This is a genomic window from Caulobacter sp. BP25, assembly GCF_002737755.1.
GTDB lineage: Bacteria > Pseudomonadota > Alphaproteobacteria > Caulobacterales > Caulobacteraceae > Caulobacter.
Genome location: NZ_PEGH01000009.1, coordinates 108,862 through 219,278 on the forward strand (window position 1 = coordinate 108,862; position 110,417 = coordinate 219,278).

Here is a 110,417-nt window from a genome sequence, read left to right on the forward strand (position 1 = left end):
CGGGCAGATCACGGCCTGCTCGTTGTCGACCACGAGGCTTCGGGTCGCGTCAGGCTCGCCCATGAAATGGACCACTCGCCCCTTCTCGGCGAAGCGGAAATAGAAATAGGCCTCCGACCGGCGGTCGTGCAGATGCGGTGGCATGGTGTTCCACACGCTGCCGGGCTGCAGGACGGTCAAGCCCAACAGCAGCTGCGCCGAGGCGCAGACGCCCGGCACGACCAGCTGATGAATGATCCGGTGATTGGCGGTCTCGCGCGCCCCCCGTTCCAGCGGGATGGCGGTCGTCGTGGACACCAACTTGGTCTCGAAGGTGGCGTGGGCAGGCGTCGAGGCCAGGTAGAAGCGCGCCGGCCGCGCCGGGTCGACATTTTCGAACCGGATGTCGACGGCGCCCCGCGCGATATAGAGAGCGTCCAGGGGCTCAAGAACGAAGCTCCGCCCGTCCACCCTGACGCATCCGGCGCCGTCCGCGATATTGACGACGCCCATCTCCCGGCTCGCGAGAAACGGCTGCCCCTCTTGGGAGGGCGGTTCGGCGATAGCGGAAAGCGCCAGGGCCTCGCCCAGCGGCGCGGCGCCGCCGATCACGAGGCGCTCCTGATGCAGGTAGTTGAGCCTGATCGCGCCGGGGAGGAACAGATCTTCGATCAGGTACCGATCACGTAGGTCCTGATTGCTGGCGCCAACCATCGCGCTGGGATGCGTGGCGTAGAAGACCTTGTTGTAATCCAAGCGCAAAATCCGAAGGCCAGGGGGCGGGCCCGGAGCCCGCGCCGATTTCGACGGAGCGCCGAAGCGGGCGGCAGGTCTGCATGATAGTCATCTATTGAAATAGAAGTCCACAAATCGGAACGGATCAAATTGGACTGGAAGGCTGGGGCGCATTCAATTCGCCATGATTTCTGCCCATGCAACGTTTCTGCGCGTCAGAAGCAAGTGGAGATCGTTACTGGAATGATTGGCGATGGAGATCAGATCGGAACGGTCTGGGTCAACACAACGCCTGCCAGGCAAGAGCCCGGCCTCGACGATCTGCAACCGGGGCGGTCAACAGGCGGGGCGGCTTTGTCGCTCGCCGTCCTCAAGCCCCGCACGCCAAGCGGTGGGAGGGTTGAGTGGTCACACCGTCGCCGAACGAAGCGCCGCCAGAATGTCATCGGCCGTCCCGCCAGGGTCGGCCAGGGCCCGGGCGTTAGGGAACCGCACGACCCTGTAGCCCAACCGCTTTAGCGTTTCCGTTCGCTGGTTGTCGTAATCCTAGCGTCCCTCATGCGCCGCGCCGTCCAGCTCGACGATCAGCTTGCCGGCTTCGCAGACGAAGTCCGCGAAGTAGCGACTGATCGGGCGCTGTCGCGTGAATTTGAAGCCGCCCAGTCTGCGGTCGCGGACCAGTTTCCAAAGGATCTTCTCGGTTAAGGTCTGGGTCTGATGGCGAGGGTCACCGACGGAGCTTCAACCAAAAGAAGCGGGGTTTCTGGCCGACGGCGTTCCACTCACCCTCCCATCCCGACTTGCGTCGTGATGGGCCCCTCCCTCTCTCCAGAGAGAGGGGTTTCGCGTGGCGCCCCTTCTCCCCGAAGAAGGAGCCATCCTTACATCTCACGGCGAGACGATCGCGGGGCTGAGCGGGTTGCTCAAGGACGGCGCGCAGCGCCGCCGCGCGGAGGCCGGTCCTTGACCAACCCGCCCGGCCCCGCAGGCTCCAGCCTCCAAGAGATGTAAGGTTTGGTCCGGCCTCGCGGAGGTCGGTGTCATGACCCCTCTCCCAGCGGGAGAGGGCGGGGCCCGCCGCGAAGCGGTGGGAGCAACCATGTCATTGTGCGGGTCGAGTGCGCCAGGGGCGTTGCTGACGGAGGATTAGGTTCGCCGCCTCTATGAGCTTTCGCATGATGGCGACAAGGACGAGCTTAGGAGGCTTGCCCCTTGAGCGCAGTCGTTCGGCGAAGGCCCTGAAGCCTGTATCGACGCGCTTTGCGGCCAGTGCGGCGATGTAGACAAGACGCCTGGGGCGAGAGCGCCCGCCCTGGATGAAGCGCTGGCCTTTGTGTTGGCCGCTTTCGCTGTCGAACGGCGCAACGCCGAGCAGGGCGGCGGCCTTTCCTGGCTCCAGGGCGCCAAGCTCGGGCATGCGGATCAGGACGGCGACGGCCACGACCGGCCCAAAGCCCGGCAGGCTTCGCAGCAGCGCCAGACGTTGGGCCAAGTCGGGATGAACCGCCACCAGGGCCAGGATGTCCTTAAGCAGCCGAGCCTTCAGGTTTTCCAGAGAACGGATCCGAGCCTGATAGCTGCGGATGATGTCCTTCAGCGTCACGTGCTCCAGATAGGTCTTCATCTGGGCGGCCTGATCGCTCATCTGCTCGTAGGCCGTCAGGCGCTCGGCTAGCTGGCTCAAGCGAGGATCGCTGGCGGCCCTGACCGCGTCGACCTGCGCCGTCGCCGCAGCGATCAGCGCCGCATCGAGACGGTCGTTCTTAGCCTTCATGCGCTTGAGACGCGCGAACAGCCGAACCTCCAGAGGCTGATGCATCACCACCTCTAGACCCGCAAAGCCCATGGCCTCACGCACCGCCCGTTCGTAGCCTCCGGTCGCTTCCAGCCCAACGCGCGTGACGCCGTGCGACTTCAGCCAATCCAGCAAGCTTCCGATCCCGGCCGGGCTATTGTTGATCACCAACGTCTCGCTCCGGCCATAAAGCGCCACGTCGAGGCGACCCTTCCCCACATCAATCCCGGCGATGATCGTGTTAAGCTTACACCGTTCCATGTCCCGTCCTTGTGCTTGCGGACCCTGTCGTCCCTGCAACCATCCGGGTCTTGAAACGTCGACGAGGGCCCAGCTCCCACGCAGCCCCTAACGGCTCAGGGTGAAACGGCCTCTCTCCGACCGTCCGCCTGGCGCGCCAACGCCGGGCGGACCTTCCGGACACCCACGCCTAACATCCCATCGGCAAACAAGGGTGAGGGGTTACGAGGTCCGACAGCGTGCCGTTCGAAGTGGGGCGATTCTATTCGGCTCGATTATCGAGGTTCTGCACGATGAACCGCGCTCTAAAGAGTAGCTCGTCGAACGTCAGTATTTCTGGCGAACGCACGTTCCGTCGATAAAGCTCGAAGCAAGCGATCTTATCGTCATGACCTGAAAGCTCCGCCGAATTTCCAACCACAAGGAAGCTGCGTGGCTCAATTGCGTAGGCTAACTCGGCTGTGTCGTTGCCAGCGGCATCTTTCAGAACGTCACGGAACCTGCGCCGGGCAAAATCGAAGGTGGTTTTCTGAACCTGGGTGACCGCGTTAGAAACCTCGCTACTCACGCCAAAGCAACCGGGCCGATACGGCTCTGCTGTTTGACGTAGCAGCGGCGTGCTGTCCTTCTTGATCTCGACGAATACATACTGGCTGACTTGAGCGCGGGTTCGCATAAGCGCATCTGCGGTTTTTCCGGGCCGGTCAAATTCGTGTCCGGTGGTCTTTGCCATCAGCGTTTCTGACACCTTGTCCAAACCCACGTAGTGAAGACCGTGTCCGAAAATCCAGGGATTAGTCTCAAAGAACTCTTGCCAGTCGAGCTCGCTAAGTCCCTGGCCCATTCGGCGTTCAAAATTTTCCAAAACTTTCCGTTTCGATGCCACTGCGTAGATGTCTTGGTGCAGGTCGGGAGACTCGGCCAACTGAGTTATCACCTCGGCCGCCGCATTCGAGTTGAGAAGGCTTGTAAGTGCTGAGAGGCTCACATTCCGCAGAGATATCTTCGTCTTCTGCGCTTCGCTCAGGTCAAGGCTGGAGATAATACTAAGAAAGTCGCGAATTTGAGCTAACTGGAACTTTGTAATCTGAACGCGGCTCTCTTCGCGCCAGCCATACCTCTTGTGCAGGGTGAGCTTGATAAGGGCGAAAGTGTCGAAATCGGACTTCTCATTCACCCAGAAGGCTTTGACCGCGAGCTTGCAGCGGTAGGTGACGTCGAGGACCCCAATAGTTTCCTCGCTCTCGCCACAGATCGTAGCGTAGGAGCCCTTTGATCCCGGATTCACGTAAAGCTTGTCGGGAAGGTGGTTCGCCAAGTATTCCGCGTCTTCGCTCATGCCGTGAGCTTAACGCCGTTCTCACAAACTTGGCTACTAAGCCCAAGCCTCCCCCATCCCCCTAGACTCCGCACCCCCCGCCTGCTAAACGCCCCGCCTCGCTCCCGGACCCCGCGTCCTGGGGCGTGCTTGTCGTTTGGGCTCTGGCTCCGGCGACACGCTCAAATCCGTGGAAGGGTCGCCAAGCCCGCACCACGGCTCACCAGCGAGGGCTTCTGGCCCTCACGAGAGGACACTATGGCTAAAAAGATCCTGGGCTATATCAAGCTCCAGGTGAAGGCTGGCTCGGCCACGCCTTCGCCCCCCATCGGCCCGGCTCTGGGTCAGCGCGGCGTCAACATCATGGGCTTCTGTAAGGAGTTCAACGCGCGCACCGAGAACGTCGAAAAGGGCACCCCCCTGCCGACCGTCATCACGGTCTATCAGGACAAGTCGTTCACCTTCGTCACCAAGACGCCCCCGGCGACGCACTTCCTGAAGCAAATCACCGGTCTGAAGTCCGGCGCCAAGCTGACGGGTCGTGAGACCGTCGGTGAAGTCACGCGCACGCAACTGCGCGAGATCGCCGAAAAGAAGATGAAGGACCTGAACGCCAACGATCTCGAGGCTGCCGCCAAGATCATCGAAGGCTCCGCCAAGGCCATGGGCCTGAAGATCGTGGAGGCCTAAGATCATGGCTAAGCAACCCAAGCGCATCAAGGCCTGGACCGGCGACCGCGACGCGGCTCACTCGCTGGAAGCCGCCATCAAGCTGGTCAAGGAAAACGCCAAGGCCAAGTTCGACGAGTCGATCGAGATCTCGGTCAACCTGGGCGTCGACCCGCGCCACGCCGACCAACAGGTCCGCGGCGTCGTGAACCTGCCCTCGGGCACCGGCCGTGACGTCCGCGTCGCCGTCTTCGCCAAGGACGCCAAGGCGGCCGAAGCGACCGCGGCGGGCGCCGAGCACGTCGGCGCCGACGACCTGTACGAAAAGATCGCCGGCGGCTTCATGGACTTCGATCGCGTCATCGCGACCCCGGACATGATGGCCCTGGTCGGTCGCCTCGGTAAGGTGCTGGGCCCGCGCGGCCTGATGCCGAACCCGAAGGTCGGCACCGTGACCCCGAACGTCGGCCAAGCCGTGAAGGACGCCAAGGGCGGCGCCGTCGAGTTCCGCGTCGAAAAGGCCGGTATCGTTCACGCCGGCATCGGCAAGGCCTCGTTCACCGAGGACGCCCTGCTGGTCAACGTCAAGGCTCTGATCGAAGCCCTGAACCGCTCCAAGCCCTCGGGCGCCAAGGGCGTGTTCATCAAGCGCGTTGGTCTGTCCTCGACCATGGGCCCGGGCTTCAAGGTCGACGTCGCGTCGATCGGCGCCTAAGCCACTTCGTTTTAGTAAGCGTACCCGAGTAAGCGTAACCGAGCGGGCGCTGGAGCAATCCAGCGCCCGTTTTGGCGTTTTGGGGGGTAAGCGCTCATGTTTGTTCTGGGTGGCCCGACCTTCAGCGCCGCGCTCTTTTTTGCTCTAAAGGGGCGGGGACTTTTCCCTGACGGACATCGAGGCCGCCTGACGTGACCGACGAGCTGATCCTCGACGTCGCCGTGATCGGCGGCGGACCGGCCGGGCTGATGGCCGCCGAGACGGTGGCGAAAGCCGGCAAGTCGGTGGCCGTGTTCGAGAAGATGCCGACCTTCGGGCGCAAGTTCCTGATGGCCGGGCGCGGTGGGCTGAACCTGACGCATTCCGAGGATTTCGAGCGCTTCGTCCGCCGCTACGCCGAGCGGTCGGGCGCCCTCTCGCCGATGCTGGAGGCCTTCACGCCAAAGGACCTCGTCGCCTGGGCCGAGGGGCTGGGCGAGGCGACCTATGTCGGGGCCAGCGGCCGGGTGTTCCCCAAGGCGATGAAGGCCTCGCCGCTGCTGCGGGCCTGGCTGGCGCGGCTGGAGGGGCTGGGTGTGGCCCTGAAGCCCCGCTCGACCTGGAAGGGCTGGGACGGGGCGGGCGGCCTGCTGATCGAGGACCCGGACGGCCGCCGCGTGGTGCGGGCTCGCACGACCGTCCTGGCCCTGGGCGGCGCCAGTTGGCCCAAGCTGGGCTCGGACGGCGCCTGGGTTCCGCTGCTGCGCGTCGGCGGTTGCGAGATCGCGCCGTTCCGCCCGGCTAACTGCGGCTTCGACATCGCCTGGAGCGATGTGTTCCGCGACCGCTTTGCCGGCGAGCCCCTGAAGAACGTGGCCTTGCGCCTGGGGGCGGCCAAGGCGCGGGGCGATGCGATGGTCGCTCGCTATGGCCTCGAAGGCGGGGCGGTCTATGCGCTTGGCGGGGCGGCGCGCGACGCGGCCCTGGCGGGCGGGGCGACCCTGACGCTCGACCTGCGCCCCGACATCCCGGTCGAAACCCTGGAGCGGCGTCTGCACGCCCCGCGTGGCGGCCAGAGCCTGGCCAACTTCCTGCGCAAGGCGGTCAAGCTCTCGCCCGTCGAGATCAACCTGCTGCGCGAGGCTTTTGGCCTGGGCTTGCCGTCCGAGCCGGCCGCCCTGGCGGCGGCAATCAAGGCCGCGCCCTTGGCTGTGACTGGCGTCCAGCCCCTGGACCGCGCCATCTCGGCGGCCGGCGGCGCGCGGTTCGAAAGCCTGGACGGCCTGTCCCTGAAGGGCCGCCCGAACGTGATCCTGGCCGGCGAGATGCTGGACTGGGAGGCGCCGACCGGCGGCTATCTGCTGCAGGCCTGCTTCGCCACCGGCGTGGCGGCTGGGCGGGCGGCGCTGGGGCGGCTGGGGTAGCGCCCCCTCCGTCTCGTCGCGTATCCGCGCCGATCCACCTCCCCCGCGAGCGGGGCAGGATGAGGGCGGCTTCCACCTCCCCCGCAAAGCGGGGGAGGTGGCGCGAGGCGAAGCCTCGTGACGGAGGGGGCGCTGTTCCCCTACTTCATCGCCGCCCTAATCCGCGCCGCCATCGCCTCCAGGTCCTTCGGATCCGCCGGTGCGTTCTCGGCCAGATAGGCGGGCTTGCCGGCGAGGCGGGGGATCACGTGGACGTGCAGGTGCGGCACGCTTTGGCCCACGCCGTTGTTCTGGATGACTATGAAGCCCTCCAGGCCCAGCGCCTCGACCTCGGCGCGGCCCACGCGCTGGACGACCGCTATCACCTTGGCCAGGTCGGCGGGGTCCATCTCCAGGATCGTGCGGGCCTTGGAGGTCTTGGAGATCACCAGCACGTGGCCGGGCTCCATCGGCGCGCGGTCCATGAAGGCCAGGACGTCGGCGTCTTCATAAACCTTGTAGGCCGGCAGCTCGCCCCGGATGATCTTGGCGAAGGGGTTGTTCTCATCATAGGCGGCCGTCAGCGGAATGCGGGCGCCGGCGGGGGTGATGGTCGGATCAAAGCGCGCCAGCCAGCGCAGGACCTCGCCGGTCAGGGCGATGCGCGAGTCCGAGAAGCTGTGGTCGGTCGGATATTGGGCCTCGAGCACCGTGTCGGGGTGCGCCTCCCGCGCGGCCTTGGCGAGCGTGGCGGTGACCGCGCCGATGCCGCGCTCGGCGCCGATCATCAGCACAGGCCGCGCGGCGATGGTCCGCGATAGGGAAACGAGATCCAGCTTGCTCCGGTCGCGGGCGATCTCGGCGATCAGGGCCTGCGCGCTGGTCCCGGCCAGCGGGACGGTGTCGGGGGCGATCTCCTTGGCCAGGACCTTGGGATCGGTCTTGGCGAAGTAGTCGTCGCCGCCGATGTCCCAGGCGTCGATCAGCAGGGTTCCGGCCACCGCCGAGGGCCGCGCGGCCGAGACGCTGGCGGCCATGAACCCGCCCATGCTGTGGCCGGCGAGGACGATGCGCTTGGGGTCGATCCGGTACTTGGCGACGTTGGCAGGGGTAGTCAGAAAGTCGACGGCGGCTTCCGCGTCGGTTCGCGCATGGGCGAAGCTGAAGCTCCCCTGGCTGCCCCACGATCCGCGATAGTTGATCCGCAGCACGTTCCAGCCGGCCCGGCGCACGGCCTGCATCAGGTCGACATTGGTTTCGTTGCCGGGAAAGCCGTGCAGGAACAGCATGGTCGGATGCGGCCGGTCGCCCGAGGCCACGTACATCACCGCGTTGACCTTGGCGCCCTGGACGTCGAGCTGGAAGGCGGCGAGGTCGGCCGGATGGGCCTTGTCAGCGGGCGGATCGGCGACCACGGCGCGGGGCGTCGGCGGGGCCTTCAGCTCGGCGAAGGCGGGCGAGGCGAAGGCCAGGACCAGCGCGGTCAGGGCGGCGAGGGGGCGGTGCATGGATGGGGTCCGGCTGCTTTTGGGCGAACTTAAGCTGTAAGCGGGGACGATGACACGCCCTGTCAGCAGCGCCCCCTCCGTCACGCGGCTTCGCCGCGCGCCACCTCCCCCGTTTGGCTTCGCCGCCCTGCGGGTCACGGGTGAGGAGGATGCGGCTCTCCTCCTGCCCCGCTTGCGGGGGAGGTGGATCGGCGCGAAGCGACGAGACGGAGGGGGCGTTTTCCCGCCCCCTGTTGAAATCCCCCGCCGTTTCGTCTATACGGCCCGCCTCTCCGACGGACTCGTCCGCTGGAGAACCTGTTTGAGAACTACGGGGCGTGGGGTCACCAACGCCGTAACCGAGGAAGAGCCCTTCCTCACCGTCGGGAGACAGGGATAGAGACGCCAAGGTCTCCTGCTCGTGACGCCTTCTCCGGAAGGCCTGTCCGAGACCGGAGCGCGGCCGACTTTCCTTGGAACAGGCATATGCGACTCGCACGCGGGAGCAATTCCGCATGGGACCGCATCTGGCTGCCGGAATGGTCCGGCCGCTGCTAACTGAGTAGGAGACCGCAATGGACCGCGCTCAAAAGCAGGAGTCGATCGAATCGCTGAAAAGCGTGTTCGCCGACGCCGGCGCTGTCGTCGTGACCCACTACATGGGTCTGACCGTTGCGGAAATGACCGACCTTCGTCTTCGCCTCCGCAAGGAAGGCGCCGCGATCAAGGTTGTGAAGAACACCCTGGCCCTCAAGGCTCTGGACGGCAAGCTTGGTGACAAGGGCGAAAAGCTCTTCACCGGCCCGGTCGCCATCGCCTATGGCCCGGACGCTGTTTCGGCCGCCAAGGTCGCCGTGCAGTTCGCCAAGGAAAACGACAAGCTCAAGGTTGTCGGTGGCGTCCTGGACCAGACCAATGTGCTGGACGAGAACGCGGTGCGCGCTCTGGCGACCCTGCCGTCGCTGGACGAACTGCGTGGCAAGCTTATCGGCCTCATCCAGGCTCCGGCGACCAAGATCGCTGGCGTCCTGCAGGCTCCGGCCGGCCAGCTGGCTCGCGTCTTCAACGCCTACGCGACCAAAGACGCCGCGTAACGGTCATCCCCGCATCTATCCCAATCTCTCTAAGGAACTGACACATGTCGAAGCTCGAAAAGCTGGTTGAAGAACTGTCCACCCTGTCGGTGCTGGAAGCCGCTGAACTGTCGAAGCTGCTGGAAGAAAAGTGGGGCGTCTCGGCCGCCGCTCCGGTCGCCGTCGCCGCTGCTGGCGGCGCCGCTGCTGCTCCGGCTGAAGCTGCTGAAGAGCAAACCGAGTTCACCGTTGTCCTGGTCGACGGCGGCGACAAGAAGATCAACGTGATCAAGGAAGTCCGCGGCGTCCGTCCGGACCTCGGCCTGAAGGAAGCCAAGGACCTGGTCGAAGGCGCTCCGCAGAACGTCGTCGAGAACGTCTCGAAGCAACAAGCCGAAGAGATCTCGAAGAAGCTCACGGAAGCCGGCGCCAAGATCCAAATCAAGTAATCTGGCTCCAGCGTTTCGCTGGAACCGGGTTCCTTTTGGACCTGCCGAAGCGGCCTCGGAGGGAAACCTCCGGGGCCGTTTTCTTTTGGGGTTTGCGTGCCCCAAAGAACCCTCTCTCTAAGAGAGAGGGATTCCGCCCCCCCCCCCCCCTACACCGCCCCCAGCGGCGCGACGGGTTCGACGTCCGGGTCAGGCGCCGGGTGGATCAGCGCGATCCGCGTCCCCGGGTTCGTGTCCGTCACCTCCACGCGCGCCTTCAGCTGGCGGGCCAGGGCCTGGATGATGCTGGAGCCCAGGCCCGCGGTCGGCGGGGCGTCTTTGGCCATGCCGACCCCGGTGTCGGCCACCGACAGCGTCCAGGCGGCGCCGTCGCTGCGGTAGTCGACGATGATCCGGCCGGGCAGCTTGTCGGGGAAGGCGTGCTTGAGCGCGTTGATCACCAGTTCGGTGACCACCAGCCCGATGCTGATCGAGGCGCCGGCGTCGATGTTGGCCTCCTCGGCCAGGACGACGAGGGCCAGGCGGGAGGGGTCGGGGATCATCGAGGCGGCGATGGTGGCGCACAGCTTGGTCAGGTAGGCGCGAAGCTCCACCACGCCCGTGGTCGCCCCGGCCAGTTGCTGCTGCAGGTCGGCGATCGACATCACGCGCGCATGGGCGTCGCGCAGCTTCTCGCGCGCCTCTTCCGACTGGGCCGCGCGAGCGTTCTGCATCAGGACGGCGGCGATGATCTGCAGGCTGTTGGCCACCCGATGACGGATCTCCAGCAGCAGGGCCTGGTTCTCGACCGCCAGCTCGTCGCTGCGCGCGACGTTGGCCCGCAAGAGGTCCTGGCTGGTCTTGGTGGCGAGCCTGGTGTCGGTGACGTCGGCGACGGCCGCCAGCAGCCGCACCTGGTCGAGGTCGCTGTAGGCCAGCTTGCGGACGTTGATGACCAGGCGTCGGTCGGTCTGACCCGGGCGCTTGAGGTCCATCTCATAGGCGTCGATATCGACGCCGTCGGCGGTGCTTTCCAGCAGCATCCTCAGCTGGGGCGCGCGCCATTCGCCGGCCCCGATCTCCATCATCTCGCGGCCGATGGTCTGGCTGGCGTCGACGTCGAAGGTTCGTTCGAACGAATCGCTGGCGGCGATCACCTTCAGGTCGCCGTCGATCAGCAGCAGCGGCGTCGCCGAGGCCGTGACCATGGCCAGGGCCAGGCTCAGGCCCGGGGCGTCCGGGTGGGATAGGATGCGGTCGGGCACAGGCGGCCCCTTCAGCGAACCGGAGGCTCGCGAAGCGAAAGCCGTACCCGGGGCGGTCGATGGGCCGCGCGAAGGGGCCTATCGCCGCAACCCTAGCACATCGGAAGCCTCGGCCTTAAGCTCCCGCTTACTTACGCGCCCCCAGCGCCAGGCGGATGACCGGCGGCGGGAGATGCGGCTTGCGCTCGGGGCGATTTCGCCCGAAGCCAAGGCGTCGAACTCGGGCAGGCTTTCATGAATCGCAGAGACGTCATCCTGGCCGGCGCGGCCGCCCTGACCTCGGTCGCCGCTTCGCCCGCCTTCGCCGCCAAGGGCGTGGGCGGGATCCGCATCCCCGCCTCGGCGACCGACAGCGAGCTGCGCGGTCTGTCGCCTACGGGCGGCAAGACCTACTGGGCCTCGGGCTCCAAGGGCTGGATCCTCCGGGGCAAGGACGAGCGGCAGGACGCGATGCGGATCGTCGGGGCCGAGGGGCTGGACTTTCGGGGGCTGCACGCCTTTTCCGACGACCACGTGCTGGCCATGAGCGCGGGGCCCGGCCAGGCTTCGCAGCTGTGGCGCACGACCGACGGCGGCAAGACCTGGAAGCAGGTCACGGTCAACCAGGACCCGAACGGTTTCTGGGACTCGATCGCCTTCGTCGACGATCGGCGCGGCTTTATTCTGGGCGACCCGACGCAGGGGCGCTTCACCGTGCTCTACACCGCCGACGCCGGGAAGAGCTGGGCGCGGCTGCCGCCCGAGGGCGTGCCGCCGGCCGCCGACGGGGAGGGGGCCTTCGCCGCCTCCAACGGCTGCGTCGCCATCGGCCGCCGGGGGCAGGTGGCGTTCTGCACGGGCGGAGCGGGCAAGGCGCGGGTCTATCTGTCGCGCGGCGGCGGCGGGGTGTTCGTGGCGCTGGACACGCCGATCCTGGCCGACGCCCCGTCCAAGGGCGCCTTCGCCGTGGCCTTCGGCAAGCGCGGCGAGCTGTGGGTCTGCGGCGGCGACTACAAGGCTCCCAAGGCGGCGGGCGTGAACCTGGCCTGGCTGGCGCCGGGGAGTATCGCGTTCCAACCGGTGGCCGCCCCGGCGGGCTATCTGTCCGGGATCTCGGTCAAGGGAAACACGGTGATGGCGACGGGCCTGGCCGGCACGATCGTCGCCCGCGACGGGCGGACGTTCGAGCGGGTGTCCGAGGCGCCGATGAACACCGTGCGCCTGACCTCGAACAAGACCGCCGTGCTGTGCGGGCCCAAGGGGACCGTGGGGCTTTGGCGGGGCTAGGCCTTGCTTAGCGCTTGGCCCACGCGCGCCATGCGACGGCTCCAGTCCGCCTCGCCATCGGGCGTGAAGGCGCGGGCGGACGGATACCAGGGGTGGCGGCCCGTCCCCAGGGTCGGCCAGGCGGGATGGGCGTAGATCATCCAGGTCGGGGCGCCGACGGCGGCTGACAGGTTGGTCGTGGCGGTGGGCGGGCCAATCACCCCGTCCAGGGCGGCGCAGAGGGCGGCGACCCCCTCCAGGTCGTGGGTCAGGTCCAGCCCCGGTGGTTCGACCAGCGCCACCCCCCAGCGCTCGGCGGCGAAAGCGAGTTCCTCGTGCGCCTCGCCGTACTGCAGCGAGACAAAGGTCTTTCCCGGCGTGGCCAGGACCGGCCGCCAGGCCTCGAACGGCGCGAAGCGGCGGGTTCGCGGGCCGGTCATCTTCAGGCTTTTCCATAGCACGCCGACCTTGTCGCCAGCCGGCAACCCCTCCAGCCAGACGCGCCAATGCGCCGCGCGCGCGGGGGCGGGGCGCAGGAACGGGCCCGCCGTGAAGGCGTCCAGCGCGGGGCGCAGGCGCGGCGGCAGGTCGGCCATCGGCGCCCAGGCCTGGATTTCCGGATCGAAGAGGTCAGGGATTGTCCGCGTCAGACGCCCCGCCAGCACGGCGCTGACGTGGCCGAAGACCCGGACGCCTGGCCAGGATCGCGCGAACAGCGAAACAAGGCGCGGCTCGACCGCCAGGGTCAGGCGGCCCCCGGGGCCGAGCGCGGCGATCAGATCGCCAATCAGGCCGCCGAACATAACCTCGTCGCCCAGGCCCTGCTCGCCGATCAGCAGCAGGTTCAGTCCCTCCAGCGGCTCGTCTGGCTCTAGGCGGGGCCAGGGCAGGTCGAAGGCCAGGGACTCGGGTCGCTCGGGCGCCAGGCGGGCGGCGTAGTCGTCCCAGCCGCCGGGCAGGTCGCCGGCCAGCAACCGGGCCTGGGCGCGGGTCATGCGGATCACCGCGGCCTGGGCCGGGGTTGGGGCGTGGGCGAGGGCCGTGTCGCAGGCCTCGATCGCGCCAAGGGCGTCGCCGACGTCCAGCCGCGCTATGGCGGCGTTGGCCAGGATCGCGGGCGAGATTGGGTCCAGCAGCATGGCCTGGTCGTGGAAGGCGCGAGCCTCCTGGTCGTCGCCCTGATGGCTGGCGATCGAGCCCAACAGGCTCCAGACCGCTGCGGCCTCGGGCGCGCGCCGCAGGGCCTCGCGGACCACGGCCAGGGCCTCGTCGTAACGATCTTGATCGCGAAGCAGGGCGCCCAGCTCCAGCGCGTCAGCGAGGTCGTCGGGCACGACCTGCCGGACGCGGATCAGCAGCTCGATGGCCAGGGACGGGTGGCCGAGCCGATTCGCCATCCGCGCCAGGTCACGGGCGGTGTCGGGATCGGTCGGGGCCAGGCTGTGCGCCTCGCGATAGGCCTCGAAGGCTCGCGGCGACTCGCCGGCCTTCTCACGCGCCAGGCCGATCAATCGGTGAGCCAGGGGAGCGGCTTGACCAAGGGCCATGCGCGCCTGGGCCTCGGCCCGCATGAAATCGCCGGCCTGCAAGGCCAGGGCCCCGGCGGTGAGGGCCACGCGGGCGAGGGGAGGCGCGCCCTCCAGCCGAGCCAGGATTCGCCCCAGCGGCGATATCGCGGTCGTGGCCCGATCGGACGCATTCGCGAGGCGGCGGCGCTGGTGCGCGATGGACATGGGAGCCGACCTTGGATGACGAGGCGTAGGCGCCTCCAAGGCTTGAACGGCGCAGGCCGCAGCCATGGGGCGTCGATCCGGCGCGTTTTCGCCCCTGCCTGGGAACTGGATCGCGGAGCCCCACGTTCCACCCCCATGCTCAAGCTCGCCGCCGTCTTGCTCGCCCTGATGATCCTGTTCGGGATCCTCGGTTTCGTCGTGAACGTGGCGGGCGCTCTGACCAAGGCGGCGTTCTTCGTCTGCCTGATCGCCCTGGCGGTCTCGCTGGTCATGAAGGTGATGAAGAAGGGCTAAAGATCTGTCATCCCAGCCCAGCGCGTAGCGCGCCGAGCCGGGAACGCGGCAAGCGCCGAACCTCCGGCGGTCCCGGGTCTTCGCCCGGGATGGCAAGTCGGGAGACGATCCCTTCGAATCCCCCTTTCCTTCCGCGTCTCCATCCCCTATATCCCCGCGTTCACGATTACATCGGCGGAGCGCTTTGTCGCGTCCGTATTACGCCCCGAGGCGCGGTCAGCCGCCCTCCGACCCGCGCGAAGGGGCGCCCTTAAGGCTTCCGGTCCCGGTCGCCCAGCAGGGGAATTCCAGCGTCCGCGGCTCTCCGAGCAGGAGAGAAGCGAGGGTGGACGCTAAGGCAATTCGAACTCACGCGCGGACTCCATCCGCGCCCAGGGAAAACACATGGCGCAATCCTTCACCGGCAAAAAGCGGATCCGGAAGTCGTTCGGCCGCATTCCCGAGGCTGTGCAGATGCCGAACCTCATCGAGGTTCAGCGCTCCTCCTACGAGCAGTTCCTTCAGCGCGAGGTCCGTCCGGGCCAACGCCGCGACGAAGGCGTCGAGGCGGTCTTCAAGTCGGTGTTCCCGATCAAGGACTTCAACGAGCGCGCCGTCCTGGAATACGTTTCGTACGAGTTCGAAGAGCCCAAGTACGACGTCGAGGAATGCATCCAGCGCGACATGACCTTCGCCGCGCCGCTGAAGGTCAAGCTGCGCCTGATCGTGTTTGAGACGGAAGAAGAAACCGGCGCTCGCTCGGTCAAGGACATCAAGGAGCAGGACGTCTACATGGGCGATATCCCGCTCATGACGGACAAGGGCACCTTCATCGTCAACGGCACCGAGCGCGTCATCGTCTCGCAGATGCACCGCTCGCCGGGCGTGTTCTTCGACCACGACAAGGGCAAGACCCACGCCTCGGGCAAGCTGCTCTTCGCCGCTCGCGTGATCCCGTACCGCGGCTCGTGGCTGGACTTCGAGTTCGACGCCAAGGACATCGTCTACGTCCGCATCGACCGCCGCCGCAAACTGCCGGCCACCACCTTCCTCTATGCCCTGGGCATGGACGGCGAAGAGATCCTGACCACGTTCTACGACGTCGTCCCGTTCGAGAAGCGCGCGGGCGGCTGGGCCACCCCGTATAAGCCCGAGCGCTGGCGCGGCGTGAAGCCGGAGTTCCCGCTGGTCGACGCCGACACGGGCGAGGAAGTCGCTCCGGCCGGCACCAAGATCACCGCTCGCCAGGCCAAGAAGTTCGCCGACGGCGGTCTGAAGACCCTGCTGCTGGCGCCCGAAGCCCTGACGGGCCGCTACCTGGCCCGCGACGCGGTCAATGTCGGCACCGGTGAAATCTACGCCGAAGCCGGCGACGAGCTGGACGTCCCGACGATCCAGTCGCTGGCCGACCAAGGCTTCAGCACCATCGACGTGCTGGACATCGACCACGTCACGGTCGGCGCCTACATGCGCAACACCCTGCGCGTGGACAAGAACGCCATCCGCGAAGACGCGCTGTTCGACATCTACCGCGTCATGCGTCCGGGCGAGCCGCCGACGGTGGAAGCCGCCGAGGCGATGTTCCGGTCGCTGTTCTTCGACTCCGAGCGCTACGACCTGTCGTCGGTGGGCCGCGTGAAGATGAACATGCGTCTCGAGCAAGAGGTGTCGGACGAGGTCCGCATCCTGCGCAAGGAAGACGTCCTGGCCGTGCTGAAGGTCCTGGTGGGCCTGCGCGATGGTCGCGGCGAAATCGACGACATCGACAACCTGGGCAACCGCCGCGTCCGCTCGGTGGGCGAGCTGCTGGAAAACCAGTACCGCGTCGGCCTGCTGCGCATGGAACGCGCGATCAAGGAACGCATGAGCTCGGTCGATATCGACACGGTCATGCCGCACGACCTGATCAACGCCAAGCCGGCCGCAGCCGCGGTGCGTGAATTCTTCGGCTCCTCGCAGCTGTCGCAGTTCATGGACCAGACGAACCCGCTGTCGGAAATCACCCACAAGCGTCGTCTCTCGGCCCTCGGCCCGGGCGGTCTGACCCGTGAGCGCGCCGGCTTCGAAGTCCGCGACGTTCACCCGACCCACTACGGCCGGATCTGCCCGATTGAAACGCCGGAAGGCCCGAACATCGGTCTGATCAACAGCCTCGCGACCCACGCCCGCGTGAACAAGTACGGCTTCATCGAGAGCCCGTACCGTCGCGTGAAGGACGGCAAGCCGCAGGACGAAGTCGTCTACATGTCGGCGATGGAGGAATCCAAGCACGTCATCGCCCAGTCGAACATCTCGGTGCTTGAAGGCGAGATCGTCGACGATCTGGTCCCGGGCCGCATCAACGGCGAACCGACCCTCCTGCAAAAGGAGACGGTCGACCTGATGGACGTGTCGCCGCGCCAAGTCGTGTCGGTGGCCGCCGCCCTGATCCCGTTCCTTGAAAACGATGACGCCAACCGCGCCCTCATGGGCTCGAACATGCAACGTCAGGCCGTGCCGCTGGTGCAGTCTGACGCCCCGCTGGTCGGCACCGGCATGGAAGCCGTCGTCGCCCGTGACTCGGGCGCCGTCGTCATCGCCAAGCGCACCGGCGTCGTGGAGCAGATCGACGGTACGCGTATCGTTATCCGCGCCACCGAAGAGACCGACGCGGCCCGCTCGGGCGTCGACATCTACCGGATGTCGAAGTTCCAGCGCTCGAACCAGTCGACCTGCATCAACCAGCGTCCGCTGGTGAAGGTGGGCGACCGGATCAACACCGGCGACATCATCGCCGACGGTCCGTCGACGGAGCTCGGCGAACTGGCCCTGGGCCGCAACGCGCTCGTCGCGTTCATGCCCTGGAACGGCTACAACTTCGAAGACTCGATCCTGATCTCCGAACGCATCGTCCGTGACGACGTCTTCACCTCGATCCACATCGAGGAATTCGAAGTCATGGCCCGCGACACCAAGCTGGGTCCGGAAGAAATCACCCGCGACATCCCGAACGTCGGCGAGGAAGCCCTGCGCAACCTCGACGAAGCTGGCATCGTGGCGATCGGCGCCGAAGTCCAGCCGGGCGACATCCTGGTCGGCAAGGTGACGCCGAAGGGCGAGAGCCCGATGACGCCGGAAGAAAAGCTGCTGCGCGCCATCTTCGGTGAAAAGGCTTCGGACGTGCGCGACACGTCCTTGCGTCTGCCCCCGGGCGTCGCCGGCACGATCGTCGACGTGCGCGTCTTCAACCGTCACGGCGTCGACAAGGACGAGCGCGCGCTCGCCATCGAACGCGCCGAGATCGACCGCCTGGGCAAGGACCGTGACGATGAGTTCGCGATCCTGAACCGCAACATCTCGGGCCGTCTGCGTGAACTGCTGATCGGTAATGTCGCTCTGTCGGGCCCCAAGGGCCTGTCGCGCGGCGAGATCACCGCTGACGCTCTGTCGCAGATCCAGCCGGGCCTGTGGTGGCAGATCGCTCTCGAAGACGAAAAGGCGATGGGCGAACTGGAAAGCCTGCGCCGCCTGTTCGACGAGAACCGCAAGCGCCTCGACCGTCGTTTCGAAGACAAGGTCGACAAGCTGCAGCGCGGCGACGAACTGCCTCCGGGCGTGATGAAGATGGTCAAGGTCTTCGTGGCCGTGAAGCGCAAGCTTCAGCCGGGCGACAAGATGGCCGGCCGTCACGGCAACAAGGGCGTCATCTCGCGCATCCTGCCGATCGAGGACATGCCGTTCCTCGCCGACGGCACGCACGTCGACGTCGTTCTGAACCCGCTGGGCGTGCCCTCGCGCATGAACGTCGGTCAGATCTTCGAAACCCACCTGGGCTGGGCCTGCGCCAATCTCGGCAAGCAGATCACCAACCTGCTGGAAGACTGGCAGCAAGGCGGTCAGAAGCAGGCTTTGATTGAGCGCCTGCGCGACATCTACGGTCCGGACGAAGAGCTGCCGGAAACCGAAGAAGAGCTGATCGAGCTGGCCAAGAACCTGGGCAAGGGCGTTCCGATCGCCACCCCGGTGTTCGACGGCGCGCGCATGAGCGATATCGAGGACCACCTCGAAATGGCCGGCGTCAACAAGTCGGGCCAGTCGATCCTGTACGACGGTCTGACCGGCGAGCAGTTCAAGCGTCCGGTCACGGTCGGCTACATCTACATGTTGAAGCTGCACCACCTGGTCGACGACAAGATCCACGCCCGTTCGATCGGTCCGTACTCGCTCGTCACGCAACAGCCGCTGGGTGGTAAGGCCCAGTTCGGCGGTCAGCGCTTCGGGGAAATGGAAGTGTGGGCTCTGGAAGCCTACGGCGCGGCCTACACCCTGCAGGAAATGCTGACGGTGAAGTCCGATGACGTGGCCGGCCGGACCAAGGTCTACGAGTCGATCGTCCGCGGCGACGACACGTTCGAAGCCGGTATCCCGGAAAGCTTCAACGTGCTGGTCAAGGAAATGCGCTCGCTCGGCCTGAACGTCGAGCTGGAGAACAGCTGATCCGGATCTCCCTCTCCCGCCTGACGGCGGGGGAGGGGCCTCCTTTCAGCCCTCTCCGACTTACGAATTTTCGCGGGAAACCCCGCAGAAGGAACCAAGATGAACCAGGAAGTCCTGAACATCTTCAATCCGGTCCAGGCCGCTCCGACCTTTGACCAGATCCGCATCTCGCTGGCCTCGCCCGAAAAGATCCGCTCGTGGTCATTCGGCGAGATCAAGAAGCCCGAGACCATCAACTACCGCACGTTCAAGCCCGAGCGTGACGGCCTGTTCTGCGCCCGTATCTTTGGCCCGACCAAGGACTACGAATGCCTGTGCGGCAAGTACAAGCGCATGAAGTACAAGGGCATCATCTGCGAAAAGTGCGGTGTTGAAGTCACCCTGGCCCGCGTCCGTCGCGAGCGCATGGGCCACATCGAACTGGCCTCGCCGGTCGCCCACATCTGGTTCCTGAAGTCGCTGCCCTCGCGCATCGCCATGATGCTGGACATGCCGCTGAAGGACATCGAGCGCGTCCTCTACTTCGAATACTACATCGTCACCGAGCCGGGCTTGACGCCGCTGAAGCAGCACCAGCTGCTCAGCGAAGACGACTACATGCGCGCCCAGGAAGAATACGGCGACGACAGCTTCACCGCCGAGATCGGTGCGGAAGCCATCCAGAACCTGCTGAAGGCGATCGACCTCGAAAAAGAGGCTGACCGTCTGCGCGAGGAACTGGCCGGCACCGTGTCGGACATGAAGCAGAAGAAGTTCTCCAAGCGCCTGAAGATCCTGGAAGCCTTCCAGGAGAGCGGCAATCGTCCGGAATGGATGATCATGACCGTGGTGCCGGTGATCCCGCCGGAACTGCGTCCGCTGGTGCCGCTGGACGGCGGCCGCTTCGCGACCTCGGACCTGAACGACCTGTATCGCCGGGTCATCAACCGTAACAACCGCCTCAAGCGCCTGATCGAGCTGCGCGCGCCCGACATCATCATCCGTAACGAAAAGCGGATGCTGCAAGAGTCGGTCGACGCCCTGTTCGACAACGGCCGCCGCGGCCGCGTGATCACGGGCGCCAACAAGCGTCCGCTGAAGTCGCTGGCCGACATGCTGAAGGGCAAGCAAGGCCGCTTCCGTCAGAACCTGCTGGGCAAGCGCGTCGACTATTCGGGCCGTTCGGTCATCGTGGTCGGTCCCGAGCTGAAGCTGCACGAGTGCGGCCTGCCCAAGAAGATGGCGCTGGAGCTGTTCAAGCCGTTCATCTACGCGCGTCTGGACGCCAAGGGCCTGTCGGGCACCGTCAAGCAGTCCAAGCGCATGGTCGAGCGCGAGCAGCCGCAGGTGTGGGACATCCTCGAAGAGGTGATCCGCGAGCACCCGGTCATGCTGAACCGCGCGCCGACGCTTCACCGTCTGGGCATCCAGGCGTTCGAGCCCAAGCTGATCGAGGGCAAGGCCATCCAGCTGCACCCGCTGGTCTGCGCCGCGTTCAACGCCGACTTCGACGGCGACCAGATGGCCGTGCACGTCCCGCTGAGCCTGGAAGCTCAGCTGGAAGCGCGCGTCCTGATGATGTCGACCAACAACATCCTGTCGCCCGCCAACGGTCGCCCGATCATCGTGCCGTCGCAGGACATCGTCCTGGGCCTGTACTACCTGTCGGTCGCTCGCGAGGGTGAGCCGGGTGAAGGCAAGATCTTCGCCGACCTGGGCGAAATCGAAGCCGCCCTGGACGCCGGCGTCGTGTCGCTGCACGCCAAGATCAAGTCGCGCTTCACCGAAGTGGAAGCCGATGGCGTGGCCCGTCGCCGCGTGATCGACACCACGCCGGGCCGCATGAAGATCGCCGCCCTGCTGCCGCGTCACCCGCAGATCGGCCACCGCCTGATCGAAAAGGCGCTGACCAAGAAGGAAATCGGCAATCTGATCGACATCGTCTACCGCCACTGCGGTCAGAAGGCGACGGTCATCTTCGCCGACCAGATCATGGGTCTGGGCTTCAAGGAAGCCGCCAAGGCGGGCATCTCGTTCGGCAAGGACGACATCATCATCCCGGTCCGCAAGACGCAGATCGTGGAAGAGACCCGCAAGCTGGCCGAGGAGTACGAGCAACAGTACGCCGACGGCCTGATCACCAAGGGCGAGAAGTACAACAAGGTCGTTGACGCCTGGGCCAAGGCCACCGACCGTGTCGCCGACGAGATGATGGCCGAGCTTCAGATGAAGCATAAGGACGAGAACGGCCGCGAGAAGGAAATCAACGCCATCTACATGATGGCCCACTCCGGCGCTCGTGGTTCGCAAGCCCAGATGAAGCAGCTGGGCGGCATGCGCGGTCTGATGGCCAAGCCCTCGGGCGAGATCATCGAGACCCCGATCGTCTCGAACTTCAAGGAAGGCCTGACCGTTCAGGAGTACTTCAACTCCACCCACGGCGCCCGTAAGGGTCTGGCCGACACCGCGCTGAAGACCGCCAACTCGGGTTACCTGACCCGTCGTCTGGTCGACGTCGCGCAGGACTGCATCATCGTCGAGGAAGACTGCGGCACCACGCGGGGCATCACCCTGCGCGCCGTCGTCGAAGGCGGCGACGTGCTGGTCTCGCTGGGCACCCGCGTCCTGGGTCGTTTCACCGCTGAAGACGTCAAGGATCCGGCGACCGGCGAGCTGGTGGTTCCGGCCGACACCTATATCGACGAGAACATCGCCGACGCCATCGAGGCGGCGGTCGTTCAGTCGGTCAAGGTCCGCTCGGTCCTGACCTGCGAGGCCAAGGTCGGCGTCTGCGGCGCCTGCTACGGCCGCGACCTGGCGCGCGGCACCCCGGTGAACATCGGCGAAGCGGTCGGCGTCATCGCCGCCCAGTCGATCGGTGAGCCCGGCACGCAGCTGACGATGCGGACCTTCCACATCGGCGGCACCGCCCAGGTGGCCGAGCAGTCGTTCTTCGAAGCCTCCAACGAGGGCACGGTCCGCGTGATCGGCCCGACGGTCGTGGGCGCCGACGGCGCGCTGGTCATCATGAGCCGCAACACCTCGGTCAGCGTGCTGGTCGACGGCAAGGAGCGCGAAACCTATAAGCCGCCGTACGGCGCCCGCCTGCGGGTCAAGGACGGCGACCTGGTCAAGCGCGGCCAACGCCTCGGCGACTGGGACCCCTACACCACCCCGATCATCACCGAAGTGGCCGGCAAGATCCGCGCCGAGGACCTGGTGGATGGCCTGTCCATCCGCGAGGAAGTCGACGAAGCCACCGGCATCGCCCAGCGCGTGGTCGCCGACTGGCGCACCTCGGCCCGCGGTTCGGACCTGCGTCCGGCCATGGGCGTGCTGTCGGAAGACGGCAGCTACAAGCGCCTGAGCAATGGCGGCGAGGCTCGCTATCTGCTTTCGGCCGGCGCCATTCTCTCCGTCGCCGACGGCGACGACGTGAAGCCGGGTGAAGTGATCGCGCGTATCCCGACCGAAGGCGCCAAGACCCGGGACATCACCGGTGGTCTGCCGCGCGTCGCCGAACTCTTCGAAGCCCGCCGTCCCAAGGACTGCGCGGTCATCGCGGAAATGGACGGCCGTGTCGAATTCGGCAAGGATTACAAGAACAAGCGCCGGATCAAGATCACGCCGGACGTCGACGCCGATGGCAACCAAGCCGAGGCGGTCGAGTTCCTGATCCCGAAGGGCAAGCACATCGCCGTCCACGACGGGGACTACATCTCTAAGGGTGAGTACATCATCGACGGCAACCCGGATCCGCACGACATCCTGCGCATCCTGGGCGTCGAAGCCCTGGCCAACTTCCTCGTCGACGAGATCCAAGAGGTCTATCGTCTGCAGGGCGTGCCGATCAACGACAAGCACATCGAGACGATCGTTCGTCAGATGCTGCAAAAGGTCGAGATCCTCGAGCCCGGCGACACCGGCCTGATCAAGGGCGACCACCTTGATAAGCCGGAGTTCGACAAGGAACAGGAAAAGGCGGTGGCTCGCGGCGGTCGTCCGGCTGTGACCCAGCCGGTGCTGCTGGGCATCACCAAGGCCTCGCTGCAAACCAAGAGCTTCATCTCGGCCGCCTCGTTCCAAGAAACGACGCGCGTCCTGACCGAAGCCTCGGTGCACGGCAAGACCGACACCCTGGAAGGCCTGAAGGAAAACGTGATCGTGGGTCGTCTGATCCCCGCTGGTACGGGTTCCTACCTGCGCAGCCTGCAACGCGTCGCCGCCAAGCGCGACGAACAGCTGGCCCAGCAGCGCGAAGACGCGATGGAGCCGCTGCCGGCCGAAATCGCGCTTTCGGACGCCGAATAGGCGTCCGAAATACTCTAGGACTCGGGCGCTCACAGAGCGCCCGGGGCGGACGCCGAATAGGCGTCCGAAACACTCCAAGACTCGGGCGCTCGCAGAGCGCCCGGGCGGACGCGGAATAAGGCTTCTCGCCTCAGTGACTACGGAAAGGCCCGGGAGCGATCCCGGGCCTTTTTCGTTGCGCGCTGAAGTCCCTCTCCCAGAGGGAGAGGGCGGGGCCCGCCGCGCAGCGGTGGGAGAGAGAGCCGGATTGCAAAAAGGCCCGAGCTCGCGCCCGGGCCTTCCGCGCTTTTCCGGCGCTACGCCCTAATCGCGCGGGCGCACGTAGATGGTCTTGGTCGAGGGGCCGCGCAGCAGCAGGCCCAGGATCAGGCCGACGCCGGCGGCGACGCCGAGGGCGCGGACGGGCTTGAGGCTGGCCCAGGTCTCCAGATCGGCATAGCGGCGCTGGATCTTGTCGCCGGCTCGCGTGGTCAGGTCCCTGACCCGCGCGCGGGTCTCGCCCACAGCCTCGGTGGCGACGTCCTTGAGGCTGTCGTAGGCCTCGTGGGCGGCGCCGGTGACGGCCTTGAACTTGGGCTCGACCTCGTTCGAAAAATCCTTGGCGGCGTTGTTGGCGGAGGTCAGGCTGCCTGAGTAGTCGGTCATGATGGAACCTCGGGGCGAGAGAGGGGGATGGCGCGGCGAGCGCCGGCGAGACGCTCTCACAACCCCGCGCGCCGAAGACCGTTCCGTCGCGCCAGTCCGAAGCGATGGCGCTGGGCGACCCCGACCGCCCCCGCGGGCATATGAACTTTGCAATCTTAGGGATCGTATTCCCGAAGTTCGTATCCCTAAGGTTTATTTAACCATTCCAGGCCGAGGGTCCATCTTAAGTTGAGTCGAGGGGCCTCCGATGCGTGCGGTGTTTATCAAAGGGGTGTCTCAATACGACGCCACCCGCCTGTTCATTGATGAAATGGCCGCCGCGTTCCGCCGGCGGGGCTACGATACCACGGTCATTGATGGCCTGACCTCGAAAGACCTGTGCGAGACATTCAACGCCTCGGCTGCGCAGGGCGAGACCGAGCTGGTCTATTCGGTCAATATCCTGGGCGAATTTCGGGGCCGGCGAGAGCGAACGATCGGCCAGATCTTCGATGCGCCGCATGTGGTGCAATTCGTCGACTATCCCCTGACTCATCTGGAGCGGTTGAAGGACGTGGCGCCCGATGCGGCGATCCTGACGGTGGACCCTTCCCATGTGGACGCCGTGCGGTCGACGTTCGGAGGCGATCACGCCGCGTTTTTCGGCTTCTGTCCGCATGCGGGCGTCGGCGAGCCCGTCGAACCCGACGCCGATCCCGACGCCTTCGCGGCCGAGCGCCCGATCCCAATTCTGTTCTCGGGGTCGTTCTACCAGCTCACCCCGCCGGCCTGGGCGAATGAGGGGGAAGGCATCTGCCGGCTTTTCGACGCCGTGCTTGAGACCGCTCTCGGCGCCGAGTTCGTTCCGGCTCTCGATGCGCTCGACCAGGTCCTGCGCGGCATGGGCGAGGATCCAGCCGACCCGCGCTATGTGCTGGCGCGACGCTATTCGTGCATGGTGCATGAGCAGGTCCGCAAAGTCCGGCGCATGCAGCTCCTGGAGGGCGCCAGCAAGGCCGGCCTGCCGATGTTCTGCGTGGGCTCGGGTTACGAGGGGTGGATCGAGTCCCATCCCAGCTTGCGGCTGGCGTCGCCGATGAAGCTGACCGACACCGCCGACCTAATGCGGCGCGCGCGGGTGGTTGTGAACGCCAACGCCAACTTTGGCCGCGGCTCGCATGAGCGGCCGCTGACGGCGATGCTGGCGGGAGCGGCCGTCGCCTCGGACCACAGCGCCTGGTGGGCCAGTCAGTTCGTCGAGGACGAGGACATGCTGCTCTATCGCTGGCGCGACCTGGACGCGGGCTTGGCGCGGATCGCCGCCCTGGCCGAGGATTCGGAGGCCGCCTGGCGCATGAGCCGAAACGCCCAGGTCAAGGCGGCGGCCAGACACCGCTTCGACAACCGTGTCGACACGGTGATCGCGGCGGCGGCGGCCGCGCGGTCCAAGACCTGCGACCGAATGCCGCAGCACCCTCGAATACCAGCGTTCTCGCATTGATCTTAATCAGTTTTCAGCGCGTTTCGCGCACTCTCGTCCCGAATTTGGGACCAGTATCATGCGCGCCAGCATCTCCACGAAAGTCAGCCTGACCATCGCCTCGGCCTTCCTGGTCCTGACCCTGGCGGTCCTGGGCATCGTGGCCAAGAGCTCTCTGGATTTCGCGCGCCGTCAGGCGACGCAGAACCAGGAAGCCAGCATGCGCGTGGCCTGGGACGTGATCGGCGAGCGCGGCAAGGCGTTCCGGCGCGAGGGCGACACGCTGTTCGTCGGCGACCGCGCCCTGAACGGCGACTTCGACGGCGTCGATCGGGTGAAGGCCCTGGTCGGCGGCACCGCCACCGTGTTCATGGGCGACAAGCGCGTCACCACCAATGTCACCAAGCCGGACGGCTCGCGCGCGGTCGGCACGGCCCTGGCCAAGGGGCCCGTCTATGACGCGGTGCTGGGCAAGGGCGAGCCCTATCGCGGCGAGGCCAAGATCCTGGGCCGGCCGTTCTTCGTGGCCTACGACCCGATCAAGGACGCCTCGGGCCAGGTGATCGGCGTGCTCTATGTGGGCGTGCCCCAGGCCGACTACTTCCAGCCGGTCTATCGCCAGCTGGGCGTGCTGGCCCTGGCCTGCGTGCTGCTGGGCGCGGCGGGCGCCGCCGCCTCGGTCGTCATGGCCCGTCGCCAGCTCGCGCCGCTGGCCGTCCTGCGCGACGCCATGGGCAAGTTGATGGGCGGCGACCTGCGGGTCGAGCTGCCGTTCGCCGGCCGTCCCGACGACATCGGCCTGATGGCCGACGCCGTGCACCGCTTCCGTGACGAGGCTCTGGAGAAGACCCGCCTGGCCGATGAAGCCGCGTCCGCCCGCGCTTCGGCCGAGGCCGAGCGAGAGGCCGCCGGGGCCGAGGGCGCGCGTCGCGCCGCTGACCAGGCCCAGGTCGTCCGCCGTCTGGCTGACAGCCTGCAGCGCCTGTCAGACGGCGATCTGACCGTGCGCCTGACCGAGCCTTTCGCCCATGACTACGAAGGCCTGCGCGCCGACTTCAACCGAGCCGTCGAAGGCCTGGAAGGCGCCATGTCCGCCGTCGTCTCGGCCGTGGCCGGGCTGAACGCCGGGGCCGGCGGCATCGCCGAGGCTGCCCACGACCTGTCGCGCCGCAGCGAGCAGCAGGCCGCCAGCCTGGAAGAGACCGCCGCCGCCCTCGACGAGATCACCGCCACGGTCCGCAAGACCGCCACCGGCGCCCAGGAAGCCTACCAGGCCGTCAGCCAGGCCCAGACCGAAGCGGGCCGCTCGCGCGACGTCGTCGCCTCGGCCGTCGAGGCCATCGGCGGCATCGAGGCCTCGTCCCGCCAGGTCGCCCAGATCATCACCGTGATCGACGAGATCGCCTTCCAGACCAACCTGCTGGCCCTGAACGCTGGGGTCGAGGCGGCTCGCGCCGGCGAGGCGGGGCGTGGCTTCGCCGTCGTCGCCCAGGAAGTGCGGGCCCTGGCCCAACGCTCGGCCGAGGCCGCCAAGGAGATCAAGACCCACATCGCCGACTCCGAGCGCCAGGTGGAGTCGGGCGTGTCGCTGGTCGGGGCGGCGGGCGAGACCCTGCAGCGCATCGCCAGCCAGGTCGGCGCGATCAGCACCGTGATCACCGAGATCGCCGCCAGCGCCCAGGAGCAGGCCGCCGGCCTCAGCCAGGTCAACACCGCCGTCAACAGCATGGATCAGGGCACCCAGCACACCACGGCCATGGCCAGCCGCTCGGCGTCCTCCAGCCAGGCCCTGCTGGCCGAGGTGCGGGGCCTGGCGGAGTTGGTCCAACGGTTCAAGGTGGGCGGCGGCGCGGCGGTTCAGACGCGGCGGGCGGCTTAGACACCCTTCAAATTCCACCGTCATTCTCGCCCTTGTGGCGAGAACCCGTGGTTCAGCTGACACTTGAGACGCTAGCGGACCGCCAGCGGTCCGCCCCTACCCACCTGCGGCGGATAGAGAGGTTCCCGTCACAAGGGCGGGAATGACGGTTGGTGGTGGGATAGCGCCTAGCCGCCTCCGACCCGTCCCAGCCCCTCGGCCAACGCGTCGAACACCGCGCGGCAGCGGGCGACGCCGCGCAGGTCCTCGTGCATCACCACCCAGAGCGGCAGGTCGAAGCTGAAAAGGTCCGGCGTCACCCGGACGAGGTTCGGGTCGCGCCGGGCGATCTCGACCTGGCAGACGCCGATCCCGTAGCCGGCCTTGATCGCGGCCAGCTGGGCCAGGTCGCTGTCGGTGCGCAGGGCGAAGGCCTCGCGGGTCAGGCCCGGCATCCGGCTCATCACGGCGCGGACCGCTGGGGTCTCGGTGTCCACGCCGATCAGGTCTTGGGTCAGCAGGTCGTTCGCCGTGGTCGGGACGCCGCGCGCGGCCAGATAGTCGCGATGGGCGTGGAAGCCCAAGGTCACTGCCCCGACCTTGCGGGCGACCAGCGCCTGCTGGGCCGGCTCGACCATCCGCACGGCGATGTCGGCCTGGCGTTGCAAGAGGTCGCTGACGGCGTTGGACAGGACGAGCTCGATCGCCAGGGCGGGATGGGCGCGGCGCAGGTCAGCCAGGATCGGGGGCAGGTGCTCGGCGCCGACCACCTCGCTGGCGGTGACCCGTACGGTTCCGGACACGTCCTCCGCGCCCGACGCCGCGCGCAGCAGCGCCGCCGAGGTCGCGACCAGGCTCTCGGCGTGGGTCCTCAGCGCCAGGCCGCGATCGGTCGGCGAGAGGCCGCGTTGCGAGCGGACGAACAGCTTGCCGCCAACCGCCGCTTCCAGGGCGTCGATGTGGCGGGTGACGCTGGGCTGGGTCATGCCCAGCACCCGCGCCGCGCCCGACAGCGAGCCCTCGCGCAGCACGATGGCGAAGGTGCGGAAGAGGTCCCAGCTCGGCTCGGTGTTCATCTATTTACGTATAGATGGCCGACGAAGTTATGCAATTTATGAAGGGGTGGTCCGCTGCCATCTTGGCCTCACGCGAATGGAGGCGAACATGAACGGCAAGACGGCTTTGGTGCTGGGCGCGACGGGCGGGATCGGCGGGACGGTGGCGCGGCGGCTGCTGGCGGGCGGCTGGCGGGTGCGGGCCCTGACGCGGACCGTGGAGGCCGCCGGGCGGCTCCCGGGGATCGACTGCCGGGTTGGCGACGCCATGGTCCGCGAGGACGTAGTCGAGGCCGCCAAGGGCGCTTCCGTGATCCTCCATGCGGTCAATCCGCCCGGCTATCGCAACTGGGGTGAACTGGTGCTGCCGATGATCGACAACACCCTGGCCGCCGCCCGGACCCACGGCGCCCGCGTGGTGCTGCCGGGCACGGTCTACAACTATGGCCCCAACGCCTTCCCGCTGATCGCCGAGGACGCGCCGCAGAACCCCGCGACCCGAAAGGGCGCGATCCGGGTTGTGCTGGAACGCCGACTGGAAGACGCCGCCCGGGCGGGGCAGGCCAGAGCCCTGATCGTGCGCGCCGGCGACTATTTCGGCCCTAACGCCGCCAACAACTGGTTCAGTCAGGGGATCGTCGCGCCGGGCGGGCGTCCCAAGGCGATCCAGGACCCGAACGCTCCTGGCGTCGGCCACCAGTGGGCCTATCTGCCCGACGTCGCCGAGACCATGGTCCAGCTGATCGAGCAGGACGGCTTGGAGGACTTCGCCCGCTTCCACATGGCCGGTCACTGGGACCCGGACGGGACGGCGATGATCGCGGCGGTCGTCCGCGCTCTCGGCGCCCCTGGCGTGCGGGTTAAGCCGCTGCCGTGGGGCCTGCTGAGCCTCGTGGCGCTCTTGGCCGAGACGCCTCGCGAGATGATGGAGATGCGCTATCTGTGGAAGCAGCCTGTGCGCCTGGACGGCGCAAAGCTGGCGGCGAGGCTGGGACGCGAGCCCCATACGCCGCTGGACGCGGCGGTGCGCGAGACGTTGCGGGCGATGGGGTGTCTCTGACGGGCGCTGCTCCCCCGCGTGATCTTGCGGGGGAGCGTCCTGGCGTTAGTCTCAAGCCTGCGTGGCGTCTTTCGAGGCCTCGCCGGGCGCTTCGCGCGGCGTGACGAACCGGGCCAGCTTGGGTTTCAGCCAGGCCTCGAAGTCGTCGATGATCTCGTAGACCACCGGCACCAGCACCAGCGACAGCACGGTCGAGGTGATCAGGCCGCCGATCACGGCCACGGCCATCGGCTGACGGAACTCCGCGCCCTTGCCCAGACCCAGGGCGGTCGGCAGCATGCCGGCCATCATCGCCAGGGTGGTCATGATGATCGGCCGGGCCCGCTCGCGGCAGGCGTCGATGATGGCCTCGCGCTGGGGCACGCCCCGGCGCTCTTCCTCGATCGCGTACTCGACCAGCAGGATCGAGTTCTTGGCCGCCAGACCCATCAGCATCAAAAAGCCGATCATCGACGGGACCGACAGGCTCATGCCGAAGGCCAGCAGGCCGATGAACGCGCCGCCGATCGCCAGCGGCAGGGCCGACATGATGGTGATCGGCTTGAAGAAGCTGCCAAACAGCAGGGCCATGACGCCGAACACCAGAAACACCGCCGAGCCTAGCGCGATGGCGAAGCCGCCGAACAGCTCGCCCATGGCCTCCTCGGTGCCGCCGGTCGCCTTGGTCACGCCCTTGGGCGGGTTCTTCATCACCGGCAGGGCGTCGATGTCCTGGTTGGCGGTGCCCAGCACCACGCCGGGGGCCAGGTCGGCCTCGACGGTCAGCTGGCGCTTGCGGGCGTAGCGCTCGATCTTGGCCGGGCCGGCCTGGAAGGCGACCTCGGCCACGGTGTCGAGCCGGGTGAAGCCGCCCGAGGCGGTCGGCACGCGCAGGGCCTTGATCTGCTCCAGGTCGGCGCGGGCGTCGTCGGGCAGGCGGACGCGGATCGGCAGGCGGCGCTCGCCGTCCGTCAGCTTGGCGACATTGGCGTCGATGTCGCCGACCGTGGCCACGCGGGCCACCGCGGCGATGTCGGCCGTCGATACGCCCAGGCGCGCGGCCTCGGCGGGCAGGGGGCGGATGACGATCTCAGGGCCGCTGGGCGGGGTGGCCGGACGCGGGTCGGCGATGCTGGGCACGCCCCGCATCTGGCGTTCCAGCGCCAGGGCCGCGCGCTCCAGGGCCTGGCCGTCGTCGCTGGTCAGGATGGTCTGGACCTCGGCCGCGCCGTCGTCGCTGAGCAGGGTCAGGCGCACGTCGGGCAGGTCCAGCAGCTTGTCGCGCATCAGGGCCTTGATCTCGGAGACCCGCAGCGCGCGGTCGTCGTGCAGGACGATCGTTACCGTGCCGTCGCGTAGGTCCGAGCCCTCGCCACCGCCGCCAGGACCCATGCCCGAGATCTGCGAGCCGATCTGGGCGAAGACGTGGGCCGTCTCCGGCCGCGCGGCGAACATCCGGGTGATCGACCCGACCGCGCGGTCCATGTCGGCGGCCGTGGCCCCGGGCGGGCCCTGCACCTTCATGTAGTAGTAGTTGTAGTTGGCCGGCGGCTGGAAGCCGGCGGGCAGGCCGCCGGCCAGCATCAGCGAGCCGATGAAGATCGCCACGCCGATGATGCAGCTGACGATCCGGTGGTCCAGCGCCCAGTCCAGCGCCCGACGATAGGCGCCGGTGAACGGCTTGCGGGGGCGGGCGTGGGCGACGGGCTTGAGGAAATAGGCGGCCAGCAGCGGCGTCAGAAGGCGCGCCACCACCAGCGAGAACAGCACGGCCACGGCGACCGTCAGGCCGAACTCGCGGAAGAACTGGCCGGGGATGCCGGGCATGAAGGCCACAGGCGCGAACACCGCCACGATGGTGAAGGTGGTGGCCACGACGGCCAGGCCGATCGAGTCCGCCCCTTCGATCGACGCTTCATAGGGTCTCTGACCGGCCGCGACGCGCTTTTCGATATTCTCGATCTCGACGATGGCGTCGTCCACGAGAATGCCGATCACCAGCGTCAGGCCCAGCAGGGTCACGACGTTCAGTGAGAAGCCCATGATCACCATGAAGATGAAGGTGGGCACCAGCGACATCGGCATGGCGATGGCGGTGATCACGGTCGCGCGCCATTCGCGCAGGAACAGCAGCACCACCAGGGCCGCCAGGATCATGCCCTCGACCAGGGTGCTGACCGTGGCGTTGAAGCTGGCGCGGGTGTCGTCGACGACCGAATAGATCGGGGTGAAGGTCACGCCCGGATGGGCCGCCTCCAGCCGCTTGATCGCCGCCTTTACGCGGTCCTCGACCTGGACGTCGCTGGACTCCTTGGTCTTGCTGACCTGGAAGGCCACCACCGGGCGGCCGTCCAGGCGGGCGAACGAGCGGGGCTCGCCCGCGCCGTCGCCAACCTGGGCCACGTCGGTCAGCTTCACATAGCGGCCGCCGCCGACCGGGATGGTCAGGGCGCGCAGGTCCTCGGCCGTGCGGGCCGCGGCCAGCACGCGCACGGTCTGCTCGCGCTGGCCCACGATGGCCCGGCCGCCGGGCGCGTCCAGGCTGAACTGGGCGATGGCGTTGTTCAGCTGAGGCGCCGTGACGCCCGCCGCGGCCATCCGGTCGGGGTCGATGACGATGTTGATCTCGCGGTCGACGCCGCCGACCCGCGACACCTGGGCCACGCCCTTCTCGCCCTGCAGGGCGCGGCTGACCGTGTCGTCGACGAACCAGGACAGGTCGATCATCGACAAGGACGGCGCCGAGACGGCGTAGGTCGTGATCGGCAGGGCGTCCAGCTCGACCCGCTGCACGATCGGCTCGTCGATCTCGCGCGGCAGCTCGGTGCGGGTCTGGTCGACCTTGGAGCGGACCTCGTCGAGGGCCTTCTGCAGATCCACGCCCATCTCGAACTCGATCGAGGTGGTCGAGGCGCCCTGGACCACCGTCGAGCGGATGCTCTCGACATTGGACAGGCTGGCCACCGCGTCCTCGACGGGACGGGTGATCTGGGTCTCCATCTCGCCAGCGGCCGCGCCGCTCTGGGTGACGGTGACCACCACCATCGGGAACGAGACGTTGGGGAACTGCTTGATCGGCAGCATGAAGTAGCTGGCGATCCCGCCCAGCATCAGGGCGATGAACAGCACGGCGATCGGGATCGGGTTTCGGATCGCCCAGGCGGAGACGCGGAGTTGCGACGACATTAGCGGGCCGCCTTGTCGAGCGGCTTGACCTTGTCGCCGTCCAAGGTGAAGGCCGAGCCGCCCAGCAGCACGCGCGTGCCGACGGCCGGGCCGTCGATCAGCTGCACCCAGCCGCCGGCGCGCAGGCCGGTCTTGACCGGGATCTGGCGGGCGCGGTTCTGGTCGTCGACCGCCATCAGCGAGGCCCCTTCGGCGTCGAGGCGCAGAGCGGCCTCGGGCACGGCGGTGACCTGGACGCCCGAGGCGCCGAACTCGGCCGTGGCCATGCCGCCGGCCCGCAGGGCCTCGTTCAGCGGCAGACGCACGCGCACGCGACCAAGACGCGTCGTGGTGTCGATCAGGGGGCTGACGATGCGGACCTCGCCCGAGACGGTCGCGCCGCCAGGGACGCTGACCCGCACCGGTTGGCCCACGCGGACGTTGGACAGGTCGGCCTCGCTGACCTCGGCGTTCAGCTCGACCAGGCCATCGCGGGCGATGCGGAACCAGGGCGTGCTGCCGCCGGCCACGTCGCCGGGACGCACCGTGCGCTCCAGCACCCGGCCGGAGACCGGGGCGGTGATGGTCATGCGGCGGTCGCGGGTGCGCAGCTCTTCCAGGGCGGCCGCCTGGGCTTTCGCCGTGTAGCGGCGGCTCTCGATCTGCTCCTGGGAGAGAATCCCCTGTCCGTCGAGGCCGCTGACGCGCTTGGCTTCGGCTTCGGCCTGGGCGGCGACGGCGGCCTGTTGGGCGATCTGAGCGCGCAGCAGGGTGTTGTCCAACTGGGCCAGCGGCTGGCCGGCCCGGACCCAGGCGCCTTCCTCGACGAAGACCTGGGCGACGCGGTAGCCCGAGAGCTCCGAGCCCACGGCCGCCTCCTCGCGCGGGATCAGTTGGCCCGAGGCCTTGAAGCCGCCGCCGAGAGCCCGGGTCTCGACGCGGGTGACCGAGACGGCGCGGGCCTGCTCGGCGCCGGCGGGCTTGGCGGTGTCGGCTTCTGGCTTCTTACCGCAGGCGGCGAGGCCCCCGCCGACGCCGACGAGGGCGGCGCTGACCAGGGCGGTGGCGATCAGAGAACGGGTCGTCATCGGGGCGGGTCTCATTGCGCGGAAGGCTTCTGGGGAAAGCTCTGCGGCGACCATCCGCCGCCGAGCGCCTTGTAGGTCTGGACGGCGCGTTGCAGCGCCTGGGTCTGGGCCCCGGTCAGGGCGGTGCGAGCGCCGCGCCAGGACTGCTCGGTCTGTAGAGCCGTGGTCAGGTCGGTCAGGCCCGCAGCGTAGCCCTTGCGGCTGGCCTCGTAGGCGACGGCGGCGCGACGCTCGCCGGAGGCCAGCAGGGCCACGCGGCGCTGGTCGGCGTCGAGTTGCACCAGCGCGTTCTCGGCCTCGCCGAAGGCGGTCTGGACGGTCTGCTCGTAGGTGATCGCCGCCTGCTCGACGCGCGCGCCTTGGGCCTTGATGTCGGACAGCAGCTTGGGGATGTTCAGCACCGGGACCGACAGGTTCGCGCCCAGGGTCCAAGCCGAGCTGGTGGTCGAGGTGGTCTGGCTTGGCTGCAGGAAGCTGGGGCTGATCGCCTTGGAGAGGCCAACCCCCGGCTCCAGGTTCAGGGTCGGAAACAGCGCCAGCTCGTTGACGTTCAGGGTGGACGAGGCCGACAGCAGCCGCGCGGCGGCTTCGCGCACGTCAGGGCGGCGAGCCAGCAGCGCGCCAGGGGCGGTGGCGGGGATCGGCGGGGCCTTGGCCAGAACCGGCTCGACCGGCAGGCTGGCCAGCGGATCGACGCCCTTGCCGACCAGGATCAGCAGGCTACGGCGCGAGGCCTGCAGCTGGGCTTCCAGTTGGGCGACCTGGGCCTGGGCCTGGGCGAGGTCGGCGGCGGCGCGATCGCTCTCGGCGGTGGCCGCCAGGCCTCGGCGGCCCCTCTCAGTGGCGACGTCGTACAGGCTCTGGGCGATGCGGGCGCTCTGGCGGGCGTCGTCCAGCTGAACCGCATAGCCGCGCGCCTCGAAATAGGACTGAGCGACATTGGCGGCCAGGGCCGCGCGGGCGCCTTCGTAAGCGAAGCGGGCGGCGGCCAGGTCGTTGTCGACCACCTTGCGCGCGGCGCGGCGGCGGCCGATCAGGTCCAGCTCCCACGAGACGTCGAAGCTGGCCGAATAGGTCTTGCTGACCCCGCCCTGGGTGAAGCCGCCGGGGCCGTTCTGGTCGATGATGTCGGTGTCGACGCGCTGGGCCGAGCCGGTCAGGGGCGTGGAGGGGATATAGAGCTGGCGGACCTGGCCGGAGCGGACGGCGCGGGCTTCCTCCAGCCGCGCGGCGGCCAGGCGCGCGTCGGGCGCTTGGGCCAGAGCCGTCGTGACCAGATCGTTCAGGACCGGATCGTTGAAGCGGGTCCACCACTGGTCCAGCGCCTGGGCGGGCAGGGGCGTTCCGGCCGGCGCCTGATAGGCGGCGGGCAGGCGCGCGTCGACCTTGGGCGCGGGGCTCACGCAGCCGCTCAGCGCCGCCGCCGTCGCGGCCAGCGCCGCGCCGCGCGCGCCGAGGGAGGAGCCAGAACGCCCGGCCGAGCCGGTCTTGGCGAAACGCATGAAGATCAGTTCCGATATTGGCTATGCGCGGGCGCGGTACGGCGACCGATGTTGTCCCAATAGGCGTCCCCCGACGGATGCGAAACCCCTCGTCGAACGCCCTGGCTAAGCTTCCGTTGCGACGATCCCAATCGTGTCATCAACACCCTCTATACGCGGTCAGGACGTCGCTGGATGAAACCCTTTTTCCGCCCCGAACCGTCAAGCTTGACCTTAAGCGGGATGTGATAGACCCAAGGACGCATGAGCGAGTTCCCAGCCGACATTTTCTCCGAACCGGAAGACGTTGATCCCGACACTCTGGCCAATCTGGGTCCGCTGACGCGGCTGGCCGGGGTCTGGGAAGGCCGCAAGGGCGTTGACCTGAACCCCAAGGCTGATGGACCCGAGCGCCGCGAGTTCTTGGAACGCATCGAACTGCATCCGATCGACCCGCAGGCCAACGGCCCGCAACTGCTGTACGGCCTGCGCTACCACGTCCACATCGTCGCCTCGGACGAGGACACCACGTTCCACGACCAGATCGGCTATTGGCTGTGGGAGCCGGCCACGGGCCTGATCATGCAGACCCTGACCATCCCGCGCGGCCAGGTGGCGCTGGCCAAGGGTCAGGCCAACGCCGACGGCTCGGGCCTGTCGGTGCGCGCCGAGCGCGGCGGTGCGGGCTATGGGATCTGCTCGACGGACTTCCTGGAGTGGGCGTTCCGCACGGACTCCTACCAGCTGGATATCCGCTTCGAGGACGACGGGGGCTGGTCATACGTCTCGACGACCATGCTGCAGGTGCGCGGCCGCGATGAGCCGTTCAAGCACATCGACCGCAATACCCTGGTCAAGGTTGGCGAACCGCGCCCCAATCCCTCGGCCCGCATCGCGGCCGGCGAGAGCCTGGCCCAGGCGCACGGGTTCCTGACGCTGGGGTGAGGGTTGCGGTCTAAAACCCGGATAGTTCTCTCGTCATCCCGGCCGTAGCGCGAAGCGCGGAGAGCCGGGACCCAGGGGCAACTGCGGTGCGCCGGCCTCTAGGTCCCGGATAGCCTCTTCGAGGCTTCCGGGATGACGAGGTTTTGGATTTCTACAGATAATCCAACAAGCTTGGCGGCCCGGCCATCGAGCCGTTGGCGTTGAACATCTGGCTGAGCTTCTCGCGCGAGGCCTGGAGTTCGACCATCTTGGCGTAGGCGGCCGGGGTCCAGCCGGAGGCCTGGCGCTCCTCGGTCGTCATGCCGGCGTAGCGGGTGATCATCGCCTTGCCGAAGCCGCCGGGGTCGTCGCTGGTCGACTGAAAGCTGGCCTTGATTGCGGCGCTGTCGCGCGAGCGGACCTCGATCTCGGCCATATGAATCTCGTGGGCTGAGAACTGCTCATCCTGGTTCAGGGCCACAGCCGCCAGCGAGCGATCGTCGAAACGGCGGAAGTCGATATAGCCGCTGTCGGGGCTCTTGGCCGCGTCGGGATGCACGGCCAGCGAATATTGCTTGTCCAGCGCGACGCGGACGTCGGTGGCGACCTTGCCAAAGTCGCGGGTCTTGGCACCGGCGACCATGCTGCCGGTCTCGTTGACATAGGCGGCGACCCTGTCGTTTTTCACGCCGACGGGCGCCAGGCCCGGCCGGGCTATGGCCTGGCCGCGCGCCTCGACCAGGGCGGCGCGGTCGCGGCTCCAGGCGGCCGAAGCCTTCTCCTCGGGGCCAGCGGCGTCCATCTGGTCTATGGCGGTCTGATAGAGGGTCGCGTAGTCGCCGGTCAGCCGCGCCTGGGCGGCGGGGCCGGCCAGGGCCTGATCGTGCTGGGCCTTCAGCGCCAGGGACGCCACGACCTGCTGCTCGATCGGAAAGTCGCCGCCCTGGTTGCTGGCCACGGCGTATAGCGAGCGGCGGTCCAGGCCCGAGACGTCGATCGTCGGATTGCCGTCCTTCAAGGCGTTGGTGGTCCCCGCCGCCTTCAGGCGCGCGGCGATCTGGGCCTTGGACTCGGCGACCACGCCCTCGACCGTGCGGGAGTCGGTCTGGGCCTTCAGCGCCGCCTGGGCGGCGGGCGAGAGCGTGACGTTGACCGCCGGGGTGTTGATCGTCGGGCTCTGGTCGCGGGTCTGGCCATAGCCGGTCGCCTGGTTGGCGCGCTGCGTCGCCGTTTGGCCGGCGGTTAGGCCGGGCGCGTAGGTCGACGAATACGGATTGATCGTCGTCATGCGGCGAGACTCGAAGCGAATCAGTGGCTTGAGCGTATCAGGCGCCGGCGACGCAACCTAGGTTATGGTTAATGTGTCGCAACACTTTGCAATATGTCATCCCGGCCAAACACGAAGCGCGCCGAGCTGGGACCGCGGCAATCGCCGGCGTTTCTCGCGGTCCCGGGTCTCCGCCTGGGATGACAGCCGTCCCTACCCCAACACGCCCGTCAGCAGAGGCCGGGCGAAGAGGTCGGCGGCTTCTTCGCGCTCGAGGCCCTGGACCCAGATCGGCAGAGAGGCGGCGGCGTTCAGCATCGAGTTGATCATGTGGGCGGCGATGCTGGGGTCGATCGGGCGGATCGAGCCGTCGGCGATCCCATCCGAGATGATCGAGGCGAAGCGCTGCCAGCCGCGCGCATAGCCGTCGGCCATCTCGTGGCGCAGTTCAGCGGGCAGGGCGCCCATCGACGAGGCGCGCAGCAGCGGCCCGTGCTCGGACAGCTGGTAGGCGCATAGCCCCGCCGCCGTCGAGGCCAGCTGGGTCCAGCTGTCGGTGTCTAGATCACGGGCGTCCAGCTGCGAGCGGCGGGTGACGGTGAAGGTCCGCTCGAAGCACTCGGCGACCAGGGCGTCCTTGTCGTCATGGTGATGGTAGAACGAGCCCTTGGTCACGTTCAGCGCCGCCGAGATCTCCTCGACCGAGGCGCCGCGATAGCCGCGCTGGTTGATCAGCCGCGTGGCGGCGACCAGGAAGGTCTCGCGCCATTCCAGGCCGTCGGGAGCCAATTCGTCTTGGGATAGGGGCGTCGGGTCGGGCAAGGCGCGCGGCGTCCAAGTCCGACCGGCGGCCGGCAGACCATTGAGCAGCAGGTCGCCCATCCGGTCGCGCACCCGGCCATAGTCCTCGACGTCGTAGCGGCGCAGCCAGGTCCCCGCCCAGAACACCTGCTCCATCAGGAGATGGGCGCGGGCGTTGCGCTGGCGCTTATCCAGATGCGCCAGGGACGGATCGTCGAAGAAGCTGCGCACGCGCCGGAACAGATTGTTGAACGCCTCGACCACCGAGCCGCGCAGGGGCTCCTTCAGCGCCTTGACCTCGGCGAAGCTGGTCAGCGGCGTGGCCTGGCCCAGGCGCACGCCCCGGTGCAGGTCGAGATAGAGATCCAGGAACTTGACGATCCGGTCGGCAGGCGAGCCTTGCGCGGCGGCCTCCTCGACCATGGCCTCGAAGCGCTCCAGCCCGCGCATGAAGCAGGCGGCGGCCAGGTCGTCCTTCTTGCGGTAGTAGTAGGTGACGCTGGTGGTGTTCAGTCCGACCTGGGCGGCGACGTCGGACAGGGTCATGCCGCGCACGCCCTGACGGTTCAGGATCACCGTGGCCGCGGCCAGGATGGCCTCCTTCTTGCGGGCGTAGCGCTCTGTCGACGCCCCGCCGATCCGACCATCGTCCATCGAAACTCACCCCAAGAACACGCGGGCCCCGTCGGGCGGCGCGATCGGACGTCCCGCCTATCTAGGCGTCCAAGGGCCGCCCCGAAAGGCCATCCCCTCCGTGAAGGGATAATCTGGCTTCCCGTAGCGTCAGGGTTTGTCAGGAATGTTTCAGGAGGGGGCGAACGCGCGGTCGGAAATGCGCCACCCAACCACGACCGTCATTCCCGCCCTTGTTGTTCAGACCGGGTAGATAGCGGACACCTGTTCGGAGACATGGCGGACACTTTTGGGAAGGGTCAAGTCGATGGTTGCGATCTGGTGTGAGGCGAAGAAGACGCCGTAGAGGCCGTCGCGTTCCAGGGGGCGCAGAGCGAGGGTTTCGCCTTGGAAGGCCTTAGGGACCCGCCAGAAGCGGCCCTTGAACTGGACGTAGGCCTTGGTGGTGGAGACGGTGCGGAGGATATCGGCGCTGTCGTACTGGGGCTGGGGGGCTTGGCGGGGCATGGATCTTGGGCTGGTCCGATAGCGACTGGCGGGACAAGCCTGGTCGAGCGCTTCGTGGGGACGCTCGTGATTGTAGAGTTCGCGCCAGCGATCCAGGGCGCGCTGGACCTGAGCGAAACTGTCGAAGGGCTGCAGGTCGAAGACCTCGGCGGCCAGGGAGCGGTGGAAGCGCTCGATCTTGCCCCGGCTCTGAGGATGGTAGGGGCGGCTGTAGAGCACCTGGACGCCCAGCTTGAGCAGCCAGACAGCCAGTCGCGTCCAACGCTCGCCACTGGCCTCGCCCCAGGGCGGTCCATTGTCGACGAAGAAGGCCTGAGGCAGGCCGTGATGGCGGAAAGCCCGCTCCAGGTGAGCCTTGACGGTGGCGCCGCGCTGGTCGGCGCAAGCCTGCAGGCCAAGCGAAAAGCGCGAATGGTCGTCCAGGATCGTCAGCGGATGGCAGCGCTCGCCGTTGGTCAGCTTGATCCAGCCCTTGAAGTCCATCTGCCAAAGCTCGTTGGGATGGCTCTTCTCGAACCGGTTCCAGGCCTTGCCCGGTGAGGGCGGGAAAGCCTCGATCAACCCATGCCGGCGCAGGATCGCGTGCACCGTCGACACCGCGGGCGCGGCCGTTCCGCGCGCCTCCAGCCAGGCCTTCAGCTTGCGCGCCCCCCAGGCCGGATGCGCCTCCCGCGCCGTCAGCACCGCAGCCTCGATCTCCGATGAGCTGCGTCCTGGGCTCTCACGCGGTCGACGCGAGCGGTCCGCCAGCCCCTCATCCCCCGCCGCCGCCCGCGCCAGCCACTTGTAGCCCACGTCCGGACTTATCCCGAACCGACGGCATAGCTCCCGCCGGTTGGCTCCCTCCAGCAGCGCAAGCCTGACAAACGCCCGCCGCTCTTCCATCGCCGACACCTCGCGCCAAGGCATGGACCGCACTCCTCAAGAGCCTCATCCAGCCGATGATGTGTCAGCTATCTCCCCGAACAACCGTCAGGCATGTCCCCGGTCTGAACACTTGTGGCGGGAACCCCTCTATCGGCCGCAAGTGAGGAGGGGGCGGACCGCAGGCGGTCCGCTTGCATCTCACGTGTCAGCTGAACCAGGGGTTCTCGCCACAAGGGCGGGAATGACGGAGAATGATGGGCGTTGAAGGGCGCGCCCCTACGACGCCTTCAGCGTCCCCGTTCTGTCGCTGGTCAGCACCTGGACGATGGCGCGGGCCAGGGCGGCGGGGGAGAGGGGCTTGGCCACCGCGCCGTCCATGCCGGCGGAGACATAGCCTGCCTGCTGGTGGGCCATGGCGTTGGCGGTCATGGCCAGGATCGGCGCGGTCCCGATCGGGGCGGGCAGGGCGCGGATGCGCTGGGTGGCCTCGACGCCGTCCATGCCGGGCATCTGGATGTCCATCAGGATCAGGTCGAAGCCCTCGCGGGCCATGGCCACGCCCTGGACGCCGTCCTCGGCCAGGCTGACCTGGGCGCCCAGCGCCTCCAGCATGCGGCCGGCGATCAGGCGGTTGGTAGCGTTGTCCTCGACCAGCAGCACCCGCAGCCCGGCGAACAGCTGGGCGTCGTCGTCATCGTCATGGGTCTCGTTCGGCGCTGCGCCGGCCTCCGCCTCGATCTCCAGCCAGAAGGTCGAGCCCTTGCCCGGCGTGCTGTCGAAGCCCACGCTGCCGCCCATCAGCTCGGCCAGGCGCCGGCAGATGGCCAGGCCCAGGCCCGAGCCCCCAAAGCGACGCGTCGTCGAGCCGTCCCCCTGCCGGAAGCGCTCGAACAGCTTGGCCGCCGCCTCGGGCTCGATGCCCACGCCGGTGTCCTCGATCTCGTAGCGCAGGCGAAGCTGATCGCCCTCGCGCCGGCCCGAAAGGCGCGCGACGACGCCGCCCTCCAGCGTGAACTTCACGGCGTTGCCTAGCAGGTTGAACAGGGCCTGGCGCAGGCGCAGCGGATCGGTATTGACCCAGCCAAGATCGCCCCCCTGGTCTTTCTTGGGGGTCTCGACGCGCAGGTATAGGCCCTTGGCCTCGGCCTGCGGGCGCAGCATCTCGGCCACGCCGCGCAAGAGCTCCGCCGGCTCGGTCGGCTCGTCCGCCAGATCCAGCTTGCCCGCCTCGATGCGCGAGACGTCGATAATGTCGTTGAGCAGCTGGGACAGCATCTCGCCGCAGTCCAGCGCCTCGTTCAGCAGGCGGCGGCCGTCGGGCGACAAGCGCTCCTTCTTCAAGAGGTGCAGCACGCCCAGCACGCCGTTCATGGGCGTGCGGATCTCGTGGCTCATATTGGCCAGGAACTGGCTCTTGGCGTCGGCGGCGGCCAGGGCCGCGTCGCGCGCCTCGACCAGCTCGGTGACGTCCTGGCTGATGCCGATCACGTCCCAGGCGTCGGGACTTGCGCCGCGCACCCCGCGCCAGGTCGAGTGGATGTGCGCCCATCGTCCGGTCGGCGGGTCGAGATAGCGATAGTCGATCTCGACATGCTCGCCTGTCCGCAAGGTGCGCGACAGGGCCTCCCAGGCGCGGTCGCGGTCGTCGGGGTGGATCGAGAGGGTCATGTCCGTGACCGTCATCGTCCGGGCCCCGCCCTCGGGTTGGCTGGGCGTGGCGATGTCCTGCTCGAAGACGTACATCCCCTTACGCGGATTGAACCGCCAGACGAAGACGCCGGTCGCGGTGCGCAGCAGCTCGTTGGAGCGCTCGGCCTGCTGGCGGGCGATGTTGCGGGCGCGCTCCTCGGTGCGGTCCTGGAAGACGATCAGCAGGTCGCCGCCCTCAAGGGTCTTGGACTGTGAGCGCACCCACAGCCAGCCGCCGCCCTTGCGGGCCAGGCGGTGTTCGCCGGTGGCCTGGCCGCGCACCTGGAGGATGCGGCCGATGTCCTCGATGATCGGTGTGTCGTGCAGGTGGAAGAAGTCGTGCATGTGCCGGCCCAGCGAGTCCTCGGGACCCCAGCCGGTCGCCTCCGTCCAGGCGGGATTGACGCGGGCGATGGTTCGCCCGTGCAGCACCACGAACATGTCCAGGCTGTTCTGGAAGAACCAGTCGGCGGCCGCCGCTTCGATCCTGGAGGCAGCTCCCGCTTCCAAGTGCTTGCCCATCCTGATTCCCTCGTCTTCAATCAGGATGCGCCCATCCGGGTAAAGTTTGGGTTGCGACGGAATGTCGCGCTCGCTTTTCCGGGCGGCGCCAAAAAGACAATGGAGCAGGGGAGGAAATCTTGAGCACGCCGGAAGCCGTGGGAATGTCGTCCGAGCGCTTGAAGCGCATCGACGGCTTCATTCAGTCCAAATATATCGACAGTGGAAAACTGCCCTGCGCCCTGACCCAAGTCTGGAGACGGGGCCAGCTAGCCTACACATCGGTGCTGGGGCAGGCGGACGTCGAGCGCGGCACGCCTTTGAAGGCCGACAGTCTGTTCCGCATCTATTCGATGACCAAGCCGATCACCAGCGTGGCCTTCATGATATTGGTCGAGGACGGGCTGGTGGCGCTGGACGACCCGGTGCACCGCTTCATCCCCGCCTGGCGGAACCTGGGCGTGTTCAACGGCGGCGTGCCGGGGGCTTTCCTGGCCAAGCCGACCACCGAGCCGATGCGGATGATCGACCTTTTGCGGCACACTGCGGGTCTCACCTATGGTTTCCAGCAGCGGACCAATGTCGACGCAGCCTATCGCAAGCTGAAGCTGGACGGGGTGGACAGCGAGGGCGGCCTGCAGGCCTTTGTCGACACGCTGGGGACGGTGCCGCTGGAGTTCTCGCCCGGCGAGTCCTGGAACTATTCGGTGGCGACCGACGTGCTGGGCTATCTGGTCGAGGTGATCTCAGGCCAGCCGTTCGACGTCTTCCTGAAGACAAAGATCTTCGACCCGCTGAAGATGGTCGACACCGGCTTTTTCGTTCCGGAAAGTCAGCGGTCGCGCTTCACCGCCTGCTACGCCCTGACGCCGTCGGGCAAGGTCGTGTTGCAGGACGATCCGGAGAAGAGCCGCTACCTGACCGATCCGTCGATGAAGTCAGGCGGCGGCGGTCTGGTCTCGACGGCCGACGACTACATGCGCTTCTGCCGGATGCTGCTGAACGGCGGCGAGCTGGACGGGGCAAGGCTGCTTAGCCCCAAGACCATCGCGCTGATGACCATCAACCACCTGCCCGGGGCCAAGGAGCTGACCGAGCTCTCCAAGTCCCTGTTCAGCGAGGCGGTGTTCGAGGGGCTGGGCTTTGGCCTCGGCTTCGCCATGACCGTCGACCTGGCCCGCACCAAGAACCTGGGCTCGCCGGGCGAGTACTTCTGGGGCGGCATGGCCTCGACCGCCTTCTGGATCGACCCGGTCGAGGATCTGGCGGTGGTGTTCATGACCCAGCTGATGCCGTCGAGTTCGTACCCGATCCGGCGCGAGCTGCGGACGCTGGTGTATTCCAGTCTGACGGAGGCGGTGGGGTGAGGTCGAGGAGCGCCCCCTCCGTCACGCGGCTTCGCCGCGCGCCACCTCCCCCGCGTTGCGGGTGAGGAGGGGTGTCATCCTCCCCCGTGTAAACGGGGGAGGTGGATCGACGCGAAGCGGCGAGACGGAGGGGGCGCTATTCCCCCTCAAAAATCCGGCGCGGGAGCGGGCTCCCGCGCCGAGTGGGGCTTACCGAAGTCGGGCGCGCCGGGGGGACGCGCACCGCGCTCGCGGATCGCAAGCTTCGAAGTATCGGGACGCGTGCAAGGCGCATCCAAAGCTCGTGCCTCACCGCGAACGCTCTGAACAGTCGCGATCATTTGCCAGTAAATACAGGTGCTATGGCGCAGGCTGCCGGCGCTTCGGTCGCCCGCGTGATCACGACTGAAACTATTGTTCGAATTTGTAGTATGGAAATGCTGTCCGTCAACGGCGGGCGCCTCCGAAATGGGCGCCGTTACGGCGGTCTGGACATCTTCGCGAGAGCGTGCAGGCTCTGTCTCAAACGGTTGTTCAAGCCGACAAAACAACTAGAGCAAGGGTGGAAGCCGCATGGCCGCGATCAACGCCGTCACTGATTTCTCCGTGGAAGGCGACGTCGGCGTCGTCACGCTGAACTCGCCGCCGGTCAACGCGCTGTCGGCCGTGGTCCGCGAGGGGCTGAAGGGCGCCTTCGACGCCGCCATCGCCGATCCGGCGGTCAAGGCGATCGTGCTGATCTGCGACGGCAAGACCTTTATCGCCGGCGCCGACATCACCGAGTTCGGCAAGGCCATGACCGGCCCCAGCCTGCAGGACGTCCAGGCCACGATCGAGAACGCGCCTAAGCCGGTGGTCGCGGCGATCCACGGCACCGCCCTGGGCGGCGGCCTCGAGGTCGCGCTGGTGGCCCACTACCGCGTCGCCGTCCCCTCGGCCAAGGCCGGCTTGCCGGAAGTGAACATCGGCCTCCTGCCCGGCGCCGGCGGCACCCAGCGCCTGCCGCGCATCGTCGGCGTCGAGAAGGCCCTGGAGATGGTGACCAGCGGCCAGCACGTCCCGGCCAAGGCCGCCCACGCCATGGGCCTGTTCGACGAATTGGTTGAGGAAGGGAACTTCCGCGCCGGCGCCATCGCCTTCGCCCGCAAGGTCGTGGCCGAGAACCGTCCGCTGAAGAAGGTCCGCGACCTTTCCGACAAGGTCGAGGCCGCGCGCGGCAAGCCCGAGATCTTCGAGAGCTTCCGCGCCGCCAACGCCAAGAAGTTCCGCGGCTTCATGGCCCCCGAGAACAACATCAAGTGCATTGAGGCGGCGGTGAACCTGCCCTTCGACGAGGGGCTGAAGGAAGAGCGCCGCCTGTTCATGGAGCTGATGACCGGCACGCAGTCGGCCGCCCAGCGCTATGTGTTCTTCGCCGAGCGCCAGGCCGCCAAGATTCCGGACGTGCCGGACGATACCCCGACGATCTCGGTCAAGAAGGTTGGCGTCATCGGCGCCGGCACCATGGGCGGCGGCATCGCCATGAACTTCCTGAACGCCGGCATTCCGGTGACCATCATCGAGGCCAAGTCGGAGAACCTGGAGCGCGGCGTCTCGATCATCCGCAAGAACTACGAGAACACCGCCAAGAAGGGGCGCCTGACCCAGGACGACGTCGAAAAGCGCATGGCGCTGCTGACGCCGTCGATGGAGATGGAGGCGCTGGCCGACTGCGACATGGTCATCGAGGCCGTGTTCGAGCTGATGGAGATCAAGAAGGAGGTCTTCGCCAAGCTGGACAAGATCGCCAAGCCCGGGGCGATCCTGGCGACCAACACCTCGTACCTCGACGTCAACGAGATCGCGGCGGTGACCAGCCGTCCGGAAAGCGTGATCGGCACCCACTTCTTCTCGCCGGCCAACGTCATGCGCCTGTTGGAACTGGTGCGCGGCGACAAGACGTCGAAAGAGGTGATCGCCACCTGCATGAAGCTCAGCAAGGCCATCGGCAAGGTCCCGGTGCTGGTGGGCGTCTGCTACGGCTTCGTCGGCAACCGCATGCTGGCCCAGCGCCAGCGCGAGGCCCAGAAGCTGATCCTGGAAGGCGCCATGCCCTGGGACGTCGACCGGGTGCTGTACGACTTCGGCCTGCCGATGGGGCCGTTCGCGATGAGCGATCTGGCCGGTCTCGACATCGGCTGGGACGCGTCCAAGACCAGCGCCTCGACCGTCCGCGAGGTGCTGTGCGAGATGGACCGCCGCGGCCAGAAGAACGGCAAGGGCTTCTACGACTACGACGAAAACCGCAACGCCAGCCCGTCGCCGGTCGTCGAGCAGGTGATCCGCGACTTCGCCGAGAAGCGCCAGATCCAGCGCCGGACGATCACCGACCAGGAGATCCTGGAGCGGTGCCTGTATCCGATGGTCAACGAGGGCGCGAAGATCCTGGAAGAAGGCAAGGCCATCCGCGCGTCCGACATAGATATCGTCTGGATCAACGGCTACGGCTGGCCGGTGTATCGCGGCGGCCCGATGTTCTGGGGCGAGCTTGTCGGCCTGGACAAGATCCTGGCCAAGATGAAGCAGTTCCACGCCGAGCTCGGCGACGACTTCAAGCCGTCGGCCCTGCTGGAGCGGCTGGTCGCCGAGGGCAAGGGGTTCAAGGACGCTTGATCCATCTCCCTCCCCCTTGATGGGGGAGGGGAGGGTGGGGGTGACGCGGCGGCTGAAGCCGCGCCCTCACGTCCGACGGTGTCACCCCCCCCCATCCCCAACCCTTCCCCCATCCAAGGGGGAAGGGGATTTTGTAGAGGCGTTTCGCATGTCCACCCTCGCCGCCATGATCGCCGCCGACTACGGGACCATCGGCGACATCCTGCGTGAGCGGACGCGGGAGAATCCAGACCGCCTCGCCGTGGTCATGGAGACCGGCGAGACCGTCACCTACGCCCAGTTCGACGCCCTGGCCGACCGCGTCGCCGCCGCCCTCCAGCGCGATGGGATCCAGCCCGGCGAGGCCGTCGCCGTCTGCGCCCTGTCCTCGATCCCCTATGCCGCCCTGTTCCTCGGCGCTCTGCGGGCCGGCGTCGCGGTCGCGCCAATCGCGCCCTCTTCGACGCCCGAAGCCATCGCCGGCATGGTCGCCGACTGTGGGGCTAGGCTGTTCTTCCTCGACGCGGGCGTCGCCGAAGCCCAGAGGCCCGCGCCCGTTCCGGTCCGCCAGATCGCGCTGGATGGCTCTTCAGTTGGGGAAGCCTTCGACGCCTGGCTGGCGCCCGAGGGCGCGACGCCGGCGCCGGTCGAGATCGGGCCCCAGCATCCGTTCAACATCATCTATTCCAGCGGCACGACCGGCACGCCCAAGGGCATCGTCCAGTCGCACGGCATGCGCTGGAAGCACATCTTCGTCGGCGACACGATCGGCTATAGCCACGCCCCGGTCAGCCTGCTGTCGACGCCGCTCTATTCGAACACCACGCTGGTCTGCTTCTTCCCGACCCTGGCTGGTGGCGGGACCGTGGTGCTTATGAAGAAATTCGACGTCGTCCGCTATCTGGAGCTGGCGGAGAAGCATCGCGTCACCCACACCATGCTGGTGCCGGTCCAGTACCGCCGGCTGATGGAGCACCCGGACTTCGACCGCTACGACCTGTCCTCGACGCGGATGAAGTTCTGCACCAGCGCGCCGTTCTCGGCCGAGTTGAAGGCGCAGGTGCTGCGCCGCTGGCGGGGCGGGCTCGTGGAGTATTTCGGCATGACCGAGGGCGGCGGAACCTGCATCCTGATGGCCCACGAGCATCCGGACAAGCTGCACACGGTCGGCCGCCCGGCGCCGGGCCACGACATCCGCTTGATCGACGAGGACGGCCAGCAGGTCGGTCCCGGCGTCGTCGGTGAGATCGTCGGCCGCTCGGCCTCGATGATGAACGGCTACCATGGCCGGGCCGACAAGACCGCCGAGGCGACCTGGATTTCGCCGGAAGGCTGGACCTTCATCCGCACCGGCGACGTCGGCCGCTTCGATGAGGACGGTTTCCTGACCCTGATGGATCGCAAGAAGGACATGATCATCAGCGGCGGCTTCAACATCTATCCGTCCGACCTCGAGGCGGTGCTGGCGACGCATCCGGCGGTGGTCGAGGCGGCGGTGGTCGGCGTGCCGTCCGACGCCTGGGGCGAGACGCCGGTGGCCTTCGTGGCGGCGCGCGGGCAGGCCGATCCGGAAGCCATCCGCGCCTTCGTCAACGACAAGGTCGGCAAAACCCAAAGGCTGGCGGAGGTTCGTTTCGTCGACGCCCTGCCGCGTAGCCATATCGGCAAGGTCCTGAAGCGCGAACTGCGCGAAACCTGGCAGAAATCGCCTAGCTGCTAGACAAATTTGCCGCGACGGCGCGCCGCATTAGGGGCGGCGGAATCGCTGGATACGTTTGCTTAACCATAAGGCGCGGCCCACTGGGTCGCCTGGTTCTTAGCGGATCCAAGTTCACGCCATGTTGCCCCAGCCCTTTACCGCCTCGACCCTGTCCACGCCCGTCCTCGAGCACGCCTCGGTGGGGCTCGAGCCGGTGGATTTCGACGCGGTGGCCAAGGCCCTGGGCGCGCGCGGCTACGCTTCGGATCTGGAGCAGCGCCTGGCCGGCCGCTTCGCGCGTCCCGTCCGCGCCCGCGCGTTCACCGATCGGACGACGACCGTGGCCGCGACGCTGAAGGGCCTGGGCGTTCGGCCCGGCGGGGTCTGCGTCGTCTCGGCCCTGGCCGACCTCGAGACCCTGGCGGGGATCACCGCCCTGGGCCTGAAGCCCTGGTTGGTCGACGTCGATCCGTTCAGCGCCATGTTCGACCCGCGTCACCTGCGCGAGCGCCTGCCCCACGCGCCGGGTCCGCTGGCGGCCATCGTCCCCGCCGCCGCCCACGGCCGCGCGCCGGACATGCGCGCCTGGGCCGCCTTCCGCGACGAGACCGGCCTGCCGATCCTGGTCGACGCCTTCGGCGCCTTCGACGTGATGATCGAGGCGCCCGTGCCGGTGCTGATCGGCCTGCCCAGCGGCGAAGGCGTGTTCGTCGCCTGCGAAGACGCCAGCCCCGTCAACGCCATCGAGGCTCGCCCCTTCGTCGGCGATGATGGCGTGGTTGCCTGGGCCCGTCTGCGTCACCGCCTGTGCGCGACGGCTCAGCAGCTGCGCGTGCTGCTTCTCGACAGCGGCGTCAGCTTCCAGCCGGGCTGGGGCATGAGCTGGATTTCGCCGACCTGCGCCCTGACCCTGCCCAGCGACGACGCTGGGACCGTGGCCTGGAAGCTGCGCCAAGCCGGCGTGCCGGCCAGTTGCGCCGTCCGCGATCTGACCATCAAGGCCGACGACACCCCGACCGCCGACCACATCGCCGCCTCGACCGTGGTGATCGACCTGGACCCCGGCCTCGACATCGAGGGCCTGGATCGCCTGTGCGACGCGCTGCGCGAGGCGTTGGCCTAGAGTCCGCAGGCGACTTGGCCTAATCCTCGGCGCGTCTTTCACGTTCGAAGGTTCCGATGGCCAAAGCGTTCGATTGCCCGACCTGCGGCCGCCGCCACGAGGAGCTCTCGCGGGACCATGGCTTCACTCTGCCCGACGAGGTCTGGGCCCTCCCGGAAGACGAGCGCGAAAGCCAGGCGCGCTACAGCGACGACCTCTGCCAGTGGGGCGATCGGTTCTTCATCCTTTGCATCCTGCCGGTGCCGCTGATCGGCGAGGACGACTATTTCGGCTGGGGCGTCTGGGCCGAGGTCGAGCCCGAGGTGTTCGAGCGCTATCTCGACCTCTACGAAGAAGACGGCCGGGACGAGCCGCCGCACCCCTGCAAGCTGGCCAACCGGCTGGAGCCCTATCCGGGCACGTCGCTCGGCACCCGGATGCTTGTCCAGTTCCAGGCCCCCGACGAGCGCCCGACCCTGATCCTGCCCGAAGGCGACAAGAGCCGCCTGGCCCAGGAGCAGCGCGACGGCATCGACGCCGCGCGGCATCACGAGCTGCTGGGGCTTACAGCCAGCCCGTCCGCTTGAAGCGTCGGTACAGCAGGCCGCAGATGACGGCGATGCCCACGAGGACGGCGGGATAGCCGTAGGTCCACTTCAGCTCGGGCATGTGCTCGAAGTTCATGCCGTAGACGCCTGCGACGGCCGTCGGTACGGCCAGGATGGCGGCCCAGGCGGCCAGCTGGCGGGTGATCGCGCCCTGGCGCTGCTGCTCCAGCAGGCTGCTGATTTCGAAGACCGAGGTCAGCACTTCGCGCAGGCCGTCGACCAGGCTCTCGGTGCGCTGGATGTGATCACGCACGTCGCGGAAATAGGCCCGGACCTCGGTGTCGATGCACGGCAGGTCGTGATGCTCCAGCGCGCTGACCACCTGGGACATGGGGCCGAGCAGCTTCTTGAACTTCATCAGCGCCCGGCGAAGATTGAAAATCCGGGCGATCTCGGCGCGGCTGAGGAAGGCGTCCAGGGCGCGCCGCTCGAAGTCGTGCAAGTCCTCCTCGATGGTGTCGACGATCGGCATGTAGCCATCGACGATGAAGTCCAGCACCGCGTGCAGCACATAGTCGACGCCGTGCGCCAGCAGGACCGGGGCCGCCTCCAGCTGGGCGCGCAGCTCGGTATGGGCCCGGGCTGAGCCGTGGCGGACGGTGATCAGGAAGCGCCGGCCAACGAAGAAGTCGGTTTCGCCATAGACGATGTGGTCGTTGTCGAGATGGGCGGTCTTGGCGACGACGAACAGCTGATCGCCATAGACGTCGACCTTGGGCGTCTGGCGGGCGTTCAGGGCGTCCTCGACCGCCAGCGGGTGCAGGTCGAAGGCTTGCCTCAGCACGCGCAGCTCGGCTTCGTCGGGCTCCACCAGGCCGATCCAGACGAACTCGCCCTCGCGCGGCGTCAGGCCATCCGGATCGTCCAGGCTCAGCGCGCGGACGAGCTGGCCCTGGACATAGGCGCTGGCGGCGACGACGGTCATCGGCGCGCGCTCAATTCGCCGCCGCGTAGGCCTCGACCTTGGCCACGCGTTCGGCCTTCTCGGCCTCCGACAGGAACGAGCCGGTGAAGCTGTTCTTGGCCAGGGTGACGATCTCGGCGCGGGTCAGGCCGACGGCGTCGGCGGTGGCGAGGTAGTTTTCCAGGAGGTAGCCGCCGAAATAGGCCGGGTCGTCGGAATTGACCGTGGCCTTCAGGCCAAGGCTCAGCATCCGCTTCAGCGGGTGGACGTCCAGGCTGGGCACGCCGCACAGCTTCAGGTTCGACAGCGGGCAGACGGTCAGCGTCGTGCCGTCCTTGACCAGGCGAGCCGTCAGGGCCTCATCCTCAAGCGCGCGGTTGCCGTGGTCGATGCGGTCGACCTTCACCAGGTCGATGGCTTCCCAGACATAGGCGGGCGGGCCTTCCTCGCCGGCGTGGGCCACGACCTTGAGGCCCAGGTCCCGGGCGGCCTGCATCACGCGGGCGAACTTGGCCGGCGGGTGGCCGACCTCGGAGCTATCCAGGCCCACGCCCGCCAGGGACGAGAGCCAAGGCTTGGCCTGCTCCAGGGTCTCGAAGGCGGCCTCTTCGGACAGGTGCCGCAGGAAGCATAGGATCAGCTTGGAGGTGACGCCCAGCGTCTTCTCGGCTTCTTCCATGCCAGCCATCAGGCCCTTGATCACCGTATCGAACGCGATCCCGCGATCGGTGTGGGTCTGGGGGTCGAAGAAGATCTCGGCGTGCGTGCCGCCGTCGGCCGCCAGGCGCTGGAAGTAGGCCAGGGCCAGGTCCTTGAAGTCGGCCTCGGTGATCAGCACGCCCGCGCCCTGGTAGTAGATGTCCAGGAAGTCCTGCAGGTTCGAGAACTCGTACGCCGCCCGAATCTCCTCGACCGATTTGTAGGGCAGGGTGATGCCGTTGCGTTGCGCCAGGGCGAACATCAGCTCGGGCTCGAGGCTGCCCTCGATGTGCATGTGCAGCTCGGCCTTGGGCAGGCCCCTGACAAACTCAGGGGAGGCGAAGTCGGAGAGGGAAGTGTCGGTCATGGGAGAGTTATGAGCGCGAGCGCCCATCGCGATCAACTAGGCGTGCGGAAATACGCTGGAAATGCCGTATGCCGCTCTTTATCCAAACGGCTCAGCTTGCGATGAGTATCATATGACCGTTTCTCAAAAGCTTCTCCCGGGCGTGCCGCTGGTGGAGTCGATGCTGTTCAAGGCGTCGCTCGACGACATGGGGCTGACCAACAGCGAGCGCGATATCGCGATCCAGCTGAATGAGAAGGGCTTCGCCGTTCTCGACTTTCCCGACGAGGATCTCGACGCCCGGATCGAGCGGATCAAGGCCGAGCTGACGCCGCTTTACGATTTCGCGTTCTGGCGCGAGCACGGCTGGGAAGCCAATACCGGGATGCGGGTTCAGGACGCCTGGCGGACCAGCGAGGACGTGCGGGCCATCGCCACGAACCAGGCCATGCTGGATCTGTTGTCCAAGCTTTACGGGCGTCGCGCCTTTCCCTTCCAGACGCTGAATTTCCCTGTCGGGACACAGCAGGAGGTCCACTCCGACTCAATCCACTTCTCCAGCGCGCCCGAGCGTTTCATGTGTGGTGTCTGGCTGGCGCTTGAGGACATCCACGAGGACGCTGGCCCGCTCGTCTACTATCCGGGCTCGCACAAGTGGCCGATCATCTACAACGACATGATCGGCAGGGTCGTGGGAACCTCGACCGAGGCGTTCGCCCAGCCGCCCTTCGAAGCCTCCTGGCAGGCGCTGATCGAAGCGACGGGGACACAGCCCGAATACTTCCGTCCCAAGAAGGGGCAGGCCTTGATCTGGGCGGCCAATCTGCTGCACGGCGGCAGCCGCCAGAAGGATCGCGGCCGGACCCGGTGGTCTCAGGTCACCCACTACTATTTCGACGACTGCGCTTACTACACGCCGGCGTTCTCGGACCCGCTTGCCGGAAATCTGGACCTGCGCGACATCCTGGACATATCGACCGGCAAACCGGCGCCGAACATCTATGTGGATCGTCCGATCGCCGAGGTTCCACGACGCAGCGCGGTCGAAGTGGAGTCGCCGGCCCCTCCAGCGCCTCGGCCGAGCCCCTGGGCGTCCTTGTTGCCCGCCAAGACACCGAAGGATTTCGACCCCGCGCGCTATCTCGAACTGAACCCCGACGTCGCGGCCTCGGGCATCAACCCGCGCAAGCACTATGCTCGCCACGGCGCCAGCGAAGGGCGGCCCTACAAGTAGGGCGGCTTTTCGCCGGGCGCTGCTTTGGCCGACAACGGGATGAATTCGTGGTGGTCGGCGGCGTCCTTCTCCCACAGCGCCTTTCAGCCGTCTCCTTCTCTCCTTGCGGGAGAAAGCGCCGCCCCGGACTTGATCCGGGGTGAGGGATGAGGGGGCTCAGCGCTGCTGGCGCGAAGCTTCACCCGCCCCTGCGGGCCCTCTCCCGCAAGGGAGAGGGGGAAGGTCTCACGAGGGGGTCTGCGGCGCGGCGCCTAGCTGGCTTGAGGGCTGAGGAAGGGAGCGGTGACGTCGCTGAACGGCCCCGGCCATTGGCCGAATTTGATCGCGCCGCTGTAGGCATAGATCGGAGAGGCCGGGAAGCTCATGGTCATGTTGAACGGCAGGAGGCCGTCGGCTGTCGCCAGCAGGGTCAGCGGAAAGCCGATGATCGGCGCCTGATCGTACACGAACACTACGCCCCGAAACGGAGAGATCACCGGAGCGGCAGGGTTGGGGAGGGCCAGGGTCCCGGTCACCGGGATCACCTCGCAGCGGGCGCTGGCGGCCGAGGCCGCCTCGCCCTTGGCGTCGAGGGAGAAGCTGTCGGGGACCTCGATCGTCAGGTCGTATTCGAAGCCTACCTGTTCGCTGGGGCCGGCGATGATGGCGGGCTGGTACACGGTGAGCTTCAACGCGAGCGAATTGGCCATTGGAGCGTCCTCGGTCCGTCCCGGCGGGGATCGCCGGGAAACACCTAAAGGTGTCGTATTTGCACAACTCTCTCAAAAGAAGAATTCGCGACGCCGTCCCGCGCGGCGGAGAAGCCGCCCGCTTGGGCTCTGGTCGTCACGACTCGCCCAGGAACGCGACAATCGCGGCCAGGAACGCAGCGCTCGACACCGCGCCGCGCGCGCCAACCCTCGCCTACATCGGCTGCGCCGCCGGCGGCGGTCCCTCCGGCAGCGGGATGAACTCGTCGTGGTCGAGGTCGGGCAGCTTCATGCGGCCGGCCTTCCAGTCGGCCTTGGCTTGCTCGATGCGGTCCTTGGACGAGGAGACGAAGTTCCACTCGATGAAGCGCGGCCCGACGGGCTCGCCGCCTAGCAGCATGACGGTCGAGCGCTCTATGGCCTTGAAGACCACGGTCTCGCCCGGCGCGAAGACAGCCATCTGGGCGGTGGTCAGCTCGCGGCCGTCGACCTCGACCCGGCCGGCGGCGACATAGGCGGCGCGCTCGGAATATTCGGCCGGCAGGGCCGCGACCGCGCCCGGCTCCAGCTCCCAGTGGACATAGAACAGCGGCGAATAGACCGGCACATTGGCCTTCGCGCCGAACGCCTCGCCGGCGATCAGCCGCGCCTTCAGCCCGGCCTCCTCGTAGTATGGAAGGTCGGCTGGACCTTCGTGGTGCGTAAAGCTGGGGTCGGTCTCTTCGAACTCGGTCGGCAGGGCGATCCAGGCCTGCATGCCGTCCATGCGCCCGCCGTGCTCGCGCAGGCCCTCAAAGCGTTCGGAGTGGGTGATGCCGCTACCGGCGGTCATCCAGTTGACCTCGCTGGGCTTGATCACAGCCAACGAGCCAACGCTGTCGCGGTGGGTGATCTCGCCCTGGAACAGATAGGTCAGGGTGGACAGGCCGATATGCGGGTGCGGGCGCACGTCGGCGGTCTTGGGAAAGCCCGGCTGGAATGTCGCTGGGCCCATGTGGTCTAGGAAAGTGAACGGCCCGACCATCCGGTGGGCGTGGAACGGCAGGACGCGGCCGACCTCGAAGTTTCCGAGGTCCTTACGGCGGGCTTCGATGACGAGGTCGATCATGGGGACTCCGGCGGTGGATCGGCCGGAGCTTAGCGAAGATTGGGGGAAGGCGTCTTGCGCAAATGGGGTGTCCCCCAACCGCCTTTCCGTGCTGCGCCTAAAGCGTGTCCGGCGTCTTCTTCAGCGGCCACAGCGCCAAGAGGCTGATCGCGCCGGCGGCCGCCAGGTACAGGCCCACCAGCTTCAATCCGCCATGGGTGGCCAGGGCCTGGGCGATGGCGGGTGTCATGCCGCCGCCGATCACGCCGCCGACATTGAAGGCGATCGAGGCGCCGGTGTAGCGCACCCGCGCCGGGAACAGGCTGGGCAGCCAGGCGCCCAGCGGGCCATAGACCAGGCCCATGACCACCAAGCCCAGCGACAGAAAGACTCCGATCAGCCAGAGCGAGCCCGAGCCCATCATCGGCGCCAGGGCCGCGCCGGCGACGATGGTCAGCAGCGAGCCGGCCATCAGCACCCGTCGGGGATTGGTGGCGTCGGCCCAGTACCCGGCCCAGATGATGCCGGCGGCCATGAACAGGATGGCCACCAGCAGCACGCTCAGGAACAGCTGTCGGCCATAGCCCAGGGTCGTGACGCCATAGCCCAGCGAGAAGGCGGTGGTCAGATAGAACAGCGCGAAACAGGCCACGACCGCGAAGGTGCCGCCGATCGTCTCGCGCGCGTGGGTCTTCAAGAGTTCGGCGACCGGCACGTGCGGCGGCGGAGCCTCGTGGGCGGCGGCCTGGAAGGCGGGGGTCTCGGTCAGCTTCAGGCGGATCCACAGGCCGACCCCGACCAGCAGGATGCTGCCCAGGAACGGCACGCGCCAACCCCAGCTCTGGAACTGTTCGGGCGTCAGCACCGCGCCCAGAATGAGGAAGAAGCCGTTGGCGGCGATGAAGCCCACCGGCGCGCCCAGCTGCGGGAACATGCCAAAGCGCGCGCGGAAGCCCGGCGGGGCGTTCTCGACCGCCAGCAGGGCCGCGCCGCCCCACTCGCCGCCCAGGCCAAAGCCTTGGCCAAAGCGCAGAAGGCACAGCATGAACGGCGCGATCCAGCCGGCCTGCTGATAGGTCGGCAGGAAGGCGACCAGCAAGGTCGAGCCGCCCATGATCAGCAGCGACGCCACCAGGGTCGACTTCCTGCCAATGCGATCGCCGAAGTGGCCGAACACGATCGAGCCCAGCGGCCGGGCGATGAAGGCCACGCTCAGACTGGCGTAGGAGGCCAAGAGCTGCATCGCCGGAGAGCTGGCGGGGAAGAACAGCGGCCCGAACACCAGCGAGGCGGCGGTCGCGTAGATATAGAAGTCGTAGAACTCGACCGCCGTGCCGATCAGGCTGGCGGCCAGCACGCGCCGCGCCGACGCCCCGGCCTGGCCGGTGCTCGATGGGGCCATCGTGGCCTCCTCTGACTGTATTGTTTTCGCCAAACCCTATTCCGTCATTCCCGCCCTTGTGGCGGGAACCTCTCTGTCGGTCGCAGGGCCAGGAGGGGCGAACCGCTGGCGGTTCGCTTGCATCTCACGGGTCAGCTGAACCAGGGGTTCCCGCCACAAGGGCGGGAATGACGGAGGGATAGGGAAGCGCCGAGTCCCCGCTTTCGCGGGGATGTGCGGGGCGCTAGCTCAGCGGGCTCACATACGGGCTGATCAGGCCCAGCGGCACGGCGGTCGAGTTCTTGACGCCGCGGATCACGATGCGGCTCTCGATGTTCGACACCAGGCCCAGCGACAGCAGCTTGTCGCGCAGGAATTCGTCGAAGGCGCGCATGTCGCGGGTGACGATGCGCATCTCGTAGTCGGCCGCGCCGGTGACGGTGGCGCACTGGACGACCTCGGCCCACTTGCCGACGGCCTGTTCGAACGTGTCCAGATTATCCTTGGTCGGCAGCGACAGCTTGACGGTGCAATAGACCTCGAAGCCCAGGCCCAGTTTCTCGCGGTCCAGGATGGTCACGCGGCGCTGGATGACGCCGGCGTCCTCCAGGCGCTTGATCCGGCGCCAGCACGGGCTGGATGACAGACCGACGCGCTCGGCGATCTCCGCGACGGATAGTCCGGCGTCGTGTTGGATGAGATCCAGGATCTTGGCATCCACGGCGTCGAGTTGTTCGGACAAGAAATTCCTCCCCCCAGCGGGCGTTGACGCTCACTTCGTGCGCAAAACGGCCCCGACTCGGGCACGCCTTGGGCAAACAATTTCCGCGCTTCTATAAGATATTGCGTTACGGGCGTGAAGACCCGGGAGGAAAAATTTTGCCATGCGGCACCCAGAAGTCACGCTAGACGACAAATATGTGCTCGAAGATGGCCGCGCCTTCATCACGGGCGTGCAGGCGCTGTTGCGGGTGCTGCTGGATCGCAAGCGCCTCGATCGCAAGGCGGGGTTGAATACGGCGGGCTTTTTGTCCGGCTATCGCGGCTCCCCCCTCGGCGGTCTCGACCAGCAGGCCGCCCGCATCAACAAATTGCTGACCGCCCACGATGTCGTCTTCAAGGAAGGCGTCAACGAGGACCTGGCCGCCACCGCCGTGTGGGGAAGCCAGCAGGCGAACCTGTTTCCGGGCGCGCTCTACGACGGCGTGTTTGGCATGTGGTACGGCAAGGCGCCGGGCGTCGACCGCACCGGCGATGTCTTCAAGCACGCCAACTTTGCCGGCGTCTTCCCGACCGGCGGGGTGCTGGCGGTGGCCGGCGACGACCACGGCTGCAAGAGCTCGACCCTGCCGTCGCAGTCCGAATTCGCCTTCCAGGACTTCGAGATGCCGGTGCTGTCGCCGGCCGACGTGCAGGAGGTGCTTGACTACGGGATCCTGGGCCTGTCGCTGTCGCGCTTCTCAGGGCTGTGGACGGGCATGATCGCCCTGGCCGACACCATGGATTCGGGCGTCACGATCGACGTCTCGCTGGACCGCCACACGCTGGTCACCCCCGACTTCCCGTTTCCGCCCGGCGGTCTTGGCATCCGGCTGAAGGACCAGCCGATGGAGAAGGAGCGGCGGATGCGGCTCCACAAGATCCCCGCCGCCCTGGCCTTCGCCCGCGCCAACGGGATCGACCGCGTGGTGCTGGGGGCTTCCCACGTGCGCGTCGGCAAGGCGCGGCTGGGCATTGTCTGCCAAGGCCAGGCCTATAAGGACGTGCTGGAGGCCTTTACGGCCATGGGCATGACCCTGCAGGAAGCCGCCGACCTGGGGGTCTCGATCTACAAGGTCGGCATGCCCTGGCCGTTGGAGCCCCTGGGCCTGCGCGCCTTCGCCGCCGGCCTCGAAACGCTGATGGTCATCGAGCACAAGCGCGCCCTGATCGAACCCCAGGCGCGCGCCGCCCTCTATGATCTGCCCGCCCAAGCGCGCCCGCGCGTGATCGGCAAGACCGACGAGAAGGGCGGGCCGCTGCTCTCCGAACTCGGCTCGCTGTCGGTGGCCGAAATCGCGCTCGCCATCTACGACCGTCTGCCCGACGGCCCGCACATGGAGCGGGCGCGGGCCTATCTGAACCGCGTCTCGGCCGCCGGCGTCGCCGCCGTCAGCCTCGCCGCCGACCAGGCCCGCAAGCCGTTCTTCTGCTCGGGCTGTCCGCACAACACCTCGACCAAGCTGCCCGAGGGGTCGCGGGCCTTGGCCGGCATCGGCTGCCACTACATGGCCGGGTTCAACGACCCGATGACCGACCTCAACACCCATATGGGCGGCGAGGGCCTGACCTGGGTCGGCGCCGCGCCGTTCACCAGCGAGAAGCACGTCTTCCAGAACCTGGGCGATGGCACTTACAACCACTCGGGCTCGCTGGCGATCCGAGGCGCGATCGCCGCCGGGACCAACATCACCTACAAGCTGCTCTATAATGACGCCGTCGCCATGACCGGCGGCCAGCGCGCCGAGAGCGGCTTCACCCCCGCCCAGATCACCCGCCAGCTGGCGGCCGAGGGCGTCCAGAAGACCGTCATCGTCGTCGATGACCTGGGGCGCTACGAGGGCGTTACGGGCCTGGCGCCTGGGGTCGAGGTCTTCCCGCGCTCGGACCTGATCGCCGTACAGGAGATGCTGCGCGACACGCCCGGGACCACGGTCCTGCTCTACGACCAGACCTGCGCCACCGAAAAGCGCCGTCGCCGCAAGCGGGGCGCGATGCCCAAGGCCACCCAGCGCGTCTTCATCAACCCGCTGGTCTGCGAGGGCTGCGGCGACTGTTCGGTGAAGTCCAACTGCGTCTCGGTTGAGCCGCTGGCCACCGAGTTTGGCCGCAAGCGCAAGATCAACCAGTCCAGCTGCAATCAGGACTACAGCTGCGTGCAGGGCTTCTGCCCGTCGTTCATCACCCTAGAAGGGGCCGAAAGCGCCCAGTCCAAGACGACCCCGGCGGCCTTGACCGCCGAGTCGACGCCGCTGCCGGACTTCGAGCCGCTGACCGGCGTGCGCAAGATCCTGTTCACGGGCGTCGGTGGCACGGGCGTGACGACCGTGGCCTCGATCCTGGCCATGGCCGCCCACATCGACGGTCGCGCCGGCAGCGTGGTGGACATGACGGGTCTGGCGCAAAAGGGCGGCTCGGTGTTCAGCCACGTCAAGATCGGCGAGACCGAAGAGACCGTGGTCGGCGGCCGCGTGCCGGCGGCCAGCACCGACGTGCTGATCGCTTGTGATCTGCTCGTGGCGGCATCGCCGGAAGGCTTGTCGCTGTACGCCAAGGACCGCACGCGCGCCTTCGGCAACAGCGATTTTGCCCCCACCGCCGACTTCGTCACCAGCCGCGACATCCGCTTCGACAGCGGGGCCATGGCCCGGCGGGTCAAGGGCGCGACCCAGACCTTCGACGCCTGTCCGGCCCAGCACCTGGCCGAAAGCCAGTTCGGCGACGCCATCTACGCCAACATGATCATGGTGGGCTTCGCCTGGCAGCGCGGGGTGATCCCGGTCTCCAGCCGCGCTCTCTATCGCGCCATCAAGCTGAACGGCGTCGACGCCGACGCCAACCTGCAGGCCTTCGAGCTGGGCCGCCGGGTGGCCCACGATCCGTCTTCGATCGACGTGAAGGAAGACAAGGTCGCCACGCCCGAGGCGATGCCGCTGGACGCGCTGATCGCCCACCGGATGCGGGAGCTGACCGCCTACCAGAACGCGGCCTACGCCCAGCGCTATGCGGACAAGGTCGCCAAGGTCCGCGCGGCCGAGACGGCGGTGTCCGGCGAGGCCTCGACCCTGTCGCTGACCCGCGCGGCGGCGGTGAACCTCTATAAGCTGATGGCCTATAAGGACGAGTACGAGGTCGCGCGCCTCTACACCGACGGTCGCTTCGCGGCCGAGCTGGCCGGGACGTTCAAGGGCGGCAAGGCCAAGGTCTGGCTGGCCCCGCCGCTGCTGGCCCCCAAGGGCGCCGACGGCAAGCCCCGGAAGATCGCCTTCGGCGGCTGGATGCTGGATCTGGCCTTCCCGATGATGGCCAAGCTGAAGGGCCTGCGCGGCGGCGCGCTCGACATCTTCAGCAAGACCGAGGAGCGCAGGATGGAGCGCGGCCTGATCACGTCCTACGAGGTGGCGCTGGATCGCCTGGCGGCGGGGCTATGCGTCGAGAGCCTGCCGCTGGCCCTGAAGATCGCCGAGATACCCCAGCAGATCCGCGGCTTCGGCCACGTCAAGGAGGCCTCGGTGAAGACGGCCAAGGCGGCGGAGGAGAAGCTGTGGGGGCAGTGGGAAGGGTAGGCGGGAAAGCGATCGCGCCCCCTGGCGGGGCGCCCAAAAGAAACCCTCTCCTTTAGGGAGAGGGCGGGGCCCGCCGCGTAGCGGTGGGAGGGAGAGGGGTTTCGAGGATTGACGGCGTGCCGGCGCTCCGTCGAACGCCGTAATTCTTCTCCCCGGCCCTCTCCCGCCGGGAGAGGGAGCCCTCGTCCGCCCCTCACCTAACGAACGGCACCTTGACCGTCCGATACGTCCCCGCCCGCCAGACCCACTCCAGCGGGCCGTAGTGGAAGCGCTTGAACCACAGCGTCGCCGCCACGCCCTGTACGACCAGGAAGCCAACGCCCAGCCAAAGCGCCGTCGATTGTGGCAGCCACTTCCAGGCGCCCAGGCCAAAACCGTAGAACACCGGCACCCAGATCAGCGACTGCAGCACGTAGAAGGTCAGGGTCATGCGGCCCATCGGCGCGAGACGGTCCAAGAGCTTCCGCCCAACCCCCTGATAGGCCTCGACGATCAGCAGCACATAGACGCCCATCAGCGAGACGTCGAACCAGCCGCCCAGCAGCGTGCCGATCAGCTTGCGGGCCATCGGTGCGGTCGCGGCGTCCGGGGCCAGGGCCTGTAGCGGGGCCGCGCCCAGGTGGCAGGCGATGGCGAAGGCGGCGAGCGCGGTCAGGGCCGCGCGGCGCTCGGCCTTGAAGCGGTCGGGATTGTCGAAGAAGCCGGCGCGGCCCAGGCGCAGGCCGACCAGGAACAGGGCCAGGATCTGGAACAGCCGGCCGGTCTCGATGAAGAACCACCACTTGAAGCTCTGGCCCTGCCAGACGTTCCAGACCAGCAGCTGATCGAGCGGCGCTGTGCGGTAGAAGGCGGGGCCTGTGTCGCCATAGTGGTGCGGCGGCTGGTTGGCCCAGACCTCGCCGGCGAGCGCGCCGCCGATCTGGTACAGCAGGCCCGGCTGGGCCAGCAGCACGGCGGCCACGCCCAGGATCATCTGGTTGCTGGCGCGGTGATAGGGGATCAGGACGAGACCCAGCGGCGCCAGCACCATCAGGATGTCGCCGCGATAGACCAGGCTGTGAACCAGGCCGATCAGGGCCAGCACCGCCATGCGCCAGGCGAAGCGGTTGCCGAAATCGACCCCGCGCCGGTCGGCCTTGTCCATCAGCAGGAAGAAGCTCAGCCCAAAGCACAGGGTCAGCAGGCTGAACGCCTTGCCCATGAAGAAGGCGGTGAAGATCACATGGGTCAGGTTCTGTTGCGGCGCCGCCCAGTAGATCTCGTACTGCTCGAACATGTGGACCATGTAGACGCCGATCAGGGCGAAGGCGCGCAACGTGTCGATCAAGAGATTGCGCGCGGGCGCGGCCGTCATGGCGCTGGTCATGGTTTCCCCACCTTGTCCCCCTGCGGACGGTCCTGAGCGTCTTGGCGCCCTTGGCGAAGGCGCGACCTTGTCCGATCCGACGGCGCTGTCAATCGTTTGCGGTTTCGCCCCGCTGGCGCGGGCGGAGGTTCGTGTTAGGCTTTGGGCATGAACAGGCCGGTCGATCAAAGCCAGGTGACGGTGCGGATCAGCGCCGAGGACGCTGCGGACCTTCAGGCGCGGGTCGATCGCGGCGAGTTCGCGTCGCTGGACGAGGGGGTCGCGGCCGAACTGGCCGAACTCAACTATCGCCGGGCGGCCGATATCGTCGGCGGATCGGAGAAACTCGAGGCGTTGCTTGATGAACTGGAGGTCGAGGCCATCGACCCAGGCGAGTGCGTCGATGGGCGGGCGTTCCTGTCCGAGATGCTGGCGGATCTGAAAGCCCAGGCCAGGGCCGCTGGAGAGTGAGTTCCGGTTATGTCCTGACGAAGCGGGCTCAGCGCGATCTGAACCGCATTCGGGCCTATATCGCCAAGGATAGCCCAAGGGCCGCGGTGCATTTCATCGAAGGCCTCATCGAGGAGTTCGACCAGATCGCGGCCTTTCCCTTCATGGCTCAGGCCGTCGCGAGAAATCCCAGCTTCCGTCGGCTTCCCTACGGTGCCTACGTCATCTTGTATCAAGTGAGCGAACAGGAGGTCGTCATTCGCTCCATCGAGCATTCGGCGACCCTGAAATGACCGAGTACGATTTCGACGCCGTCGTGGTGGGAGCCGGGGCCGTGGGCCTGGCCTGCGGTTATGCGCTGGCCCGGCGCGGCCTGGTCGTGGCCGTGCTGGAGGCTGAAGGCCACATCGGCCAGGGCGTCTCGTCGCGCAATTCCGAGGTGATCCACGGCGGGCTCTACTATCCGACCGGCTCGCTGAAGGCGCGGCTGTGCGTGCAGGGGCGACGGCTGCTGTACGCGTTTCTCGACACGCACGGGGTCGCCTACAAGCGCTGCGGAAAGCTGGTGGTGGCGACCAGCCAGGACGAGATTTCGCGCCTCGACGCCATCTGGGACCAGGCCCTGGCCAATGATGTTGAGGGTATGGAACGGCTGACGGGCGAGCAGGCGCAGGCGCTGGAGCCGGGCCTGAACGCTCACGCGGCCCTGCTGTCGCCGGAGAGCGGCGTCTTCGCCAGCCACGACTACATGTTGGCCCTGCAGGGCGAGATCGAGGCGGCTGGCGGGGCGGTGGTGCTGTCGACGCCGTTCGAGGGCGCCGAGCCGATCATTGGCGGCTTTGGGGGCTGCGGCTTCAAGGTGCGGGCGGGTGGGGCGGACCCGACCAGCCTGACCTGCCGGTATCTGGTCACGGCGCCGGGTCTGTCCTCGCAGGATGTCGCCGGCCGGATCGAGGGCTATCCGGCGGACCACATCCCCAAGGCCCACTACGGCAAGGGCGTCTATTTCCGCCTGACCGGCAAGGCGCCGTTTCAGCGGCTGATCTATCCGCCGCCGATCCACGGGGCGCTGGGCACGCACTACCGCAACGACCTGGGTGGCCAGGCGGTGTTTGGACCAGACCTGGAATACGTTCCCGCGCCAGACTATTCGGTCGATCCCGCCCGCGCCGAAGCCTTCGCGGCCTATATCCGCAAGTTCTGGCCAGGCCTGCCCGACGGCGCCCTGCAGCCCGACTACGCTGGCGTGCGGCCTAAGCTGCATGGGCCAGGCGAGCCTCAGCCCGACTTCCAACTGCGCGGCGCCGACGATCATGGGCTGGAGGGCCTGATCGCCCTGTTCGGCATCGAAAGCCCTGGACTGACCAGCTCGCTGGCGATCGGGGAAGCGGTGGCTGCGCGTCTAGCTGGCTAATGCGTTCGGCGTCTTGGGGCGCATGAACAGCCACGGCGTCGGCTGGCCGCGCCACTCCCAAAGCGACAGCAGCATTTCGATGTGGCTGGCTTCGCGAAGCTCCTGGGGCAGCGTCACCCGGGGCGCGTCCTGGTCGATGCGCTGGATGTCGTGGGTGGGCTGGAAGCGCTGGATCAGCCGATCTGTGACGCCGGGACGGGCGCCGGGATGGGTCTCGACGATCAGCGAGAAGCCTTGGAGGGCGGGGTAGCGGTCGGGGTGGAGCAGTTCATCCTCGAACCCCTCGGCGTCCATGAAGACCAGGGCGTTTCGACCTTCGAACGGCGCGAAATCCTCGCCGGTGAACTCGCCGCCGACCTCAAGCCGGTCTTCGACCCCGTTGGCCTTGGCCAGCAATGCGCACCGTCGGCGCGCGACATCGTCGATATCGTGGGCATGAACGCGCGCCTTGGGGAAGATCCGCGCGAAGCCGACCGCGTAGTAGCCCTCGGCGCAGCCGATATCGATCACGTGGTCGGGCGGGTTCTGGCGCAGCGCCGCGATCGCGGGCGCCAGCTCAGCCTCATAGGTTCCCAGGAGCCGTGGCAGATAGGCGCCCTCGGCCGCGTTGACGCAATAGTCCATGCCCTCGAACGGGCCGCTGCGGATGCGCGTGCTGACCTGGACCAGTCGCCGCGACCAGCTTTCCGTCACCCACTTGGCGCCCGCGACCAGGATGCGCGCCATCTTCTTCTCCGTCGACGAGGTGTCGTCGTCGAGGAGCTTGCGGACGTGCTCGGCGTAGTCGTCATCTCGGCTCAGGATCGACCTCGCGATCAGGAGAAAGGGACGGGTCTTGCGGTGCAATCAGCAGCTAACCGCAAACTAACCCTCAACGTAAAGTGTTGAAGTCGCCGAGTGGTTCCTTCGGAAACGCCGGGCTGAACCCTTGGTAGGGCTCCGCGCGTTGACACCAGGCGCGGGCGCCACGATGGTCCCGGCCCGCAACGCCGCCCCGGAGCCCGTCTTGAGCAACATCCTGCACGCCATGCTGGGCAAGGGGCTGGGCGGTCTGGAGCAGGTCTTCCTCGACTATCAGCCGATTCTGGAAGCCTGGGCCGCGCGCCACGGCGGGCGCTGCATCGGCGTGGTGCGCCAGGGCGGCAAGGTCGCGGCCGCGCAAGGCTCGCGCACGCCGCCACTCGCGACCATGCCGGCCTACACCGACTGGGATCCGCTGACGGTCGGCGCGGCCAGGGCCTTGGTCCGCGCGGCGCGGCCCGACCTGATCCTCAGCCACGGCCAGCGTCCGGCCCGGGTCTTCGCCAAGGTCGCGCCGGTCGGCGCCGTCCAGGCGGTCTGCGTGCACAAGCCGGTGTTCGATGTCCGCCCGGGCGTCCACTATCTATGTGTCGGCCAGCATCTGGCGCGGCTAGCGGTCGAGCGTGGCGCGCCCGCCGACCACGTCCATTTCATTCCCAACGCCGTGACGCCGCCCACGGCGCGCGCCGAACCCTTCACGCGGTCCGAGGGGGCGATCCGCATCGTCGCCGCCGGTCGCCTGCATCCCAAGAAGGGCTTCGACGTCCTGATCCGCGCGGTCGGCAAGCTGCGCGCGTGGGACCTGGATGTGGTCTGCGAGATCGCCGGCGAGGGCGATGAGCGCGGGGCGCTGGAGAGCTTGATCCGCGAGCTGGACCTCGACCCTTGCGTCAAGCTGGTCGGCTGGACCGACGACGTCGCCGGCTTCCTGGCCACGGGCGACCTCTTCGCCTTTCCCTCGCACCAGGAGGGCTTTCCACTGACCCTGCTGGAGGCGATGGCGGTCGGCCTGCCCGTGGTCGCCTCCGAGATCGAGGGACCGGTCGAGATGATCAAGGAGGGCGTCAACGGCCGCCTGGTCCCGGAAGACGACGCCGATCGCCTGGCCGAGGCGCTGGGTGAGCTGATCGGCGACCGCGACGGCGCGCGACGATTGGGCCAGGCGGCCCGAACCTTGGTGCTGGAACAGTACGGTCCCGACCAGCTGGCGCGGCGCTTGGAAGCGGCGCTGGACCGAATGCTTTCGTAGAGCGCGGGACGTAGGCGCTGGGCGAAAGTGTGTGCGGTTTCGCCGCCCGAAGCGCGCAGACTCTAAGACTTGATGCGAAGCGCGCTTGGGCGTATGACCCCCGTCCGTCCTGGCGATGGCTGGGTAGCTCAGATGGTTAGAGCGGTGGATTCATAACCCACAGGTCGGCGGTTCGATCCCGCCCCCAGCCACCAATCGGAACCCACTTTCGTTCCGATTTTCTTCCCAGGACGGTCTCATGAAATCCGCGAGGCGGCCGACGAGCGTGATCTCGATCGGCGCGCCGCGCGCCTGGTCGAGCGGCTTGATCTCGATGCGGTCGATCAGGCCGCGAACCAGTTCAATGACCCTTCGGTCGTCGGCGGTCGGCCGCCCGTCCTTCAGCTCGGCCAGGCGCTCCTGCAGGGCGCGGACCTGCTCTGCGTAGAACTCGGCCGCGCGGGGATGGAGCGTAGTCGGCGCCTTGTCGTCGGCGGCGCTCAGCTGCGCCTCGAGCTCGGCCTTCTCGGCCTCGGCCGACACCAGGCGCGCGCGCATCGCCGGCGTTTCCGTGCCCTCGCAGATGGCGTCGACCAGGCGCGCGATCGAGCGGTTCAGTTCGGCCAGGCGCTTCTCGAGCGGCGCGCGGCGCGCGCGATCGGCGGCCGCCGCGGCTTCGTACTCGGCGTGATAGGCGCGGACGTAGGCGGCGACGGCCGCCGGCGACAGCATCTTGGCCCGCAGGCCTTCCAGGACGCGATCCTCGACCTCGGCGCGTTTGATGCTGCGGCGGTTGTGGCACGACCCGACGCCCTTGCCGACATAGACGGAACAGACCAAGCGCCCCGGCCCCTTGATCGTGTAGTTGCCGCCGCATTCGGCGCACTTGAGCAGGCCGGAGAAGAGGCCCGGCTTATGGCGGTTGGCCAGCTGGGGCGCGCGGCTGGGCCCGGTAATTGCGAAGCGCGCCTGGACGGCGTCCCAGTCGGCCTGGTCGACGATGCGCAGGCGCGGGACGTCAACGCGCTTCCATTCGCTCTCGGGCCGGATGCGCTGGACGCGCTTGCCCGTGGCGGGGTCCTTCTTGAGGTCGAAGCGGTTCCAGACCTTGACGCCGACATAGAGTTCGCAGCGCAGGATCCCGTTTGCCCGCTGGCGGGAGCCGATCACCGACGTCGCGCCCCAGGTCCCGCCGCTGGGGGACGGGATCTTGTCGTCGTTGAGCACGCCGGCGATCTCGACGGCGGTCAGGCCCTGGGCATAGCCCTGGAAGATCCGGCGCACGACGGCGGCCTCGTCCTCGACGATCGACATCTCCCCGCCCGGCGCCGAGCGATAGCCGTAGATCCGCGCGCCGGTGGCTAGGCCCTTCTCGGCGTTGGCGTGCATACCGCGCTTGGTCTTGGCGGACAGGTTGTCGAGATAGAGCTGAGACATCAGCCCCTCGATCGCGACATCCATCAGCTGGACGCGATCGGTGCGCAGGGTGGCGATTCCGATCCCGAGGTAGGACAGACGCTCGAACGCGCGGGCGTTGTCGGCGAGGTTGCGGAACAGGCGGTCCTGGTGCTCGACCAGGACCAGGTCGAAGGCGCGCTGTTCGGCGGCCGCCATCAGCATGTTGACGCCCGGCCGGTTGGCCATGTGCGCGCCAGAGATGGCCGCGTCGGTAAAGGTGGCCGCGATCGTCCAGCCCCGCGCCTCCGCATGACGCGTGCAGATGGCCAGCTGGTCGGCGATCGACGCTGGGTTCTGCTTGTCGTCGGAATAGCGGGCGTAGAGCGCGACGCGCATGGCTAGAGAGCTTTGGACTCGGTCCGCCCAGCCGCGCGCTGGGCGGCGGCATAGTCGCGGCGAGCGTTGGCGCGCGCAAGGGCCTGGATGATGGCCAGGATCTCGGGCTCGAGTTCCTCCCCCGGCGCGGTCGGCCGGTCATATCCTCGCGCGCGCTGGGTCATTCGCAAAGCGGCTCGTCGACCAAATCGACAAGGCCGCGATCCATGCCGCAGTACAAGCAGTACACGACGCCTTGGACGTCGCGGGGGACAGCGACGTCCTTGTGGCAGTCCGCGCAGATACCTCCCTTGGGGTGGTGGTCCAGCTGGGCGAGATTCCGCAGATGCCACGGCCAGCAGACGTTGGCGGCCCGGGTCATCGGCTTGCGACCTCCAGCTCGAGGCCGGTCCAGGGGCGCGCCCGACGGATGGCGGCGACGTAAGAAGCTGGCCACCGAACCTGCGCAAAGGCGCATCGCCGGCAGAGCGGATCGCAGTCGGCGAACATGTCGAACGACGGCTTCCACCAGATCTGGTCGCCGGCGGGAATGACGCCGTCGCCCGGGCAAGCCGAGCATGTGTCGTTGATCCCGTCGGCGACCTGGTCGTCGAGGTCGAAGTGGGCGCCGAAGAGTGTTGCGCTGCCGCGCCGCGTGGAGCGGGCCGGAGCATCGGTGTTTGATTCATCCGCAACAGCGCAGGCCGAGCAGAGGTCAAGGCCGATCCAGTGGCACGGAACGCCGCCGACGACGCAAGCGCGGTCATCGGTGCACCCGCAGATCCTGCAGGCGCGGATCATCGCCCAGCCTCCGTCCTGGCTTGATGCCTGGCCAGGGTCATCAGGCGCCCCGTTATCGAATTGTGCCGTCGGTCTAGGGCCTTCGCGATCGCGCTCACGCTCGCGCCCTGCGCCTCCATTTCCAGGAGCTTGGCGTCATCCTCAGCCGTGAAGCGCCGTACTGTGTGATCGCCCCGGCTGACCGATTGCGGGCCATCCGCGAGCGGTTTAAGGGCCCGAGGCTTGGGTGGTTCGGCCCCCAGCCGCAGACAGTGCCAGCTCACGGTGCCTATCGAACACCCAAGCTTCCTGGCGATCACCGCATATGACCGGCCTCGTTCTCGCATCTGCACCATTTGGTCGAAATCGCTGGGGCTAAGGCGTCGGACCATGGCCTAGTCCCTCCCCGGCATGCCGTTGTGCTCGACGCCGTCCAGCAGCCGGCCGGCGGCCTTCTTGCCGACCTCGAACATGAGCATGGAGCCCTCGCCCGCCAGATCCTCGCGCGGGTCGCCTGGGCGCGGCTGGTGGCCGTCTCTGCTCAAGACCAGGTTCGCCACCTTGCAGCGGCGACGCCCTTCCGGATTGCTCTTCGGCGCCGGGTGATAGAGATCGTCCGACATACCGTCGGCCATCTGGCTGACCGGAAGCCAGTTGCCCCATTGCTTGAACAGGAACGGGACGCCGGCGTTCGCGCAGTCGTCGCGGATCCGCGTCGCCCAGTCGGGGTGCATGGGGCGCGATCCTGGCCCGCTTTCGCCGCCGACGACGACCCAGTCGAGGCCTTCATGCCAGGGACCGTCGCCGCTGTCCCAGTAGCCGTCGCCGGCGTCGTATTCGTAGATATCGCCGGCGTTCAACGCGTCGAACCGCCAATCCATATCGGCGTCCTCGGGCACATGGATTGGCGCCTTGAGACGGGTCAGGTTCAGCGGCCCTAGCAGTGGCTCGGCCGAGATCCAGCGTTTGGCCGCCGGCGTCGCCAGCAAGATCGGGATGCGTTCGTCAGCTCTCGGTTTGTCCTCGACACTGACGCCCAGGTGAACGTTTGGCAAAGGCCAGGGGGCGTTGTCCAAGGCTGAATGGCCGGTGCCGAGCCGGCGCGCCGGCAGCGCGTCGATATATCGCTTGGCCTCGTCGGGTCGCTTCGTCAGCACCTGGTAGGTGTGATGGGCCGCCTGGGCCATGATGGCGAACACCTTGTCGATCCAGGACCAAGGCACCTGTTCGGCAAAGAGATCGGCGTGCGCGCAGACGAAGATGTTGCGCGGCCGCGTCCAGCGAAGTGGCGCCCGCAGCTCATCCTCGCGGAGACGCACTTCGCCGTTCCAGACCGGTCCAGCCTTGGTCTCGATCGTCAGGCCTTCGCGCGTGGGATGGTTCTTGAGGCGCGTCCCGGCGAGCCGCATGGCGTAGCAGTTGGTGCAGCCCGGGCTGATGACGCTGCATCCGATGATCGGGTTCCAGGTCGCGTCGGTCCATTCGATCGCGGTGCGGTCGCTCATAGTTTCTCCCCATCGAGTGAAGGGGCGGCATCGAGCATCGCGTGCCATGCCGAAACGCATGCGCTTTCGTTCGGCCCTCGCTGGCTCAAACTCGAAGCGAACCAGGCCGCGATTTCGGCTTTCGAAAGGCGGAGGCATTTCCAGTGCGCGCGCCACATGGCCTCGGAAGGATCGCGTGGAACCGCGACCCAGCCCTCCGGAAGCCCCACAACGGAAGATGCGGCGGTTACCGCCGCGCGGACCGGAAGCCCCACAACGGAAGATGCGGCGGTTACCGCCGCGCGGAACTCATCAACGGTGAATTCAAGCGGCTCGTCGTGGCGGATCTCACGGCCGAACTTGGCTGTGATGAATGCTGTTATCGAGTCGGATGCATCCACCTTTCGGTCTTGACCCGCGACAGGCGCGCCCTGCTGAGCGGCGTTGACGGCGGCGCCTGTCATTGCGCTTCGCCCTGCTCGAGGTGGCGCAGGATCAGGTCCTCGGCCAGCGCCTGAGCACCCTCCTGGCCCCAGTCGTGGCCCTTGCATCCGACCTCGATCCCTTCCGACTTCAGGTATTCGTCGAGCTCGATCTCTGCCTGCGCCTCGGCATAGGGTCGGTCAGCGCCGCCAGCGACGGCGGCATCGATCAGCAGCTGGACGAAGCGCTTCTTGGCCCGGATACGGCGGGTGATCTCGGCCGCGATCAGGGCGCCGGCCCGCGTCAGGTCCTCAATCGAGCCCTTGGGCTTCCAGTGCTTCGCCGCCCAAGGCCAGTACTCGGGCGGATCCTTGGCGATCACCGCCGGCGTTTCGCCCATGTCATAACTGCCTATCGTCGACAGGTAGCCGTGGGCTGCATTCCAGAGTTGGCCCTCTTCGTATTTGTCGTCGTCCTCGGGGCGATAGCGAAGCGGGTCCAACTGGTGATCGCGTTCACGCGCGATCAGTCGAAGTCCGGGGTCCTCGAGCGTTTGGATGATCCAGGGCTCAGGCCTGACCAGCGGCGCGCCGACCACTGCCCCGGCCTCTGTCGTGATCTTCATAGGGGTCTCCCGTTCGCATCCGAGCGATGCGGAGGAGCCACCGGCGGACCGATGGCTCGACCGAGGCGCTCAGGGTTGGCAGCTTCTGAGGGCGCAGACGGCGATCGCCACGACGATCCAGACCGCGACCGCCATGGCCGCGCGGATCGCCTGCAGTCGCCAGAGCCTCGCGCGGTCGGTCATGGATCAGACCTCCGACCGCCAGGAGGCGATCAGCACGGATCCGCAGGCGCGCAGGCAGCGGATTGCGCAGACCAGGCCGGCGACGCTCCAGGTCGCCAGCAGGAAGACGTTGATAGCGTCGGCGCCGCGCCCGGCCAGGATCGGCAACAGGGTGCTGAGGCCGAGAAGCGCGGAATAGAAGGCCAGGAAGGCGGCGAGGACCAGCTGGCCGATGAGGTGGGCCCGCTTGAAGCCAAGGCCGGCGCTCGTGGGCGCGGGCGCGGCCGGTGGGGTGGGATAGGCAGAGGTGTCGTCGTAGGCCACGGGCGTCTCCTTGGGTTTAGGCGGGGCGGTGTGCGAGCGGCGCTCGCAGCACGAGGTCCTGGGCGAAGGGCGGCAGGCGGCGGCGATCGCCGACCTGGCGCAGGCGATCGAGCGCGGCGGCCTGGTCGGTCGGCGACAGGTCGCGCAGCAGGCGGCTAAGCGCCTCGAGGCGGCGCGACAGGCTTGCCGCCTCCCGAGCGCAGGCGGCGAAGCGTTCGGCGCGCACGGCGTTGAGGGTGGACAGGGCCACCACGCGGTGACCATCGGCGATCAGGCGATAGCGCGCCGCCGCCTGGGCCGCGCGCGCCGCCGGCGTGGCGTCAAGCAGCCGCATCGGCGGGCTCCTCGGCCTCGGCGTCGGTCACGGCTTGCAGCCCCATGACCGCGTTCATGGTCGTGCAGAGCAGCTGCAGGAGCTCCGCTTCGCGCGGCTGGTACTGAAAGCCGATGTTGGCCACCAACACGCGGCCCTGGGCGTCAGCGACGCCTCGACCCTTCGGCTGCAGCGGAAACTCGACGGCCTTTTCGCGGAACGCCTTGCGCAGAGTGGCGACGCTCTCGGTCGTCAGGCCTTCGCTAGCGACGCGCTCATCCAGGGCAACGACCGCTTGTAGCCGAGCCGCGTCACGCTCCCGGATCCTCTTGGCCTCGGCTCGATCCGAGGCTTTGCCCGCCTTCGCCGCGGCCATCTTGGCCTGCTGCTCTTCTGTGTAGGCAAATGGGCTATTCAGCCACGTGGAGACGTACTGACCGCTTTGGGTCGCGGCGTTCGCCTTTTCCTCGCCCACGGCCGCCACGCGTAAGGCGTGAAGCGCGGCGATAGCGTCCGCGGCGTCGCTTTCGGGGTAGTAGATCGGCCGAAACTCCTCGGACATGAGGATCTCGTGCAGCTGATCGCTGCTGCCCATGTCTACTGAGGACCTGGGGTCGTTGAAGTTCATTGCCGTGAACTTGAGGACGCCCTGGCTGGTCAGGGCCTTGAACACCGCGTCCTTAGGCGCGTCGTGGGCGCACTCGGTTTGGAGGCCGTAGCTGAAGTGCGTGAAGGGAGCCCTGCGGCCCTTGTGCACGACCTCCGCAATCGTCATCAGGTCGATCGGCCGAAGTTGGGACGAAACCTCGTCAATGCGCTTGCGGACTTGCCGCTTGAGCCAGTCAAACTCCTCCACGCCCTTCTCGACCTGGGCGATCGCCTTTTCCGAGGCGCGATCCATCGTCGCGATCTTCTCCTGGACGTCACGGACGCCCTTCTCGGAGCCCTCGCGCGCCCGACCGAGCTTGAAGGCGATCTGGCGCGCCGACAGGCCGGTCTCGTCGCGATAGGCCTTGAGCGCCTTGGCGTCTTCGAACGGCGACAGGTCCTCACGCTGGCTGTTCTCGACCAGGCCGATGAACAGCGCCTCGGCCTTGCTGGCCTCGCGCTCGATGAAGGGTAGGCCTTCCTGTAGCGACGCCGGCAGTCGGCCCTCCGCCTGCAGCAGGCGGCAAGCGCGGACGCGGCGTTCGCCAGCGTGAAGCATCCGGTTCAGCTGGCCGGGCCTGGATGCGTAGAGAACAATCGGCTGAAGCAGTCCGCCGGCCTCGGCGATGCTGTCGGCCAGGCCTTCAAGCGCTTCCTGCGCCACCGACTTGCGCGGGTTGTCCGGGTTGTAGTCGATGCGGTCGAGCGGGAACTTGGCGATCGCGCCCGCGGGCACGAACCCGTTGGCGCGGTCGATGGCGTCCAGCGCCGCCGATCCCGCCTCGGAGCGCACCCAGCCTAGATCCGCGTCGCCCTTGATCAGGCCCTGGTCGACCAGCTTGGCGAGGTCGCGACGCAGGTTCGACCGATCTCGGCCGGTGCGCTTGGCGATCTGGTCGAACGTGTTTCCGGTGCCGGTCCAAGGCCCGCCAAGGGCCCGCAGCACATCTTCGAACGTCAAGGCGGCTGGCGTCAGCGACGTCATTCGTCGTCTCCCATGTCGGGTTGAGCGGTGATCTGGCCGGCGCCGAACGCCAGGCCGTCGGGATCGAACAGCGGCACGGCGCGGCCGCTGGTGTGGCTGTGCTCGAGGCGGACCACGGGTCGGCCGAGCGCGATGTTGAGCTGGGTGTGGGTGACGCCCCGGATCCGCGCCAGGCGATCGCCAGCGTTGGGCTGGCCCGGCGCGATCTCGATCCAGGCCAGGTCCCAAGGCTGGGGATTGCCGGCGGGCTTGGCGATGATCTGGTCGCCGGTGCGGCCGAGCTCGCGGCACAGGCCCCAGGCCACACGCCGCAGCGTCGGGCCATAGAGGACCGAGCGGATCTCGGGCCGGCCCTCGTAGGCGCGATAGACGATCGAGACGTCGTCGCCTTCGGCGAACTTGAGCTCGGGCGGCGGCGCGGCCGTGAAGTCCGCGCCGGCTTCGCCGCGCACCTCGACCACTTCCCCGCCCAGCGGCGCCAGCTGCGCCGCGCGCTCCGCGAAGGAGACGACGTCGGCGCTCATGTCAGGCGTTTCCCGTCGGCGAGCGCAGGGTCCTCATTCGCGCCGCCAGGGCGACCAGGTCGGTGACGGCGACGGCGTGGCGCAGGCCCGCCGCCATGGCCTTGGCGCCGGGCAGCGTCGCGTCGTGCTCGAGCGCGACGGCGGTTAGGATCGCCTCGTCCGTGTCGAGCCGAACGGTGCGTCCGCCGGCGTGCAGGCCGATGATCTGACGCGGTGGCGCGTCGGCGGACAGAACGACCAGGGGGGCGGTGAAGATCGTCACCGCCGGCGCGGTTTCGAAAGCGGCCAGGGCGCTGGCGACGCGCGCCTCGGTGGCGGCAAGGGCGGCGGGGCGGGCCATCAGCCTTCCTCCCCGTCGATCGCTTCGCCCTGGCCCGCGCTGTCGCGCGCCATCAGCTCGACCAAGCCCAAGACCGCGCCGCGCTCGCGCGAGCCGATCGCTTGCAGTGCTCGGGCCAGGGCCAGGCCATGCGGCAGGCTGGCCAGGATGAGGACGGGATCCTCGGCGGTGGGCGCGGCGTCGGGATCGAGGGGGTCGCCCAGGCCTTCGAAGAAGTAGGCGATCGGGACCTGCAGCGCCTTGGCGGTGTCGTAGAGCTTGCTGGCGCTGACGCGGTTGTCGCCGCGCTCGTACTTTTGCACTTGCTGGAAGGTCAGGCCCAGCGCGTCGCCCAAGTGGGTCTGGCTGAGACCCAGCAGCTTGCGGCGAAGGCGGATGCGCGCGCCGACGTGTTTGTCGACCGGCTCGGGCTGGGTGCGAGCGTCGCTCGTATCATCGAAGGCCATCGGTTGTTCTCCCTCAGGCCTCGCGCCGCCTCCCAGACATCCCCGGGCGGCGGCCGGGGACCTGGTCGGCCTCTCCGAAACGACGAGGGGGCGTCGTGAGTCGGCGCGAGGTTGTGGATGATATGGATGGAGTTATTTTCCATTGTCAACGTCCACGTCGCATTTCCACATCTTCCACGGACAGCCGTGCATTGATCGCGCACCATCCTGTCGGCTGGGCCTGGAACTGGAGGGTGGGCGATGATGGGATTGGCTATCGGTGCGGCGCTATTGGCCGCGCCAAGCGAGGTCACTAAGCGCGTAGAGTTCGATCCAGCGACGGTCGCGTGGTCAAAGACGCAGGGCGTGTCGCGGATTGAAGGTCAGGCCTTCCTGAAGACGCGCGGCGGCAGCGTCAAAACCTGTGCCGGCAACGAGGTCCATCTCGTTCCGGACTCGCCGTATGGGCGCTACCGGATGCAGCTGCTCTACGGCAATCTTGAGGGAGGATTTGTCGGCCCAAACCTAACCTTAGCGCAGCGCGCAGCGGTCGAGCCGGAATTTCAGAAGTACGTCCGCACCGCCGTCTGTGATGCCGAAGGTCGTTTCAGTTTCAGTCGCCTGCCCGAAGGCCGGTACTATATCATCGCGACGGTTGCCTGGGAGGCTGCGACCGGATGGGGCGGCAGACTCGAGGTGCAAGGCGGTGGGGTCATGAAGAGCGTCTCGCTGGCGAACGACGACCAGCAATCCGTCATCGTCACTTGGTGACTAGCGGTGTAGGCGGGTCGGCAGCTCAACGGCGTGGATCGCCTTCACGCTGCTTGCGGAGTACCGCAGCTCCCCCTCTTCGCCCGGAGGGGGGTTGTACTGGAAGGCAAACACCTGGCCATCGCGTTGGCCTCGGTAATTCTTGATCAGTGCGGATCCGTCATGAAACTCGATGAGGCAGTCCTGGCCGCGACCGGGTGGCAATCCGAGCCGAGCAATCACGGATTCGCCTGCGAAGTAACGCGGCTCCATGCTGTCGCCAATCACCCGAACGACTATTAGATCGCCTATCCCATTCCAAAGTGGCGGCGCATCGACCCAGTCGATGACCTGACCAGCATTGATCGCAATGCGTTCGTTGCCGCCGGCGGCTGCGTATCCATAGACGGGAATGCGACGAGGAGCGCCCACGCGTCTCGTTGATAGGCTCTCAACCGTCGCATCGCGATCCAGCTTCTCGCCGAAAAACTCCTCGATCTTGATCAGCTCATCAGCTTTCAGCCGGCGATCGCCCTTGAGCGTCTTCGTCAGGCTCGACGGGTCGAGCCCTAGGTGACGCGCGAGGGCGGCCTGCGAGCGCTTCATGGCTCTCAGACGCTGCGGGATCTCGGTGATTTCCATAGCCGCTAGCATGGAAGATTTTTCCGCAACGCGTCCCTTGAGGTTTTTTCCAAATCAGTTCAGCCGTGGATGTGGAAATAACATCTAGACGGATTTTCCATAATGGCAACGCCCGAGACGCCTGCCGCCCTCGCTGTTCGCCTGCTGGGCCTGATTGATGTCGCCCATGCCTGTGGCCTGACGACGGACGCAGTCCGGAAATGGCTCAAGAGCAAGGGTGGCTTCATCCCAGCCCAGCACCAGGCCAATGTGCTGACGCTAGCCAGGCAAAAGGGCGTTCAGCTTCGTCCGGCCGACGTTGTTGCGGGTTGGGTCGATGCGTCTGACGCTGCGCTGCCCCTGCATTCCGCGGTGCAGGCCTAATGTCTCAGGCTCAGCCCAACAGGTCCTCTGTGAGCTCGACCTGCTCGAGGGCTTGCGCGGCTGTTGATGTCGCGAACTCGCAGAGCGCTCGCGCTCTAGCTAGAGCTGATCGCGCCTCCAAGACTTCCTCTTGCATCAGCGTGTATCGCTCGGCGCGCCCGCAGACGCATTCGCTCTTTACCCGCCCGGTCAGCAACAATCGCAAGTCGTTGAGCACGCGCTCAACGGCCTTCTCCCTTTCGCTCAACATTCGCTTTACTCCACGTGCGACAACTCGTCACACGTGCATTTCAAGGCGCGGCTTAAATTCTTCGCAACCAGAAATCACCTTTTCAGGTTGCGACAATGCGACTCAGTTGACCTTCGGTTGCATTTGCGGTTTACGGCCGATTTTCGCCGATCAGGCGAAGCTTGCACGCCAAGGGGGGAAAAACTCCCGCCCCGCGCGTCTCGGTCCCGCCGCCGCTCTGGCCGTTCCTCGTTTCGGGGAGGCGGCGGCGTGAAGGGGCCGATCTCCGAACCAATGTTGGACGACGATCGGCTGGTGGTTCAGCTTGCCGGCCGCGCGCTAGGGGTCCTGCGACGCTTCAGAGATCGTCAGCGCTCTATCCGCGATCGCGCGAAGGATCGACGCAACCTCGGCACGCCGGAAGCGCCGCTCGGGAGCGAGCCCGTCTTCGTTGCCTTCAAAGGCGAACGGGAGTGCGTCGGCCAGCACCTTAGCGGCTTCCGGGCCATGGTCCCCCATTCTGTCCGCGATCAGGAAGGTCACGGCAAATCGGAGCGCTTCGATCTCTGCCTCCGGCGATGGCCGACCTTTTTCCATTTCAGCTGCTCCGTGGTGGGTGACGGCTCCATGGAAAGCCGAGTCGGCGGGAGCGGCCAAACCGCCTCCGCCGGCGAGGGCCTCGCCGTGCGAAACCTGACGGTTGCCCTTGCGCGCGATCTAGTTTCGGGGAGGTCCGGTCGTGACGTTCGGCGATAAGGTTCTGACCGGCTTCAGGCCTGGTGACACGGTTTGGCTAGGCGTCGGCCGCGCCCTTGACATTGACATTGCCCGTTTGCGCGCTGAGCTTCTTCGAGGCTTCACCCAGCTTGTCGAGGACCAGGTTCCGCCCTCGCGTGAACTGGTCGCGCCGAATTGGCCGGCGATCTCGGCTGCTAATGCCGTTGACCGTGGCGGCCGCGATCCTTGGGCCCATGCTGGCGGCGTACATGTAGTTGCGCACTGCGGGCTCAAGCCTGTCGATGTTCTTGAAGGCGTCAGCGCCCGCGCTGAGGATCGCGGCGTCAAGCTGAACATGGGTGTCCACGACACCAGTCAGAAAATCCAAGATGCGCTGCTGGCGCGCGACGGTGGCTTCCAGGCGCTTCACCTGCGCCTTGAGTTCACTGACTTCACTCATCGGTTCGGTTCCTTTCAGTTGAGCATCGGAAGGAAACCGCGAGTCGGCGGGGGCGGTGAACCCGCCTCCGCCGAGGGCGGTGACGCATGAAGCGCCGTCTGCCCGAGCCCAGCGCAGAGGATCTGGCCAAGTGGTCGAGGTTGACCAAGGCCGCCCGCGCCCAGGCGAATACGCCCCTGGCCTGGGCCGGAGACCTGGGCAAGCGCGCCAAGTCCGCTGGCCGCGCCCAGGTGCCGCCGGCCTTCTGTTTCAAGGGCTCTCCGTTTCAGCGCCTTGTCGAGCTCGGCAAGGTCTTCGCAGGCCTTCATCCCGATCAGCGCGCGACGCGCGCGGCTGACCTGCAAACCCTGGCCGACCAGGTCGACTCGGCTCTGGCCTCCCGGCCGACCCTGCGCCGGCGCGCGGATCTGGACGACTGACATGCGTCCACGCCGCGCCTTCACCGTTGAACAGGCTCGCCGAAAGGAAGCGATGACGCCGCATGTCCGGTGTCGTCGGCTGGCCCTGCAGGCGCTGCGCCTGGGCGGCGAGGCGCTGGGCGAGTTGAACGGCGCGCGGCCCGATCCGACAGGCGCGGCTCGCTGGAGCCTGATCGGCTTCAGCGACGAGCTGGCCAATGCGCCGCCAATGCTGCCGGCGGCCTTGAACACGCCCGACGGGCTGCGGGCCTGGGCGGTGTTGATCGCCTGCGGCCGCGCCTTCGTCGCTGCGACGCCCCGCGGTCGCAGGGGCTTCGCGCCCGCGCTGATCGCGGCCGCCCAGTTGGTCGAGGATATGTTCCAGGAGCCGCGCTCGTGACCCAGCTCACCAAGAAGGACGTCGAGATCCTCAACCTGAAGGCCGCCCGCATGTCGACGGCCTCGATCGCCATGATGACCGGCTGGTCGGAGGCCAAGGTCTATAACCGGCTGACCGATCTGCGCGTGTTCTCGGCGGCCGACGCCCTGGAGCGCCTGGCTGGCGGCTCGGCGTTCAGCCTGGCCGGGCTCAGCGCCTTCGCGGCGCCTGAGTTTGGCCTGCTCCTGTCGGCCATGGCCGCGGCTGTCGCCGAGGCCGTCCACCGCGCCCCCTTGCCCCCGGCCCGCGAGGTTCCCCTCGTTGCGCCCGCGCGACCGGCGCCCACTCCGGCCCGCGTCCCGCGCGCGCCGCCGAAGCCGCGCGCCGAGGCGCGATCTGCCGTTCAGCCTTCCACGGACCGCGCGGCGATGGCCGCGCATCGTCCCAGGTCCGTGGCGCCCATGCCGACGTCGAAGCCGCTTTCCTCCCCTCGAGGCGCGCTGAGGCTCAGGCCCGTCAGCCAACGGGTCGCGGTATGGGCAGGCCACTTCCGCCGGGCGTCGTGGCCCTTGGCGGAAGTGGCCGACCTTTTCGATGTGGCCGAGGACGACCTGGCGCTGGCGTTGGGCGAGGCCGCATGAGCTCAAAGCCCTCCCGCGCCGTGATGGAAGGCCGCGCGCCTGCGCTCGTAGAGCTGGACGACGCCAAGACCGCCCTCTATCGCGCCCTGGACTTCTTCCCGACCCCGCCATGGGCCGGTCGCGCCGGCGGCGAGGTCGTGCTGCGCGCCGATCCCTTGGCCCAGTCGATCGACGAACCGGCCTGCGGCGAGGGCCACATGGCCTTGCCGCTTGGCGAGCGCTTCCGCGTGCGCCCCACCGATATCCATCCGCACGGCTTCGGTGGGGTCGAGGACTTCCTGGATCCCCGCGCCAGGGCCAGCCAGATCCGGCCCGACTGGGTCGTCACCAATCCGCCGTTCAAACACCTCGACGCCTTCGTTGAGCGCGGCCTGCAGGTCGCGACGCGCGGGGTGGCCTTGCTGCTGCGCACGACGGCGCTGGAGAGCGAAGGCCGGTACGACCTCATGCGTCGGCTCTCAGTGCAGGAGACGTTCTCCGAGCGCGTTTCCATGCGCCTCGGCTACTGGGATCCGGACGGCAGTTTCGCGACCGCCTACTCCTGGTTCGTCTGGATGCGTCCCGAGGCCGAGGCGGCCTCGCCGATGGCCGAGGCGATCGGCGCCTGCCGCCGCGCGGGGGGCTGGCTGAGCGCGCTGATCCCGCCAGGCACCAAGTCGCGCCTGTCTCGCCGCGAGGATATCGCCCGCTTCGCGCCGCCGGCGCCCATGCCGCTGTTCGACGGCCTCGATCCTACGAGCGGCGCTCGCATGGGGGCCCCATGAGCGACCAGGACCTTTTCGATCGCGCCAAGGCCCGGATCTCGATCGAGGATCTGGCGGGCAAGGTCACCAAGCTGCGGGGTAACGCCAACCAGCAGCGGGGCGCGTGCCCGATCCAAGGCTGCGGGTCGAAGTCCAAGACGGTCCCATTCGCGGTGTGGCCGAAGACGGGACGTTTCCGCTGCTACAGCTGCGGCGCCTGGGGCGATGTGGTCGATCTCGAGCACCAGCTGGGCGGCGGATCCTCGGCCGACGCGGCCCGCCGGCTGCTGGGCGAGGGTTTCCAGCCCTCCAAGCCGCGCCGGGCTTACACGCCGGAAGATCGCCAGGCGGATGACCGCAAGCGCCAGAGCTTGGCGCAGCGCATGTGGCGGGAGGCGCGTCCTATCCTGGGCACGCTCGCCGAGAAGTACCTGCTAGGCAGGGCGATTCACCCCGCCGTCGTGGCGCGCGCGGCGGCGCGGCTGCGGTTTCATCCCGCCGCTCTCCACAGCTTCGACGAGGGCGCCCAGGACTGGGTTCGGGCGCCAGCGCTGATCGCGAGCGCCGAGACCGAGCGCGGCCCGACCGGGGGCGTCCATTGCACCTACCTGCTGCGGGACGGCTCGGGTCGCGACAAGGCCCTGGGCAAGAAGATGTGGGGCGTCCACGTCGGGCGAGACGGACGGCCTGCCGGGGCCTGGCTGATCGGCCCGGAGCTCGAGGGTTTCGCCTGGACGCCGCTTGTCCTCGGCGAAGGGATCGAGACGACGCTTTCCCTGGCTTCGTTGGCTTGGATGCAGGGCCGTCGCGTTCGGGCGGTGGCGGCGCTTTCGCTGTCTCGCCTGCAGGGCGGTGTCGAGCGCGATGATCAGGGCTGCCTCGATCTCGATCATCCCAAGGCCGACTTGAGCGTCCGGCCTTTCATCTGGCCTCCGCCGGGGGCTCAGCCGTGGCCTGAGGTGTTGGTCGGGATCGATCACGACATGAAGCCCCTCAAAGTCATGGGGCGAACCGGCCGGGGTCGATCCGTGCCGATGATCTTGGACGCGGAGGCGCGAGCGGCCCTCTGCGCATCCCTCGTGAAGCAGCACTGGCGGGCGGCCGGCGAGCCGAACGTCCGCACTCTGCTGCCGCCGCTCAACAGCGACTGGAACAACGAATTGCAACGCCGTGTCGAGCGTGAGCTCGCGCGGTCGGGGGCGTGCGCGTGACGGAAGAGACTGCCAACGATTTCGACGATTTCGGCGGGGAGGCGCCGGCCCAGGACGCCGGCGAGCCCGCGGGTTATGAGCGGCTGAACCTGGTCGAGCCCGAGGACGGCGGGGACGCCGATGACGACACCGGAAAGGGCTTGAAGGGCTTCCCCAATCCGGAGGTCGAGGAGTGTCCAGTGGTCCCGCTGGGCCACTACGGCGGCAAGGTCGTGTTCGCCATGCCCGAGGGCGAGATCCGGCATGAGGCGGCCGCCAAGATCGGGCAGATGCTGCGCGGCGATATCTTCGCCAGCGAGGCCGGATCCTCGTTCCTGACGTACTGGCGCGACAAGGCCGACAAGTTCCATCGCGAGCTCGCGGCGATCTGGTTTGTCCGGAAGTGCCGCGAGGCCGGCTATTGGGACGCCAACCGAGAGGTTCGCTTGCTGGGTGTGTGGCCAGGCGCGGAAGGCGCGCCCGTCCTTCACCTGGGCGACGAGGTCTGGCTGTTCGGCGGCAAGAAGGTCGAGAAGCGGTCGGTCGCCGACATGATGCGGGCCAAGAGCGGTCCGCTCTATCGCGTCAAGCCGCCGGCGCCGAGGCCGGCAACGCGCGCCACGGCCGCCGACGGCGCCTGGGTTCGTGAGCAGCTGGACCTCTGGGCGTTCGAGGATCTCGATGGCGAGGGGCTCACGGGCGCGGACATTCTGGCCGGCTGGCTCTTGCCGGCTCTGCTCGGCGCCGTCGCCCCGTTCCGTGGGCACTTGATCCTGTTCGGGCCTCCGGAGGCCGGCAAGACGACCCTGATCAAGTTCATGCGCGAGCTGGCTTCCGCGCTGGCGGCCGAGGTGCTGGACAGCTTCTCCGAGGCCGGCTTCCGCGCCGACATCTCGGGCATGGCCCGCCCTGCCTTCCTGGATGAGGCCGAGGCCGCGTCCGATGGCAACGGGCCAGGCCCCGTCGAGCAGGCCCTCGGCGTCCTGCGCAGCATGGCGACCGATCGCGGCATGGTGCGCAAGCAGGGCGGCATGGACGGGGGCACCCTGACCCAGACCGCCGTCGGCGCGGTGATGTTGGGCGCGGTGACGCCGCCAAAGCTCGAGTCGGCCGACGCCACGCGGATGGTCGAGATCCGCCTGCGGCCCATCCCCCGCACCCCCGAGGGCGGCAAGGATTCGTCGTCGGACGTGAAGACCGCTCGGGAAAGGGCGCGCAAGTTGGCCCCGGCCCTGCTGGGCAGGGCGCTGCTGGGCGCGGGCCGCTACCTCGAGGACGTAGCGACCATCAAGGCAGCGCTGCGGCGGGCGGGCGAGAGCCCGCGAACGGGCGATCTGGTGTCGATGCTGGCGGCGGGCCGAAGGCTACTGCTCTTCGACAAGGCACTGACGCCGGAAGAGGCCGACGAGGAAGTGGTGTTCTGGTCGCCGCTGATCCGCCAGCGCCTCGCCCAGGACGGGGTCAAGAACGTGGGCGCCGAGGCCTTCGCCCATCTGATGGCGGCGGAAAGTTCGCTCTACAGGTCGGATCGCCGGCTCTCGATCGGCGCGATGGTCGAGCGCCTGGTCAAAGGCGATCGCGACTATGTCGACGTGCTCAAGGGCTATGGGTTGCAGCTGTGGGAGGATAGCGACCCACAGGCCTGGGAGGCCGCCCGTGGCGGGCCACAGGGGCGGCCTGGGCCTTTCCTGATCGTCTCGAACAGCCATCCGGCCTTGGAGAAGATTTTCGCCGGCACGCGATGGCGTGACTGGCGACGCTCGCTCTCGATCCTGGATGACCTTGGCGACGCCTTCCGCACCTGGCCGACCAAGCCCCTGCGCTATGGCGCGGGCGTGAAGCAGCGCGGCCTCGCCATCCCCCTCACCCCCTTGTTGGACGGCGTGCCCGGTGGCGGGCGTACCAGGGTCGTTCCTACCAGCGTTCCGGAGGAAGACATTGTCTGGTAAGCGAAATCCGCCGCCCGGAACGGGTGGAACGCATGGAACGGTATCCTCTCTCCTGCATGAGCAGGCGGGCGCGGGAACATGCATGTCCGTTCCATGCGTTCCATCCGTTCCACCTTCTATTTCTTTTAAGACTATCAAAGAGATAGATAGGAACGGTCCCCGGAACGCCCCGGAACGCCGCTCGTGGTATGTCGCTCAGGTGGCCGCGAAGATGGAGATGCAGGCCGTCGAGCTGCTCGATGGCCAAGGCGTTCCGGCCTATTGCCCCGTCGAGACCCACCTGAGCCGTCACTCCCAGGCTCGCCGCCGGAAGCGCTACATGATCCCGCTGCTACCGCGCTATCTGTTCGTCCGCTTGCCGGTCGAGGGCGATGGCGCTGTCGGTGGCATGGACGCGGTCCGCAAGGCCCTGGGCTCGGCGTTCCTCGGCCTGGTGGCGGTGGCGGGCAATCCGCGCCCGGTGGCCGATCGTTGGATCGAGGCCCTGTCGCTGGCCGAACGGGCTGGCGCGTTCGACTATCAGCCCCGTGGCCGGCCGAACTACGCCAAGGGTGAGCAGGTCCGGATCATGACCGGGGCCATGGCCGGCCGCATCGCTGAGATCGTGGCCAACAAGAACGGCCGCCTCAAGTTGGTGCTCGAACCGCTCGATGCCCGAGGCCAGGTGATCGACAACGCCCGTCCCTTGCGGGTGAAGGTCGAGCCCGACGCGGTCGAGCCCGCCAACCCGACACCGGCCGCGCCGCCCGAGACGGGCCTGTGGCCGCCCGCGCCTGATATCACTCCATAACCCCACCTATTGCGTTCGGCCTCGAATAGCGGCACAAGATGGGCCAATGGCCCCGCTATCCGGGGTCGCGGACGATGGCCCAGGGCTTCAGCCCGATAAGACCGACCGCCCTCGAGCGGCAGGCCACCCGGTTCGGAGGCAAGGCAAGCGCCCAAGCCCTCCCGAGCGCGCTAGCGCAGCATTGCCGGAAGCCAACCCACTGAACCACAAGGGCTTTTTTGCCCTCCGACACTCCGCCCCATAGGGTTCGACGGGTCCTTCCCTGGCCGCCCGGCGTATACGGTACAACGGAGCGCGACCTCGAAATGATCGCTCCATCGGCGAAAACATTATGAGTGCCAACCACTTATAGCCCCGGAGGTCTGCCTTATGACCGCCGAAACCCCCGAAAATACGGCTGGCTGGGTCTCTCAAACGGAGGCCGTCCGCCTCCTGGCCGAGCGTGGCGACGAAATCAGCCAGCCGGCGCTCAGCCAGTACCTGAAAAAGCACCCCGAGGTCGCCCGCCAGGACCAAGGACCGGGCAAGCCTACGCGAATCGATTTTCCCAGCCTGGTGCGTTCGCGGGCGACGCGGCGCGGACGCGGTCCGTCGTCGACGCCGACGCCGGTCCAGGACCTTCCGCTCGGCGATGCTCCGCCCCTGGTGCTCGTCGCGTCGCAACCCGACGCCGCGACGGCCGCTGACGCTCCGGCCTCCGATCCGCCGCCCCGGGATTCGACGTTCAGCAACGAGCTGGCCAAGCGCAAGGCAATTGCCGAGACCGAGACTGCGGAGTTCAACGCGCGATCGGCGCGGATCCGCGCGCAGGAACTTGAGGGTCGCCTGATCGACAAGGACGTCGCCCAGTTGGCCTTCCAGGCCGCCGGCGTGGCGCTGATGCGGGCCATGGAGGACAACCGCCGCCGGACGCTGGATGACATCCGAGTCGCGCGCGACGGTCGCGAAGCCGACCAGGCGATGCGGAAGTACGAGACCACGGTGCGAGCGGCGTTCGCATCCGCCCTAAGCGACCTGGCCCTGGCGGCCGATCCGGTGGCCCTGGCCGCTCAATGAGCTTTTCCTGGACGGGCGGCGAGGCCAAGGCCGCCGCCGCGCTCTTCCTGGCGCTCGCTCAGGTCGTCGCGCCCATGCCCGATGAGCCGATCTACGTCTGGGCCGAGAACCGGGTCTACATTCCGGCCGAGGCGAACACCTCTCGGCCGGGTCTGCTGTCGTGGGACGGCGTCGAGTACTGCCTCGAGCCGCTGGAGCGCCTGAAGTTCGACGATCCCGCGCCGCGCGTGCCCGTGATGGCCGCCGGCCAGACCGGCAAGTCGAACATCGGCGTGGTCTGGGTGTCCTGGATCATCTGCCGTTCGCCCCGGCCCATCGGCCTGGGCCTACCCAACCGCGCCAAGGCCCAGGCCTTCAACAGCAAGAAGCTTCAGCCGGTCATCGACAAGACGGAGGACCTGCGTGACCGGGTCGTTCCGGAGGGCACCCGCAAGGCCCGCGCCTCGACGACGATCCAGAAGAACTATCCCGGCGGTTCGCTGACGATGTTCTCGGCCTCGTCGGTGAACGATCTGCAGTCGGAAAGCTTCGGCGCCTTGTGGCTGACCGAAACCCCGAACTTCAAGGCCGAGGTCGGCTCGCGCGGTTCGCCGATGACCCAGGCCCGGGTTCGCATGGACGCCTGGGAAGCCGCCGGAACCAAGGAGCTGCACGAAAGCACGCCCGGCGAGGAAGGCGAGTGCCCGATCTCAGCTGACTACCTGGCCGGCGACCAGCGCGAGATCTACCTGGCGTGCCCACACTGCGACCACAGCTTCCGGATCGACTGGGAAGACTTCGTGGTCCCGTCGGATCCGTCGGAAGAGCCCTATGTCGTGCCGCCCTGCTGCGGCCCCACGGACGGGACAATCATCCTCGAGCGCGACATGCCCGCGCTCAAGCGCGTCATCCGCCGACGCCTCGAGGCCGAAGCGATCCTGACGCCAGAGACGTTCGCGCAGATCACCGACGACCTGGCCGCCGGCTACCTGCCGACCTTCGTTTCGCAGGATCCCGCCAACCCACCTCCGCCTCGGGCGGTCCCCAAGGCGGAGTTCACCCGCTGGCGTGACCGCCCCGTCGAAGGTCGCCTCAACAGCTACCATTTCTGGCAAGTCCTCTCGCCCTTCAAGACCTGGCGCGGGATCGCCCAGGACTATCGGGACGCCGAGGGAAATCCGTCCGAAGAGGCGGCCTTCCGCCAGCAGAAGCTGGGCCTGCCGACTGTCTCGGGCGTCAAACCGCCGGACCACCAGGTCCTGGTCGAGACCGCTAAGGCGATCGGCGTCATTCCAGGCCGGATCCCGCCCGGCACATGCTGGCTTTCGGGCCAGGCCGACATCCAGGGCGACCGGATCGAATGGGCCGCCTATGCCCATGGCCCGACCTTCATGGCGCGGATCGACCGCGGCGTAATCGAGAAGGATCCTCTGACCGTCGATGCCTGGGCTGACCTCGCCGAGATCGTCAAGCGCCGGTACGAGGGCGATCACGTGCGCCCGCTAGGCTTCGACGCCTTCGGTGTGGACTCGGGCGGCGTGGAAGGCGTCACCCCTCGGGTTTACGAGTTCACCCGCGGCCGGGCGAACGTCTATGCCATCAAGGGCGCGACCAGGCCGATCCCGTCGGGCCTGCCGACCGAGCTGAAGAAGCACAAGGGCAAGGACACCAAGCAGCGGACGATCACCGTCGATCTGCTGCTAGTCGATGGCTACGTGATCAAGCGCTACATCGCGCTCGGCCTGCAGCAGTTCGTGGCCAGCGCCGAACTGACCGCGCCCTTGCCGGGCGCGATCCTGTTCGAGGACGACGCCACCGAGGAAGACTTCAAGCAGCTCACCGCCGAAGTGTTCAAACGCGCCGTCGACGCCAAGCCCGGCCAGCGAGGCGAGTGGCACCAGACGGGGCCGAACGAGCAGCTCGACCTGGCCGTCTACGGCTGGGCCTTGGCCTACCAGAAGCGCGTCCACACCTGGGACGCCGCCCGCTGGGAGATGATGTTCAAACAGCGCGCGCGCGTCGACGAGACCGCGCCCGCGCCGCTCGAGGCCCTGTGGTCCGCCGACGCCCAGCCCGTGCCGAAGGCCGAAACCGCCCCCAACCCCGGGACCGAGCGCCGGTCCCTGTTCAGCCGCCGGAGTGAGACCTGATGGCCCTTACCGCCGAGGAACAGTCGCGTCTCGAGCGGCTGAAGTCCGACTACGACAAGCTGGTCTCAGGCAATCGCGTGTCGGTCACCCAATCCTCCGGCCGCCGCGTCGAGTTCGGCCAGGCCGATCCCGGCCGCCTGAAGGCGGAGATCGACGCTCTCGAAGCCAAGGCCGCCCCCGGCGGCCGTCAACGCGGCGCCCTGCGGTTCCGCCTCTAGCCTAGGAGACTTCCATGGACGATCAAAACCCCGCCGCCGCCAATCCGGCCGACAAGATCCTGGACAACCTGGACGCCTTCGCCGGCGTCGTCGTCCAGATCCTGACCGGCGGCGCCTATCCGCTGAGCTCGGCCCAGGCGCGCCAGCTGCTGCAAGCCGAGGGCGCGCTGAAGGGCTCGACCGCGAAGGTTCGCGAACTTCTGGACGGTAGTTCCGACGAGGACTTCTCGGCCGCCGGCTTCATGGAGGGGTTCGATGGCCGTTCCGGCGTTTCCGAGGCGGTTGAGGAGCGATTGATCGCTCACAGCCAGGAGCTCTCCAAGTACCTGACCGCATTCGACGCGACCCTGCGCGAAAGCGTTCAGACCTCGCTCAACCTCGTCGGCGAGGCGCAGGGCGCTCAGCTCAAGGCGGCTGATGAGCGTTTCCATCTGCTCGAGGAACGCTTCGCCGCTGTCGAGAAGGCTCTGGCCGCCTCGAGCACCAAGACCAAGGGCGGCAAGATCGTCGAACCGACGCTGCTCGACCCGCCGGCGGCCGCCCCGGCCGCCGACGCCGCGCCGGAGGCCTAAGCCGCCATGGCCCTGCTGCACCCTTCCGGCCGGGAAATCACCCGGCAAGAGATCGCCCGCGCGCGGGCCTCGGCCAATGCCGGTGAGGGTCGGCGGGGCCATGCCTATCAGGGCGCCGACGACAACGGCGTCTGGACCGCCAATTGGCCAGCGCGCCTGCAGTCGGCCGACCGTGATTGGCTGCCCGCCCGGAACATGTCCGTGGCGCGCGCCCGCGACTTGGTCAACAACGAGCTCGGCGGCCGCTCGATCATCTCGCGCCGGCGCAACGCCGCGGTCGGCCGGGGCTGGCGCCGCTCCTCCCGGCCCTCGGCCCGCGCGCTGGGAATCACCAAGGAGCAGGCCCGCGAGCTAGGCCAGGCGATCGAAGTCGAGTGGGATCTCTACGCCTACGGCCACAATTTCAGCTGTGACGCCGAGCGCCGGTTCACGTTCGGCCAGCTGCTGCGCGTCGCCGCGACCCACCTGATGCAGGACGGCGAGTTCCTGGCCATTGTCGAGTGGGCCGAGGAAGAGCCGACCAAGTACAAGACCCGCCTGCGCATGGTCGATCCCGACCGTCTGTGCAACCCGCGCGGCTTGGCCGACAACGCGCAGATCGGGGAGGGCCATACGATCCGCGGCGGCGTCGAGTACGACGCCAACAACATCCCCGTCGCCTACTGGATCCGCGAGCGCCATCCGAACGACGTCGGCCTGGCCGTCGCCATGTCGGAGCCTACGCGGTGGGAGCGCTTCGCCCATCCCCTGGGCCGCGCCCAGGTCCTGCACGGCTTCGATCCGGAGCGCGCCGGCCAATCGCGCGGCGTCAGCGCCTTCGCCTCGGCGCTGAAGGGCTTCCGGGCGCTGTCGCGCTTCTCGGACGCCACGCTGCAGAGCGCCGTCATCAACGCCCTGGTCGTCGGCTTCATGCAGTCGAGCTCGGGTCCCGAGGCCGTGAGCGAGAGTTTCACCGCCGAGGACCTGGCCGCGTTCGAGGGCGACCGCGAGGAGTTCTACAAGAAAAGCCCGGTCAAGATCGGCGAGGCCATTCTGCCCGTGCTGCCGCTGGGCGACGAGCTGAAGCTGGCCACCGCCAGCAAGGACGTCGGCCAGTTCGACGCCTTCTTCCGCTCCATCTATCGCCTGATCTGCGCCACGCTGGGCGTCACCTACGAGGAAGGGTCGATGGACTACTCCTCGACCAACTATTCGTCGGCCCGCGCCGCCATGATCCCGGCCTGGAAGGAAACCGAGGCCTTCATGGGCACGATCGACGCCATGCTGGCCACGCCCTTCCATGCCGCGTGGCTGGAAGAGGCGTTCGAGGTCGGCCATATCGCCCCGGCCAATGACAACGCCCCCAGCTGGTACGAAGCGCAGGAAGCCTACGCCAAGGGCCGCTGGATCGGCCCCGGCCGCGGCTACATCGACCAGACCAAGGAAGTCACCGCCGCTGCCGGCCGCCTCGAGGCGATGATCTCGACGCTCGAGGACGAATGCGCCGAGCAGGGCAAGGATTTCGTCGAGGTCCTGGATCAGCGCGAGTACGAGATGTCGCTGATCGCCGATCGGCCGCACCTAGCCGCCGCGATGGCGGCTGGCATGAACCCGCTGACGGGCCAGGCCGCTGCGCCAGCCCCGCCCGAGGGCCAGGTCGCGCCGGAGGACGCCCGTCCCGCCGCGCGTTCGGCGCTCGCCCAAATGCGCGCGACGGCGGACTCGCCGGCGCACGAAGCCTTCCTGGACGCCCGTCCCGCCGCCTGAGGCCCCCGATGACCGTGAACGCCGCCCTCCTGGCGACGCGCTATGCGCGCCGCCCGCTGCTGCTCGAGCCCGCCGCCGCTTTGCGCCTGGCCGAGCAGATCCGAACCCTCGATGGCCGCGCCTTTGCGCGCCCTGGTCGCCTGCAGGCATTTCTGCGCCGCGTCGGCCTGGCTGGCAGTCTCGATCGCGACGCTGCGAGCGCCGCTCGCATCCAGGCGATGGAGGATGATGACTACGCCCCGCCGCCGCCCATGGACGAGCGCTTGGCCTATACGCCGTTGTGGGCGGGGGATCCCGAGGACCTTGGTTATTGCTGGGCTCTGAAGGACGGGATCGCGCTGATGCAGTGCGACACGCCGCTGGTCGAGCGCGGCGAGGAGTTCTGCGGCGTCGTCTACCACGGCTATGACACGCTGAAGGCGGCGATCGCCGAGGCGTCCGCTGATCAGCGGGTGCGCGGGATCTTCATTCGCATGAACTCGCCAGGCGGGGTCGTCGCCGGCGGCCTGGCCTCCCTCGCCAAGTTCATGCGCGAGGTTCGCGCCACGGGAAATGCGACCGGTAAGCCGATCCATGTGCACGCCGACATGGCCTGCAGCGCCGCCTATTGGATCTCGGCCCAAGCTGACCGCATCACGGCGCCCAAGGTCGGCCTGGTCGGCTCGATCGGCGCGGTCCTGATCCACGAAAGCTACGAAGAAGCCCTGAAGGAATACGGCCTCGAGGTCACCGCGATCCAATTTGGCTCGCAGAAGACCGCCGGTAACTGGTGGTCGAAGCTGTCGCCGGAGGCCCGCGCCGACCTGCAGGCTGAAATCGACCAGGTGGGCCGCGATTTCGTCGCTGACGTGAGCCAGGGCCGGCCGGCCCTTACCCAAGAGGCCCTGATCGCCACCCAGGCCCGCGTTTTCCTTGGCGATCACGACGAGGCCGCCCGATCGGGCCTGCAACTCGCGTTCGTCGACGCCATCCGCAGCGAGGAAGAGGCCTTCGAGGACCTCTACGCGGAGGTGTCGCCCCCCGAACCGGCGCTTGTCGCCGCGACCGCCGTCTCGGGCTCCGCCCGGGACGCCTCAACCTCCCGAAAGGAGACGCCCATGGCCGTTTCGGCCCCTAACCAAGCGGCCCAAGCGGCCCAAGCGCGCAAGGCGGCGAAGCTGAAAGAGCTAAACGCCCAACAGGCGCGGATTTCGGCGCAAATCGCCGCCCTCAAGGCTGAAGCCGCGCCGGCGGAAGAGACGTCCGATGAAACGCCGCCGGAAGAGGCTCCGGACGAGGACGAAACGGATCCCGAAGGCGACGGAACGCCCGACGAGGACGTCGATCCGGAGCTGCCCGAGGTCGAGGACGAACAGCAGGGTGCGGACGCCGCCGCGATCGCCAAGAGCGCCGAGGCCAAGGCTAACCCCGCCGGCGCGATCGCCGCCATCGAGGCCGGTCTCACCCTGCAGCAGTTCAAGGCCCTCTCGGGCTCGGGCGCCATGGCGTCGGCCGCCAAGCGCTCGCCCCTGGCCGAAGCCATGGCCGGCGCTCGCCGCCTGGGTCCGGACGCCAAGGCCGGCGGCGCTCAATCGCCGCTGGTCGAGTCCGCCAAGCGGATGCGCGCCGACGCCACCTCCAAGACCGGCTGATCCGCCAGCGCCTGGCCGGCGGGCGGTTTCGCGCCGGCGCTCCCCTTAATCTTCTGAAGGACCCAGTCCCATGGACGTTGTGAAGTTCACCAAGCCCCGCACCGAGGGCGACCTGATCGCGATGGAGCTCGAACCGAACTACTGCCGCGATGAAGTGACCTATCTCGCCGGCTCGGGTTCGATCCGCGCCATCGCCCAATTCGCCGTGCTCGGCGCGATCCTGACCGGCACGCCCACGGTTTCCGCCGCTGCCGCGGTTTCGCCGAACGGCGGCACGCCCGGCAACGGCGCCGTCGGTTCGCTGACCGCCGACGCCGGCGCGATGGAAGGCGTCTACCAAGTGCTGATCATCGAGCCCGCCGCCAATGGCGGCACGTTCGAGGTCCAGCGCCCCGACGGCACCGTCGACGGCGCCGGCGTTATCGGCACGGCCTACAACGGCATGATCAATTTCACCCTCGCCGACGGGGCGAATGACTTCGTCTCGGGCGATCGGATCGCGATCACCGTCGACTACCCGCTGACCGGCGCGCGCAAGTTCGCCGCGATCGACTTCTCGGCTGCCAACGGGCTGCAGAACGCCGCCGGCATCGCGCCGAAGGCCTACAGCGTGCCGGACGGCTCCGACCTGACCGGCGTGGCGCTGCGCCGGGGTCCGATGCTTGTGCGCGCCGAGGAGCTGGCCTGGCCGGCCGGCGCCACCGCCGACCAGAAGGCCGGCGCCACCGCGCAGCTGGCCAGCCTGGGCATCGTCGTCCGCACCAGCGGCTAAGCGCCCCCGCCTTCCTCGCCCGCCCTTTCAATCATCCAAGGATCCGAGACAATGCCCACCGCTGTGATCACGCCCGATACGGGCCCGATCTCCATGCCGTTCACCGACATCGAGCTGACCAACTCGATCAACCTCCTGCCGGCACCGTTCGGCCAGTTGGAAGCCGACGGCTACTTCCCCGCCGAACCTCTGGCGACCCAGTTCTTCGAAATCGACATCGACAACGGCGTGGTCAGCGCTCTGCCGGTGACCGACGGCGGCCCGGCCACCCTGGCCAAGCACGGCTCCGCCGAGGCGCGGATCTTCAAGGTTCCGCAGATCGAGCACCTGGACAACGTCCGCGCCAACGACATCCGCGGCTGGCAGTCGCTGGCCGGGCGGTCGCGCAACCCCGCGACCCTCGCCGACCTGGTCAACCGTCGCCTGCTGACGTTCAAGCGCAAGTTCAACCTGACGCTCGAGCTGATGCGGACCTCGGCCATCAAGGGCGTGGTCGTCGACGGCAAGGGCAACGAGGTGATCAACCTCTTCACCGCCTTCGACGTGACGAAGAAGATCGTCTACTTCGACCTGGACAACGCCAGCGCCGACATCCAAGGCGCCTGCGATCGGGTCTGGCAGCTGATCACCCAGGACCTCAGCGACGAAACCATGACGGTCGTCATGGCGAAGGTGTCGCGCCAGTTCTTCAACAAGTTCATCCAGCACCCGAAGGTCGAGAAGTTTTGGCTGCAGGCCGAGCAGGCCCTGCAGCTGGCCAACGTCGCCCGCGGCACGGACGGGGGGTTCCGCCCCCGTCAGTTCACCTTCGGCAACATCGTGTTCCAGGAGTACTCGGCCATCATCCCGATGTGGGGCGGCACGAACCAGCAGATCATCGCCACGGGCAAGGGCCATGCCTACCCGGGCGGAACGCAGGACTCGCACGTCACCTACATCGCGCCGCCCGAGGACCTCTCGGTCCTGGATGGCTCGGCCGCCGACGTGACCGACTGGATCCACATCACGACCGAGCGGATGAAGCACAACAAGGGCGTCGAGATGCTGGGCCAGGCCAACTGCGTCCCGATCTGGCGTCGCGTGAAGCTGCTGGTCGAGCTGGACGCTGGCTCGGGCGTCTCGACCGACCCGATCGGCTAAGTCGCCGTCGGTCTGACAGTGAGCATACGGCGGCGGCCCCTGTGGTCGCCGCCGTTTCGTCGTTTCGGAACGGAGCGCGAGCATGGCCTGGTCAGAGAACCTGGCGGCGATGAACGCCGCGATCTTTCCGCGGGTCGGAGACGGCCTGGCCGCCTGGACCGGCGTCACCGATCCCGTCTGGGTCATCGTGCGACGCCCCGACGTGACCCTCGAGCGCGGCCTCGCCGAGGCCTTGGCGCAAGGCACCTTCATCGACGTCCAAGTGGCGGAAGTGCCGGACCCGCGAAAGGGCCACGTGGTCCAGCTGGGCGGCGTGAGTTTCAAGATCATCGCCGACCCTCAGAAGGGCGACGACGGATCCGTATGGTCCTGCGAGGCGGTCGAAATCTGATGCGGGGCGTCCGCGCGGCCGTCGACGATTTCGACGCGGTCATGACCGATCTTGAGCGGGATATGGCCACCTCCGTCACCGACGCGATGGTGGAAGGCACCGAGCTGCTCAAGCGCGACCTTCGTGCCGACACCGCCGATCACCTCAGCGTGCGCCTGGCCAAGAGCTGGCGCTCGAGGATCTATCCCGAGGCGCGAAACAGCCTCGATCCCGCTGGCTGGGTCTGGAGCAAGGTTCCCAAGTTGGTCGACGCGTTCGATCGTGGCGTGACCATCCGCTCCGCGCACGGCTTCTGGCTGGCCATCCCGACGCCGGCGGCCGGCGCGAAGGGCTACGCACGCGGTTCGGAGGGGCGAGCCTACGGGTCGCGCGCCAAGCTGGAGCGCGTCACGCCTGGCGGCTTCGAACGTCGCACCGGCATGAAGCTGCGCTTTGTCTTCAAGTCCAGCCGCGTAGCGCTGCTGGTGGTCGACGCGGCCCGATACGACAGCCGCGGCCGCGCGGCCCAGCTCAAGGCCCGCGGCCGACATAGCCGCCTCTATCGTGACGGCGGCCAGACCATCGTGGTCTTCATCCTCGTCCCCCAGGCCAAGCTGAAAAAGCGGCTCGATATCGCCGGCGCCGCCGCCCGGGCCGAGGCCCGCATGCCGGCCCTTCTGACCAAGTACTGGAGATAGAATGGCCCGGCGCGCTGAAGAGGTCCTGGTCGAGCTCGAGACAAGGTTCAAGGCGGCGTTGCCAAACGCCGAGGTCGCTCGCAATGAGCCGAAAGCCCAGCGGATCTCGCCTGGCGGCGACGTCACGCTGTTCGACGGCGACCCTGGCGAGCCTGAGGTTCTCCTGTCTCCGCTGTCCTACACCTATGAACATCGGATCCCCGTCGAGATCGCCGCCGGCGGTGACGATCCAGCCGGCCTCCTCGAAACGCTGTTGCGAGAGATCGGCCTGGTGATCGAGGCCGATCGCACCTTGGGCGGCCTCTGCAGCTGGCTGGACGCCGAGGCGCCATCGCCAGAACCCCTCGACGCGCCGGGCGCGGCCGTCGGCCGGCGCGCCGACCTGGTCGTGATCGCGACCTACACCACCCGTTCCCCGCTCGCCTGACCCTCGCGGTCACTACCTGTTGGAGATCCCCATGAGCTTGCAGATCCCCCGCGCGCGCGGGGCTAACGCCCGTTTCCTGTTCGCCCTCGAGTCCGCCTACGGCGTTCCGCCCGAGGCCGGCGCCTATCACCTGATCTCGCTGGTCTCCGAGGACCTCGGCGAAGATCAGCAGCGCATCGCCAGCGACCTGCTCGGCCGTGGGCGCCTTCCCCAGAAGCCGGCCGACGGCCCGATCGACAATCGCGGCTCGATCACCGCGCCGGTCGACGCGCGCCTGTTCGGCCTTTGGCTGACGCTGCTCCTGGGCCCGCCGACGACGACCCAGGGCGTCGCAGCGAGCGGGAAGATCACCTTCGCCGCCAATCCGTCGACCAACGACACCATCACCGTGGGTGGCCAAGCCTTCACCTTCAAGTCGGCCAACCCGGGCGCCAACCAGATCCTGATCGGCGCGACCTTGGCCGAGACCCTGCGCAACGCGGTCTGGGCGCTGAACAAGAGCACCGTCGGCGCGGTGGCGGCCGCCGACTATGGCGTGAACGACGCCTTCACGGCCATCACCGTGACGCACGGCGCGGTCGGCACGGACGGTAACGCCTTCGCCCTGGCCGCCTCGGCCGCCACGCCGTCAGGCGCGACCCTGTCGGGCGGTTCGAGCGCCGGCCCCTACAACCACGTGTTCAAGGCCGGCGCGCAAACCCTGCCGTCGGCCTCGATCGAAGTGGGCGCCACCGACGTGGCGGACTACCGCGTCAACTACGGCGTTCTGATCGACACCATGACGATCGCGATGTCGCGTTCGGGCCTGCTGAACGCGACGCTGGGCTACATCGCCCAAGGCGAGAAACCCAAGACCGGCGCCTCGATCGACGCCGACCCAGAAGTGCTCGAGGTTGATCGCTTCTCGCAGTTCTCCGGTTCGGTCGAGCTCTGGGGCGTCCCCATGGGCAGCGTCGTCTCGGCCCAGGTGTCGATCAATAACGGTCTCGATGTGGATGAAGGTATTCGTCGCGACGGCCGGATCGGCGGCGCGGATCCCGGCGCCATGGTGATCAACCCGCAGCTCGTCACGCGTTTCGGCGACCAGGCCGTCATGGACCTGTCGACGTCCGGCGAGTCGGTGGCGATGAGCTACGGCTGGAGCTTGGGCGCGAACAAGCGCCTGACCTTCAAGCACCGCGCTGTCGTCCTTCCGCGTCCGAAAGCCCCGATTACCGCGCCGGGCTTCATCCAGGCGACCTTCGATACCATCGGCCACCAGGACGCCAGTGGCCAAGCCCTGGACGTCGTCCTTGTCAACGATGTCGCCAGCTACGCCTAACCCTTCCGCCCTCCCTTCCGCCCCCGGGGTGCGAGCGCCGCTCGCACCCCGTTCGCATGAGCGCCGCATGAAAATCCGCAAACCCGGGGCCGAGGCCCCCATCACCATCGACCTTCCCGAGGGGGCCAGCATCACCCTGCGGCCCTGGCGCAGCGCCGCCCTGGCGGCGGGTCAGGCGGCCTTCAACGTCGCCTTGCAGGCCGGCCTGTCGCGCGCCGACGCGACGGTCGCGTTCAGCGCCGGCGCGGTGGCCTGGGCGGCCATTGACTGGTCGGGCATGGAGGACTTCGACACCGGCGAGCCGCTGCCGATCTCGCCGGAGATGGTCGAGCAGCTGGTGATCCAGGATGCGGGCGCCTTCTCCGAGCTCGACGAGAAGTACGTCCTGCCCGGCCTGAGGCGAGAACAGGAAAAAAACGGATCCGCGCCCTCGCCCGTTGGCGGTACGCCGGCGGGGGCGACGACGGACGCCTAAGCGCCCCGTGGGGCGGTCGCGACGTCTGCGCGCACTGCCCAACCGTCTGTCCCGAATGCCCGAACAAGGTCCACGCCTGCGAAACCCCCGAGGGGCAAGAGGCGTGGGAGCACTTCATCCGCTGCGAGCGCCAGATGCGGGTCGGCTTTGGGGGCGCCTACGCCCTCGACCTGGCCGCCGTGCTCGCCACCGCCCAAGCCCTGGATCTGGATCTGTCGCTGGTCGCCGAGCTTGCCGGCGACCTCGAGCCGCTGATCGTCTACGCATGGAGGCCGCCCGATGACGGTTCGTAATGTCGGCATCCGCCTGAAGTCCGAAGGCAAGGCCGAGATCAAGCGCGACCTGCAGGAAGTCGGCCAGGCCGGCAAGGCGGCCGGTCAGGACGTGGTCACCGCCTTCGACCAGAGCGCGGTCGCCGCCGATCGCCAGAGCAAGGCGCTCGACCGCCAGATGGAGCGCTGGAAATCGCTGGCCAAGGCCGCGCGCGAGGCCCAGACCGCCGAGGAGCAACAAGCCAAGTACAACGCCATCCTCGGCGTCGGCGGATCCTCGGGCAAGTCGGCGGCCACGTCGGCCGAGGCGTTCATGGGCGGGTCACTGACCAGGGCCGAGCGCGCCGGCCGGCTGAACCTGGCCCGGCAGGGCGCCGACGTGTTCACGACGGCCGCCATGGGCATGAACCCGGGCATGATCGCGATCCAGCAGGGGCCGCAGATCCTGGACGCGCTGGTGACGTCGGGAATTCGCCTGACGCCGGTCATGGTTGGCCTGGGCGGCGCCTTCACGGTGACCGCCGCGGCCGTAATTGCGGCCGGCGTGGCGCAGGATCAGTACGAGAAGAGCGTTCTCGGCGTCGAAGTCGCTACGCGCGGCCTGGGCGCCTCAGCGGGCATGACGGGCGATGCGGTTCTGCGCCAGGCGGACGCCGCCGCCGAAGCCGGCAGGATCTCGGCCGCGTCCGCACGCGAGTACGCGGCCGAGTACGTGGCGACCGGCAAGATCGGCCAGGGCGTGCTGCAGGATCTGGTCGCGATCACCCGCGACTATGCTGCCACAACCCGGCAAGACGCCGCTGGCGCTACCAAGGACCTCGGCCGGGCGTTCGCTGATCCCGCCAAGGGCGCGGCCGACCTCAATGACAAGCTGCACTTCCTGCGCCAGAGCGAGCTCGAGCACATCGAGAACCTGGCCCGGGCGGGTCGCGAGGCCGAAGCCCAGGCCATCCTTGTCGACAAGCTCAAGGGCGCGTTGATCGACGCAGCGGACGCGACGACCGGCTGGGGGCGCGTCGCCGACGACCTCAAGCTGAAGTGGCTGGGCGTCTGGGACGCTGTCGGCAAGGCCGTCGATCGCATGGTGACGGGCGGCAACAGCGAAGCTCGCGTCGCCACCGCGCGCCAAACCATCAGAGACGCCGATGAGGCGCTGCGCAATGAACCCGCCTGGGCGCGCAATATTCCCGGATCCGCGGCGGCGGATTGGGCGCGCCGTCGTGCCGAAGCCCAGGCCCTGATCGATGCGGAATACAAGAAGTACGTGGCCGAGCAAGACCGTCTGCGGCAGGCGGCCCTGAGCGAGCGGGATCAGGACCGGCAAACGCTCATCGATCGTTACAATCCTAACGTCGGCAAGCTTCGCCAGCTTCGCGCCGACCGCGACAAGCTAACCAGGCTGGGCGTCAACGACGACGCAAGCAGGAAGGCGCTGAGCGACCTCAACGCCGAGATCAGCGCGCTGGAGAAGGGCTACAAGAGCGCCGCCGAGGCCGCAGCCGCTCTGGCCCGGGCAAACCGGACAGCCACGCGCGACGCCGCCAAGGAAGCGCGCGAAGCCGCCGAGGCCAAGCGCAAGGCCGACGACCTGGATCTGCGGCGCCTTCGCGGCCAGGTTACGATCGCCAAGGCGTCGGAAGACGAGTCGGCGATCGCATGGGCGGAAATCCAGCTTCGCCTTAAGGAAGAGATCGTCCAGCGCGAACGGGACGGCCTTTCCACCGCCGAAGCCCGCATCGAGGCCGAGCGTCAGGTCGGGGATGAGCTGAAAGCGCAGTACGCCGCCATTTTGCGGCAGAACTCCGACGCCGAGCTGGTCAAGGATAACTTCAAGACTGCAGAAGAGCGGATGGCGGAGGCCCTCAAGGGGGCTAACATCGAGCCGTTTACGGCGAAGACCGCGCTCTTCGAAAGTCTGACCACCTCGACGCGAGACGCCTTCCATGACGGCCTGATGGCCGGCAGCATGAACAGTAATTTCTTGGACGTTTTCACCCAGCGCTTAAAATACGCGGCGGCGAGCGCATTCGCCGACATCGCGACGACTGGGCTGTTTGGTAAGAAGGATGGGTCCGGAAAGGCTGGCCTGTTGTCGGCCGCCTTCAGCCTATTCCCCAAGCACGCGAAGGGCACGGACAATGCGCCTGGTGGCTGGTCGATCGTTGGCGAAGAGGGCCCCGAGCTGATGAACCTTCGCGCCGGCGCTCGGGTCATCAGCGCGACGGACACGCGCCAGCTGCTGGATCGCGCGGGCCAGGCCGTCACCGCGCAGAGCAACTCCACGGTGCAGGTCAATTTCACCCACGCGCCGACGATCGACGCGCGCGGCGCCGGTCCGAACGAGGTCTCCCGCCTCGAGGCCCTGATGCAGCGTCAGCAGCGCGACCTGCCCGAACAGATCGTGGTGACGGTGCAGGACGCGCTGAACCGCCGGATGATCAAGGTCTAGACCGCCATGGCGATCACCTTTCCCCGCGCCATGCCGGCGGCGTCGCCGGCGCGGCAGGCGTTCGAGATCAAGCGCGCCGACTTCCTGTCGCCTGAAGCCGGCGGCCGGCTGGGCGCGATCTCGAACGGCTTTCCGCTGTGGTACGCCAAATGGACGCTCGGCGCCGGCGGCCGGGCCAGCTCGGACGAATGGCGCGCTTTCGTCGACAGCCTGCAGGGGCCCAAGCGCCTGCTGATCGGTCGCGACTACAGCCGGCCCTATCCGCTGGCCTATCAGGTCGGCGAGTTCGCCGGCCTCAGCCGCGCCGGTGGCGGCGCCTTCGACGGCGCGGCGACGTCCTGGGCGGCCAGCGTTTCGATCAATGGTCCCAACCTTGTGCAGCTGACCGGCCTTCCGGCCGGTTTCGTGCTGAGCATCGCGGACTATGTCGGCTTCCGCTGGACGACCGGCGGCGAGGCACGGCGCGCCATGGTCCGAACCATCGAGGGCGCCATGGCGAATGGCGCGGGCGTGTTGCAGGTCGCGATCGAGCCGGGCGTGCCCGAGGCCGTGCCCTCGAACGCCATCGCGCATCTGGACGAACCCGGTTGCCTGATGCGTCTGATCCCCAGCGAGACGCAGCTGGGTGACATGGACCGCACCCAGTCGATCAGTGGCGCGGTCGCCGCTCTGCAGGACATCCTCCCGTGAAGGTGTTCGGTCCCGAGGCCGACGCCGAGATCGCGGCCGGCCGCGCCATGAGCGTGGGCGCGGCCCTGATCGCCGGCGCGCCCAATCCCACGCGGATCTGGGGCGGCTATCATCCGATCACCGTCGCCGGCCAGATCTTCCAGCCGATCGGCGATCGCGGCCTGGTGCGCGCCTCGGGCGGCCAGCTGGGCGGCGCCGCCCAGGCCGTGACGCTCGAGCTGTCAGGCGTCGAGCCGGAGGTCCTGGCCATGCTGGACGCCGAGGCGCTGAAGAACGTCCCGGTGATCGTCTGGCGCTGGATCTTCGACGCCAGCGGCCGAAACCTCCTGGCGACGCCGGTGTTCACGCGCGGCCGCCTGGACCAGATCATCATCGACGACGTCCCGGGCGGAACCTCCAAGATCAGCGCCAGCGTCGAGGGCGCGGCCAAGGGCCTGGGCCGCAGCCGCGGCCGCACGCGCAGCGACGCCGACCAGCGCCTCGACGATCCGGCCGACGCGGGCTTCTCGGCCGTCAGCTATGCCGGCGAGAAGATCATGTACTGGGGCGGCAAGCTGCCCAGCACCGTGGCGGCCGCCTCGGGCGGCGTTTCCCTGCTTTCGAACAAGTACGAGTGAGGTCGCTTCCGATGGTCCGCGACTACAACGCCCTCGTGGCGTACATCGCCGCGCGTATGCGAGCGCCGTTCGCATGGGGCGAAAACGACTGCGTCACCTTCGCCGCCGGCGCGGTCAAGGCGCAGACGGGGCGCGATCCGCTGGGCGCGATCGCGGCGCGCTGGACGACGGCGCGCGGGGCGGCCCTGGTGCTGCGCCGGCTGGGCGGGATGGAGGCGGCGGTCTCGTCGGTCCTCGCGCCCATCGCGCCGGCCATGGCCGCCCGAGGCGACGTGGCCGGCTGGATGGATCCACAGGGCCGCCTGCAGCTGGCGATCGTGGAAGGGTCCACGTTGGTGGGTCCGGGTGAGGCCGGCCTGGTTCGCTTGCCTCGCGCATCCATGGTCAAGGCCTGGAGCGCCGCCTGATGGCGAAACGTTCGACCGTGCGTCGCTGGCTGGCCGGCCTCTTGGCCAGCACCGCGTTGGTGTTTGCGCCGGCGGTCGCGCACGCAGACCCGGTATCGGCTGCGGTTGTCAGCTTCGTTGGCTTCGTAACGGGAAGCGCCGCCGCGGCAGCTGCGGTCAGCACCTTCCTGACGACCTTCGGCAGCATCATCTATTCGACCGCCGGCAGCTGGGCGCTGTCGAAACTCAGCAAGCCGAAGGGGGCGACGGCCTCTCAGGAGCGCCAAGCCCAGGTCACGACCCTCTCGATCGGCGAAGTGCCGCGCGAGATGATCGTCGGCCAGGCCGCGACCGGCGGGTCGCTGGTCGATGGCTACTACTACGGCGGCGAGCACGGCACCGACTGGAACCTGTTCGTCATCGCCCTGGCGGACCATCCCTGTCACGACCTGGTGGGCTTCTACGTCGGCGACACCTTCGTGGAGTTCGGCGCCGACGGCGACGTGCCTGGCTACAGCGGCCAGCTGAAGGTCTGGTGGCGTCCCGGAGAGGCCGACGACGCCGATTTCCCCGGCGAGATCTCCGGCCTGGGCCCCGCGACCGCGCCGGGCTCGCTGCGCGGCGTCGCCAAGGTGGCGGTCGCCTACAAGATCGACCCCGCCGACGCCAAGAACCCGGTGTGGACGTCGGGCCGGCCGACCTTCCTGTGGGTCGTCAAGGGCGCGCGCTGCTACGACCCGCGCAAGGACACGACCGTCCCTGGCGGCGCGGGCCTGCATCGCTGGAACGATCCGGCGAGCTGGGAATGGACCGCCAACGCCGAAATCTGCCGCTACGCGTTCCAGCGCGGCGCCTATGCCTTCAACCAGGTGGGCGATCCCACGAAGCTGCGCGTCGGGCGGGGCCTGTCGGAGTACGAGGCCCCGCCCGAGTGGGTGTTCGCCCCGGCGAACCTTTGCGATGAGCCCGTCGATATCGGCGATGGCAACGTCGAGCCGCGCTACCGCGTCGGCGGCGTCATCCGCGCCAACGAGAGCTTCGACAACGTCGAGCAGATGTTCGCCGACGCGATGGGCGGCTACATCATCCAGCCCGAGGGCGGCGTCGCGGTCGATCCTGGCCAGGCCAAGACGCCGGTCGCCGAGATCACCGACGACGACCTGGTGCTGGGCCAGCCGCTGCGCTTCACCCGGTTCCGGTCGGCCTCGGACCGCGTCAACACCGTCGTCGCGCGCTACATCGAACCGAGCCAGAAGTACAACGAGACCGTCGCCGGCGTCGCCCGCGACCAGGCCGACATCGAGGCCGACGGCGGCCCTCTGGAAGAGACGCTCTCGCTTCCCCTGGTCAACTCCCGGACCCAGGCGCTACGCCTGGCCGAGATGCGCCGGCGCCAGCATCGCCTCGAGCGAACCGCCAGCATCACGCTAGGCCCGCGGTTCGCCCATCTCGAGGAGGGCGACTGGATCCAGTGGACGTCCCAGCGACACACCGGTGGCCAGCCTGTCGTCTTCCGCGTGACGGCCTACTCCCTCCCAGAGAGCTGGCAGAACACCCTGGCGCTGGAAGAGACCAGCTTCGACGTGTTCGGCTTTGGCGGCCTGCCGCTCACGATAGAGCCCCAAGAGCCGCAAATCCCGCCCGGCGCCCTGACCTTGTCGGGCGTGACCGCCTACGCCTTCCAGATGGAAGGCCAGGACCAGGAGCTGCTGCCGGCCGTAAACGTCGGCTGGACGACCCCCGTTGATCCGGCCGTGACGTCGATCCGCGCCGAGATCCGGCGCGCGGGCGAAACCGCGATCGCTCAAACGACGACCACGGCCGTGAACGACGGCGAGATGAACGTCACGAACGGCGTCCCGATCAATGCGCTGATCGAGGTCCGACTGGTGCCCCTGGGTGGGCCGGGCCGCGCGATCGTGCCCTCGGCATGGATTGAGCTAGTCTCGGGCAAGCTGCTGGCCAGCGAGTCCTTCTCGGTCCGGACCATCGGCGGCCTGACGCCGCAACAAGTTGTCGACGAGCTGCGCGCCTCGACCCAAGCCGCGTCCTCGCATTCCCAAGCGCTTCTGGAGCTGGCGCTGAACGCGCTCGAGGAGCGCGGCCAGCTGATCAGCGAGACCTATCACAACGGGGTCAAGGTCAAGCGCATCCTGATCGACGAAGATCAGGAGTGGGACGAAGGCGACAAGACCTTCTGGTCGCGCATGAACCTGATGGCCGTGCTGGCGCCTGACGGCAATTCGATGGTGATCAATCAGGACACCCTGATGTGGTCGCCGACCGAGAGCCTAGCCGAGCACGTCGAGGCGGTGCGGACGCAAATCGGCACGGACATCGCGGCGTTCAACACCCAGATCCGGACCTGGGTCAACTCGAACAGCGCCGCCGCGAGTTGGATCACCAGCCTTGAAGTGGCCTATGGGGGCAACTTCCAGGCGGCATTCGCGCAGACCGCGACGCTCGCCTCGAACTTGGGCGGCAAGTACAGCCTCGCCTTCAACGTCAATGGCCACGCCAGCGGGCTCTACCTCGCCAACAACGGAACGATCTCGTCGCTCATCTTTGTGTCATCGCAAATCGGCTTTTCGAACGGCGGTGGCGACATCGTCTATCCGCTGGCGATCGTCGGTGGCGTGGTCAAGGCGACGAACTTCGAGGCCGATCGCGTCCGCGCTCACAGCATCGTTGCCGACAATATCGTCGGTGGCGAGATCACTGACTCGGTCGCGTCCGCGTCGGGCGACTACATCGGGCTTTCGGTCGGTGTGTGGAGCACCCTGCGAACGATCGACTACTATAGTGAGGGTGGCCGACTAGATATCCGCACCCAGTCCACACTGAAAAGCGACAGCACCGACAGCTATTTCAGTGTCCGCGTCCTCATCGACGGCTTCGTGCAAGACGATTGGTCCACGCCTCTCGCCGGCGGCTATTTCGACCGGAAGAACTGGAACACAGACGCTACGCCGTCAGCCGGTTGGCGCACGATTCAGTTCCAAGCCAAGCTGGAGCCGGGCTCGGGCTCGGGCGGGTCGTTCAACCACCTGATGCGCATCACTGAACACAAGACGGAGACCTGACCATGGCTCGCGTCAAAGCCGTCTTCTATCGAGACGACACGCCGGTGGCGTTTTTCTCTGGGCCTTGGCAGGCGTTCGTTCGCAACCGGGACGCCGAGGGTCTGCCGTGGCGCTCGATGTACGGCACGCCCTGGGCCGCGATCGAGACCTATCGCGCTGCGCCAACCCTCGCCGAGTTCGACGCATGGGACGCCGAACACCCGGCCGCCGGCCCGCCTGAACCGCAAGCCTAAGAGAACCCGACATGTCGACGAAGACCGCCGACGCCAGCGCCGAACAGGGCCTGGCGCTCGAAAAGCTGCGCTTGCTGGAAACCTACTTCCAGACCCGCGAGCAGGAAGACGCGCTGCGCGAGTCCCGCTCGCAGATCGCCGGCCGCCTCAACCAGATCAGCGCCGAGCTGCGCGTGATCGACGCCGGGCGCGCCGCGCCCAAGGGTGACGCCTGATGTCCATCACGACGCAGACCCTCGCCGAGCGCTTGGCGACGCGCCTGGTGGATCAGGGCGTCGCGCTGGAAGACGCGACCGTCTTCGCCGAGGCCTTCGCGGGCGACCTGACCGAATGGCTGGGCGGCGAGGGCGCGGTCCCGGCCGCGCTGGCGTCGCGCGTCACCGCGACGGCTGCTGCCTGGAACACCGACGTCATGCAGCGGCTGGACTGGTGGACCGGTCCGGCGGACGGCGGCCCGAACGGCGACGGTCTCTATCCGATGATCAACGCGGCCGGCGTTGAGACCATGTTTCCCTCGTTGGCCAAGATCCTGGACAGCACCGCCAAGGGCAATCCTGGGTGGACCGCGAAGTCGAAGATTGAGCCCGACGGCGCGACGCGTGCAGTCGTCCGCATCCTCGATTGGGTCGGCGGTGAAGGCGCGAAGCCCGCTACGGGCTATATCGCGGAAGACGGCTCGCTCGTCGGATCGGCCGCCGCGGCTTACGACTTCTTCGGGCCGATCTCGACCACGCTGACGGGCCTGAAGGTTGGCGCCGAGGTGGCGAAATCAGGCGCCGAAACCGCGCGTGACTCCGCGCTGGTCGCGCAGACCAATCTAGAGACGTTGCGCGGCGTGGTCATCGGCATGGCCAATGTGCCGTCGGTTTTCGTCGGCGGGCAAGAGGTCCAGCCGACGGCGATGAGCTTCGACCTGTATGTCATCGAGGGCTATTACGTCGCCACTGCAAAGCCCTACCGTCCGATCGACCCGCTGACGGAAGTGGACGCGGCGGGCTCCATTCCCGCCCTGAAGTCCGCGACTTCGGCGCTCGTGAACTGCCCGACGATCATGATCGCGGGGCGAGAGGTTCAACCGACCGAGCTGTCCTTCGACCTCTACGTCGTGCGCGGCAAGTACCTCGACACGGGTCTGACCTATGACCCGCTGAACCCGGTCGTGGTCAACGACGTGGTCGGTAACACGTCGGTGCTGCTGACAAAGACGACCGGCCTGGTGAATTGCCCGCCCGTCACCGTCGGCGGGCGGGAGGTTCAGCCGACGGAGCTGTCCTTCGACCTTTGTGTGGTGCGCGGCACCTATCTGGACACGGGCGAGGCCTATGACCCGTTGGCGCCCGTCGCGCCTCTGGATCCCGCCGCCCAGCGGGTGGTCGCGCTTAACTCGACCACTATCGACTGCCCGCCCGTCACCTTCGGCGGGCGGCTGCTGCAGCCTCTTGAGCTGAGCTTTGATCTCTACGTCCAGCGGGGCGTCTACCTGGACACGGGCGAGTACTACGAGCCCTTCGGCGCCCAGGCGTCCGAGGGCGGCCTGGTTGTCATCCAGACGCCCACGAAGCTCCGCGTATTCCGCAAGGGCTCCAACCCGGCTTCCAACCACTTCATCGAGCATCAGTTCGAGAACGATCCTGATCCGAGCAAGAACTCCGATGTCTGGCGATTGAACGGCGACTGGGACGTGGTGCGCGTCGGCGCCTTCGAGTTCACGCGCGTCCAGCAGATCACGAACCCCGGCGAGCGCGAGCGGGCCATTCAGGAACAGGGCGCGCTCGATTTCATGGGCGGGAACGCGCACGGCAACGAGGAGAAGTTCGCGACCGCCATGGTCGTCGACGACATTCTCCACGACATCAATCAGACCCTGGCTTTCACCTGCGACAAGCTTGAGTTCTTCCAGGCCTCGAAGCTCTACAAGGTCGGCAACCCGGACAAGTACACGCCGAAGGGCCCCGTCGCCGCCAACAGCTATTGCCGATGGATCTTCGAGCCCGCCGGCGTCGACGTATCGACCGAGCTGCAGTGGCAAATGTCGATGACGCTGGCGATCACCTATCTGGCCATGATGCCGGTCTGGCGTGTGTCTGAGACGGGCGCCCAGATCACGACGACTGGCATGAAGTCTCCGACCTGGGCTCTGGAGGACATCTCCACGTCGAGCCATCCAGGTACGCAAACCAAGGCGGCGATCATCAAGGCTTGGGGCTCGACCGGCTACGGCGTCCAAATGGAGATGCTCGACGGGTGGGATAAGCCCAACAGGCAGTCCCGGATCTCGAACTCCGTCTCGCCCGCCTACAACAAGCTCTACTTCGACATCACGGGCTCTGGGTACGTGACCGCCGTCAACGAGGTCATGCGCGCCCGCTTCCGCTTCACCATCAACACCACCAACTAGAAGGTCGCGCTCCATGTCTGGACCCGCCGTCGTTCTTTCGACGATCCTGAACAACCCGGCTTTGCCGCAAATCAGCGCTTCGGCCCTGTCTTACCTCCCCGAGTTCGAGCTGAACGCCTCGGACCACTGGCTGTTCGACAAAGGCGATGCTTCGGGCCTGGTCGGCCGGGTGAACGGGTTGCCCCTCACGCCGAACGCGCCGGAGACCGGCGTGAAGTCGGTCGTGATGAGCAACCGTGGGAGCTACACTGTCCGGCCTTCCGTCTCGTTCACGGGGGCGGTGGCACGGGCGCGGCCGGCGTCGTCGTGCTGGGCGTTGACGGCGGGCTCGATGTCTATGTCACCCAGCCGGGCCAGGGCTATACCAGCCCGCCGACTCCGGTCTTCACGGGTGGTACCGGTTCGGGGGCGGTCGCCACGGCTGTTCTGGACGGCCGGCCGACCTATGCCGGGGCTTACCTTTCGACCCAGCCCGGTGGCGTCAATGGGCTGAAGACCCAGTGGGATGACGCCCAGGTCTCGACTATGTGCGCCGTGGTCCAGCGAAAGGCGATCACCACGGCGGGCCGGATCGTCATGGGCACGGGCAGCGAAACGGCTGACGGCGGCGAGGTCGTCTATTGGGCCGGGACCAATCACCAATTCCGCGTCCGCAACGGCGGGTCGAACACCGGCATCACGGGCACGATCGCCGATGACCAATGGTACTTCGTCGCCAAGGTCAGCAACAACGGCGACCACATCGCCATGGTCGGCGGCCAAACGCCGGTGACTCAGACCCAGGCGAAGGTGCTGGCGGCGCGAAAGTACGCCTTGGGCAATGTCTACTATAAGGGGGACACGACCGCGACGGCCTTCTACCAGGGCCTGAACGCCGCCGAGTTCATCTTCTACAACGGTGTCGCCAAGACGGCCGCCGAGCTGGCGGCGATCTACGCCAGGACCAAGATCCGCATGGCGCGGCGCGGGCTGACGCTGTTTTAGGAAGCCAAACCTGGTGGGCCAGATGCTAGGCTTTGTGCCTGGGCTTGGCATTGGCTGGAGCGTGGCATGACGATTATCCTGGGCGCGGCTAGCCCGAGCAAAGCGGCATTTCTCTCCGATTTGCTTATTTCCAGGACTGGTGGCGTAGTCCCCGTTGAGTTGGAATTTCCTTCAGGTAGGCGCAAACGCTCTGAGCCGGGGCCGAAGCAGCCGGTGCGTCTTCAGCAGAAAATGTATGTCTTGGGTCCTCGCCACGTCGTCATGTGGGCAGGGGATGTGAAAGTCGCCATGTCGATCGCCCGGGAACTGCTGCGGATGGTCGAGCGTGGAGAGGACCTAATACTTGGCGACGCCTTCAAGGCCGTTCGGCTCACCGGAAAAGTTTCAGAAGGCGTCGCAATGCAACTCTGGACGCAGGTCGATGATGGCCGATCGGTCGCGCAATCGTTGAACTGCGAATATGAAGAAGAGGTCGACGCGAGGGTCCTATACGCGGGATCAGGACAATGGCATTTCGTCGATTCAATTGAGTTCAGGGGCGAGCGCGAGGGGGCTTACCGGGGTGCGCTTCACGGCGTGGTCATGCCCCGTTTAGCTGCTGCCCTATGCGATGCTGATTTGGGGGAAATGAAAGCGCTGAACTTTGCATACGGTGGCGGGTTCGAAATTGGGATTATGCACAACGGGCAGGCGCGAAAGCTTGAGTATTCAGTGAGGCACTGGGACTATGACGGCTCAGCGCTTCTCAGCGGTCCAGCCTATCGGACTTGGTACGACAACCATCACTTCTTCGCCATGTCCTACCGGCCAGAAGAGAAGCGCATGTCTGGGGTCATTGTCCCTGACCCGTTGGATAGATCCGCCGCACCGACACGCTTGGTTGCGCCGACCAGGTCTTCAGACCTAACGATCCACATCATCCATCTCGCTGACGGAAGCCGGATGCGGCCCTTCTATCATGTGGGGGCGGGTGGCTATGAGTTCGAAGTTATCCTTGAACCCGATCGCGTCGGCTTCCAGGAACACATCACTGATGATCTGCGCGAGCAGATCAAAACACATGCCACCGCTCAAGTGCCGGTCAAAATGATCCGGCCCCAGGATTGGGTCAACGGGCACCCCTTCCTCGATGACTAGCCACTGAGTTTCGTCTCACGCGCGAAGATCTTGGTGAAAGCGCGTGACGTACTCGAACGGCGTGCCTTTCGATCTTGACTGGCGTAGGCCTGCGGTCTTGTTCAGAGACGACAACGCGGCTACGCCGAGGGCCGATAAAGCAGCGTTGGTGAGCCCCAGGCCTACCGAGCTCGCCGCCGCGAATGCGGCGGAGCCTGCGACCCAGATCTTTTGATCGAGCTTCGCCTGTAAGCTTGAGAACTGGATAGGGAACTTGCTTTCGCGGCTGACCTTTACCGCGTCTGCCAATGCTCGATCGAGGCGATTTAGATGCTGTCGATAAGCGAACGCCGCGTCGGGCGCGGCTAAGACTGTTTGATAGACCTCGCCGAGCGCGGACCGGAGCGTGCGGAGCTCGGCGAACCTTTTGGCCTTGAACTCGAGTACGTCCGCCAGCGGCACTTCCGCTGCTGGCACGGGGATGGCGTTGTGAAGCTCGAAGAGCAGGCCGCGCCCCCAGGCCATATCCTCAGCGGCGAACGAGCCGCCATCGACAGGGCGGGCTAGACTCCATTGGCCGGGCTGTCGTTGCTCGGCCTGAGAGAAGGCCTGCGCCGGCCCCGCTAGCAAATCCGCATCGGCCTCCATGCGCGCCCGCATTGGCGCACTGGCCATGTAGCTAAATTGCGTTCGGACTAAGATGCCCTCCGACTTTAGGAAAGCCATGTCCGGATCGGTAAGTTCCTCGGTCTGATCGTGGCCCGGATAGTCCAGCCTATCCCACAGGAGGCAATGGTGCCGAAGCTCTTGTGCGGTCGGCGGCGACAGGGATGCGGGCTTGCCATCCGCGTCGCGGCCGATTGAGCCGCTAAGGATCAGACCCTGTTCGTCCGGCTTTAGCAGCGCCTCCTTCGTGTGACTCATCAGCGTGAAGGCAAGCTCTACGTCATGGACCGGAGGGCCCATCACGAACGTGCCGTCCGCTTGGGTGATGACTTTGCGCAGGCCTCCCCCTTCGAACCTGAGGCCCTTCGGTAGATCGCTATCTGGCATGCACTGCCCCAGTCCGCTCGGCGAGCCGCCGAACCTGCCCGCCGTGTCCGATCTTGTCCATCGTCACGCACCGCCGACGCAGTCAGAACAGAGTCCATTGCCATCAAAATAGGAGGGGCCACTCATGCCCTGGAGAGACCCCGACTGGATCGGGCGATACGGCATGGCCATGGCGGGGGCGGGGCTGTACGGCCTCTATCTCTTCGCCATCAAGACCCGGTCGGGCGGCCAGCTCACGCGCAAGGATCTGAACTGGCTGCTGCTGAACGTGGTTTGCGCGGTGCTGTCGGGCCTGCTGCTGACCTTCGTGTTCGCGGATCGCCTAGTCGGATTCATCCCGTGGGCGTCGCTGCGTGACGTCGGCCTGGTGGCCTTCGCCTTCGGCGTGTTCGGCTGGGAGCTGCTGCCGCTGATGTTCCCCAAGGCGCTGCGCTGGGCCGAGAACGCCGTAGACAAGGCCGGGGGTGCCCAATGACCACGATGGACATTGTCGCCGCCACGGCCGGCGCGCTGGCCAGCGGATGGCTGGCGATCCGCGCCTACATGCTCAAGCCCGCGTTCCAGAGCTGGTGTAGCGCGCCAGGCCTGGTTTGGGCGTCGCTGCTGCTGTTGTCCGTCATCTGTGGCATCGTCGCCCTCTCGATCGTCAGGACAGGCGTTCCCGCGACCCCGCGCGAGGCCCTGCTTCTGATCGGCCTGGCCTGGGTCGCGCTCGTTATGCTGATCAACCTCCACCGCCAGGCGCCCGGCCGCCACCAGTCGCCCGCCGAATAGGCCGCGGCTGCGAGCGCCGCTCGCATCCCTTCTTCTCCCTCCCTTACAGCACCGGAGACCCTCGCCATGCACATGAGCGAGCACTTCACGCTGGCCGAAATGACGGTCAGCGCCAACGCCGCGCGCCTTGGCCTCGACAACACGCCGCCGCCTGAGATCATCGCGCGGCTCAAGACCGTCGCGCAGCAGCTCGAGCGCATTCGCGAACTGCTCGGCGGCAAGCCGATCCGGATCACCAGCTGCTATCGCTCTCCGGACGTGAACCGCGCCGCCGGCGGCGCCAAGGCCTCGGCTCATCTCGAGGGCTGGGCGGTCGACTTCGTTTGCCCCGACTACGGCACGCCGCTGCAGATCGCCGAGCGCCTGGAACGATCGGCGA

99 protein-coding genes, 1 tRNA gene and 4 pseudogenes (2 of these 104 only partly in view) are annotated in these 110,417 nt (G+C 67.5%); 62 read left to right on the top strand and 42 right to left on the bottom strand.

Annotation, left to right across the window (positions count from 1 at the left end):
* From kduI to CSW59_RS06480, 4 genes and pseudogenes are all read right to left on the bottom strand, one after another.
* Positions 1-735: the 5' portion of a 5-dehydro-4-deoxy-D-glucuronate isomerase gene (kduI, locus tag CSW59_RS06460; RefSeq protein ID WP_201722731.1), read on the bottom strand. 117 nt of this gene lie to the left of the window's left edge; the window shows 735 of its 852 coding nt (coding positions 1-735); its start codon is at positions 733-735; the stop codon falls past the left edge of the window.
* 387 nt (positions 736-1,122) lie between these two features.
* A pseudogene (locus CSW59_RS06465) lies at positions 1,123-1,407 on the bottom strand (DUF559 domain-containing protein).
* Positions 1,408-1,816: 409 nt separating this feature from the next.
* Positions 1,817-2,770: an IS110 family transposase gene (locus CSW59_RS06475; RefSeq protein ID WP_099443262.1), complete on the bottom strand. Its 954-nt coding sequence runs from the start codon at positions 2,768-2,770 to the stop codon at positions 1,817-1,819.
* A gap of 241 nt (positions 2,771-3,011) precedes the next feature.
* Positions 3,012-4,088, bottom strand: coding sequence for a Shedu immune nuclease family protein (locus CSW59_RS06480; protein ID WP_099443263.1), 1,077 nt, complete (start codon positions 4,086-4,088; stop codon positions 3,012-3,014).
* Positions 4,089-4,325: 237 nt separating this feature from the next.
* Between CSW59_RS06480 and rplK the strand changes: the two genes are divergently transcribed.
* The 3 genes from rplK to CSW59_RS06495 all read left to right on the top strand — a co-directional run bounded on the left by rplK (position 4,326) and on the right by CSW59_RS06495 (position 6,854).
* Positions 4,326-4,757 (top strand): 50S ribosomal protein L11, encoded by a 432-nt coding sequence (gene rplK, locus CSW59_RS06485; protein WP_099443264.1) that lies wholly within the window; start codon positions 4,326-4,328, stop codon positions 4,755-4,757.
* 4 nt (positions 4,758-4,761) lie between these two features.
* The gene (gene rplA / locus CSW59_RS06490; protein WP_099443265.1) at positions 4,762-5,451 is read left to right on the top strand and encodes a 50S ribosomal protein L1; all 690 of its coding nucleotides are present in this window, start codon (positions 4,762-4,764) and stop codon (positions 5,449-5,451) included.
* 191 nt (positions 5,452-5,642) lie between these two features.
* The gene (locus CSW59_RS06495; protein WP_099443266.1) at positions 5,643-6,854 is read left to right on the top strand and encodes a TIGR03862 family flavoprotein; all 1,212 of its coding nucleotides are present in this window, start codon (positions 5,643-5,645) and stop codon (positions 6,852-6,854) included.
* Positions 6,855-6,994: 140 nt separating this feature from the next.
* On the opposite strand, the gene CSW59_RS06500 is transcribed toward CSW59_RS06495, so the two are convergent.
* Positions 6,995-8,341 carry an alpha/beta fold hydrolase gene (locus CSW59_RS06500; RefSeq protein WP_099443267.1) on the bottom strand — a complete coding sequence of 449 codons (1,347 nt, stop codon included), beginning with the start codon at positions 8,339-8,341 and terminating at the stop codon, positions 6,995-6,997.
* A gap of 554 nt (positions 8,342-8,895) precedes the next feature.
* On the opposite strand from CSW59_RS06500, the gene rplJ reads away from it, so the two are divergent.
* Together rplJ and rplL are read left to right on the top strand one after the other, a co-directional pair.
* On the top strand, positions 8,896-9,414 hold the full coding sequence (gene rplJ, locus CSW59_RS06505) for a 50S ribosomal protein L10 (protein WP_099443268.1): 519 nt from the start codon (positions 8,896-8,898) through the stop codon (positions 9,412-9,414).
* Between the two features lie 44 nt (positions 9,415-9,458).
* A complete protein-coding gene (gene rplL, locus CSW59_RS06510) occupies positions 9,459-9,842 on the top strand; it encodes a 50S ribosomal protein L7/L12 (RefSeq protein WP_010918385.1) in 384 nt (127 codons plus the stop codon).
* 149 nt (positions 9,843-9,991) lie between these two features.
* Here the strand turns inward: rplL and CSW59_RS06515 are convergent, their stop codons facing one another.
* Entirely contained in the window at positions 9,992-11,086 is a 1,095-nt protein-coding gene (locus tag CSW59_RS06515) for a sensor histidine kinase (protein ID WP_099443269.1), read from the bottom strand.
* A 234-nt stretch (positions 11,087-11,320) separates the two neighbouring features.
* Here CSW59_RS06515 and CSW59_RS06520 point away from each other — a divergent pair, with 234 nt between their 5' ends.
* Positions 11,321-12,352 (top strand): YCF48-related protein, encoded by a 1,032-nt coding sequence (locus CSW59_RS06520; RefSeq protein ID WP_099443270.1) that lies wholly within the window; start codon positions 11,321-11,323, stop codon positions 12,350-12,352.
* On the opposite strand, the gene CSW59_RS06525 is transcribed toward CSW59_RS06520, so the two are convergent.
* The gene (locus CSW59_RS06525; RefSeq protein WP_161495028.1) at positions 12,349-14,064 is read right to left on the bottom strand and encodes a tetratricopeptide repeat protein; all 1,716 of its coding nucleotides are present in this window, start codon (positions 14,062-14,064) and stop codon (positions 12,349-12,351) included. The two genes, CSW59_RS06520 and CSW59_RS06525, sit on opposite strands and share 4 nt — an antisense overlap.
* A 135-nt stretch (positions 14,065-14,199) precedes the next feature.
* Here CSW59_RS06525 and CSW59_RS06530 point away from each other — a divergent pair, with 135 nt between their 5' ends.
* The 3 genes from CSW59_RS06530 (at position 14,200) to rpoC (ending at position 23,103) form a co-directional block, all read left to right on the top strand.
* Entirely contained in the window at positions 14,200-14,358 is a 159-nt protein-coding gene (locus CSW59_RS06530; protein ID WP_099443272.1) for a hypothetical protein, read from the top strand.
* 384 nt (positions 14,359-14,742) lie between these two features.
* Entirely contained in the window at positions 14,743-18,813 is a 4,071-nt protein-coding gene (gene rpoB, locus CSW59_RS06535) for a DNA-directed RNA polymerase subunit beta (RefSeq protein ID WP_099443273.1), read from the top strand.
* Between the two features lie 99 nt (positions 18,814-18,912).
* Positions 18,913-23,103, top strand: a complete 4,191-nt coding sequence (rpoC, locus tag CSW59_RS06540) for a DNA-directed RNA polymerase subunit beta' (RefSeq protein ID WP_099443274.1) — start codon at positions 18,913-18,915, stop codon at positions 23,101-23,103.
* Positions 23,104-23,406: 303 nt separating this feature from the next.
* Here the strand turns inward: rpoC and CSW59_RS06545 are convergent, their stop codons facing one another.
* Complete coding sequence (locus CSW59_RS06545; RefSeq protein WP_099443275.1) at positions 23,407-23,748, bottom strand: DUF883 family protein; 342 nt, start codon at positions 23,746-23,748, stop codon at positions 23,407-23,409.
* Between the two features lie 247 nt (positions 23,749-23,995).
* On the opposite strand from CSW59_RS06545, the gene CSW59_RS06550 reads away from it, so the two are divergent.
* Both CSW59_RS06550 and CSW59_RS06555 read left to right on the top strand, forming a co-directional pair.
* Complete coding sequence (locus CSW59_RS06550; RefSeq protein ID WP_099443276.1) at positions 23,996-25,228, top strand: glycosyltransferase; 1,233 nt, start codon at positions 23,996-23,998, stop codon at positions 25,226-25,228.
* Positions 25,229-25,286: 58 nt separating this feature from the next.
* Positions 25,287-27,086: a methyl-accepting chemotaxis protein gene (locus CSW59_RS06555; RefSeq protein ID WP_099443277.1), complete on the top strand. Its 1,800-nt coding sequence runs from the start codon at positions 25,287-25,289 to the stop codon at positions 27,084-27,086.
* 18 nt (positions 27,087-27,104) lie between these two features.
* Here CSW59_RS06555 and CSW59_RS21785 read toward each other — a convergent pair.
* Positions 27,105-27,220 (bottom strand): annotated as a pseudogene (locus tag CSW59_RS21785) (hypothetical protein); the annotation flags it as partial.
* 33 nt (positions 27,221-27,253) lie between these two features.
* The gene (locus CSW59_RS06560) at positions 27,254-28,141 is read right to left on the bottom strand and encodes a LysR family transcriptional regulator (protein ID WP_099443278.1); all 888 of its coding nucleotides are present in this window, start codon (positions 28,139-28,141) and stop codon (positions 27,254-27,256) included.
* An 88-nt stretch (positions 28,142-28,229) separates the two neighbouring features.
* On the opposite strand from CSW59_RS06560, the gene CSW59_RS06565 reads away from it, so the two are divergent.
* On the top strand, positions 28,230-29,180 hold the full coding sequence (locus tag CSW59_RS06565) for an NAD-dependent epimerase/dehydratase family protein (protein ID WP_099443374.1): 951 nt from the start codon (positions 28,230-28,232) through the stop codon (positions 29,178-29,180).
* 51 nt (positions 29,181-29,231) lie between these two features.
* Here the strand turns inward: CSW59_RS06565 and CSW59_RS06570 are convergent, their stop codons facing one another.
* From CSW59_RS06570 to CSW59_RS06580, 3 genes are read right to left on the bottom strand one after another with little or no spacing between them, the layout of a single operon-like run.
* Positions 29,232-32,345 (bottom strand): efflux RND transporter permease subunit, encoded by a 3,114-nt coding sequence (locus CSW59_RS06570; RefSeq protein ID WP_099443279.1) that lies wholly within the window; start codon positions 32,343-32,345, stop codon positions 29,232-29,234.
* Positions 32,345-33,412, bottom strand: a complete 1,068-nt coding sequence (locus CSW59_RS06575) for an efflux RND transporter periplasmic adaptor subunit (RefSeq protein WP_099443280.1) — start codon at positions 33,410-33,412, stop codon at positions 32,345-32,347. The genes CSW59_RS06570 and CSW59_RS06575 overlap by 1 nt, the downstream gene beginning before the upstream one ends.
* Before the next feature lie 11 nt (positions 33,413-33,423).
* The gene (locus CSW59_RS06580) at positions 33,424-34,914 is read right to left on the bottom strand and encodes an efflux transporter outer membrane subunit (protein ID WP_099443281.1); all 1,491 of its coding nucleotides are present in this window, start codon (positions 34,912-34,914) and stop codon (positions 33,424-33,426) included.
* A gap of 243 nt (positions 34,915-35,157) precedes the next feature.
* On the opposite strand from CSW59_RS06580, the gene CSW59_RS06585 reads away from it, so the two are divergent.
* Complete coding sequence (locus CSW59_RS06585; protein ID WP_099443282.1) at positions 35,158-35,838, top strand: FABP family protein; 681 nt, start codon at positions 35,158-35,160, stop codon at positions 35,836-35,838.
* A 151-nt stretch (positions 35,839-35,989) separates the two neighbouring features.
* On the opposite strand, the gene CSW59_RS06590 is transcribed toward CSW59_RS06585, so the two are convergent.
* From CSW59_RS06590 to CSW59_RS06610, 4 genes are all read right to left on the bottom strand, one after another.
* The gene (locus tag CSW59_RS06590) at positions 35,990-37,105 is read right to left on the bottom strand and encodes a hypothetical protein (protein ID WP_099443283.1); all 1,116 of its coding nucleotides are present in this window, start codon (positions 37,103-37,105) and stop codon (positions 35,990-35,992) included.
* Positions 37,106-37,297: 192 nt separating this feature from the next.
* The gene (locus tag CSW59_RS06595) at positions 37,298-38,539 is read right to left on the bottom strand and encodes a TetR/AcrR family transcriptional regulator (RefSeq protein ID WP_099443284.1); all 1,242 of its coding nucleotides are present in this window, start codon (positions 38,537-38,539) and stop codon (positions 37,298-37,300) included.
* Positions 38,540-38,758: 219 nt separating this feature from the next.
* Positions 38,759-39,934 carry an IS481 family transposase gene (locus CSW59_RS06600; protein ID WP_099442224.1) on the bottom strand — a complete coding sequence of 392 codons (1,176 nt, stop codon included), beginning with the start codon at positions 39,932-39,934 and terminating at the stop codon, positions 38,759-38,761.
* A 234-nt stretch (positions 39,935-40,168) separates the two neighbouring features.
* Entirely contained in the window at positions 40,169-42,103 is a 1,935-nt protein-coding gene (locus CSW59_RS06610; protein ID WP_099443285.1) for an ATP-binding protein, read from the bottom strand.
* Positions 42,104-42,222: 119 nt separating this feature from the next.
* On the opposite strand from CSW59_RS06610, the gene CSW59_RS06615 reads away from it, so the two are divergent.
* From CSW59_RS06615 to CSW59_RS06635, 5 genes are all read left to right on the top strand, one after another.
* A complete protein-coding gene (locus tag CSW59_RS06615; RefSeq protein WP_099443286.1) occupies positions 42,223-43,449 on the top strand; it encodes a serine hydrolase in 1,227 nt (408 codons plus the stop codon).
* Positions 43,450-44,001: 552 nt separating this feature from the next.
* Positions 44,002-46,080: a 3-hydroxyacyl-CoA dehydrogenase NAD-binding domain-containing protein gene (locus tag CSW59_RS06620; RefSeq protein WP_099443287.1), complete on the top strand. Its 2,079-nt coding sequence runs from the start codon at positions 44,002-44,004 to the stop codon at positions 46,078-46,080.
* A 148-nt stretch (positions 46,081-46,228) separates the two neighbouring features.
* The gene (locus CSW59_RS06625; protein ID WP_099443288.1) at positions 46,229-47,779 is read left to right on the top strand and encodes a class I adenylate-forming enzyme family protein; all 1,551 of its coding nucleotides are present in this window, start codon (positions 46,229-46,231) and stop codon (positions 47,777-47,779) included.
* Between the two features lie 118 nt (positions 47,780-47,897).
* On the top strand, positions 47,898-48,881 hold the full coding sequence (locus CSW59_RS06630) for a DegT/DnrJ/EryC1/StrS family aminotransferase (RefSeq protein WP_099443289.1): 984 nt from the start codon (positions 47,898-47,900) through the stop codon (positions 48,879-48,881).
* Positions 48,882-48,937: 56 nt separating this feature from the next.
* Entirely contained in the window at positions 48,938-49,447 is a 510-nt protein-coding gene (locus CSW59_RS06635) for a DUF2199 domain-containing protein (RefSeq protein WP_099443290.1), read from the top strand.
* Here CSW59_RS06635 and corA read toward each other — a convergent pair.
* Complete coding sequence (corA, locus tag CSW59_RS06640) at positions 49,425-50,393, bottom strand: magnesium/cobalt transporter CorA (protein ID WP_099443291.1); 969 nt, start codon at positions 50,391-50,393, stop codon at positions 49,425-49,427. The genes CSW59_RS06635 and corA overlap by 23 nt on opposite strands.
* Before the next feature lie 10 nt (positions 50,394-50,403).
* Positions 50,404-51,438, bottom strand: a complete 1,035-nt coding sequence (locus tag CSW59_RS06645) for an adenosine deaminase (protein ID WP_099443292.1) — start codon at positions 51,436-51,438, stop codon at positions 50,404-50,406.
* A gap of 112 nt (positions 51,439-51,550) precedes the next feature.
* Between CSW59_RS06645 and CSW59_RS06650 the strand changes: the two genes are divergently transcribed.
* The gene (locus CSW59_RS06650) at positions 51,551-52,651 is read left to right on the top strand and encodes a phytanoyl-CoA dioxygenase family protein (RefSeq protein ID WP_099443293.1); all 1,101 of its coding nucleotides are present in this window, start codon (positions 51,551-51,553) and stop codon (positions 52,649-52,651) included.
* 251 nt (positions 52,652-52,902) lie between these two features.
* Here CSW59_RS06650 and CSW59_RS06655 read toward each other — a convergent pair whose 3' ends face one another.
* The 3 genes from CSW59_RS06655 to CSW59_RS06665 all read right to left on the bottom strand — a co-directional run bounded on the left by CSW59_RS06655 (position 52,903) and on the right by CSW59_RS06665 (position 55,829).
* Positions 52,903-53,340, bottom strand: a complete 438-nt coding sequence (locus tag CSW59_RS06655) for a hypothetical protein (RefSeq protein WP_099443294.1) — start codon at positions 53,338-53,340, stop codon at positions 52,903-52,905.
* Between the two features lie 214 nt (positions 53,341-53,554).
* Entirely contained in the window at positions 53,555-54,448 is an 894-nt protein-coding gene (locus tag CSW59_RS06660; RefSeq protein WP_099443295.1) for a pirin family protein, read from the bottom strand.
* Between the two features lie 97 nt (positions 54,449-54,545).
* Positions 54,546-55,829 carry an MFS transporter gene (locus tag CSW59_RS06665; protein WP_099443296.1) on the bottom strand — a complete coding sequence of 428 codons (1,284 nt, stop codon included), beginning with the start codon at positions 55,827-55,829 and terminating at the stop codon, positions 54,546-54,548.
* On the opposite strand from CSW59_RS06665, the pseudogene CSW59_RS06670 reads away from it, so the two are divergent.
* Positions 55,820-56,008, top strand: a pseudogene (locus tag CSW59_RS06670) (hypothetical protein); the annotation flags it as partial. The gene CSW59_RS06665 and the pseudogene CSW59_RS06670 overlap by 10 nt on opposite strands.
* Before the next feature lie 44 nt (positions 56,009-56,052).
* Here the strand turns inward: CSW59_RS06670 and CSW59_RS06675 are convergent.
* Positions 56,053-56,550 carry an Lrp/AsnC family transcriptional regulator gene (locus tag CSW59_RS06675; RefSeq protein WP_099443297.1) on the bottom strand — a complete coding sequence of 166 codons (498 nt, stop codon included), beginning with the start codon at positions 56,548-56,550 and terminating at the stop codon, positions 56,053-56,055.
* Positions 56,551-56,692: 142 nt separating this feature from the next.
* Here CSW59_RS06675 and CSW59_RS06680 point away from each other — a divergent pair, with 142 nt between their 5' ends.
* Entirely contained in the window at positions 56,693-60,133 is a 3,441-nt protein-coding gene (locus tag CSW59_RS06680) for an indolepyruvate ferredoxin oxidoreductase family protein (RefSeq protein WP_099443298.1), read from the top strand.
* A 52-nt stretch (positions 60,134-60,185) separates the two neighbouring features.
* On the opposite strand, the pseudogene CSW59_RS21270 reads toward CSW59_RS06680, so the two are convergent.
* Both CSW59_RS21270 and CSW59_RS06690 read right to left on the bottom strand, forming a co-directional pair.
* A pseudogene (locus CSW59_RS21270) lies at positions 60,186-60,311 on the bottom strand (hypothetical protein); the annotation flags it as partial.
* Between the two features lie 15 nt (positions 60,312-60,326).
* Entirely contained in the window at positions 60,327-61,499 is a 1,173-nt protein-coding gene (locus CSW59_RS06690; RefSeq protein WP_099443299.1) for a DUF418 domain-containing protein, read from the bottom strand.
* Positions 61,500-61,646: 147 nt separating this feature from the next.
* Between CSW59_RS06690 and CSW59_RS06695 the strand changes: the two genes are divergently transcribed.
* The 3 genes from CSW59_RS06695 to CSW59_RS06705 are packed head-to-tail and all read left to right on the top strand — an operon-like array spanning position 61,647 to position 63,342.
* Positions 61,647-61,949 carry a hypothetical protein gene (locus CSW59_RS06695; RefSeq protein WP_099443300.1) on the top strand — a complete coding sequence of 101 codons (303 nt, stop codon included), beginning with the start codon at positions 61,647-61,649 and terminating at the stop codon, positions 61,947-61,949.
* The gene (locus CSW59_RS06700) at positions 61,946-62,221 is read left to right on the top strand and encodes a type II toxin-antitoxin system RelE/ParE family toxin (protein WP_099443301.1); all 276 of its coding nucleotides are present in this window, start codon (positions 61,946-61,948) and stop codon (positions 62,219-62,221) included. Before CSW59_RS06695 ends, CSW59_RS06700 begins: the two co-directional genes overlap by 4 nt.
* The gene (locus CSW59_RS06705; RefSeq protein WP_099443302.1) at positions 62,218-63,342 is read left to right on the top strand and encodes an NAD(P)/FAD-dependent oxidoreductase; all 1,125 of its coding nucleotides are present in this window, start codon (positions 62,218-62,220) and stop codon (positions 63,340-63,342) included. Before CSW59_RS06700 ends, CSW59_RS06705 begins: the two co-directional genes overlap by 4 nt.
* Here CSW59_RS06705 and CSW59_RS06710 read toward each other — a convergent pair.
* Positions 63,331-64,188, bottom strand: a complete 858-nt coding sequence (locus tag CSW59_RS06710; RefSeq protein WP_099443303.1) for a hypothetical protein — start codon at positions 64,186-64,188, stop codon at positions 63,331-63,333. The two genes, CSW59_RS06705 and CSW59_RS06710, sit on opposite strands and share 12 nt — an antisense overlap.
* A 160-nt stretch (positions 64,189-64,348) precedes the next feature.
* On the opposite strand from CSW59_RS06710, the gene CSW59_RS06715 reads away from it, so the two are divergent.
* Positions 64,349-65,392 (top strand): glycosyltransferase, encoded by a 1,044-nt coding sequence (locus CSW59_RS06715; RefSeq protein WP_099443375.1) that lies wholly within the window; start codon positions 64,349-64,351, stop codon positions 65,390-65,392.
* A 117-nt stretch (positions 65,393-65,509) separates the two neighbouring features.
* Positions 65,510-65,586 (top strand) — tRNA-Met (locus tag CSW59_RS06720).
* Here the strand turns inward: CSW59_RS06720 and CSW59_RS21790 are convergent.
* From CSW59_RS21790 to CSW59_RS06790, 12 genes are all read right to left on the bottom strand, one after another.
* Complete coding sequence (locus CSW59_RS21790; RefSeq protein WP_369825750.1) at positions 65,543-67,165, bottom strand: recombinase family protein; 1,623 nt, start codon at positions 67,163-67,165, stop codon at positions 65,543-65,545. The genes CSW59_RS06720 and CSW59_RS21790 overlap by 44 nt on opposite strands.
* A gap of 2 nt (positions 67,166-67,167) precedes the next feature.
* Positions 67,168-67,329: a hypothetical protein gene (locus tag CSW59_RS20760; RefSeq protein ID WP_161495029.1), complete on the bottom strand. Its 162-nt coding sequence runs from the start codon at positions 67,327-67,329 to the stop codon at positions 67,168-67,170.
* 193 nt (positions 67,330-67,522) lie between these two features.
* A complete protein-coding gene (locus CSW59_RS06740; protein ID WP_099443305.1) occupies positions 67,523-67,945 on the bottom strand; it encodes a hypothetical protein in 423 nt (140 codons plus the stop codon).
* 374 nt (positions 67,946-68,319) lie between these two features.
* A complete protein-coding gene (locus tag CSW59_RS06750) occupies positions 68,320-69,429 on the bottom strand; it encodes a DUF5131 family protein (protein ID WP_099443307.1) in 1,110 nt (369 codons plus the stop codon).
* A complete protein-coding gene (locus CSW59_RS06755) occupies positions 69,426-69,872 on the bottom strand; it encodes a hypothetical protein (RefSeq protein ID WP_099443308.1) in 447 nt (148 codons plus the stop codon). Before CSW59_RS06755 ends, CSW59_RS06750 begins: the two co-directional genes overlap by 4 nt.
* Positions 69,869-70,456: a hypothetical protein gene (locus CSW59_RS06760; protein WP_099443309.1), complete on the bottom strand. Its 588-nt coding sequence runs from the start codon at positions 70,454-70,456 to the stop codon at positions 69,869-69,871. Before CSW59_RS06760 ends, CSW59_RS06755 begins: the two co-directional genes overlap by 4 nt.
* A 186-nt stretch (positions 70,457-70,642) precedes the next feature.
* Complete coding sequence (locus CSW59_RS06765; protein WP_099443310.1) at positions 70,643-70,942, bottom strand: hypothetical protein; 300 nt, start codon at positions 70,940-70,942, stop codon at positions 70,643-70,645.
* Positions 70,943-70,958: 16 nt separating this feature from the next.
* Positions 70,959-71,276: a hypothetical protein gene (locus CSW59_RS06770; protein ID WP_099443311.1), complete on the bottom strand. Its 318-nt coding sequence runs from the start codon at positions 71,274-71,276 to the stop codon at positions 70,959-70,961.
* Positions 71,263-72,888, bottom strand: a complete 1,626-nt coding sequence (locus tag CSW59_RS06775) for a ParB/RepB/Spo0J family partition protein (RefSeq protein WP_099443312.1) — start codon at positions 72,886-72,888, stop codon at positions 71,263-71,265. The genes CSW59_RS06770 and CSW59_RS06775 overlap by 14 nt, the downstream gene beginning before the upstream one ends.
* Positions 72,885-73,412, bottom strand: coding sequence for a hypothetical protein (locus tag CSW59_RS06780; RefSeq protein ID WP_099443313.1), 528 nt, complete (start codon positions 73,410-73,412; stop codon positions 72,885-72,887). Before CSW59_RS06780 ends, CSW59_RS06775 begins: the two co-directional genes overlap by 4 nt.
* A gap of 1 nt (position 73,413) precedes the next feature.
* Complete coding sequence (locus CSW59_RS06785; RefSeq protein ID WP_099443314.1) at positions 73,414-73,752, bottom strand: hypothetical protein; 339 nt, start codon at positions 73,750-73,752, stop codon at positions 73,414-73,416.
* Positions 73,752-74,198 carry a helix-turn-helix domain-containing protein gene (locus CSW59_RS06790; protein ID WP_099443315.1) on the bottom strand — a complete coding sequence of 149 codons (447 nt, stop codon included), beginning with the start codon at positions 74,196-74,198 and terminating at the stop codon, positions 73,752-73,754. The genes CSW59_RS06785 and CSW59_RS06790 overlap by 1 nt, the downstream gene beginning before the upstream one ends.
* A gap of 240 nt (positions 74,199-74,438) precedes the next feature.
* Between CSW59_RS06790 and CSW59_RS06795 the strand changes: the two genes are divergently transcribed.
* Positions 74,439-74,948, top strand: coding sequence for a hypothetical protein (locus tag CSW59_RS06795; protein WP_099443316.1), 510 nt, complete (start codon positions 74,439-74,441; stop codon positions 74,946-74,948).
* Here the strand turns inward: CSW59_RS06795 and CSW59_RS06800 are convergent, their stop codons facing one another.
* Entirely contained in the window at positions 74,949-75,569 is a 621-nt protein-coding gene (locus CSW59_RS06800; RefSeq protein WP_236632169.1) for a helix-turn-helix domain-containing protein, read from the bottom strand.
* 102 nt (positions 75,570-75,671) lie between these two features.
* On the opposite strand from CSW59_RS06800, the gene CSW59_RS06805 reads away from it, so the two are divergent.
* Entirely contained in the window at positions 75,672-75,932 is a 261-nt protein-coding gene (locus tag CSW59_RS06805) for a hypothetical protein (protein ID WP_099443318.1), read from the top strand.
* A 568-nt stretch (positions 75,933-76,500) separates the two neighbouring features.
* On the opposite strand, the gene CSW59_RS06815 is transcribed toward CSW59_RS06805, so the two are convergent.
* Together CSW59_RS06815 and CSW59_RS06820 are read right to left on the bottom strand one after the other, a co-directional pair.
* Positions 76,501-76,818 carry a hypothetical protein gene (locus CSW59_RS06815; RefSeq protein WP_143754966.1) on the bottom strand — a complete coding sequence of 106 codons (318 nt, stop codon included), beginning with the start codon at positions 76,816-76,818 and terminating at the stop codon, positions 76,501-76,503.
* Between the two features lie 136 nt (positions 76,819-76,954).
* Complete coding sequence (locus tag CSW59_RS06820) at positions 76,955-77,338, bottom strand: hypothetical protein (protein ID WP_099443321.1); 384 nt, start codon at positions 77,336-77,338, stop codon at positions 76,955-76,957.
* Between the two features lie 86 nt (positions 77,339-77,424).
* On the opposite strand from CSW59_RS06820, the gene CSW59_RS06825 reads away from it, so the two are divergent.
* The 31 genes from CSW59_RS06825 to CSW59_RS06975 all read left to right on the top strand — a co-directional run bounded on the left by CSW59_RS06825 (position 77,425) and on the right by CSW59_RS06975 (position 108,232).
* A complete protein-coding gene (locus tag CSW59_RS06825) occupies positions 77,425-77,757 on the top strand; it encodes a hypothetical protein (RefSeq protein WP_099443322.1) in 333 nt (110 codons plus the stop codon).
* Between the two features lies 1 nt (position 77,758).
* A complete protein-coding gene (locus tag CSW59_RS06830; RefSeq protein WP_099443323.1) occupies positions 77,759-78,136 on the top strand; it encodes a hypothetical protein in 378 nt (125 codons plus the stop codon).
* Positions 78,133-78,756, top strand: a complete 624-nt coding sequence (locus CSW59_RS20570; RefSeq protein WP_143754967.1) for a hypothetical protein — start codon at positions 78,133-78,135, stop codon at positions 78,754-78,756. The genes CSW59_RS06830 and CSW59_RS20570 overlap by 4 nt, the downstream gene beginning before the upstream one ends.
* Entirely contained in the window at positions 78,753-79,520 is a 768-nt protein-coding gene (locus CSW59_RS06840) for a hypothetical protein (RefSeq protein WP_143754968.1), read from the top strand. Before CSW59_RS20570 ends, CSW59_RS06840 begins: the two co-directional genes overlap by 4 nt.
* Positions 79,517-80,710, top strand: coding sequence for a CHC2 zinc finger domain-containing protein (locus tag CSW59_RS06845; protein WP_099443325.1), 1,194 nt, complete (start codon positions 79,517-79,519; stop codon positions 80,708-80,710). Before CSW59_RS06840 ends, CSW59_RS06845 begins: the two co-directional genes overlap by 4 nt.
* The gene (locus CSW59_RS06850) at positions 80,707-82,638 is read left to right on the top strand and encodes an ATP-binding protein (protein WP_236632170.1); all 1,932 of its coding nucleotides are present in this window, start codon (positions 80,707-80,709) and stop codon (positions 82,636-82,638) included. Before CSW59_RS06845 ends, CSW59_RS06850 begins: the two co-directional genes overlap by 4 nt.
* Positions 82,639-82,720: 82 nt before the next feature.
* Entirely contained in the window at positions 82,721-83,428 is a 708-nt protein-coding gene (locus CSW59_RS06855; RefSeq protein ID WP_099443327.1) for a transcription termination/antitermination protein NusG, read from the top strand.
* 369 nt (positions 83,429-83,797) lie between these two features.
* Positions 83,798-84,484 (top strand): hypothetical protein, encoded by a 687-nt coding sequence (locus CSW59_RS06860; RefSeq protein WP_099443328.1) that lies wholly within the window; start codon positions 83,798-83,800, stop codon positions 84,482-84,484.
* Positions 84,481-86,613: a terminase gpA endonuclease subunit gene (locus CSW59_RS06865; protein WP_099443329.1), complete on the top strand. Its 2,133-nt coding sequence runs from the start codon at positions 84,481-84,483 to the stop codon at positions 86,611-86,613. Before CSW59_RS06860 ends, CSW59_RS06865 begins: the two co-directional genes overlap by 4 nt.
* Positions 86,613-86,831: a gpW family head-tail joining protein gene (gene gpW, locus CSW59_RS06870; protein ID WP_099443330.1), complete on the top strand. Its 219-nt coding sequence runs from the start codon at positions 86,613-86,615 to the stop codon at positions 86,829-86,831. The genes CSW59_RS06865 and gpW overlap by 1 nt, the downstream gene beginning before the upstream one ends.
* 14 nt (positions 86,832-86,845) lie before the next feature.
* The gene (locus CSW59_RS06875) at positions 86,846-87,403 is read left to right on the top strand and encodes a hypothetical protein (RefSeq protein ID WP_099443331.1); all 558 of its coding nucleotides are present in this window, start codon (positions 86,846-86,848) and stop codon (positions 87,401-87,403) included.
* A 6-nt stretch (positions 87,404-87,409) separates the two neighbouring features.
* A complete protein-coding gene (locus CSW59_RS06880) occupies positions 87,410-89,149 on the top strand; it encodes a phage portal protein (protein ID WP_099443332.1) in 1,740 nt (579 codons plus the stop codon).
* Positions 89,150-89,157: 8 nt separating this feature from the next.
* Positions 89,158-90,780 carry a S49 family peptidase gene (locus tag CSW59_RS06885; RefSeq protein ID WP_099443333.1) on the top strand — a complete coding sequence of 541 codons (1,623 nt, stop codon included), beginning with the start codon at positions 89,158-89,160 and terminating at the stop codon, positions 90,778-90,780.
* A gap of 70 nt (positions 90,781-90,850) precedes the next feature.
* Complete coding sequence (locus CSW59_RS06890; protein WP_099443334.1) at positions 90,851-91,552, top strand: head decoration protein; 702 nt, start codon at positions 90,851-90,853, stop codon at positions 91,550-91,552.
* Positions 91,553-91,603: 51 nt separating this feature from the next.
* A complete protein-coding gene (locus CSW59_RS06895) occupies positions 91,604-92,692 on the top strand; it encodes a major capsid protein (RefSeq protein WP_099443335.1) in 1,089 nt (362 codons plus the stop codon).
* 82 nt (positions 92,693-92,774) lie between these two features.
* Positions 92,775-93,083 carry a hypothetical protein gene (locus CSW59_RS06900; RefSeq protein ID WP_099443336.1) on the top strand — a complete coding sequence of 103 codons (309 nt, stop codon included), beginning with the start codon at positions 92,775-92,777 and terminating at the stop codon, positions 93,081-93,083.
* The gene (locus tag CSW59_RS06905; RefSeq protein WP_099443337.1) at positions 93,083-93,760 is read left to right on the top strand and encodes a DUF6441 family protein; all 678 of its coding nucleotides are present in this window, start codon (positions 93,083-93,085) and stop codon (positions 93,758-93,760) included. Before CSW59_RS06900 ends, CSW59_RS06905 begins: the two co-directional genes overlap by 1 nt.
* A gap of 1 nt (position 93,761) precedes the next feature.
* Positions 93,762-94,187 (top strand): hypothetical protein, encoded by a 426-nt coding sequence (locus CSW59_RS06910; RefSeq protein ID WP_201722732.1) that lies wholly within the window; start codon positions 93,762-93,764, stop codon positions 94,185-94,187.
* Positions 94,188-94,218: 31 nt separating this feature from the next.
* Positions 94,219-95,508 (top strand): phage tail tube protein, encoded by a 1,290-nt coding sequence (locus CSW59_RS06915; RefSeq protein WP_236632171.1) that lies wholly within the window; start codon positions 94,219-94,221, stop codon positions 95,506-95,508.
* A 67-nt stretch (positions 95,509-95,575) separates the two neighbouring features.
* The gene (locus tag CSW59_RS06920; protein WP_099443338.1) at positions 95,576-95,983 is read left to right on the top strand and encodes a hypothetical protein; all 408 of its coding nucleotides are present in this window, start codon (positions 95,576-95,578) and stop codon (positions 95,981-95,983) included.
* 134 nt (positions 95,984-96,117) lie between these two features.
* Positions 96,118-96,276 carry a hypothetical protein gene (locus tag CSW59_RS20920; protein ID WP_201722733.1) on the top strand — a complete coding sequence of 53 codons (159 nt, stop codon included), beginning with the start codon at positions 96,118-96,120 and terminating at the stop codon, positions 96,274-96,276.
* Complete coding sequence (locus tag CSW59_RS06930; protein ID WP_099443339.1) at positions 96,263-98,704, top strand: phage tail length tape measure family protein; 2,442 nt, start codon at positions 96,263-96,265, stop codon at positions 98,702-98,704. The genes CSW59_RS20920 and CSW59_RS06930 overlap by 14 nt, the downstream gene beginning before the upstream one ends.
* Before the next feature lie 6 nt (positions 98,705-98,710).
* The gene (locus CSW59_RS06935; protein ID WP_099443340.1) at positions 98,711-99,394 is read left to right on the top strand and encodes a hypothetical protein; all 684 of its coding nucleotides are present in this window, start codon (positions 98,711-98,713) and stop codon (positions 99,392-99,394) included.
* Positions 99,391-100,011 carry a hypothetical protein gene (locus CSW59_RS06940; RefSeq protein WP_099443341.1) on the top strand — a complete coding sequence of 207 codons (621 nt, stop codon included), beginning with the start codon at positions 99,391-99,393 and terminating at the stop codon, positions 100,009-100,011. Before CSW59_RS06935 ends, CSW59_RS06940 begins: the two co-directional genes overlap by 4 nt.
* Positions 100,008-100,418, top strand: a complete 411-nt coding sequence (locus CSW59_RS06945; protein ID WP_236632172.1) for a hypothetical protein — start codon at positions 100,008-100,010, stop codon at positions 100,416-100,418. Before CSW59_RS06940 ends, CSW59_RS06945 begins: the two co-directional genes overlap by 4 nt.
* A complete protein-coding gene (locus CSW59_RS06950; protein WP_099443343.1) occupies positions 100,418-103,480 on the top strand; it encodes a phage tail protein in 3,063 nt (1,020 codons plus the stop codon). The genes CSW59_RS06945 and CSW59_RS06950 overlap by 1 nt, the downstream gene beginning before the upstream one ends.
* A 2-nt stretch (positions 103,481-103,482) precedes the next feature.
* Positions 103,483-103,713 carry a hypothetical protein gene (locus tag CSW59_RS06955; RefSeq protein ID WP_099443344.1) on the top strand — a complete coding sequence of 77 codons (231 nt, stop codon included), beginning with the start codon at positions 103,483-103,485 and terminating at the stop codon, positions 103,711-103,713.
* Positions 103,714-103,724: 11 nt separating this feature from the next.
* On the top strand, positions 103,725-103,928 hold the full coding sequence (locus CSW59_RS06960) for a hypothetical protein (RefSeq protein WP_099443345.1): 204 nt from the start codon (positions 103,725-103,727) through the stop codon (positions 103,926-103,928).
* On the top strand, positions 103,928-106,111 hold the full coding sequence (locus CSW59_RS06965; RefSeq protein ID WP_099443346.1) for a hypothetical protein: 2,184 nt from the start codon (positions 103,928-103,930) through the stop codon (positions 106,109-106,111). Before CSW59_RS06960 ends, CSW59_RS06965 begins: the two co-directional genes overlap by 1 nt.
* Before the next feature lie 306 nt (positions 106,112-106,417).
* Positions 106,418-107,095, top strand: a complete 678-nt coding sequence (locus tag CSW59_RS06970) for a hypothetical protein (protein WP_099443347.1) — start codon at positions 106,418-106,420, stop codon at positions 107,093-107,095.
* Between the two features lie 66 nt (positions 107,096-107,161).
* Positions 107,162-108,232 carry a hypothetical protein gene (locus tag CSW59_RS06975; RefSeq protein WP_099443348.1) on the top strand — a complete coding sequence of 357 codons (1,071 nt, stop codon included), beginning with the start codon at positions 107,162-107,164 and terminating at the stop codon, positions 108,230-108,232.
* A 15-nt stretch (positions 108,233-108,247) separates the two neighbouring features.
* Here CSW59_RS06975 and CSW59_RS06980 read toward each other — a convergent pair whose 3' ends face one another.
* The gene (locus tag CSW59_RS06980) at positions 108,248-109,264 is read right to left on the bottom strand and encodes a DUF6236 family protein (protein ID WP_099443349.1); all 1,017 of its coding nucleotides are present in this window, start codon (positions 109,262-109,264) and stop codon (positions 108,248-108,250) included.
* Between the two features lie 124 nt (positions 109,265-109,388).
* Here CSW59_RS06980 and CSW59_RS06985 point away from each other — a divergent pair, with 124 nt between their 5' ends.
* From CSW59_RS06985 to CSW59_RS06995, 3 genes are all read left to right on the top strand, one after another.
* A complete protein-coding gene (locus CSW59_RS06985) occupies positions 109,389-109,739 on the top strand; it encodes a hypothetical protein (protein WP_143754970.1) in 351 nt (116 codons plus the stop codon).
* Positions 109,736-110,038 (top strand): hypothetical protein, encoded by a 303-nt coding sequence (locus CSW59_RS06990; RefSeq protein ID WP_099443351.1) that lies wholly within the window; start codon positions 109,736-109,738, stop codon positions 110,036-110,038. The genes CSW59_RS06985 and CSW59_RS06990 overlap by 4 nt, the downstream gene beginning before the upstream one ends.
* A 66-nt stretch (positions 110,039-110,104) precedes the next feature.
* A protein-coding gene (locus tag CSW59_RS06995; RefSeq protein ID WP_099443352.1) for a D-Ala-D-Ala carboxypeptidase family metallohydrolase crosses the window boundary here: on the top strand, positions 110,105-110,417 show its 5' portion. It continues 131 nt past the right edge of the window; 313 of the gene's 444 nt are visible here — the first part of the coding sequence; its start codon is at positions 110,105-110,107; its stop codon lies off the right edge, out of view.

What these genes read in the sequence shown, in the direction of transcription:
- CSW59_RS06645 (WP_099443292.1), bottom strand. Translation starts at nt 51,438, where the DNA reads ATGACCGACACTTCCCTCTCCGACTTCGCCTCCCCTGAGTTTGTCAGG.
- CSW59_RS06550 (WP_099443276.1), top strand. Translation starts at nt 23,996, where the DNA reads ATGCGTGCGGTGTTTATCAAAGGGGTGTCTCAATACGACGCCACCCGC.
- CSW59_RS06560 (WP_099443278.1), bottom strand. Translation starts at nt 28,141, where the DNA reads ATGAACACCGAGCCGAGCTGGGACCTCTTCCGCACCTTCGCCATCGTG.
- CSW59_RS20760 (WP_161495029.1), bottom strand. Translation starts at nt 67,329, where the DNA reads ATGACCCAGCGCGCGCGAGGATATGACCGGCCGACCGCGCCGGGGGAG.
- CSW59_RS06565 (WP_099443374.1), top strand. Translation starts at nt 28,230, where the DNA reads ATGAACGGCAAGACGGCTTTGGTGCTGGGCGCGACGGGCGGGATCGGC.
- CSW59_RS06885 (WP_099443333.1), top strand. Translation starts at nt 89,158, where the DNA reads ATGACCGTGAACGCCGCCCTCCTGGCGACGCGCTATGCGCGCCGCCCG.
- CSW59_RS06755 (WP_099443308.1), bottom strand. Translation starts at nt 69,872, where the DNA reads ATGACAGGCGCCGCCGTCAACGCCGCTCAGCAGGGCGCGCCTGTCGCG.
- CSW59_RS06655 (WP_099443294.1), bottom strand. Translation starts at nt 53,340, where the DNA reads ATGGCCAATTCGCTCGCGTTGAAGCTCACCGTGTACCAGCCCGCCATC.
- rpoB (WP_099443273.1), top strand. Translation starts at nt 14,743, where the DNA reads ATGGCGCAATCCTTCACCGGCAAAAAGCGGATCCGGAAGTCGTTCGGC.
- CSW59_RS06900 (WP_099443336.1), top strand. Translation starts at nt 92,775, where the DNA reads ATGGCCTGGTCAGAGAACCTGGCGGCGATGAACGCCGCGATCTTTCCG.
- rplJ (WP_099443268.1), top strand. Translation starts at nt 8,896, where the DNA reads ATGGACCGCGCTCAAAAGCAGGAGTCGATCGAATCGCTGAAAAGCGTG.
- CSW59_RS06890 (WP_099443334.1), top strand. Translation starts at nt 90,851, where the DNA reads ATGGACGTTGTGAAGTTCACCAAGCCCCGCACCGAGGGCGACCTGATC.
- CSW59_RS06590 (WP_099443283.1), bottom strand. Translation starts at nt 37,105, where the DNA reads ATGACGACGATCAATCCGTATTCGTCGACCTACGCGCCCGGCCTAACC.
- CSW59_RS21790 (WP_369825750.1), bottom strand. Translation starts at nt 67,165, where the DNA reads ATGCGCGTCGCGCTCTACGCCCGCTATTCCGACGACAAGCAGAACCCA.
- CSW59_RS06825 (WP_099443322.1), top strand. Translation starts at nt 77,425, where the DNA reads ATGAAGCGCCGTCTGCCCGAGCCCAGCGCAGAGGATCTGGCCAAGTGG.
- CSW59_RS06530 (WP_099443272.1), top strand. Translation starts at nt 14,200, where the DNA reads ATGCTCAAGCTCGCCGCCGTCTTGCTCGCCCTGATGATCCTGTTCGGG.
- CSW59_RS06820 (WP_099443321.1), bottom strand. Translation starts at nt 77,338, where the DNA reads ATGAGTGAAGTCAGTGAACTCAAGGCGCAGGTGAAGCGCCTGGAAGCC.
- CSW59_RS06855 (WP_099443327.1), top strand. Translation starts at nt 82,721, where the DNA reads ATGTCCGTTCCATGCGTTCCATCCGTTCCACCTTCTATTTCTTTTAAG.
- CSW59_RS06905 (WP_099443337.1), top strand. Translation starts at nt 93,083, where the DNA reads ATGCGGGGCGTCCGCGCGGCCGTCGACGATTTCGACGCGGTCATGACC.
- CSW59_RS06980 (WP_099443349.1), bottom strand. Translation starts at nt 109,264, where the DNA reads ATGCCAGATAGCGATCTACCGAAGGGCCTCAGGTTCGAAGGGGGAGGC.
- CSW59_RS06690 (WP_099443299.1), bottom strand. Translation starts at nt 61,499, where the DNA reads ATGACCAGCGCCATGACGGCCGCGCCCGCGCGCAATCTCTTGATCGAC.
- CSW59_RS06975 (WP_099443348.1), top strand. Translation starts at nt 107,162, where the DNA reads ATGACGATTATCCTGGGCGCGGCTAGCCCGAGCAAAGCGGCATTTCTC.
- CSW59_RS06750 (WP_099443307.1), bottom strand. Translation starts at nt 69,429, where the DNA reads ATGAGCGACCGCACCGCGATCGAATGGACCGACGCGACCTGGAACCCG.
- CSW59_RS06580 (WP_099443281.1), bottom strand. Translation starts at nt 34,914, where the DNA reads ATGCGTTTCGCCAAGACCGGCTCGGCCGGGCGTTCTGGCTCCTCCCTC.
- CSW59_RS06880 (WP_099443332.1), top strand. Translation starts at nt 87,410, where the DNA reads ATGGCCCTGCTGCACCCTTCCGGCCGGGAAATCACCCGGCAAGAGATC.
- CSW59_RS06705 (WP_099443302.1), top strand. Translation starts at nt 62,218, where the DNA reads ATGACCGAGTACGATTTCGACGCCGTCGTGGTGGGAGCCGGGGCCGTG.
- CSW59_RS06860 (WP_099443328.1), top strand. Translation starts at nt 83,798, where the DNA reads ATGACCGCCGAAACCCCCGAAAATACGGCTGGCTGGGTCTCTCAAACG.
- CSW59_RS06780 (WP_099443313.1), bottom strand. Translation starts at nt 73,412, where the DNA reads ATGAGCGCCGACGTCGTCTCCTTCGCGGAGCGCGCGGCGCAGCTGGCG.
- CSW59_RS06950 (WP_099443343.1), top strand. Translation starts at nt 100,418, where the DNA reads ATGGCGAAACGTTCGACCGTGCGTCGCTGGCTGGCCGGCCTCTTGGCC.
- CSW59_RS06555 (WP_099443277.1), top strand. Translation starts at nt 25,287, where the DNA reads ATGCGCGCCAGCATCTCCACGAAAGTCAGCCTGACCATCGCCTCGGCC.
- CSW59_RS06785 (WP_099443314.1), bottom strand. Translation starts at nt 73,752, where the DNA reads ATGGCCCGCCCCGCCGCCCTTGCCGCCACCGAGGCGCGCGTCGCCAGC.
- rpoC (WP_099443274.1), top strand. Translation starts at nt 18,913, where the DNA reads ATGAACCAGGAAGTCCTGAACATCTTCAATCCGGTCCAGGCCGCTCCG.
- CSW59_RS06570 (WP_099443279.1), bottom strand. Translation starts at nt 32,345, where the DNA reads ATGTCGTCGCAACTCCGCGTCTCCGCCTGGGCGATCCGAAACCCGATC.
- CSW59_RS06665 (WP_099443296.1), bottom strand. Translation starts at nt 55,829, where the DNA reads ATGGCCCCATCGAGCACCGGCCAGGCCGGGGCGTCGGCGCGGCGCGTG.
- CSW59_RS06865 (WP_099443329.1), top strand. Translation starts at nt 84,481, where the DNA reads ATGAGCTTTTCCTGGACGGGCGGCGAGGCCAAGGCCGCCGCCGCGCTC.
- CSW59_RS06960 (WP_099443345.1), top strand. Translation starts at nt 103,725, where the DNA reads ATGTCGACGAAGACCGCCGACGCCAGCGCCGAACAGGGCCTGGCGCTC.
- CSW59_RS06630 (WP_099443289.1), top strand. Translation starts at nt 47,898, where the DNA reads ATGTTGCCCCAGCCCTTTACCGCCTCGACCCTGTCCACGCCCGTCCTC.
- CSW59_RS06740 (WP_099443305.1), bottom strand. Translation starts at nt 67,945, where the DNA reads ATGATCCGCGCCTGCAGGATCTGCGGGTGCACCGATGACCGCGCTTGC.
- CSW59_RS06895 (WP_099443335.1), top strand. Translation starts at nt 91,604, where the DNA reads ATGCCCACCGCTGTGATCACGCCCGATACGGGCCCGATCTCCATGCCG.
- CSW59_RS06790 (WP_099443315.1), bottom strand. Translation starts at nt 74,198, where the DNA reads ATGGCCTTCGATGATACGAGCGACGCTCGCACCCAGCCCGAGCCGGTC.
- CSW59_RS06935 (WP_099443340.1), top strand. Translation starts at nt 98,711, where the DNA reads ATGGCGATCACCTTTCCCCGCGCCATGCCGGCGGCGTCGCCGGCGCGG.
- CSW59_RS06805 (WP_099443318.1), top strand. Translation starts at nt 75,672, where the DNA reads ATGGCAACGCCCGAGACGCCTGCCGCCCTCGCTGTTCGCCTGCTGGGC.
- rplK (WP_099443264.1), top strand. Translation starts at nt 4,326, where the DNA reads ATGGCTAAAAAGATCCTGGGCTATATCAAGCTCCAGGTGAAGGCTGGC.
- CSW59_RS06910 (WP_201722732.1), top strand. Translation starts at nt 93,762, where the DNA reads ATGGCCCGGCGCGCTGAAGAGGTCCTGGTCGAGCTCGAGACAAGGTTC.
- CSW59_RS20920 (WP_201722733.1), top strand. Translation starts at nt 96,118, where the DNA reads ATGCGGGTCGGCTTTGGGGGCGCCTACGCCCTCGACCTGGCCGCCGTG.
- CSW59_RS06595 (WP_099443284.1), bottom strand. Translation starts at nt 38,539, where the DNA reads ATGGACGATGGTCGGATCGGCGGGGCGTCGACAGAGCGCTACGCCCGC.
- CSW59_RS06800 (WP_236632169.1), bottom strand. Translation starts at nt 75,569, where the DNA reads ATGGAAATCACCGAGATCCCGCAGCGTCTGAGAGCCATGAAGCGCTCG.
- CSW59_RS06695 (WP_099443300.1), top strand. Translation starts at nt 61,647, where the DNA reads ATGAACAGGCCGGTCGATCAAAGCCAGGTGACGGTGCGGATCAGCGCC.
- CSW59_RS06770 (WP_099443311.1), bottom strand. Translation starts at nt 71,276, where the DNA reads ATGCGGCTGCTTGACGCCACGCCGGCGGCGCGCGCGGCCCAGGCGGCG.
- CSW59_RS06520 (WP_099443270.1), top strand. Translation starts at nt 11,321, where the DNA reads ATGAATCGCAGAGACGTCATCCTGGCCGGCGCGGCCGCCCTGACCTCG.
- CSW59_RS06680 (WP_099443298.1), top strand. Translation starts at nt 56,693, where the DNA reads ATGCGGCACCCAGAAGTCACGCTAGACGACAAATATGTGCTCGAAGAT.
- CSW59_RS06990 (WP_099443351.1), top strand. Translation starts at nt 109,736, where the DNA reads ATGACCACGATGGACATTGTCGCCGCCACGGCCGGCGCGCTGGCCAGC.
- CSW59_RS06955 (WP_099443344.1), top strand. Translation starts at nt 103,483, where the DNA reads ATGGCTCGCGTCAAAGCCGTCTTCTATCGAGACGACACGCCGGTGGCG.
- CSW59_RS06610 (WP_099443285.1), bottom strand. Translation starts at nt 42,103, where the DNA reads ATGGGCAAGCACTTGGAAGCGGGAGCTGCCTCCAGGATCGAAGCGGCG.
- CSW59_RS06985 (WP_143754970.1), top strand. Translation starts at nt 109,389, where the DNA reads ATGCCCTGGAGAGACCCCGACTGGATCGGGCGATACGGCATGGCCATG.
- CSW59_RS06600 (WP_099442224.1), bottom strand. Translation starts at nt 39,934, where the DNA reads ATGCCTTGGCGCGAGGTGTCGGCGATGGAAGAGCGGCGGGCGTTTGTC.
- CSW59_RS06585 (WP_099443282.1), top strand. Translation starts at nt 35,158, where the DNA reads ATGAGCGAGTTCCCAGCCGACATTTTCTCCGAACCGGAAGACGTTGAT.
- CSW59_RS06760 (WP_099443309.1), bottom strand. Translation starts at nt 70,456, where the DNA reads ATGAAGATCACGACAGAGGCCGGGGCAGTGGTCGGCGCGCCGCTGGTC.
- CSW59_RS06475 (WP_099443262.1), bottom strand. Translation starts at nt 2,770, where the DNA reads ATGGAACGGTGTAAGCTTAACACGATCATCGCCGGGATTGATGTGGGG.
- CSW59_RS06830 (WP_099443323.1), top strand. Translation starts at nt 77,759, where the DNA reads ATGCGTCCACGCCGCGCCTTCACCGTTGAACAGGCTCGCCGAAAGGAA.
- CSW59_RS06480 (WP_099443263.1), bottom strand. Translation starts at nt 4,088, where the DNA reads ATGAGCGAAGACGCGGAATACTTGGCGAACCACCTTCCCGACAAGCTT.
- corA (WP_099443291.1), bottom strand. Translation starts at nt 50,393, where the DNA reads ATGACCGTCGTCGCCGCCAGCGCCTATGTCCAGGGCCAGCTCGTCCGC.
- CSW59_RS06625 (WP_099443288.1), top strand. Translation starts at nt 46,229, where the DNA reads ATGTCCACCCTCGCCGCCATGATCGCCGCCGACTACGGGACCATCGGC.
- gpW (WP_099443330.1), top strand. Translation starts at nt 86,613, where the DNA reads ATGGCCCTTACCGCCGAGGAACAGTCGCGTCTCGAGCGGCTGAAGTCC.
- CSW59_RS06575 (WP_099443280.1), bottom strand. Translation starts at nt 33,412, where the DNA reads ATGACGACCCGTTCTCTGATCGCCACCGCCCTGGTCAGCGCCGCCCTC.
- rplL (WP_010918385.1), top strand. Translation starts at nt 9,459, where the DNA reads ATGTCGAAGCTCGAAAAGCTGGTTGAAGAACTGTCCACCCTGTCGGTG.
- CSW59_RS06965 (WP_099443346.1), top strand. Translation starts at nt 103,928, where the DNA reads ATGTCCATCACGACGCAGACCCTCGCCGAGCGCTTGGCGACGCGCCTG.
- CSW59_RS06660 (WP_099443295.1), bottom strand. Translation starts at nt 54,448, where the DNA reads ATGATCGACCTCGTCATCGAAGCCCGCCGTAAGGACCTCGGAAACTTC.
- CSW59_RS06795 (WP_099443316.1), top strand. Translation starts at nt 74,439, where the DNA reads ATGATGGGATTGGCTATCGGTGCGGCGCTATTGGCCGCGCCAAGCGAG.
- CSW59_RS06840 (WP_143754968.1), top strand. Translation starts at nt 78,753, where the DNA reads ATGAGCTCAAAGCCCTCCCGCGCCGTGATGGAAGGCCGCGCGCCTGCG.
- CSW59_RS06930 (WP_099443339.1), top strand. Translation starts at nt 96,263, where the DNA reads ATGACGGTTCGTAATGTCGGCATCCGCCTGAAGTCCGAAGGCAAGGCC.
- CSW59_RS06620 (WP_099443287.1), top strand. Translation starts at nt 44,002, where the DNA reads ATGGCCGCGATCAACGCCGTCACTGATTTCTCCGTGGAAGGCGACGTC.
- CSW59_RS06635 (WP_099443290.1), top strand. Translation starts at nt 48,938, where the DNA reads ATGGCCAAAGCGTTCGATTGCCCGACCTGCGGCCGCCGCCACGAGGAG.
- CSW59_RS06525 (WP_161495028.1), bottom strand. Translation starts at nt 14,064, where the DNA reads ATGTCCATCGCGCACCAGCGCCGCCGCCTCGCGAATGCGTCCGATCGG.
- CSW59_RS06875 (WP_099443331.1), top strand. Translation starts at nt 86,846, where the DNA reads ATGGACGATCAAAACCCCGCCGCCGCCAATCCGGCCGACAAGATCCTG.
- CSW59_RS06845 (WP_099443325.1), top strand. Translation starts at nt 79,517, where the DNA reads ATGAGCGACCAGGACCTTTTCGATCGCGCCAAGGCCCGGATCTCGATC.
- CSW59_RS06500 (WP_099443267.1), bottom strand. Translation starts at nt 8,341, where the DNA reads ATGCACCGCCCCCTCGCCGCCCTGACCGCGCTGGTCCTGGCCTTCGCC.
- CSW59_RS06545 (WP_099443275.1), bottom strand. Translation starts at nt 23,748, where the DNA reads ATGACCGACTACTCAGGCAGCCTGACCTCCGCCAACAACGCCGCCAAG.
- CSW59_RS06920 (WP_099443338.1), top strand. Translation starts at nt 95,576, where the DNA reads ATGAAAATCCGCAAACCCGGGGCCGAGGCCCCCATCACCATCGACCTT.
- CSW59_RS06650 (WP_099443293.1), top strand. Translation starts at nt 51,551, where the DNA reads ATGACCGTTTCTCAAAAGCTTCTCCCGGGCGTGCCGCTGGTGGAGTCG.
- CSW59_RS06915 (WP_236632171.1), top strand. Translation starts at nt 94,219, where the DNA reads ATGAGCTTGCAGATCCCCCGCGCGCGCGGGGCTAACGCCCGTTTCCTG.
- CSW59_RS06775 (WP_099443312.1), bottom strand. Translation starts at nt 72,888, where the DNA reads ATGACGTCGCTGACGCCAGCCGCCTTGACGTTCGAAGATGTGCTGCGG.
- rplA (WP_099443265.1), top strand. Translation starts at nt 4,762, where the DNA reads ATGGCTAAGCAACCCAAGCGCATCAAGGCCTGGACCGGCGACCGCGAC.